Here is a 114609-nt window from a genome sequence, read left to right as displayed (position 1 = left end):
AGCCCAGGTCCAGCGGCCGGTCCTCGAATTCGGTGTTCAGGACCACGGTGCTCGTGGTGCGCGCCACGCCGGGAATCGCCTTGATCTGGTAAAGCACGTCCTCCAGCCCGCGCGCGTGCGTGGTGCGGATCTTGGCCAGGAAGTCGTGCTCGCCAGCCACGCTGTGCAACTCCTCCACCTGGGGGATACCGCGCAGGCGCGGCGCAATGTCGCGGCAGTGCGCGCCGCCATCGTTGCGGATCGCCACAAACGCGGTGAAGTTCAGCCCCACGCGTTCCGGGTCCACGCTGATCGAAAACCGGCGAATCACGCCCTTGTCCAGAAGCTTCTTCACGCGCTCGTGCACGGCGGCGGTGGACAGTCCCACTTCGGCCCCCACATCGGCATAGGAACGTCGGCCATCGGCGCCTAGCGCCGAAATAATTCTGGCGTCCATGTCATCTGTCTGAATATTTGCTTGCATAGCCGCTCGATTTTGGTAAAAATTCCGAAAACCTCGCGGTTTCCATAAATTATTCGGTCAGGTGAAGAATATGCCGGCAATTTTCAATGCGCAAGCCCATGCACAGCGCAAAGGGGCGGTGGCCATGGCACTGCTCCTGGTCTACATCGTCTGGGGCACTACCTATTTCGCCATTGGTATTGCGCTGCAGAGCATGCCGCCGCTGCTGATGAATGCGATCCGCTTTCTGTGTGCAGGGGGGGTGATGCTGCTGATTGCGTTGTGGCAAGGCCATGCATTGCCCACGTGGGTGCAATGGCGCAACTCGGCGGTGGTGGGCGGCTGCATGGTGTTTCTGGCCATGAACCTGATGGGCTTTGCACAAAAGCTGGGCATTGGCTCGGGCCTGATGGCCACGGTGGTCACCACCATGCCGATGTGGCTGGCGCTGTGGTCGCGCTGGGGCGGCGAGCGCGTGCCGTTCACCAGCTGGATCGGCCTGGCGCTGGGCGTGGTGGGTGCGCTGCTGCTGGCGCTGGAGGGCGACTTTTCAGCCACCTGGCTCGGTGCGCTGCTGGCCTTTGGTGCGCCGCTGTGCTGGAGCGTGGGCTCGTATGCATCGCGCAAGCTGTCGCTACCTGCGCCCGCCATGGCATCGGCCGCGCAATGGTTTGCGGGGGGCGCCATGGGGCTGGTGGTGGCGTTGTGGTTTGAGCCGTTGAGCGCCCTGGGCCAGGTCACTGCCAAGTCGTGGGCAGCGTGGGTCTACCTGCTGGTATTTGGCACTTTGGTAGCGCTCAATGCGTACCTGTGGCTGCTGCAGAACACGTCGGCCGCGCTGGCGGGCAGCTATTCGTTTGTGAACCCTGCGGTGGCTTTGCTGGTGGGCGTGGCGCTGGGGGGCGAGCTGCTCACGGGCTGGGTGTTTGCCGCGCTGCCGTTGATTGGGGCGGCGCTGGCGTTCATTCTGTATGGGCAAGCGCTGCAGCGGTGGCTGGAAAAGCTCGGTCCGGGATTACAGCGGTTGCTTCAATCTCGATCTTCGCGCGCTCTTCCATGAGCCCCGCCACCTGCACGCAGGCCATGGCCGGAAAGTTCTTGCCCAGCACCTCGCGGTAGACCGCGCCCAGCTCCTTCAGGCGGCTGTTGTATTCGTTGCGGTCGGTCACGTACCAGGTCAGCCTCACCAGATGCTCGGGGCCTGCGCCCCCAGCCTCCAGCACCGCCCGCACATTCAACAGCGTCTGCCTCGTCTGGTCGATGAAATCGTCGCTCTCAAACTGTTGCTGCGCGTTCCAGCCGATCTGGCCGCCGGTGAAGACCATGGTGCCGCGCGCGGCCACGCCGTTGGCGTAGCCCTTGGGGGTGACCCAGCCTTCGGGCTGCAAAAGGGTGTTTTTCATCGTCATGTTGTTTTTGTGGAAGTGGGCGATGTGGCGGAGGGTGATGCGGCCGCACCCTGGCGCAGCTTGAAACGCTGCAGCTTGCCGGTTTCGGTGCGTGGCAGGGCCGTGACGAACTCCACCACGCGTGGGTATTTGAACGGGGCGATGGTGGCCTTCACGTGGTCCTGCAGGGTCTTGACCATGGCGGCGTCGCCGGTGTGGCCGGTCTTGAGCACGCAGATGGCCTTGACCACCATGCCGCGCTCTTCGTCGGGCACGCCGATCACCCCGCACTCGGCCACGGCCGGGTGGCGCAGCAGGGCGTCTTCCACCTCGGGGCCGCCCACGTTGTAGCCGGCGGTGATGATCATGTCATCGTCGCGCGCCTGGTAGAAGAAGTAGCCGTCCGCGTCTTGCGTGAACGCATCGCCGGGGTAGTTCCAGCCATCCTTCACGTACTTGGCCTGGCGCGGGTCGTCGAGGTACTTGCAGCCCGTGGGGCCGATCACCGCGAGCTTGCCCACGGTGCCGCGTGGCAGCTCATTGCCATCGTCGTCCACCACCTTGGCGATGTAGCCGGGCACCACCTTGCCGATGGCGCCGCGCCGGCTCTCACCGCCGGGCGAGGAAATGAAGATGTGGAACATCTCCGTGGCGCCGATACCGTCCGTCATGTCCAGACCGGTCGCCTCCTTCCACAGCTGGCGCGTCGCGTCGGGCAGGCCTTCGCCCGCGCTCACGCTGGTGCGCAGCTGGGGCAGGCCGATCTGCTTGGCAAAGGGTGCCATCTGCCGGTAGGAGGTGGGGGCGGTGTAGCAGATGGTCACGCCCGCATCGCGCATCAGCCGCACCATGGTTTCGGGCGTATAGGGCTGGTCCGGAAAGTACACGCTGGCCCCGGCCCACATCGGAAACACCAGCAAGCCGCCCAGGCCAAAGGTGAACGCCAGGGGCGGCGAGCCCGCCACGATGTCATCGGGCGTGGCCTTGAGTACATGGCGCGGCCAGGCCTCGCAGCCTGCCAGCACATCGCGGTGCGTGTGCACGGCCGCCTTGGGGGAACCTGTGGTGCCCGAGGTGAACGCCATCAGCGCGATGTCGTCCGCCGACGTGGGGCAGGGCGGCGTGGTGCCGGGCTTGCCCTGCGCGCGCTGCAGCAGGTCGGCTGCATCCGGCGCTGTGTGGAAGGGCAAGATGGTGGCGAGCACGGGGTGCTGCGTCTGCGCGGCCCGCAGCTCGGCCAGCAGGCGGCCGTCGCACAGTGCCAGCGTGGGCTGGGCACGGTCGATGATGCTGCCCAGCTCCACCGCGCGCAGCAGCGGCATGGTGGCCACCGCCACCAGCCCCGCGTAGACGGTACCCAGCCAGGCCAGCGCCATCTCCACCGTGTTGCCTCCGCGCAGCAGCACGCGGTTGCCGGGCACGAGGCCGTGGTCCTGCGTCAGTACCTCGGCAATGCGCGCGACCTCGGTGCGGGCGTCGCGGTAGGTATACGTGCGGTGCGGGCCGCGCAACAGGGGGCGGTCGATGTGGCCCGCACGTTCGGCCTGGTCGAACAGCGCCTGCACCAGGTTGGCCTGTTGGGCGATCTGCAGTTCGGGCAGGTCGTAGCGCAGTGTGGGCCAGGCCTCGGGTGCAGGCAGGCGGTCGTGCACGAAATGGTCGGGCTGGGCGGAGGGGGCTTTCATGCGATTACTCCTGCAAAACGGCCTTACCGATGATGAGCTGCTGCACTTCGGTGGCGCCTTCGTAAATGCGCAGCGAGCGGATGTCGCGGTACAGCGATTCGACCTTGCTGCCCACTTCCACGCCGCGCCCGCCGTGCAGCTGCAGCGCCATGTCGATGACGCGCTGGGCGTTTTCAGTGGCGGTCATCTTGGCCATCGCCGCTTCGGCAGTCACGCGCGCCTGGCCCGTGTCGCGCAGCCAGGCCGCGCGGTAGGTGAGCAGCGCGGCGCTGTCCACCAGCGCGGCCATCTCGCCGATCTTGGCTTGGGTGAGCTGGAAGTCCGCCAGCGTCTGGCCGAACATGCGGCGTTGGCGGGCGTGGTGCACGGCCTCGGCCAGTGCGCGGCGCGCCATGCCCAGTGCGGCGGCGGCCACCGATGCGCGGAAGATGTCCAGCGTGCGCATGGCCAGCTTGAAGCCGCCGTTCTCGTCGCCCAGCAGCGCGGTGGCGGGCACGTTGCAGTTGGTGAACTGCAGCGTGGCCAGCGGGTGGGGAGCCATCACATGGATATGGCGCGAGGCGTCCAGGCCCGGCGTGTTCGCATCGACGATGAAGGCGCTGATGCCGCGCGTGCCGCCGCTCGGGTCGGTCTTGGCGAACACGCAGTAGAAGTCGGCGATGCCGCCGTTGCTGATCCAGGTTTTGGTGCCGTTCAAGCAAAAAGTGCCTGTAGCGCTAGTCGAATCTGTGCTGGCAGCTATGGTTTGCATAGCGCCCACATCTGACCCCGCCTCGGGCTCGCTCAGCGCGAACGCAGCGATTAGTTCGCCACGCGCCACGCCTTGCAGGTAGTGCGCCTGCTGCGCGGGGCTGCCCGCCAGCGTGATCGCACCGCTGCCCAGTCCTTGCATCGCAAACGCAAAGTCCGCCAGCGGTGAGTGGTAGGCTAGGGTCTCGCGCAGCAGCACCAGCGCGCGCGAGTCCAGTGCGGGCAGCGCGCCGCCGTGCTCGGCCGGCACACAGTAGCGCAGCCAGCCGCCCGCGCCCAGGCGCTGCACCCAGTCGCGGCAGGCGGCGCGGTCGTCGGTTTCATCGACCTGCTGTGCGGCAGCCCAGGGCACCAGGCCCTCGGCCAGCGCGCGGTGGGCGTCGTCGAAGAAGGGCAGGGCCAGGTGCGCCGTGGAGGGCGGGCGGGGGGCCGGGGGCGTTGCAACGTGCATGGGCTCAATCTCCCTGGAACACGGGCTTTTGCTTGGCGGCAAACGCCTCGTACGCACGCCGGAAGTCTTCGGTCTGCATGCAGATAGCCTGCGCCTGCGCCTCGGCCTCGATGGCCTGCTCGATGGTCATGCTCCACTCCTGGCTCAGCATGGTCTTGGTCATGCCGTGGGCGAAGGTGGGACCATCGGCCAGCGCGCGCGCGGTGGCCTGCACGTTGGCCAGCAGGTCAGCGCTCTCATACAGATCGTTGAAGAAGCCCCAGGCGAGACCCTCGTGCGCTGTCATCGCGCGGCCGGTGAACAGCAGCTCGCTGGCGCGGCCCTGGCCGATCATGCGCGGCAGCAGTGCGCAGGCGCCCATGTCGGCGCCGGCCAGGCCCACGCGGGTAAACAAGAACGCGGTCTTGGTGGCCTCGGTGCCGTAGCGCATGTCGCAGGCCAGCGCCATCATCGCGCCCGCACCGGCACAGATGCCGTCGATGGCGCCCAGCACGGGCTGCGGGCAGGCGCGCATGGCTTTGACCAGGTCGCCCGTCATGCGCGTGAACTCCAGCAGTTCGGGCATGGTCATGGTGGTGAGCGGGCCGATGATCTCGTGCACGTCGCCGCCCGAGCAGAAGTTGCCGCCCGCACCCGTGACAACGATGGTTTTCACATCGGTGGCAAAGCGCAGCGCGTAGAAGAAGTCGCGCAGCTCGGCATAGCTCTGGAAGGTGAGAGGGTTCTTGCGGTCCGGGCGGTTGAGCGTGACGGTGCCCACACCATCGGCAAAGGTCCAGGCAAAGTGCTCGGCCACATAGCTGGCTTGCGGGTTGAACTGCTCGCGCATGGGGTTGCTCGCCCCGATGAAGTGTTTCATTCGGCTGTCTCCAGAGAATTGTTTTGTGTGTGTTCTTTCACCTTGCCCAGCAGGCGGTACAAGGTGCTGATGTCGCGCTCGCCCAACGAGGCGAAGGCTTCGACGATCCATTGCTCGTGCTGGCGTGCCATGGTGTTGAACTGCTCGCGGCCTTGCGGCGTGAGGCGCACGAGGTACGCGCGGCGGTCACCTTCCACGTCCATGCGCTCCACCAGGCCTTCGGCCACGAGCTGGTCGGTGATGCCGGTGATGTTGCCGCTCGTCACCATCATGCGGCGCGAGAGTTCTTTCATCTTCATGCCATCGGGCGCGCGCTCCAGCTGCGCCATCAGGTCAAAGCGCGGCAAGGTGGTGTCGAACTGCGCGCGCAGATGGCTGCGCACCTGTTTTTCGATGAGCTGGGTGCAGGTAAGCAGGCGCAGCCACAGGCGCAGGGCTTCGGGATGTTCGCTGGGGGCGGCGCCGTGCAGGCGGGCTTCGAGGTCCATGGTGGCTTACTCGATGGCTGCGGGTTTGCTGGATTCCTGCGCCGGGGCGGTCAGCGCGGCCATCTGCTTTTGCTTGGCGATCTCGCGCAGCATCTGGTCGCGGCCGCTGTGATACTGCACCGGCCAGTCGGTGTGCGCTGCGGCCACGAGGCTCAGCTGCGCGGCAGCGTGCAGTGTCCAGGCCGGGTCGGCCAGGTGGGGGCGGGCAATGGCACACAGGTCGGCGCGGCCGGCCGCGATGATGCTGTTCGCGTGGTCGGCCTCGGTGATCGCGCCCACCGCCATGGTGGCAATGCCCACTTCGTTGCGGATGCGGTCGGCAAACGGCGTCTGGTACATGCGGCCGTAGACGGGGCGCGAGTCGCGCGTGGTCTGGCCGGAGGACACGTCGATCAGGTCTGCGCCTGCCGCCTTGAACAAGCGCGCAATGGCGATGGCGTCGTCGGCAGTATTTCCGTCAGGGAGCCAGTCGTGGGCCGAGATACGCACGCTCAGCGGCTTGTCGGCCGGCCACACGGCGCGCAGCGCGGTCAGCACCTCCAGCGGGTAGCGGCAGCGGTTCTCCAGGCTGCCGCCGTATGCATCGGTACGCTGGTTGGTGGCGGGGCTCAAAAAGCTGGCCAGCAGGTAGCCGTGTGCGCAGTGCAGCTCCAGCCAGTCAAAGCCGCAGGCCATGGCCCGGCGGGCGCTGTCCACAAAAGCGGCGGTCACGCGGTCCATGTCGGCGCGGGTCATGGCGGCAGGTGTCTGGTTTTGCGCGCCGTAGGCGACGGGGCTAGCGGCCAGCAGGGGCCAGTTGCCCGCCTCTAGCGGCTCGTCCGTGCCCTCCCAGCCCACGCGGGTGGAGCCCTTGGGGCCGCTGTGGCCGAGCTGCAGGCCGATCTTGGCCGTGCTGCTGCCGTGCACAAAGTTGACGACGCGCGCAAAGGCGGCTTGTTGTGCGTCGTTCCACAGACCGGGGCAGGCGGGGGTGATGCGGCCCTCGGGCGTGGGGCTGGTCATCTCCACCATCACCAGCGCCGCGCCGCCGAGGGCGCGCGCGCCCAGGTGCACCAGGTGAAAGTCCTGCGGCACGCCCTCGACTGCGCTGTAGGTGGCCATGGGCGAGACGACGATGCGGTTCTTGAGCGTGAGGCCCTTCAAAGTGAACGGCGTGAGCATGGGCGGAATCGCGGCCTTGCCACCCGCGAGCCAGGCCTCATAGCCCTCCAGCCACGCGGCATCGCGCAGCCGCAGGTTCTCGTGGCTGATGCGCTGGCTGCGCGTGAGCAGCGAGTAGGTGAACTGCTCCACGGGCATGCCGGCGTAGCGCGCCACGTTTTCAAACCACTCGGTGCTGTTGCGCGCGGCGTTCTGGATCTTGAGCACCTCCACGCTGCGGCGCGCTTCATAGTGCTGCAGCACTTCGTCGATGGGCAGGCCGGTGGCGAACTCATTGGCGAGGTCGATGGCGTCTTCCAGTGCGAGCTTGGTGCCGCTGCCAATCGAGAAATGCGCCGTGTGCGCTGCGTCGCCCATCAGCACGATGGGCACACGCTTGCCGCCAACGGTCTCGCGGTGCACCCAGGTGTTGCAGATCACACGCGGAAAGCGGATCCAGTTGGCCGAACCGCGCAGGTGCGTGGCGTTGCTGATGAGCGCGTTGCCGTCCAGGTATTGGGCAAACAGCTTTTCGCAGAATGCAATGGCCTCGGGCTGCTCCATCTGGTCCAGGCCGTGGGCCTTCCACACGGCCTCGGGCGTTTCGACGATGAAGGTGGAGGTGTCGGCGTCAAACTGGTAGGCGTGTGCCTGGAACCAGCCATGCTCGGTCTGTTCGAAAGCAAACGTAAAAGCGTCGAACTTTTTCTTGGTGCCCAGCCATACGAAGCGGCACTGGCGCAGATCGATGTCTGGCTGGTAGGTGGCTGCGTAGCGGGTGCGGATGCGGCTGTTGAGGCCGTCGCTGGCAATGACCAGGTCGGCGTTGTACTGTGCGGCCAGCGCCTGGTCGTCAGCCACGTCGGTTTCGAACACCAGCTCCACGCCCACCGCCAGGCACCGGTCCTGCAGGATGTTGAGCAGGCGCTTGCGGCCAATGCCGCAGAAGCCGTGGCCGGTGGAGCGCACGCTGCGCCCCTTGAAGAACACCTCGATATCGTCCCAGTGGTTGAACGCGTCGCCGATCAGGGCTGCCGTGGGCGCGTCGGCCGCCTGCAGGTTGGCCAGCGTCTGGTCCGACAGCACCACCCCCCAGCCGAAGGTGTCGAACGGCCGGTTGCGTTCGACCACCGTGACGCGGTGCGCGGGGTTTTGCTGCTTCATGAGCAGGGCGAAGTAGAGACCGGCGGGCCCACCGCCAATGCAGAGGATGTTCATGCCAAAATAGTTTAGGCTTAAACAAAACGCTGTCAATGGGGCCTTCCCGGCGAAACCCCTGATGCCATTGCGGGGTGTTGACGCAGTGCAGCAAATTTTTCAAGATGCGCTGCATGAAGCACTTGCTGCACACCTTGGAGGGGCGGCTGGCGGCCTTGCCGGTGCCGATGGCAGTCCAGTTGCCTGCGGGCCAGCGACTGGGCGCGTCCGAGCCCGCCGTCACCTTGCGCTTTCGCGACCGCATGGCCCTGGTGGCGCTGGCCACGGGCGAGATCGGCAATGTGGGGGCTGCCATCGTCGAGGGGCGCGTGGCGCTGGAAGGCGGCATGCGCGACCTGATGGCCGCCGCCGCGGGCCTGTTGACCCGCGACCCGGCCCGCGACCAGCACCACGGCTGGTGGCAGCGGGTGCTGGCACGCGCGCGGTCGATGGCGGTGCACACGCTGGCGCATGACGCGCGGCATGTGCAGTTCCATTACGACCTGTCGGACGACTTCTACGCGCTGTGGCTGGACCCGCGCCGCGTGTATTCGTGTGCGTACTACCGGTCCCCAGACCTGACGCTGGCCCAGGCGCAGGAGGCCAAGCTCGACCACACTTGCCGCAAGCTGCAGCTGCAACCGGGGGATCGGTTTCTGGACATTGGCGCGGGCTGGGGCGGCCTGCTGCTGTGGGCGGCTGAGCACTACGGCGTGGATGCCACGGGCATCACGCTGTCGCGCAACCAGCATGCGCATGTGCAGCGGCGCATTGAAGAGCGTGGGCTGCAGGGGCGCGTGCGCATGCAATTGGTGGATTACCGCGAGCTACAGGTGGAGCAGCCCTTCGACAAGATCGCCTCGGTGGGCATGTTCGAGCATGTGGGCCGCGCACAGATGCTGCGTTACTTTGAAACCGTGGCCCGCCTGCTGCGCCCGGGCGGGCTGGTGCTGAACCACGGCATCACGGCCGGGGGCGCAGACAACGCGCAGCTGGGCGCAGGCATGGGTGACTTTATCGAGCAGTACATCTTCCCCGGCGGCGAGCTGTTGCATGTGAGCGCGGTGTTGCACGACATGGCGCGCGCGGGCCTGGAGATGGTGGACACCGAGAACCTGCGCCCGCACTATGCGCGCACGCTGTGGGCGTGGTCCGACGGGCTCGAAGCCCGATTGCCTGCAGCCCGTGAGGTGCTGGTCGCACAAGGAGGGGAGGAGCAGGGTGATAAGGTCTTGCGTGCGTACCGCCTGTACCTTGCGGGCAGCGCCCTGGGTTTTGAACGTGGCTGGATGGCGCTGCACCAGATGCTGGCCATCAAGCCGGATGGCGACACGGCCAGAGGCCTTTTGTCCGGCGCACAATCGAGCTATCCGTTCACCCGCGACTACATGTATGCGGACCCTGGCAATCTCTTCCGATAGGCCTTGACCATGCTCTACAAATTCAAATCCCGCGCCACCGCCGACCTGATCATGCTCGAACCCCAGGGGCGCCAGATCGTGACCATCATCGGCAAGACACCCGGCGCCAGCGGCATCGTGACCGCTGCCCAGATCCCCGGCGCCATTGCCGCGCTGGAGGCGGCCGTGATCGCCGACGAAGCGCAGCCCGAAGCGCAGGAAAACGATGAGGCTGCGGTTGAAGAAATCAACGAGGCCGTGCGCCTGCGCCAGCGTGCTGCGCCGTTCATCGAGATGCTCAAGCGCAGTGCTGCGGCGGATGTGGATGTGGTGTGGGGTGTGTGACCTGATCGCGAGTGCGTCTGCCGCTCACCAGCGTTGTCAGGCCTGGCTGCGTGCGGTCCCCAGGCGTCGCAGCCCATGCTCGCGCCACGGCTGATGCGGTGGCGCCAACCATCAATCCACCTTGGCCCCCGACGTCTTCACCACCTGCGCCCACTTCTTGTGCTCGTTGTCGATGTGCTTGGCAAATTCGGCCGGGGTGTTGCCGCCGGGGATGGCGCCTTGTGCCAGCAGCCGCTCCTTCATGGCGGGCGTGGCCAGTGACTTGGCGACTTCCTGCTGAATGCGGTTGACGATGTCGGCGGGTGTGCCCGCCGGGGCCAGCAGACCGAACCAGGAACTGGCTTCGTAGCCCTTGAGTGTGGGGCCGCCCGCCTGCTCCACGGTGGGCACATCGGGCAGGGCGCCCGAGCGCTCGGAGCTGGTCACGGCCAGCGCGGTGAGCTTGCCGGCCTTGATCTGCGCCATGGACGAGGGCAGGTTGTCGAACATCACGTCCGCATTGCCCGCCACCATGTCCATGAGCGCCGGGCCTGAGCCACGGTAGGGCAGGTGCAGCATGAAGGTGCCGGTCATGCTTTTGAACAGCTCGCCGGCCAGATGGATCGACGTGCCGTTGCCGCTGGAGGCCATGTTCATCTTGCCGGGGTTGGCCTTGGCCACCCGGATGAAATCCTGCACGTTGTGAATGCCCTGGGCCTTGGCCTTGTCGGCATTCATCACCATCACATTGGGAACAGCCGCCACCATGGTGATGGGCACAAAGTCCTTGATGGGGTCGTACGGCAGCTTCGCGTACAGCGCACGGTTGATGCCGTGGGTGCCCACGGTGCCCATCAACAGCGTGTAGCCGTCGCCGGGCGACTTGGCGACGATCTCCGCGCCCACATTGCCGCCGGCGCCGGCACGGTTGTCCACGATGAACTGCTGGCCGAAGGCCTTGGACAGCTCGGGCGCCATGGCGCGGGCCAGGATGTCGGTCGTGCCACCGGGCGCAAAGGGCACGACGATGCGCACCGGCTTGGTGGGCCATGCCCCCTGGGCGCGCGCCATGGTGGGCAGCAGCGCCGCCGCGCAGGCCAGTGCCAGCGCACTGGCGCCCAGGGTCAGCGCCTGTCGACGTCGCGCACGAAGTGGGTGCACGGCGACTGTCGCGCCGGATGGGCGAGTGGGTGCGTGGAGGGGAGTGCGTGCCATGGAGATCGATCCTTGATGTCGGGGGGAGGAGAAAGGTCTGCCCTGGTTCTACGCGCGTTGGCGCAGTGGAGGCAGATGGATAACCCCAATCCTGTCGGCGCAGGGCATCTGCCAGGCGCTATATCTTGCGCATGGTGCGATCAATAACCCACCACGCACCCATGAAAAAAGCCGCAACGCGGCGGCTTTTTTGGGGGCTGACAGGGCTGCGTTCAGAGCCCTGCCGGGTGCGGGAGCATCAGTCCGCGTAGGTGCCAGCGGCCTTGATGACGGCGCCCCACTTGTCGATCTCAGCCGCCACAAACTTCTTGTGTTCCGGGCCATCGATGCGCTTGTCGGTGATGACCACGGCGCCCAGGGCCTCCTGCTTCTTGATGAACTCCGGGTCCTTCAGTGCGACCTTGAGGGCTTCGTTGATCTTCTTCTGCACATCGGCTGGAGTGCCCTTGGGGGCGTACAGGCCGTGCCAGATGCTCACGTTGAAGTCCTTCAGACCGGATTCGGCCAGGGTGGGCAGGTCCTTGAGCGCGGGCGTGGTCAGGCGCTTGGCGGTGGTCACGGCATAGGCCTTGACCTTCTTGCCTTCGATCTGGCTGGTGGTGTTGGTGGTCTGGTCGCATAGCAGGTCAATCTGGCCGCCAATCAGGTCGGTGATGGCAGGGGCCGTGCCCTTGTAAGGCACATCCGTCATGTCCGTCTGCAGGGCGGACTTGAACATCAGTCCGCACAGGTGCGAGGCCGCGCCCAGGCCCGCGTTGCCCAGGTTGATCTTGCCCTTGTTCTGCTGGATCCAGGCCGTCAACTCCTTGAAGTTGTTGGCGGGCATGGTGGGGCGAGCGATCAGCGTCATGGGCACTTCGTTGACCATGCCCAGGTATTCAAAGTCGTTGGGTACGCTGAACGACAGCTTGCGGTACAGCGCAGGCATGGTGGACATGCCGATGTGGTTGAGCAGCAGCGTGTAGCCATCGGGTGTGGCGCGGGCTACACGGGCGGCACCGATCGAGCTGCCTGCGCCGGCGGTGTTGTCCACCACAACGGTCGCGCCCAAAGGCTTGCGCAGCGCCTCGGCCAGGTCGCGCGCCACACGGTCGGTGGGGCCACCCGCCGCAAAGGGCACCACCAGGGTGACTGTCTTGTCCTTGGCGGGGAAATCCTGCGCATGGGCGCCAAAGGCGGCCACTGCAGCGGCAGCGACGAGGGCGAGTTTCAGCGTTGTTTTCATGGGTGCTCCTGTAAATGACGGGCCATGATAGCGAGGGGTATTTCCGGCAACATTGCGGATAGTACGTAGCACACAAGCCATATGGTCTTTAAGCCAAAGAGGCCTGTAGCGCAGATATTTATTGACTTAAATGCTATTCAAAAGATAGCATTTGTAAGGGTAAACACTGCGGTACCCCGGCGCGCAAAGTGGACATGTTTTGCGCTGTCGCAAGGGCTGGCGCGATGTCCTGGCCATTGATGTGCATGCACATCTTTTGGGCGCCAGCATGCGTTGCCGGCGCTGCCAGCACCGGCTCACGCAGCGCTCCTGCGGCCCCTGCGGCCCCTGCGAGAACGTCAGCGGGCTCTCAGGGGCTACTTGTAGCTGCGCGCGTCTTCGATGACCTTGCCATCGTTGGGCAGTGTGCCCGGGGGCACCATCTGCACCTCGCCGCGCAGCTTGGTCACTTCGCGGATGGCGTCGCTGAGCTGGTGGGCCAGGCCCTCGGCGGTTTCGGTGGTCTCCACCTGCAGCACCATCTGGTCGTTGGCCATCTCGCCGCTGACCACGAGCCGGGCACGCTGCACCTGTGGAAAGCGCCGCGCGATGGTGGCGATCTGGCCGGGGTGCACGAACATTCCGCGCACCTTGGTGGTCTGGTCAGCCCGGCCCATCCAGCCCTTGATGCGGGTGTTGGTGCGGCCGGTGGGGCACTGGCCCGGCAGCACCGCCGACAGGTCGCCAGTACCAAAGCGGATCAGCGGGTAGTCAGGGTTGAGCGTGGTGATGACCAGCTCGCCCACCTCACCCTCGGGCACGGGGTCGCCCGTGCCGGGACGCACGATCTCGACGATCACGCCTTCATCCAGCACCAGGCCTTCGCGGGCCGAGGTTTCATACGCAATCAGGCCCAGGTCGGCGGTGGCATAGCACTGGTAGCCCGCGATGCCACGCTCGGCAAACCAGTCGCGCAGCGAGGGCGGAAAGGCCTCGCCCGACACCAGGGCCTTGGTGACGGTGGGCAGCGCCACGCCCATCTCTGCAGCCTTCTCGACGATGATTTTCAGAAAACTGGGCGTGCCGATGTAGCCCGCAGGCTTCAGCTCGGCCATGGCCTGCACCTGCTGCTCGGTCTGGCCCGTGCCACCGGGGAAGACGGTGCAGCCCAGCGCGTGGGCGCCGGTCTCCATCATCGAACCCGCAGGCACAAAGTGGTAGCTGAAGCTGTTGTGGATCAGCTCGCCGCTGCGAAAGCCCGCTGCGTGGATCGCGCGCGCCATGCGCCAGTAGTCACGCCGTGTGCCCTCGGGCTCGTAGATGGTGCCGGGGCTGGCGAACACGCGGGTCATGCCGGGCCCGAAGTTCAGCGCGCTGAAGCCACCAAACACATTGGCCGCGCGGCCCGCCTGCTGCCGCTCCAGCAGCTCGTATTTGCGCGTGACGGGTAATTGCGCCAGCGCGTCGCGGCTGGTGACAGTCGAAGCATCCACGCCCGCCAGGATGCTGGCAAAGGCGGGTGACGCCTTCTGGGCATGGGCGATCTGCTGCGGCAGCGCCGCCATCAAGGCCGCTTCGCGCTCGGCGGGGCTGCGCGTTTCCAGGGCGTCATAGAACGTGCTCATGCCTGGGTTTCCTTGTGAGGTTGTTTGAGTGAAATATGCCTCTAGCGCTTTTCCATCAAGCGTAAGTAGCTATAAAAACAGGAGTTGTTGAAACTGGGTTCGAGAAGGGTGTTGCCTTGAAAACTGGCGCGCCCGAGGCCAGCGCCACCGCGCAAGGGCCGCCCCGCCGCGCTGGTGGCGTCCCCCTGAGGGGGAAGGCGCTGAAGGCGACACAGGGGGCATGTCAGGCCAACCAGCGCTTGCGCCGCTTGTAGCTTTTGACATCCTTGAAACTCTTGCGCTCGCCGCCGCCCACGCCCAGGTAGAACTCCTTGACGTCCTCGTTGTTGGCCAGGTCGCTCGCGGCGCCGTCCATCACCACGCGGCCGCTTTCCATGATGTAGCCGTAGTCCGAATACTTGAGGGCCATGTTGGTGTTCTGCTCGGCCAGCAGGAAGGTGACCTTCTCCTTGGTGTTCAGATCCTTCACGATGTTGAACACCTCCTCCACGATCTGTGGGGCCAGGCCCATGGAGGGCTCGTCCAGCAGCACCATGCTGGGGTTGGCCATGAGCGCGCGGCCGATGGCGCACATCTGCTGCTCGCCACCCGAGGTGTAGGCCGCCTGCGAGGTGCGGCGCGTCTTGAGGCGCGGAAAGTAGTTGTAGACCTTTTCCAGGTTGGCCGCGATTTCGGCCTTGCTGGTGCGGGTGTAGGAGCCTGTCATCAGGTTCTCTTCGATCGTCAGGTGGGCAAAGCAATGCCGCCCCTCCATCACCTGCACCACGCCACGCTGCACCAGGTCGGCGGGCGACAGGTTCTCGATGCGCTCGCCACGCAGCTCGATGGAGCCCTTGGTGACCGCGCCGCGCTCCCCCTGCAGCAGGTTGGAGATGGCCCGCAGTGTGGTGGTCTTGCCTGCGCCATTGCCGCCCAGAATGGCCACGATGGAGCCCTCGCGCACCTGCAGGGAGACGCCCTTGAGCACCAGGATCACGTGGTTGTAGATGACCTCGATGCCGTTGACGTTGAGAACGATATTGCTGTTGGAGTCCATGGTCTTGCCTTCCTGTACCAATCCAAAGGGTTGTTGCACAACCCTTTGGATTGGCGGCTGCCAAAGAGGCAACCGCTGTTCATTGGCCCTTGAAACGGTCGCTGCCCAGGCCAGTGCCACCGCGCAAGGGCCGCCCCGCCGCGCTGGCGGCGTCCCCCTTCCCGCAGCGCGCAGCGCTAAGAGAGAAGGGGGAAGCGGCAAAGCCGCTCAGGGGGATGTGCTTAGCTCTGGCAATCCGCCGCATCCCGGCGCGTCATCTTCTTGTCGGCCAGGTACTTGTCCGCACCGGCCTTGACCATGGGCTTGAGGATCTGCTCATCGGCCTGGTACCAGTCGGACGAGAAGTTCCACTTGCTGCCATCCCAGGTGTGCACGCGCGCCCAGGTGGAGCCCATGTGGTCGGCGCAGCTGGTGGACAGCGGACGCATCACGCCGCCAAAGCCCAGCGCGTCCAGCTTCTTCTGGTCCAGGGCCAGGTTTTCCATGCCCCAGCGCACTTGTTCGCCAGTCATGACCTTGCCCTTGCCAAAACGCTCCTGCGCGCGGCGCACCGATTCAACGGCCAGCATCTGGATGATCACGCCACGGGTGTACAACACCGAGCCCACTTCGTCCTTGGGTCCCGTGCCCTGGCCCTTGTCGTGCACGTTCTTCAGGATGTCCTGGATCACCTTGGGCTGCTGGCCCGAGGTGTTCAGGGCCAGCGCGTTGTAGCCCTTGGCGCCTTCGCCCACGTCACGCACATCGGGCTCGGCACCAGCCCACCACACGCCATACATCTTGTCGCGGGGGTAGCCAGTGGCCTGGGCTTCCTTCAGGGCGGTGGAGTTCATCACGCCCCAGCCCCACAGCAGCACGTAGTCGGGGCGGCTCTGGCGCACTTGCAGCCAGGTGGCCTTCTGCTCCACGCCAGGGGCTGTCACAGGCAGCATCTGCAGCTCAAAGCCGTGCATCTTGGCGCGCTCTTGCAGCAGCGGGATAGGCTCCTTGCCGAACGGGCTGTCGTGGTACACCAGCGCAATCTTCTTGCCCTTGAGCTTGTCCAGACCGCCGTTGGCCTTGCCAATGTGCTGGATCAGGATGTCGGCGCCGGTCCAGTAGCTGCCCATGAATGGGAAGTTCCACTTGAACGCCTGGCCGTCCTGCGCCACCGACAGGCCGTAGCCCAGTGTCATCAGCGGAATCTTGTCCACGGGGGCTTTTTCGGTCAGCGCAAACGTGATGCCGGTGGCCTGGGGGTCGAACAGCGACACGCCGGGGCGGCTCTTGAGGCGCTCATAGCATTCCACGCCACGGTCCGTGGCGTAGCCCGTTTCACATTCTTCAAAAGTCAGCTTCACACCATTGATGCCGCCATCGCGGGCATTGATCATCTTGATGTAATCCTGCTTGCCGTTGGCCCATGGCACGCCGTTGGGCGCGTAGGGGCCTGTGCGGTACGACAGCAGCGGGAAGAACTGCTCCTTGGCTTGTGCGAAAGCGCTCGTCGCGATGGACGATGCACCGGCAGCAACCACCGCAGCGGCGATCACGATTTTCGAAAGCTTCATGGATGTCTCCTTTGGATGAATGTGTTGAAGCACGGGAAAAAACAGGACAGATAGACAGTTAACGCGGCAATGCGACAGGCACGTATCGGGACTTGCGAGTAAGGGGTTTCCTGCAGTGCCGTCCGGTCAATGGGGGAAGGGCCACAGGCGCAGCTTCTGCTTGGCGGTGGACCACAACTTGGCCAGGCCGTGGGGCTCGACGATGAGGAACCACACGATCAGCGCACCGAAGATCATCAGCTCGGCATGCGAGACGCCCGCCGTGGACACCTCGATGCCAAAGAGCCCCATGAAGGCCGGCAGGAACTGGTTGAGCACGATGGGCAGCACCACGATGAAGGCCGCACCAAAGAAGCCACCCATGATCGAGCCCAGCCCGCCGATGATCACCATGAACAGCAGGCGGAACGATATTTCCACCGAGAAGGCTGCCGGCTCCCACGCGCCCAGGTGCACAAAGGCCCACAGTGCGCCGGCCATGCCCACGATGAACGAGCTGACCGCAAACGCGCTGAGCTTGGCGTACATGGGGCGGATGCCGATCACGGCCGCGGCCACGTCCATGTCGCGAATCGCCATCCACTCGCGGCCAATGGCGCCACGCACCAGGTTCTTGGCCAGCAGGGCCACGATGACCAGCAACGCCAGGCAGAAAAGGTATTTGCTGGTGGCGCTTTCAATGGGCATGCCCAGCACCTGCAGGTTGTTGACCGACACCGACCCCGAGTCGGAGTTGTTGGTGAACCACTTGATGCGCAGGAACATCCAGTCGCTGAAGAACTGCGCCGCCAGCGTCGCCACGGCCAGGTATAGCCCCTTGACGCGCAGGCTGGGCAGCCCGAACAGGATGCCGAAGAACGTGGCGCACAGGCCGCCCAGGATCAGTGCAGGGATCAGCGGCATGCCTGGAAAGCGCACGAAGAAGTTGTAGGCGCCGTAGGCTCCCACGGCCATGAAGGCGCCCGAGCCCAGCGAGATCTGCCCGCAGTAGCCCACCAGGATGTTCACCCCCAGGGCCGCCAGCGCCATGATGACAAAGGGGATCAGGATGGCGCGGAAGATGTAGTCGCTGGCCAGCATGGGCACGGCGATGAAGGCAATGGCCAGGATGATGCCGATGGCAATGCGATCCTGCGCGATCGGAAAGATCTGCTGATCGGCGCGGTAGCTCGTCTTGAACTGGCCGTTTTCGCGGTAGAGCATGGAAGTCTCCTGTTCTTGTTGTTATGGGTTACACGCGGTCAATGATCTTCTCCCCGAACAGACCTTGAGGCCTGAACAGAAGGAACACCAGCGCCAGCACATACGCAAACCAGATCTCGATGCCGCCGCCCACGAAGGGGCCCAGGTACACCTCGGAGAGCTTCTCGCCCACGCCGATGATCAGCCCGCCGATGATGGCGCCGGGCACCGAAGTGAGGCCGCCCAGGATCACCACGGGCAGCGCACGCAGCGCCACCGTGGTCAATGAGAACTGCACACCCAGCTTGCTGCCCCAGATCATCCCGGCCACCAGGGCCACGACACCGGCCACGCACCACACGATCACCCAGATGCGGTTGAGCGGAATGCCGATGGACTGGGCGGCCTGGTGGTCGTCGGCCACGGCGCGCAGCGCGCGGCCGGTGGAAGTCTTCTGGAAGAACACCGACAGCAGGGCCACCAGCGCGGCGGCAATGGCGGCGGCAATCACGTCTTCCTTGTTGATCAGGATGCCGCCCTGGAACATGGACTCCAGCGCAAAGATCGGCTCCTTGGGCATGCCCACATCGATCTTGTAGATGTCGCTGCCGAACAGCGTCTGGCCCAGGCCTTCCATGAAGTAGGTGATGCCCAGCGTGGCCATGAGCAGCGTGGCGCCCTCCTGGTTCACGAGGTGGCGCAGCACCAGTTTTTCAATCAGCCAGGCCACCACAAACATGATGGCGCCTGCGATCACAAAGGCCGCCAGGTTGGCCACGATGGGGCTGCTGATGCCCGTCCACTTGGGGATCCACTCGGCAAAACGGGCCATGGCCAGCGCTGCGAACAGCACCATGGCGCCCTGCGCAAAGTTGAACACGCCCGAGGCCTTGTAGATCAGCACAAAGCCCAGCGCCACCAGCGAATACAGCATGCCGGCCATCAGGCCGCCGATCAGTGTTTCAAGAAAGAATGCCATGTTGTCTTCTCCTGATCAGTGCGAGGTGCCGAGATAGGCACTGATCACGTCTTCGTTGCTGCGCACTTCGTCGGGGCTGCCGTCGCCGATCTTCTTGCCGTAGTCCAGCACCACCACGCGGTCGCTGATGTCCATCACCACGCCCATGTCGTGTTCGATCAGCACGATGGTGGTGCCGAACTCGTCGTTCACGTCCAGGATGAAGCGGCACATGTCCTGCTTTTCTTCCACGTTCATGCCGGCCATGGGCTCGTCCAGCAGCAGCACCTGCGGCTCCATGGCCAGGGCGCGGCCCAGGTCCACGCGCTTTTGCAGGCCGTAGGGCAGCTGGCCCACGGGTGTCTTGCGGTAGGCCTGGATTTCCAGGAAGTCAATGATGTGCTCGACGTATTCGCGGTGGCGGATTTCCTCGCGCTCGGCCGGGCCGATGCGCAGCGCCTGCATCAGCAGGTTGCTTTTGATTTTGAGGTTGCGGCCGGTCATGATGTTGTCGATCACGCTCATGCCCTTGAACAGCGCCAGGTTCTGGAACGTGCGCGCCACGCCCATCTCGGCCACCTGGCGCGAGTTCATGTGGTCAAACGTCTTGCCCCGGAAGGTGATGGAGCCCTCGGACGGCGTGTACACGCCGTTGATGCAGTTGAGCATGGAGCTTTTGCCTGCGCCGTTGGGGCCGATGATGGCGCGGATCTCATGCTCCTTGACGTTAAAGGAGATGTCGGTGAGCGCCTTCACGCCGCCAAACCGGAGGCTGATGTTCTTGACGTCGAGGATGACGTCGCCGATCTTTTTAGTGGTCATGGTGGGGGGCTTCTCCAGCGGGTAGAGCGCGGGCTTCATGCGGCACTCTTCACAGGCGCAAATGTCTTCGTGTCCGACAGCTTGAGCGTGGCGCTCACGCTGCCGGTGCGGCCGTCCTCGAACTTGACCTGGGTCTCGATGTACTGCTCGGTGCGGCCTGCGTACAGCGCATCCACCAGCACGCCGTACTTGTCGGCAATGAAGCCCCGGCGGACCTTGTTGGTGCGGGTGAGTTCGCCGTCGTCGGCGTCCAGCTCCTTGTGCAGCACCAGGAAGCGGCTCACCTGGCTGCCAGCCAGCATGGTGTCGGTGGCCAGGTCGGCGTTCACCTTCTCGATGCACTCGCGGATCAGTTCGTACACCTCGGGTTTTTGGGCCAGGTCGGTGTAGCCAGCGTAGGGCAGGTTGCGGCGCTCGGCCCAGTTGCCCACGGCGTCGAAGTCGATGTTGACCATCACGCAGACCTTCTCACGCTTGTCGCCCAGGGCCACCACCTCCTTGATGTGCGGGAAGAACTTGAGCTTGTTCTCCACGTACTTGGGCGCAAACATGGCGCCGTCGTTGGCGCCGCCCATGATGCGGCCCACGTCCTTGACGCGGTCGATGATCTTGAGGTGGCCGTGGGCGTCCAGAAAGCCCGCATCGCTGGTGTGGTACCAGCCGTCGGCCGTCAGCACCTCGGCCGTGGCGGCCGGGTTCTTGTAGTACTCCTTGAGCAGCCCGGCCGACTTGACCAGGATCTCGCCGTTGTCGGCCACCTTGATTTCCACACCGCGAATTGGCACGCCCACCGTGTCGGCGCGCGCCTGGTTGTCGGGCTGCAGGCAGACGAACACGGCGGTTTCGGTGGAGCCGTACAGCTGCTTCAAATTGATGCCGATGGAGCGGTAGAAGGTGAACAGGTCGGGCCCGATGGCCTCGCCCGCCGTGTAGGCCACGCGCACGCGGCTGAAACCGAGGTTGTTGCGCAGCGGGCCGTACACCAGCACATTGCCCAATGCGTACTTGATGCGGTCGAGGGTGCCCACGGGCTCGCCATCCATGAGGGCGGGGCCCACGCGTTTGGCGACGCGCATGCAGGCCTCGAACATCTTGCGCTTGAGGGTGCCAGCGTCTTCCATGCGGATCATCACGCTGGTGAGCAGACCTTCAAAGATGCGCGGTGGCGCAAAGTAGTAGGTGGGGCCCACTTCCTTCAGATCGATGGTTACCGTGCTGGCCGACTCGGGGCAGTTGACCACGTAGCCGCAGGCCAGCCACTGGGCATAGCTGAAGATGTTCTGGCCGATCCAGGCGGGTGGCAGGTAGGCCAGCACTTCTTCGCTGCTGGTGAGCTTGTCGAACTCGGCGCCCGCGCTGGCGCGGTCCAGCAGCGTGCTGTGGGTGTGGACCACGCCCTTGGGGTTGCCCGTGGTGCCGGAGGTGAAGAACATTGCAGCCACGTCGCCAGGCTGGGCCTTGGCCACCTCGGCCTTGAACCAGCCGGGGTTCTTTGCCGCAAAGGCCTTGCCGGACTCGATCAGGGCATCCAGCGAAGCCAGGCCGGGCTCTGCGTAATTGCGCAGCCCGCGGGGGTCGTCAAAGAAGATGTTGGAAATCTGCGGGCATTGCTCGCGGATTTCGAGCAGCTTGTCCACCTGCTCCTGGTCTTCCACCAGGCAAAAGCGCACCTCGGCGTTGTTGAGCGGGAAGATGCACTCGGCCGCCACCGCGTCCTGGTACAGCGGCACGGGGATGGCGCCCAGAGACTGGGCGGCCAGCATGGTGGCGTACAGGCGGGGGCGATTCGCGCCCACCACCACCATGTGTTCATGGCGCTTCAGGCCCGCCAGGTGCAGGCCGGCCGCTACCTGTTCGACCAGGCGCACCAGGTCGGCCCAGCTGTGGGTTTGCCAGATGCCATATTCTTTTTCGCGCAGGGCCGGGGCATTGGGGCGCTCGGCGGCATGCTTGAGCAGCAGTTGCGGGAACGTGGTCAACATTGCAGGTTCCTGAAAGTGAGAAGGTGTCAGCCCAGTGACTGCCGGGCGCGCAAGCTTGTGATTGCGCGATGGGGGAATGCTAGGACCCACTTTGACGTCATCTTGTCTTGCCGACGACAATTTAGGGGTAACTCCCGGGTGGGTAAACCCTGCCCACGGGCGAGCGGTATCCTCCGGGGCATGTACGCCCCGTTCTTCGGCCTTCAGCACCCGCCGTTCTCCATCGCCCCCGACCCCCGCTACCTGTTCATGAGCGAGCGGCACCGCGAGGCGCTGGCGCACCTGCTGTATGGCCTGGACGCCGGCGGCGGTTTTGTGCTGCTGACCGGCGAGGTGGGGGCGGGCAAGACCACGGTGTGCCGCTGCTTTCTGGAGCAGATCCCGCCGCATTGCAATGTGGCCTACATCTTCAACCCCAAGCTCACGGTGGGCGAGCTGCTGCGCTCCATCTGCGACGAGTTTGGCGTGCCCCACCAGCCCTCAGTGGCAGGCGTGGAGACGGTCAAGGACTACATCGACCCGCTCAATGCCTCGCTGCTGGCGGCGCACGGCGCCGGGCGCAACACCGTGCTGATCATCGACGAGGCGCAGAACCTGTCGGCCGACGTGCTGGAGCAGCTGCGCCTGTTGACCAACCTGGAAACCAGCGAGCGCAAGCTGCTGCAGATCATCCTGATCGGCCAGCCAGAGCTGCGCACCATGGTCGCCAGCCCCGCCTTGGAGCAACTGGCCCAGCGGGTGATTGCGCGTTTTCACCTCGATGCTCTGAGCGCGCAGGAGACCCAGCAATACATTGCCCACCGCCTGGCCGTGGCGGGCCTGCAAGGGCTGCTGCCCTTCAGCCGCAGCGCCATCCGGCGGGTGCACACGCTGTCGCGCGGCATTCCCCGGCGCATCAACCTGCTGTGCGACCGGGCGCTGCTGGGTGCCTATGCCGCCGGGGTGCGCGAGGTCAGCGCCCGCATCGTCCAGCGCGCGGCGGCTGAGGTGTTTGATGCGCCAGCGTCGGCCGCTGCGGCGCGCAACGCCCGGGGCCTGTGGCCGCGCTGGGCGGTTGCGGGCCTGGGCGTGGCGGCGGGAGCCGCCCTGGTGGCGGGCGGCTGGGCACTGGGGGCCTGGCCGCAATGGTCTCGGCAAGGCGCCGTGACATCCGCCGTGCCTGCGGGCGCCATGGCCAGCAAAACATCTGCCAGCGCGCCACCGGGCGGCGCTGCCAGCACAGCGGGGGTAACGCCCGCAGCCCCTGCGTCAGGGGCTTCGGCCCCACGCGGGGCAGCGCCGGTGGCCATGTCGGACCTGCAGCAGTTTGTGGCCGCACTGCCCGCCAGCGACACCGCCGCCTGGCAGGCGCTGGCCTCGGCCTGGGGTGCCAGTGTGGCCGATGGCGCCGACGCCTGCGCCGCATTGCCCCGCGACGGCTTGCGCTGTTATCGCAACCGCCGCGCCGGCCTGAACCTGGTGCGGCAGATCGATCGCCCGGTGCTGCTCACGCTGTTCCCGTCCGAAGAGGGCGACGTGGCGGTGTCGGCCGTGCTGCGCCGCCTGGACGGCGACACGGCCACGCTGGAAGGCGGGGGCCGCACAGTGCGCGTGCCCGTGGCCGAGCTGGCCCAGGTGTGGCGCGGCGACATTGCCACGCTGTGGCGCACGCCGCCCGGCATGCCCGACAAGGGCGACCTGGCGGAGACCCCCGCTGGCGCCGCCTGGCTGGACCAGCAACTGGCCACGGCTGCAGCAGGGGGCACGCGGGCTGCCGTACCTGCAGCCGGCCGCGCGACCACGCCGGCCCAGCGCCAGTCCCGCATCCAGCGCTTCCAGCTGGCCCAGGGGGTGACCCCGGACGGCCGGGCGGGGCCCTTGACCCTCATGCTGCTCAACCGTGTCAACGGCGTGAGCGAACCGCGCTTGCGCACCGGAGGCTGAACCCAGTGTCTTACATCCTTGATGCGCTGCGGCGCGCAGAAGCTGAGCGCGGCCGTGGCGCTGTACCTGGCATCCATACCCCGGCGGTGCCTGTCCCCGGTGCCGTGCCGGTGGCAGGGCGATCGGCCATCAGCCCGGTGCTGGTGGCCGTGGCGGTGGTGGTTGTGGCTGCTGTGGCGGCCGGTGGTACCTGGTGGTTTTTGCAGCGGCCGGTGCCTGCGGGCGCCGTCGTTGTTGCTGCCGCGCCCGCCACATCCGCCGCTGTGGCGCCGTCCATGCCGGCGGTAGCGTCCACGGCGCCGCCCGCAGCGCCTGCAGCTCTGCCGGCAGCCCCCGAAGCGGCCCCTGCGGTGGTGGCGGCGGTGACGCCCCCTCCGGCAGCCGCGCCCCGCGCGGCGGCACCGCAGCGGGAGCGGCCCGCGCCGGTGTCCAGCAGCCCGGTCGCGCCGCGCTCCCCCGCCACAGACTCCGAACGGTCACGCCCTGCAGAGCCTGCCCCCCGTGAGCGCGTGCCTGCGGCCCCAGCGCCGCGTGTACCCGACATGGCTGCGGCCAGTCCAGCTCATTCAGCAGCACCGGCGGCTACGGGCACCGTGTTTGCCCAGGCCGACTTGCCCGAGGCTGTGCGGGCGCAGTTGCCGTCGCTCAAGATCTCTGGCGTCACCTATTCCAGCAATCCGGTGTACCGCATGGCCATCGTCAACGGACAGGTGCTGCACGAGGGCGACCCTGCCGGGCCAGGCCTGCTGCTGGAGAAGATCGAGCCCGGCCGGACCATCTGGTCGTTCAAGGGCTACCGGTACGGGTTGGCATCGCAATAGAAAAATTTGGGCGAAATCGACCAGTAGCGCTAGTGAAATATGCGTCAATAGCTATTTAATTGATAGCGATTATGTGGGCGTCCGCTGCACCACCTGCGCCGCTCACATCTGCGCAGAACTGGCGTGACCCGGGGCTATCGCAAGAACCGCCCGTCGCGCCCCACCAGCGTGAGCTCCACAAAGCGCGAGGCGTTGCGGTCCGGCGTGCTGGCGCTGATCTCGAACCCGCCCAGGTCCCACTTTTTCAGGTTCCAGGTGGCGTCGATGAAGGCCGCGCGCGTGGGGTTGCGGCCTGCGCGCTGCAGGGCCTCGGCAAACACGCGGGCGTTGATGTAGCCCTCCAGCGCCAGGTGCGAGGGCTCGGCCGTGGCGCCGGATGCCTTCCAGGCGGCCTGGAATTCACGCACCACGGGCATCACCACGTTGGAGGGCAGGGGCACCACCTGCGAAATCGCCATGCCCGTGGCGTCCGCGCCCAGGGCCTTGACGGTCGCCGGGGTGCCCATGACCGACAGCGCGTACAGCGTCACGCCCCGCTTGATCGCGCGGAACGCCTTCACGAACTCCAGCGTGGGCTTGCCCGCCAGGCCAATCACGATGGCCTCCAGGTTGCCGCCCGCCAGCTTGGCTGCGGCGCTGCCCGCGTCCGAGGCATTGTTCTCCACGGTCACCGTGACGGCCTGAGGCAGCTTGAGCCGGTCCATCGACTGCTTGGCGGCGTTGAACACCTCTTTGCCGAACGAGTTGTTCTGGTAGACGATGCCAATGCGCTGGATGCCGATGGTGGACAGGTGCTGCACCAGCTTTTCGGCCTCGTCGGCATAGCTGGCGCGGATGTTGAACACGTTGCGTGCGTTCTTGGTGCGGCTGAGCTGCGCGCCGGTGAAGGGCGCAAAAAACGGGATGCCGCTCTCGATCACCTTGGGCAGCATGGCGTCGATCATGGGCGTGCCCATGCAGTTGAACAGCGCAAAGTACCCAGGGTCGGCCAGAAACTGCTCCACATTGGCCAGCGCCTTGGGCACGTCGTAGGTGTCATCCTGCGTGACGAGTTCGACGGCCTTGCCATGCACGCCGCCGCGCGCGTTGATGCCCGCAAATGCGGCCTTGGCGCCCTGGTGCATGGCCGAGCCCAGGTCGCCCAGCGGGCCGGTGACGGCGGTGGATTGCGCAATCTTGATCGCGCCCTCCTGCGCGCGGGCCGCGCCGCTCCAGCCCAGCCCGGGCAGGCCGACGGCCGCTGCGGTGGCGGCTGCGGCGGCCAGCACCTGGCGGCGGGCCAGGGGGCGCGGCGCGGTGGGCGCGGGTGGGACGGTGCGTGCGGTGATGGAAGGGTGTTGGGTCATGGTGCTTGTCTCCTCGGGGGCTCCGGCCCTGTACGGGCGGGGCGCGAGGCGACATCATCCCGTCACGATTGGCATTTTTTTGTCGGTCTGGCGACAATTGGGATCGTGGTATTCCCGCATGCCGAGGCGGCCGCGGGGCACCCTTTTTCGTGAGAACCTTTGCGCCATGGACCCACGCACCCACCAGGACCTGTCGCTGCACCAGCGGCGCCGTTCGCCCACGCCGCAGGAGCTTGACGGTATTCCGTGGCTCGACTTGCTGCTGCCCGCCGAGCGAGAGCGCGCCGTGGCCTCGTTGCTGGTGGGGGACGCCAAGGCGGGCGACTATGTGTGCCGCGTGGGGCGCCCGGTGACCTACTGGTTTGGGGTGGTGGAGGGCCTGCTCAAGATGAGCACCGACAACGCCCAGGGCCAGACCATGACCTATGCGGGCCTGCCGCCCGGCGGCTGGTTTGGCGAGGGCACCACCATCAAGCGCGAGCCCTATCGCTACAACATCCAGGCCCTGCGCAAGAGCGTGGTGGCCGGGCTGCCGATTGACAGCTTTCACTGGCTGCTGGACCACTCCATCGGCTTCAACCGCTTTGTGATGAACCAGCTCAACGAGCGCCTGGGCCAGTTCATTGCAGCCCGCGAGATCGACCGCCTGAACAACCCCGATGTGCGTGTGGCGCGCAGCCTGGCGTCGCTGTTCAACCCCGTGCTGTACCCGGGCGTGGGCGAGGTGCTGCGCATCACGCAGCAAGAGCTGGCCTATCTCGTGGGGCTGTCGCGTCAGCGGGTGAACGAGGCGCTGGCGGCGCTGGAGGCGCAAGGGGCGATCCGGGTGGAGTACGGCGGCCTGCGGGTGCTGGACCTGGCGGCGTTGCGATCGAGTGTGACTCCCCCCTGAGGCGCTGTGCGCCTTTCCCCTGAGGGGGCGACGCCCTCGCTGCGGGGCGGTCCTTGCTTGGCGCCCCTGGCGTGGAGTGCGCCCGATTGAAAGTCCCGTCAGCTACGCGGCAGTGCGGGAGCGCGGGATGATGGGGCTGAGGCCAGGTGGCGCGAGGCTGCCGTGCGCGTGGGCGCTGGCACTGCGGTGGGCGATGCGGAGGCGCTGGCCGTGCCCCAGCTGTTTTCGTCGCCGCCGTCGCGCGTCAGGCGGAAGGTACCCACCATCTGTGTCAGGCGCCCCGCCTGGTCCTTGAGGCTGTCGGCAGCGGCTGCGCCTTCCTCCACCAGGGCGGCGTTCTGCTGGGTCATTTCTTCCAGCGCACCCACCGACTGGCTCACATGCCCGATGCGCTGGCTTTGCTCCTGCGTGGCCGCCGTGATCTCGCCCATGATGTCGGAGACGCGGCGCACCGACTGCACCAGTTCTTCAATCGTCTTGCCGGCGTGGTTGACGAGCGTGCTGCCCTCTTGCACCTGGTCCACGCTGGTTCCGATCAGCGTCTTGATTTCGCGCGCGGCCTGGGCCGAGCGTCCCGCCAGGTTGCGCACCTCGCCCGCCACCACCGCAAAGCCGCGGCCCTGCTCGCCCGCACGGGCGGCTTCCACCGCCGCGTTCAGCGCGAGGATGTTGGTCTGGAACGCGATGCCATCGATCACGCTGATGATGTCGGCGATCTTGCGCGAGCTGGCGCTGATGGTGTCCATGGTGCGCACCACCTGGCCTACCACTTCGCCGCCGCGTGTGGCCGCATCGGACGCGGTGGACGCGAGCTGGTTGGCCTGGCGGGCCGAGTCGGCGCTTTGCGACACCGTGCCGGTCAGGTCCACCAGCGCTGTCGCGGCGCCCTGCAGGTTGTGCGAGGTCTGTTCGGTGCGCTGGCTCAGGTCCAGGTTGCCCGAAGCCACTTCGGAGCTGGCCACCAGGATGGAGTCGGCGGTCTGGCCGATTTCGCCCACCAGGGTGCGCAGGCGCTCCTGCATGGCGGCAATGGCTTCGAGCAGGCGGCCGGTTTCGTCGTGGATGCGCACTTCGACCTGCGAGGTGAGGTCGCCGCGTGCAATCCGCTCGGCCACCACGACTGCGCGGCCGATGGGGGCGGTGATGCTGGCCGTGATGCGCCAGGCAATCAGCGCGCCCAGCCCGATGGCCAGCAGCACCAGCAGCCCACCCACCACGCGGGCACTGCTCTGGGTTTGCTCTGCTGAGACCGTGGCCTCGGCATTCAAGGTGTTTTGCAGCTCGATCAGTTCGCGCAGCTTGGCGCGCCAGGCGGTTTCTGCGGGGGCCACGCGTGTCATCAGCGCCAGCGTGGCGCTCACGGTGTCGCCGTCGTCAGCGGCCTTGATGGCGCTGTCCAGTTCGGGGCGGGTCTTGCCGCCCAGGGCCTGCACCTCGGTCAGCAGCTTGAGTTCTGCGGGGGTGGCCGTGGCAGGGGTGAGCAGCTGGGTCAAAGCGGCTTCTTGCGTGGCGTATTCCTTGAGCGTCTTGCCCACGGCCACGATCTGCTCGCGCGCCTGCTTGGGGTCGATGTCGTTGAGCATGGCGGCGGAGCGGCTCTGGATGCCGATGGCGCTCACGCTTTCCAGCATGCCGTTGACCAGCTTGGCTTTGTTGGCGCCTACGCCGGTGATCTGCGTCATCTGATCGTGCACTTTGCCCACGGACAGCTGGCCCACTGCCGCCACCGCCACCAGGAGTACCAGCATGCAGCCGAACCCCAGGCTGAGCCGGCTGGAAATCGACAGGGATTTGAAGGTGGAAGCAGCCGGCATGGGGGTCCTTGGGTATCGAAAAGGATCAAAGCGTGATCAAACGGGGGCCTCTGCGCAAAGCAATAACGGTGCCCACCGGCCGCCGCGCGTCCGTTGAACGGGCGCGGGAGTCGGTGCAGTGTAGGCAATAACAACAAAATGTGTCATGAGCGTTGAGGATGGTCCCATGCCCGATCTGCATAGCCGTGTTTGTTACAAATACCTCGCCGTACGACCCTGGTGCACTGGCGCCAAAGTGCAACAGAAGGTGGCGCTGAAATTATTCGACAAACCGTCGCAGGCGCCGGTAATGAATGCCTGTGTTGCTATCAAAAACAAAGTGAATGTGGTGCTTGGGGTTTGCCCTTGCCCACGCCACGGGCGCTACCAATCAGGTATAAACCTGTAACACTTGCGAGGTCTTTCATGCATCCGTTTTTTCCCTCCTCCACGCTGCGCACCACCCTCGCTGCAGCCGCCCTGGCCTTGCTGGCCGGCTGTGCGGCACCCCGGCCCGACACCGGTTTGCGCGAAACCCTGGTGGCCGTGACGGCCTCGCATGAGCTCATTACCTTCCAGGCCGCGCAGCCCGAGCGCATCCTGGAGCGGCGCCCCGTGACGGGCCTGGCTCCCGGCGAGCGGCTGGTGGGCATCGACTTCCGCGTGGCCAAGGGCGTGCTCTATGCGCTGTCGCAGGCGGGCCGCCTGTACACGCTCGACATCCCCACCGGCGCGCTGCGCCCGGTGGGCCCCGCGCCCGCCGCGCTGGCGCTGCAAGGCGCAGTCTTCGGCTTTGATTTCAACCCGGCAGCCGACCGTATCCGGGTGGTGTCCAACACCGGCCAGAACCTGCGTCTGCACCCCGACACCGGGGCGGTGGTCGATGGCGACACTGCGGTGGAAGGGGTGCAGCCCGACCCCAGCCTGCGCTACGCCTGGGGCGATGTCAACGCCCGCCGCAGGCCCGACATTGCCGGTGCCGCCTACACCTACAACCCCAACGACAGCAAGATCACCACCAACTACGCCATCGACCGTGCGCTGGGCGTGCTGGTGATGCAGGGCTCGCGCGAGGGCACCCAGCCCGTGGTGTCGCCCAATGCCGGGCAGCTGCGCACCGTGGGCCCGCTGGGGCTGGGGCCGCTCACGGACGTGAGTTTTGACATCGCCGACGTGGGCAACACCGCCCTCATCGCCGTGCGCACCGCCGCCGATACCCAGACCCGGCTGCACCAGGTGGACCTGGCAACCGGCGCCACCCGCCCCCTGGGCCTGGTGGGCGATGGCGCGCCCCTGGTGGGCCTGGCGATCGAACCATGAGGCCGGACGGCCTGCCGACGCTGCGGCCGCGCGCGGTGCACCAAGCCTTGCGTCACGCCATGCGTACCTCGTCAGCGGCACTCGCTGCGCTGGCGTTGGTGGCCGGCGGCGCGCAGGCAGGCACCGTGCAGGTGGATGTGTCCGACGCTGCGGGCAAGCCTGTGGCCGATGCGGTGGTGTTCCTGGACTCGGCCGAGGCGCGCAAGCAGGTCAAACCGCTGACCGGTGTGGAGATGGCGCAGGAGAAACGGCAGTTTGTGCCCGGCCTGCTGGTGGTGCCGGTGGGCACCGAGGTGCTGTTCCCCAACCGCGACTCGGTGCGGCACCATGTGTACTCCTTCTCGCCGGCCAAGAAGTTCGAACTCAAGCTCTACAGCGGCACGCCATCCAACCCGGTGCTGTTTGACAAGGCCGGCGTGGTGGCCCTGGGCTGCAACATCCATGACCAGATGGTGGGCTGGGTGCTGGTGGTGGACACGCCGTACTACGCCCGTACCCCCGCCGCCACGGGCAAGGCGCAGCTCGACAATGTGCCGCCCGGCACCTACACGCTGCGCACCTGGCACACCCGCCTGCCGGTGGGTGCCCCAGCCCTGGAGCAGGCGCTGACCGTGCCCGCTACAGGCTCCGCCACGGCGTCGGTGCGCATGACGGGGTTGCAACCTTGAAGCGGCTGCGCCTGGCCCGGCGCAGCCTGATCCTGCGGTTGGTGGGGTTGTCGCTGCTGCTGCTGCTCATCGTGCAGGCGGCAGGGTTTGCCGTGGTGCGGGCCTCCATCGACCGCAATGCCCGCGCCCAGATCGCGCGGGCCCTGGACCTGGACGAAAACATCTGGCGCCGCCTGCTCGACCAGAATGCCGAGCAGCTGCGCCAGGGATCGGCCCTGCTCGCGGCTGACTATGGTTTTCGCTCGGCGGTCAACTCGGGGGACGAGGAAACCATCCAGTCGGTGCTGGAGAACCATGGCAGCCGCATCGGCGCAGCCGTGACTGCACTGCTCGGAACGGACCTGGAGCTGCGCGCGGTCAGCCTGTCCGACAGCATGGAGCAATTCCCGGCCACGCTGCGGCAGGTGGTGCCGCGCCTGGCGCAGCAGCCCCAGGGCAGCCAGGTTGCGGTGATGGATGGCGTGCCCTACCAGTTCGTGATGGTGCCCATGCGTGCCCCTGTGGTCATTGGCTGGGTGTTGATGGGTTTTCGCATTGACCAGTCGCGTGCCGACGAAATGCGGCAGCTCTTGTCGGTGCATGTGGCCCTGATGATCAAGTCCCCGGAGGGGGCGATGACCCTGTCGGTCAGCACCTTGCCCGCAGATGCGCGGGCCTTGCTGCTGAGCACCGGTGGCGCGGCAGGCGAGCTGCAGACAGCCGAGGGCACCTTGCTCGCGCGCTCCAGCAAGCTCGACAGCGTGGGGGGGGCGGTGCACTCGCTGCTGCTGCGTTCGGTGGACGAGGTGGTGGCGCCTTATCGCCAGCTGCAGGTGTTGCTGGCCATCATCACCGTGGCGGGTGTGCTGCTGTTTGCGGCAGGCACGGGCCTGGTGGCGCAACGGCTCACCACGCCCCTGCGCTCGCTGTTGGCGGCCACGCAGCGGCTCTCACGCGGTGAATACGATGTGCCGCTGGAGCACACCGACCGCACGGACGAGATCGGCAACCTGGCGCGTTCGTTCGACCACATGCGCGTGGACATCGGCGCCCAGCAAACCGAAATCCGCCGCCTCGCCTACTGGGACCGCCTGACGGGCCTGCCCAACCGGGAGCGCTTTCGTGACGCCGTGGTGCAGGCCATCGCCGCAAGTGCCGATCCTGCGCAGCCGCTGGCCGTGCTCACGCTGGACCTGGACCGCTTCAAGCATGTCAACGACGTGCTGGGCTACGCCTTTGGCGACCGCCTGCTGCAGGCCGTGGCCGAGCGTCTGAGCCAGCAGGTGCGTTCGCCCGATGACATGGTGGCCCGCCTGGGGGGCAATGAGTTCGCCATCCTGCTGCAGCGCGCCGACGCCGCTACGGCACACGAGATTGCCCAGCGCATCAACCAGTCGTTCGAGGAACCGCTGGCCTTTGAGGACCAGACGGTGGACCTGAGCGCAGGCATTGGTTTTGCCTGCTGGCCGGGCAATGCGGGTGACGCCGACACGCTGCTCAGCCGCTCTGAAATCGCCATGTATGCCGCCAAGCGCAAGCTCAGCGGAGCCCTGCAGTACGACGCAGCGTTTGATTCGTCCAGTGCGCAGACCCTGTCGCTGCTGACCGAGCTGCGCCACGCCGTGGAGCACCATGAGCTGCGCCTGTACCTGCAGCCCAAGGTGCCCTTGCACGGGCAGCCGGGCCTGGCGGCTGAGGCGCTGGTGCGCTGGCAGCACCCGCAGCGCGGGCTGGTGCCGCCCATGCAGTTCATCCCGTTTGCCGAGCAGACCGGGTTTGTGCGCCACCTCACGCTGTGGATGTTTGAAGAAGTCGCGCGCCTGCTGGCCGACCCGCGCACGCAGGGCCTGCCGCTCAGGGTGTCGGTCAACCTCTCCACCCGCGACCTTCTCGACCCCGAGCTGAGCCACCGGCTGGCTGACATCCTGGCGCGCCACGGAGTGGCGGCCAGTGCCTTTTGCCTGGAGATCACCGAAAGCGCGATCATGGACGACCCGCAGCGCGCCGAGGCCATGCTCAACCGCCTGTCGGAGCAGGGTTTCAAGCTGTCCATCGACGATTTCGGCACGGGCTATTCGTCGCTGGCCTACCTCAAGCGCCTGCCGGTCGATGAGCTCAAGATCGACAAGTCATTTGTGATGGGCATGGAGACGGGCGAAGACGACGCGATGATCGTGCGCTCGACCATCGACCTGGCGCACAACCTCGGGCTCACCGTGGTGGCCGAAGGCGTGGAGACCGCCGCCATCCTGGAGCGCCTGCGCCTCCTGGCCTGCGACGAGGCACAGGGGTATCACATTGCGCGGCCCCTGCCGGTGGATGATTTCCTGGCCTGGCAGGCCCGCCAGGGGTAGCTGGCGCCAGGCCGTTGCATCTCAGTTTGGAGGCTAAGAACCTGTTCAAAGCAGTTCGCAGGCGAAAATACACGCAATGTCTTCCTCCTCCTCTCGCCCGCCTGCGGGCTCCGCTGCTGCCCCAGCCTCTGACGCTGGCGGCTCCACGCCTGTTTCTTCCTCTGCGCCTGCCGCGCGTCCTGTGCTGCGCCGCCCGACCCTGGCGGCCAAGCCTGCGCCTGCACGGCCTGCGCCGCCACCCAGGGCCCCCCGTCCCTCCCGCGCTCCAGCGCCGTCCAGCTACCGCGTCGCGTCAGGCGCCTTTGTGGCGCCCGTGCGCCAGGTGCCTGCGCCTGCCACCAGCACCGTGGGGGGCTTGCCCACCTCGCGCCTGAACAAGCGCATGGCTGAGCTGGGCTTGTGCTCGCGCCGCGAGGCCGACGACTGGGTGGAGCAGGGCTGGGTCAAGGTCAACGGCGTGGTGGCGACCATGGGCCAGCAGGTCACGGCGGCCGACCGCATCGAGGTGGACAAGATTGCCCAGGGTTTCCAGGAGCAGCGCGTCACCATCCTGCTGAACAAGCCCATTGGCTATGTGAGCGGCCAGGCCGAGGACGGTCACACGCCCGCCGTGGCACTGATCAACCCCCGCACCCACTGGCGCGATGACCCCAGCCGCAACCGCTTCTCTCCGCCGCAGCTGCGGGGCCTGGCACCTTGCGGGCGGCTCGATATCGACTCGGTGGGCCTCTTGGTGCTAACCCAGGACGGCCGCGTGGCCCGGCAGATCATTGGCGAGGACTCCGAGATGGAAAAGGAGTACCTGGTGCGCGTGGTCTACCAGGCCCCCGGTCAGGCGGTGCCACGCCACCCCGGCGAGCGCTCCGCGCCGCTGCAGGAAATCGACGAGCGTGACCCGGTCAGCACCAATGTGCAGGCGGTGTTTCCCAGAGAGTTGCTGGAACGCCTGCGCCATGGCCTGAGCCTGGACGGCGAACCGCTCAAGCCCGCCAAGGTCGATTGGCAAAACCCCGAGCAGCTGCGGTTTGTGCTCACCGAGGGCAAAAAACGCCAGATCCGCCGCATGTGCGAACTGGTGGGGCTCAAGGTGGTGGGTCTCAAGCGCATTCGCATCGGCCGGGTGACCTTGGGCAACCTGCCGGTGGGGCAGTGGCGTTATCTTTCGCCCAACGAGCGGTTCTGAGAGCCCCGGGCTCCCTGACATTTTTTAAACGGAGCCCTTTCATGCCCCCATCGTCCACACCCCGGCTGCGCAAGCCTGCTGCTTCTGCCCCTCCGGTCGACGGCGCCATTGCGGCGAAGGCCAACCCGCTGCGCCAGTTGCGGGCGTCCGACCTGCGCGGTGTGGCGCGCCTGGCCGCGCAGGCCACCACCGGCATCAGCCGGGTGGCCGAGGGGGTACACCAGTCGGTGCTGGGCACGCTGGGGCTGCCGGGCGGTGCCCAGCCGGGTCGTACGCGGGGGCTGACCGGGTTGGTGTACCAAAGCATCCGGGGGGTAACGCAGCTGGTGGATGCGGGCCTGCAGGCCGGGCTGGCGCGGCTGGAACCGTTTTTTGCTCCGGCCACGTCATCCGACGCAGTGCATTGGGAGCGCGAGGCGGTCATCGCCGCGCTCAACGGCGTGATGGGCGACCGCCTGCAACGCGACGGCAATCCGCTGTGCACGCAGATGGGCTGGTACCAGCAGGGTCTGCCCCTGGACTTGCGCGCGCTGGCTGCACCGGGCGCCGCCACGGGCAAGCTCCTGGTACTGGTGCATGGCCTGTGCATGAACGACCTGCAGTGGCTGCGCCATGGCCACGACCATGGCGCCCATCTGGCCGAGGTCCTGGGCTATACCCCTGTCTACCTGCGCTACAACACCGGCCAGCACACATCCACCAACGGTGCCGAGTTATCGGCCCTGCTTGCATCCCTCGTGGCTTCGTGGCCCGTGCCGGTGACGGAGCTGTCCATCCTGGCCCACAGCATGGGTGGGCTGGTGGCGCGCAGCGCCTGTCACCATGCCGCACAGGCCCCGGCAGGCTCCGGCGGCTGGCTGCCCCGGCTGCGCCACCTGGTTTTTCTGGGCACCCCGCACCACGGCGCGCCTCTGGAGCGCGCGGGCCACTGGGTGGATGTGCTGCTGGGCAGCACCGCGTACTCACGCCCCTTTGCCCGCCTGGCCCAGTTGCGCAGTGCGGGCATCACCGACCTGCGCTACGGCCATGTGCTCGATACGGACTGGCTGGGGCGCGATCGCTTTCGCAAAAGCCCCGACCAGCGCACCCCGGTGCCGCTGCCTTCCGCCGTCGCGTGCCACGCGGTGGCGGCCACCCTGGCTGCGCGGCGCAGCCCGGTGGGCGAGCGGTTGGTGGGGGACGGGTTGGTGCCCTTGCACAGCGCGCTGGGCATCCACGATGATCCCGAAAGGACGCTGGGTTTTGCCAAGGCCCGGCAGGCGGTGTTCTATCGCCTGGGCCACCTGGACCTGCTGGCAGATGCGGGCGTGGCCCGGCAGCTGCAGGAATGGATGCAGGAATGACTACCTGGGCGGCCTGCTTTTTGACGCAGGCGGCGCTTGCCAGGGGCCGGGGCGCGGCTACCATGTCGCGGTGCGCTACGTAACAAGGAGAATTTAGTGAGTGATGCGAAATACCGCCTGGTGACCCGCAGTGACTTTGACGGCCTGGTCTGCGCGGTGCTGCTCAATGAGCTGAACCTGATCGACGAGATCACTTTTGTCCACCCCAAGGACATGCAGGACGGCAAGGTGCCTATCACCAGCCGCGATATCACCACCAACCTGCCCTACGTGCCGGGTGCGCACCTGGTGTTCGACCACCACGAGTCCGAAACCATCCGCAACTCGGGTCGCCGCGACGAGAACCACATCATCGAGGCCCACGCCCCCTCGGCCGCGCGCGTGGTCTACAACCACTATGGCGGCAAGGCCGCGTTCCCGCGCGTCACCGACGAGATGATGGCCGCCGTGGACCAGGCCGACTCGGCCCAGTATTCACGCGACGACATCCTCAACCCCCAGGGCTGGGTGTTGCTGAACTACCTCATGGACTCGCGCACGGGCCTGGGGCGTTTTCGGGAGTTCCGCATCAGCAACTATGCGCTGATGATGGACCTGATCCAGTATTGCCGCGACCACACCATCGACGAGATCCTGGCGCTGCCCGATGTGCAAGAGCGCGTCAATCTGTACCGCGAGCACGCCCCCAAGGCCCAGGCCCAGCTGCAAAGCTGTGCCATTCGCATCGGCAATCTGGTGGTGCTGGACCTGCGCGACGAGGAAACCATCTGGGCGACCAACCGGTTCATGATCTATGCGTTGTTTCCACAGTGCAACATCTCGATCCACGTGATGTGGGGCCTGCAGAAGCAGAACACGGTGTTTGCCACCGGCAAGTCCATTCTGGACCGCAGCAGCAAGACCCATGTGGGTAACCTGATGCTGGAGTTTGGCGGCGGCGGCCATGCGGCGGCGGGCACCTGCCAGGTGGCCAACGACAAGGCCGACACCATGCTCAAGACGCTGATCGAGCGCATCACCACCGACGGCTGAGCACTGAGGCCCGGCCGGGCGGTCAACGACCGCCATGCCTGGCCCTTGAAAAACGGGCGCACGCCCCTACATCACGCCTGCTGGTTCGGCAGGCGTGATTTTTTGTGCCGATCCCATTCGTATTCGTTCAGACCGATTTCCATAGAGAGAACCCCTCCATGAGCAAGCAAACCCTGTCGTTCCAGGCCGAAGTGGCCCAGCTGCTGCACCTGGTTACCCATTCGCTGTATTCCAACCAGGAAATCTTCCTGCGCGAGCTGATCTCCAACGCGTCGGACGCCTGCGACAAGCTGCGTTTTGAGGCGCTGGACAAGCCCGCCCTGTACGAAGACGCGCCCAACCTTGAAGTGCGCGTGACCTTCGACAAGGCCGCCAAGACGCTGACCATCACCGACAACGGCATCGGCATGAGCCAGCAGGAGGCCATCGACCACCTGGGCACGATTGCCAAGAGCGGCACCAAGGACTTCATGGGCAAGCTCAGCGGCGACCAGAAGGCGGATGCCCAGCTCATCGGCCAGTTCGGCGTGGGTTTCTATTCCGGCTTCATCGTTGCCGACAAGATCACGGTGGAATCGCGCCGTGCGGGCCTCCAAGCCGACGAAGGCGTGCGCTGGATCAGCGGCGGCACGGGCGACTTCGAGGTGGAAACCATCACCCGCGCCCAGCGCGGCACCAGCATCATCCTGCACCTGCGCGATGACGCCGAGGAATACCTCAACGCCTGGAAGCTCAAGCAGGTCATCGCCAAATACTCCGACCACATCAGCCTGCCCATCCTGATGGAAAAGGAAGAGTGGAAAGACGGCGAGCTGATCAACCCTAACGACGAAAGCGGTGGCCGCCAGCCCGGCGGCATGGTCAAGACGGGCGAGTGGGAAACCATCAACAAGGCCAGCGCCCTGTGGACGCGTCCCAAGAAGGACATCACCGACGAGCAGTACGCCGAGTTCTACAAGACCATCAGCCACGACCACGAAGCCCCACTGACCTGGGCGCACAACCGCGTGGAAGGCAACACCGAATACACGCAGCTGCTGTACATCCCCGCCAAGGCGCCGTTCGATTTGTGGAACCGCGACAAGAAGGCCGGCGTGAAGCTGTACGTGAAGCGTGTGTTTATCATGGACGACGCCGAAGCGCTGATGCCCACCTACCTGCGCTTCGTCAAGGGCGTGATCGACTCGGCCGACCTGCCGCTGAACGTGAGCCGTGAACTGCTGCAGGAAAGCCGTGACGTGCGGTCCATCCGCGAAGGCTCCACCAAGCGCGTGCTCTCGATGCTGGAAGACCTGGCCAAGCACGACAAGCACGACGCCGCAGCGGGCGCCGACGGCGTGACCGACGTGGTGGATGCCGATGACAAGGCCAAGGAAGGCAAGTACACCGCGTTCTACGCCGAGTTTGGCGCCGTGCTGAAGGAAGGCCTGGGTGAAGACTTTGGCAACCGCGAGCGCCTGGCCAAGCTGCTGCGTTTTGCATCCACCACCAGCGACGCCGTGACGGTCGGTTTTGCCGATTACAAGGCCCGCATGAAGGAAGGCCAGGAGGCGATTTACTACATCACTGCCGACACCCTGGCTGCTGCCAAGAACAGTCCACAGCTCGAAGTCTTCAAGAAAAAGGGCATCGAGGTCCTGCTGATGACCGACCGCGTGGACGAGTGGGCACTGAACTACCTGCACGAGTTTGACGGCACCCCGCTGCAAAGCGTGGCCAAGGGCGCCGTGGACCTGGGCAAGCTGCAGGACGAGGCCGAGAAGAAAGCCGCCGAAGAAGCTGCCGAAGCCTTCAAGCCTGTGCTGGCCAAGCTGAAAGAAGCGCTCAAGGACAAGGCCGAAGACGTGCGCGTGACCACGCGCCTGGTCGATTCACCCGCCTGCCTGGTGGTGCAGGACGATGGCATGAGCACCCAGCTGGCGCGCATGCTCAAGCAGGCTGGCCAGCAGGCGCCCGAGACCAAGCCTGTGCTGGAGGTGAATGCCGAGCACGCGCTGGTCAAGAAGCTCGATGGCAGTGTGCACTTTAATGACCTGGCGCACATCCTGTTCGACCAGGCCCTGCTGGCCGAAGGCGGCTTGCCAGAAGACCCTGCGGCGTACGTCAAGCGCGTGAACGCGCTGCTGGCCTGAGGTTCTCGCAGGTGGTGGGCAGGTGCACCCCCGGGGCGAAATCTGCTTTCACCCCGCGTGAATAGGGGCTGGGAAGCCATTCAAAGTGAAACCCCGGGGCTGGATTGCTCCCGGGGTTTTCTTTGGCCACTGCGGGGCCAGCTCACTCCAGCGGCTGAGCCTGCTCCAGCAGCCGCGCATACACCTGGTTGCGCTCTTGTGGGGCTGCATCCATCAAAGTCTTGAGGGCCTCATCGGGTAGCCGCATGCCGCGACGCCGGTCGGTTGCCACTGGCAGATTGCGCCAGCCGGAGAGCACCAGCCAGTCCCACAACTCCCCCGAAATCCGATGGGTGACCGCCATCTTCAGCGCCTCCCGTTGGATGTCCGTGCCGACCGCAGGCACCTGCCCCACCGGCGCGGGGCGGCGTGTCTGTCGGATCGAAAAAACGTTGCGTATCCAGTCCTTCATGGGCGGGGGGGGCGTGTTGATAGGGTGCAGCATAGCCCACCGTGTTGGCTTTGCTCAAGCCTCACGGGCCTTGCATAACGCCGCACAACGCTGCCGTCCGCAGCGGAGTTCACTGCGTTGGCGTGCGCGGAATGTCCTGCGCTCCAACGCGTGAATCACTGAAGCCCTGATGGCCTGCGCGGGCCAAGGAAACCAAGGGCCGCGCCTTCTCCCGCCGAATTGATCACCACAGCACTGCACGCGAGTGGTGCGAACGATACGCATTGCGTCACGCAATGGTTAACGATTGTTGCCCCGCAGCAATGCGCCTGTTTCGTGGCTAGATTCGAGTGCTGCTTCAGCCACCAAGGCTGGGCTTCTTCGCGGTCTCCCCTCACACCGATTTTTACCAACCCGAAAAGGGGCTGGTGAGGTTGCGGCGTGGCCAAAAACTTGAGCTGTTCATCACTTCAGGACCAACTATGTTCAATCCGTTGTCGCGCCTCTTTGTGGGCGCGCATCCGCCCAGTAGACAGATGCAGGAATTTGACGGTACTACGCAGCCCGAGCAGGGCATGCGCCATCAACGCTGGGCGGCGAAATCCCGCCGGGCATCCCGCGCCTTGCGCCGGTTTGGCTGGCTGCTGCTGGCGAATGGACTGGTCGCGGGCGCTGCCCTGGCGCAGTCTGCGGACCTGGTGGTGAACCACGCAGACTCTCCGGACCCGGGCCCAGCTGGCGGCATCTTCACGTACACGCTGCGCATCGACAACAACGGACCCAATGGGGCGGTGGGTGTCACGTTGACAGACACCTTGCCCGCAGGTTCCGTCTTCATTGATGTGAACACGACCGCAGGCACCTGCAACCAGGCTGGCGGCACGGTCAGTTGCGCCTTGGGCGACATTCCGTTCAATGCCAATCAAACGGTGACGGTGCGCGTGCGCTTGCCTTCGGCTGGGGTGTGGACCAACACCGCCACGGCGGGCAGCACCACTGCAGACCCCAACGCCAGCAATAACGTCAACAGCATCCAGGCCACAACGGCCACGCAAGCGGCTGACCTTTCGGTGTCTGCAGTTCCGTCTGTTGCCAGCGTGAATGCAGGCCAAGCTTACAGCTACGCATTGCAGGCTACCAACCAGGGGCCGGACGCGGCAGATGGCAGCCAGAGCATTAGCTTCACCGTGCCTGCCGGGGCTTTGATCACCGCAGCACCCTCGGGCAGTGGCTGGTCGTGCACGCCGTCCAGCGGCTATCCGCTGAGCAGTGGCAACGTGAGCTGTACCCGCTCGGGCACCTTGGCGAACGGTGCCACCACCTCGGTGTTGACCGTGCCTGCTGTGTCCAATGTGAACGGCACTGTGACTGCCGCATTTGCTGTGGCTGGCCGCAAGCCAGACAGCGCGACCATGCCGGATGGGGATTTGACCAACAACACGGTCACTGTAGATGTGGCCTCCAACGCTGGAGCGGATGTGTCGGTCACCAAGACGGCCGCCAGTTCCAACGTGGCGCAGGGTGCCAACGTGGTGTACACCCTGACGCCCCGCCTCAATGGCGGCATGTCGCTGGTAGGGCAGGTCGTCACGGTGACCGACACCTTGGGGGCGGGGTTGACCTTTGTTTCTGCGACGGGCTCCGGATGGACATGTGATGCCACCATCACCTGCACCCGGTCCGAGTACACGGGCGCCAACTTCAGCAACATGCCCGCGATTACCGTGACAGCCACGGCGGATAACACCGGGGTGTTGAGCAACACGGCGGGTGTCAGCACCGCGCTGCCCGACCCTGTGCCTGGCAACAACAGCGCCACGGCCAATGTCACGTCCAGCAACGACGCAGACATGCGGTTGACCAAAACGGCGAGCATCAACCCGGTGGTGCCCAACCAGCCATTCAACTACACACTGACAGCACGCAACACCGGCCCCTTGGCCATCCCGGCGGGCCAGACCATCACCATCACAGACCAGGTTCCGGCGGGGGTCACCCTCAACACCCTCGTCAGCGCGACCGGATGGACCTGCGATGCTTTGCCGTTTGCAGGGCCTGGTGCATGGAACTGCTCTCGCTCCACTGCGTTGTCGGCCAACACCGACGCGCCTGTGGTCACCGTCTCTGCCATGCTGACCGGCACCGGTACGGCCACCAACAACGCCTGCGTGGCCCTGGGGGCAGGCGTACGGGTGGACAGCAATGCCGCCAACAACTGTGCGGGGGTCGGCGTCACATCGACCGCAACGCAGGCCGATCTGCGGGTGGTGTCTAAAACGGCGTCGCCCACCACCGTGGTGGCCGGCGAGAACCTGACCTATGTCATCACCGTGGAGAACCTGGGCCCTGCAACGGCCACCAATGTGGTGGTGTCGGACACGTTGGCCAGCCTGGTCAATACGGGGGGCTTTCAGTCTGCTACAGCCTCGCAGGGCTCTTGCACGCCCAACGGGGTGACCAACGGGACTTCGCAGAACCTGAGCTGTTCTCTGGGCACCCTGGCAGCAGGTGCACAAGCGACGGTGACCCTGGTGGTACGTCCCAATATCGCAGCTACCGGAAATCGCACGAACACGGCCACCGTGCGGTCCACCGATGTGGGCGATCCTGATCAATCCAACAACAGCGGCAGCGTGACCAGCCAGGTCACCGCCCTGGTGGATGTCACGGCTGCCAAGACCGCGACCCCCTCCTCCGTGGCTGCCGGAGCACCGATCACCTTCGTGGCGACGATCGGAAACACCGGGCCGTCCACCGCGCAAACGGTGCAGATGGTGGACACCTTGCCCTCCAACGCCGCCTTCATCGAGCTGGTCACCGTCAGCGGCGGTGGATCCTGCTCGCCGATCACGGCGGGCACCGTCGGAGGAACCCTCACCTGCACCTGGACGAGCATCACGGCGGGCTCGCAGCAGACGGCCACCTATCGCATGCGGCCCCTGGGCAACGCTGCGGGCAGCAACGTCGTCAACAGCATCGCTGCAACCACTGCCACTGCCGAGTCCAACACGAGCAACAACAGCGCAACCACCACGACACCCGTCACGGCCGCACAGCTCGATATCCTGGTGAACAAGGTGGACAGCGCCGACCCGGTGGACCTGGGGCAACCGACCACCTACACCATCACCATCAACAACAGCGGACCTTCCTATGGGACCAATGTGGTGATGACGGACATCTTCCCGGCCCCAGGCTCGGCGCCGACCGCGACGTTCAGCTACCAAGGTGCGTTGACCGTGAATGCGGGGGGCGTGTGTACCGAGCCGACCGTGGGCGCTACCAGTGGCACGCTGCGCTGCGTTTTCCCAGGCCTTAACAGTGGCCAGACGGCAACGGTGACCTATGCCATGCGTGCGGAGACGCTCACGGTGGCGGGTGCCACCAGCGGCACGGCCTTCAACCGGGCCAGCGTGACCGTGGACGAGACGGAAACCACCCTGGCCAACAACGTGGTCACGCATGACACCACTGCGCGCCGCTTTACCGTGGCGACCGATCTGGCCCTGGTCAAGTCAGCACCTGTGGGGCCTTTGGCGCCTGGCGCATCGCTCAACTACACACTGACGGTCACCAACAACGGCCCTCTGGCCAGCGATGGCGCACAAGTGGTGGATGTGCTACCTGCGGGGGTGAGCTTTGTCTCGGCCGTTGGCTGCGTGAATGCGGCAGGCACAGTGCGGTGCGCGATCGGGCCCCTGGCAGTGGGGGCTTCGCGGACCTTCACGCTGGTGACAGCGCTGGCATCGCCCTATACCGGCGCACGTCCGCTGGTCAACACAGCCACGCTGGATGCGCCGGGTGACACCAATCCCGGCAACAACTCCAGCACCACCACCACCACGGTGTCGGTGTCGCCCAGCGGGACCAGCAGCATTCCAACCTTGTCGGAGTGGGGGCTGATCATCCTGTCCACCCTGCTGGGCCTGATGGCTTGGGGGCAGGCGGCACGGGGGCGTCGTCGCTGACCGCTTCGCAGTAGTCCCCCTCGGCGCTTCGCACATCTGCGAAGCGCTCCGGCTGGTGTCGGCCAGCACGCACCAAGGCGTGCTGGCCGCTTTTTTGTTTGTCGATAATGGAAGCTTCGCCTGAATCTTTGCAGGCAGCTTTGTTGTCCAAGAGTTCCATGCTGCGTTTTTTTCTGACCTTTGTACTGCTTCAGCTTTCCCTTTTTGGCATCAACATGCTGGGCGTGGTACAGCAGCATGTGGTTCTTCCGTGGACGGAGTTGCTGGCGCGCGCCTGCGTGGCGTTGGTCATGCTGTTTGACGAAACCGCTGCGGCGGCGGGCAAGGTGCTTTGGAACACCGCGACCGGCTTTGGTGTTTCGATCGAGCCCGGATGCAACGGCATCGAAGCCTGCATCGTGCTGTTTGCTGCCGTGATGGCGTTCCCCTCGTCCTGGCGCCACAAGCTGGTGGGCCTTTTGGTCGGCTTTCTGGCGGTGCAAGGGCTCAACGTGGTGCGGGTGATCAGTCTTTTCTACCTCGGGCAGTGGAACACGCAAGTGTTCAACTTTGCGCACGAGTACCTGTGGCAGGCACTCATCATGCTGGACGTGCTGGTTGTCTGGCTGCTCTGGGTGCGCGCAGGCAGCAAGTCGCAGGAAGCGTCCGGGCCTCCATCGCCGCCTGAAGATCCACCTGCGCCCCCGGCGTACTCCGCAGTCTCTCCAAAGCCTGCCGACCCGCTGGTGAGCGCGTCTCTGGACCTGTCGCCGCCCGTGCGATGAGCCGAAAGCGAAGGAACGGACTGCCCATGCGCCGACTCTCTCCCTTGACGATCTTCATGCTGTCTGCCTTCGGGTGGATCGTGGCCCTGACGACTGTGTGGTCGCAGGTGTCCGCATGGACTTCCTACCCCGTGGGGGTGCTTTCGCACATGGCGCTGGAGCAGAGTGCGCCGATGTGGGTGCGGCAGGTGCATCTGTCGCCGGGCACCATGGAGGTGGATACCGCGATCTCCGTGCCTGTTCCCGACGCGGGCGGGCGACGCGGGGAGATCACCATCGATGTCAGCACAGCACGCTACGCCTACGGGCTGCCGATCTTCATTGCGCTGCTGCTGGCGGCCCGAGGCCGGGGGCGCCTGGGCCGTGCGGCTGCAGGGTATGTCCTGCTGCTACCGGTCCAGGCATTCAGTCTGACGATGAGCGCCCTGATGCAAATGGTGTTGGCCGCCCAGGCAGACATCCGTCTGCTCAGGGTATCTCAGTGGCAAATGGAGGCCATTGTGTATGGCTACCAGCTGGGCTCTCTGGTGCTGCCTACGCTGGTACCTATCCTGCTGTGGCTGTGGATGGACCGTAAATTTGTGAACGATGTGCTGATCCGCAGCTGGCGCGATTCGCTGCCGCCTGCCACGTCCTCGCCTTGAGCCTGGCCAGCGGGCACTGCCGGCCACTACCCTGAAAGTGTTTCGGTGGTCGCGGCGCGTTGCTGCCCAGGGGCGCGGTGGAGGGCTGGTGCGCCCACAGGATCCAGCCGGTACCCCATCCCATAAATCGCTGAGATCGTGTAGCCGTTGTTCTCGGTCAGCTCCAGCTTCGTGCGCAGGCGTGACATGTGGGTGTCGAGCGAGCGCGAGGGGGTTTCGGCGCTGTCGCCCCAGACGGCTTCGCGCAGGTGGGTGCGGGACAGCAGGCGCCCCGCGTTACGGAACATGAACAGGGCCAGTTCGTACTCGCGGTGCTTGAGTTCGATGGGCTGGCCGTGCACGCTCAGAGAGCGCTTGTCGGCGTCAAAACAGTAGGCGCCGAAGGTCATGCGGGCGCCCATGCTTTCGGGGTAGGCGCGGCGCAGCAGCGCTGTGATGCGGGCCACGAGTTCGCCCATGCGCAGGGGCTTGCTCATGAAATCGTCGGCACCGCGCGAGAGCGCTTCGACCACGTCGCGTTCATCGTTGCGGCGGGTGATGAACAGGATTGGCAACTGCATGCCGCTCATGTCGCGCACGGTCTGTACGACCTCGGTGCCCTCCATGTCCGGCAGGTGCCAGTCGACGATCAGCAGGTCGAAGGTGTCGTGCCGCAGGGCCTTCAGCAGACTGGTGCCGTCGGCGTAGGTGTGGCACACATGGTGGTGGCATTCCAGGGTGCCCTTGATCTGCTCCAGCAGGAGAAGGTCGTCGTCAAGGACTGCGATGCGCATGTTGGTGGGCTCTGGGCCGGGGGCCGTGAAATCAAAGAAACACCTCTTTGGGGAAGAGGTGCCTTGATGGTGCCCCACATCGGGCAGCTGTGCGCAGGGGTTGACAATCGTTTGCAATGGCCTGGCCTGCGCTGGTGGGGCCTGTCCCCGCCCGGTCCACCTTGTCAGGCCACCAGCGGTTCTTCCTCCATCGCCTCGATCTGCTCGATCAGCATGTCCACCTGCCCGCGCCAGTAGTCGCTGCTGCCAAACCAGGGAAAGTTCACCGGGAAGATCGGGTCTTGCCAGCGGCGCGCGAGCCAGGCGCTGTAGTGGATCAGGCGCAAGGTGCGCAGCGGTTCGATGAGCGCCAGCTCGCGGCGGTCGAAGCTGCGGAACTGCTCGTAGCCGTCGATCAGGGCGCCGAGCTGGTGGGTGCGCTGGCGCCGGTCTCCCGACAGCAGCATCCACAGATCCTGCACGGCCGGACCCATGCGTGCGTCGTCCAGGTCCACAAAGTGCGGGCCGCCGCGGCCCCATTCATCCAGCGGGGTCCAGAGGATGTTGCCGGGGTGGCAGTCGCCGTGCAGGCGGATCATGGTGGCATTGTTCAAGCCAAATTGGCCTGTAGCGCTAGTGGAATATGCGCTGGTAGCTATCAAATCAAGAGCTTTGTCGCACTGGGCCTTCCAGGCGGCTTGCATGTCGAGCGGAATGATCTCGTTCATCAGCAGCCAGTCGCGCGATGCCGTGCCGAAGGTGGCCAGGTCCAGCGTGGGTCGGTGTGCAAAGGGCTGGGCGGCGCCCACGGTGTGGATGCGGGCCAGAAAGCGGCCGATCCATTCCAGCACCTCGAAGTCGTCCAGCTCGGGCTGGCGCCCGCCGCGCCAGGGGCTGACGGAAAACGCAAAGCCATTGTGCTGGTGCAGGGTGGTGCCGTTCAGCACCAGCGGGCCCACGGCGGGCACCTCGGCGGCCATCAGCTCGGCGGCAAAGGCGTGTTCTTCGAGGATCTGCGCCTCGCTCCAGCGGCCTGGGCGGTAGAACTTGGCCACCACGCGCTCGCCGTCTTCCAGCGTCGCCTGGTACACCCGGTTTTCGTACGACGACAGGGCCATGAGGCGGCCATCGCCGTACAGGCCCACGCCAGCCAGTGCGTCCAGCACTTGGTCGGGGGTGAGGCGGGCGTAGGGGTGCTGGTCGTTGGCGGGGTTGGTAGCGGTATCGGGCGACAATGGGGTCATGCCCCATTGTCGCCGCCAAGCCCTTGGCCGCCGGGTTGCGGGCTTTAAGCGGGCAGCATCGTCGCGATATGCCCCGCGCGCGGGTCGCCGCTGCCCGCCAGCACGCTGGCGAACAGGGTTTGCGTGGCCTGGGGACCCGCATGGCGCTGCACCACCAGCCAGGGCTGCGGCCCCGACGACACGGCGGTGCTGAACTGGTTCCACGCCGCCACCAGGCGCTCGTTCAGGCCCTGGGCGCCCCAGTCGGTGTGGCGCTTCTTGACCTGGGCGGGCGCAAAGAACATCACCGGGCGCGGGCCGGGCAGCTGGCCTGCGCCGCCCAGGTCCTGCACGTGGCTGGCGCCCACCGAGCAGCTGTAGGCCAGGCCCGTGAAGTGGGCGTGGATGCGCTGGCGCAGGCCCACGCTGCCCGCAAAGTCGATGTAGACGCTGGGTGTGGCGCCGTCGATCTGGTCCAGTGCGTCGTAGGTGACCACGCGGCTGTAGCAGCCCAGGCTTTCGCAAAACGCCACATTGCCGGGCGAGGTGAGGCCAATGACCTCGATGCCGTCGCGCTGTGCAAGCTGGAAGGCGGTGCCGTAGGCCGTTTTGCTCGACGCGCTTGACAGCAGCATGCGCCGGGCGCCAAAGAACTGCTGGTCCGCCAGAAAATCGTCGATGAGCCACGAGGTGATGAACAGTGGCCGCAGGAGCGCCTGCACGTCCTCGTTGTCGGCGCGGTACAGCCCGTCGGTGCTGGTGCGCAGGTAGTGGTTGTAGACCGCATGCAGGCCCGCGCGGTGCGGGGCGCCGTCGCTGAAGCCCGTGGGGTTGACACGCTGGGGCGACAGCACGGCCTGGCTGGCCATGGGCCAGTAGCCATACAGCCGCTCGCCCACCGCCACGGCCGGGTGCAGCGACTGCACCACGGTGCCGAAGCCCCACACAGGCACGATGCCCCAGCCGGCCTCGCCGGTGGGGAAGAACTGCCAGTAGTTCAGCATGTCGCCCAGCGCGGCATAGGTGATGTTGTTGGCCGTGAGGGCAAACGACTCGACCCGCACGCGGACCTGGCCCTCGGCCAGCGGGGTGTCGTCGGTGGTCAACAGGCGGGTGGTGGCCAGCTGGTCCTGGCGCACGAGAAGGATGGTGGTGCTCATGCCGCGACGCTAAACCAAAGCGGGCGTGCGCTCAAGCGGCGCGCGCCGCCTGGGCGACACAGGCTCCGTGTGCCGAAGTGTTCAATCGGTTGTGGGCTGGGCCAGTTGCTCGAATGGCAGCGCCTGCTTGACCAGGATGACGGTGCAGGGCGCATCGCGCGCCACGCGCATGGGCACCGTGGCAAAAAAGCGCTGGGTTTGCAGCCCGTGAGTGGCGGCGCCCAGGATCATCATGCTTACGTGGTTGCTGGCCGCATAGCGCACCAGCGCCTGGGCCACGTCGCTCGCTTCGAGCACGTGGTAGCTCACGGCATGCCCGGTCAGGTCCAGCCCCTGGGCCCACTGGCGCAGGCGCGCCATGTGCTGGCGGTGCAGCGTGGTTTCGCTGCGCTCGCTGTCGCTGGTGCTGCTGGCGCCGGGCGACACCACCGTCACGCAGGCCAGCCGTGCGCCGGGGCGGATGCCCAGCGAGCGGGCCACGGCCTGGCGCAGCGAGTACAGCGTGGCATCGCTCACATCGGCATGGGGCACGGCGACCATGAGGATGGGCGTGTCTTCGATCTGCTGCGAGGGCAGGGGGCTGGGGGTGTAGTGCATGCCCGCTGCGCGCAGCCAGCGTCGCAGGTGGGTGCGCAGCGGCGTGCGCTCGGTGCGCTCGCCGCGTTCGGTGATGAGTACCTGCTCGGGGTTGGACAGGTCAAACGCCAGGTGCGCGGCCGAGGGGTAACGGCTTGCGGCCTCGGGCTCCAGGCAGCGCAGGATGACTTCCTGCAGCCAGGGCGGGATGTCGGCCCGGTGCTTGCGCGGCGGCGCGGGCGTCATCCACAGGCGCTGGCGCATGCCGCCGCTGGTGGTGGGGGCGCCAAAGGGCAGCTCGCCGGTGGCCAGCTCGTACAGCATCACGCCGATGGCAAAGATGTCGCTGCGTGGGTCGCCGCGCACGCCCACCACCTGCTCCGGTGCGATCCAGGCGGGCGAGCCCACGGCCTGGCGCATTTCCTCGGCCAGCAGGTCCGGGTAGTGGGCGTGGCACGAGAGGCCAAAGTCCAGCAGCACGGCCGTGCCGTCTTCCTTGACTAGCACATTGGCCGGTTTGAGGTCCAGGTGGCACACGTTCTGCTGGTGCAGGCTGTGCGCGGCGCGCGCCGTGGCCGCGCCCAGGCGGGCTATGGTCGTGATGTCGCAGCGCCCGGGCGCATCCAGCCAGTGCTGCAGCGTCTGGCCGGGGATGTATTCCATCACCAGGTAGGGCAGCCGCACCAGGTCGCCCGCCGCCACAAAACGCGGCACATGCGGGCCGCTGAGCACGGGCAGGATCTGCAGCTCGACCTCGAAGCTCACGATGTTCTCGGCCCCGTCACCCGCCGTCATGCGCGGGATCTTCATCGCCATGGCAAAGCCGGGGCTGCGGTCGGCCTGCGCGTATTCCACGGCGTAGATGTGGGCCATGCCGCCCGCGTGGATGCAGTCCACCACGCGGAAGCCGTCGATCTCGGTGCCGGGCTCCAGCAGTTTCATGTCACTGGCCTTTTTCGAGCCGATCGGCGTAGAAGCCGGGCAGGCCCGCCGCGCGGATGGCGGCGGCGGCGGCCAGGTGGTCGTAGGGCACGCGGTAGAAGGTGATCTGCTTGGCGGTGTCGTCGAACAGCGCGTACATGGCGCGTGCATCGCCGTCGCGCGGCTGGCCCACCGAGCCCACAATGCCCAGCCACTGGCGGTGCGTTGGCACGGGCACCGGCACGCCGGGCTCGGGCGCAAAGCGCATCAGCTTGGCCGTGGGCGTGAGGAAGTACAGCACCTGCTCGTGCACATGGCCGCAGAACACATAGCGGATGGCGGGGTCGATGCCTTGCGCTGCGGTCATGCTGCGCTCGGCGGCGTTGGAGTCCTCCACATACCGCCACTGCGCGGGCATGTCGGCACTCGCGTGCACCAGCAAGGCGCTGCTGCCCAGCCGCGCCGTGAGCGGCAGCGACTGCAAAAAGGCGATGTGGCTGTTGCCGAGCTGGTCGTGCGTCCATTGCGCGCCCAGCTCGCTGCGGTTGCGGGGGTTGGCAGGCGGCGCCAGGGCCATGGCGTCGTGGTTGCCCAGCACACACAGGGCGCCCTGCTGGGCCAGGTCGCGCACCTGTTCCACCACCGCGACTGGCTCGCCACCGTAGCCCACCAGGTCGCCCAGCAGCGCAAATTGTTCGGCGCCCTGTGCGCAGGCGTGTTGCAGGCAGGCGTCCAGGGCCTGGCGGTTGGCGTGGATGTCGGACAGCAGGGCGATTTTCATGGGGTTGTCTCCAACCCCATCATCGCGCGCATGCCTGAATGGCAGCTTGCAGGCCGCCGTGCTTTCCCGGATTCAAAACAAAAATAGCTGCCAGCGCTTGTTGATCAAGCGCTGGCAGCTATGGTTTTGGTAGCTCAGAGGCTGCGCTGTGCGGCGGCTTTTTTGTCCAGCGCCAGCACCAGGCCCAGCGCAATGATCGCGGGCAGCGCCTGGCTGAAGAAGATCTTGGGCGCTGCGGTGGCGGCGCCAAATACCCCAGCCACGATCACGCAGGCCAGGAAGAAGATCTTGAACACCCGGTTGCCGGTGAACAGCCCCCAGAACAGGCCTGCCGCCAGAAAACCGTTGTACAGCCCCTGGTTGGCCGCCAACGTGGTGGTGGCGTCGGCCAGCTCCTGGGTCAGGTTGAAGGTCTTCATGCCCAGGGGCTTGTTCCAGAAGAACATTTCGAGCACGAGGATGTACACATGCTCGATGGCCACCAGGGCCACCGCGATGCGGGGAGGCAGCTGGCGGCTCATGGTGCAGAACGTGTTGGCGGCCTCGCAGCGGCCGCGTTGGAGCGCAATCGGGATGAGTGGATGCGTCGGGTGCGCCGCATGGGCTCATGCCCATGCAAGCAGCCGGGGCGTTCAATCGCCCGATTTCGCTCCAACCCTTCGGGCAGTGGCCTTTGCGGGTGGTCTGCGGCGTTGCGGCACTTGCCAATAGCCGAGCTATTGGCTGCGCACCGCGCCTTGCATCCCCTCCCGCAAAGACCGCTGCGCGGCCACTGAGAGGTCGTCAACACGTTCTCAGACGATCGTGATGGTCACGTCGATGTTGCCGCGCGTGGCGTTGGAGTAGGGGCAGACCTGGTGGGCTGCGTCTACCAGCTTCTGGGCCGTGGCCTTGTCCAGGCCGGGCAGGCTGATGGCCAGGCGGGCAGCGATGCCGTAGGCGTTCGGGATGGGGCCCAGGTCCACTTCGGCGTCGATGGACACATCCTGGGGCACGGGGATGCCGATCTTGCCACCCACAGCCTTCATCGCGCCGATGAAGCACGCTGCGTAGCCGGAGGCAAACAGCTGCTCGGGGTTGGTGCCGGTGCCGGACGTACCAGGCGAGGACAGCTTGACGTCCAGGCGGCCGTCATCGGTCTTGGCGGCGCCATCGCGGCCACCGGTCACGTGCGACTTGGCGGTGTACAGGACTTTTTCGAGTGTGGTCATGGTGTCTTCCTTGCGGTTGTTGCCCACTGGCGGGCGGTGGAGGGAATCGGTTCTTGCGTTGTCTGCAGGCCGTCAGCGTTGCTCGCTGAGCCGGTCTCGCAGCTGCTTGAGTTCGGTGGTCAAGGTGGTCAGCTCGGCAATCGAGCACTGGCTGCTTTGCAGCACGCACGGTGGAATGGCTTCGGCCTGGTTGCGCAGCGCGCGGCCTTGTGACGTGAGGGTGATGCGCACACGGCGCTCGTCCTGCACATCGCGCAACCGGGCAATGTGGCCCTGCGCCTCCAGGCGCTTGAGCAGCGGCGTGAGCGTGCCGGAGTCCAGAAACAGGCGCTCGCCCAGCTCGGAGACGGTCACGCCATCCTGCTCCCACAGCACCAGCATCACGAGGTACTGGGGGTAGGTCAGGCCGATCTGGTCGAGCAGCGGTTTGTACAGCTTGGTCATCGCCAGCGAGGCGGAATACAGCGCAAAGCAGACCTGGTTGTCCAGCCGCAGGATGGCGGGGCTGGGAGTGTGGGGTGTGCTGTGGCTGGGCATGGAGTGAATTGTGGGTGCAAATTCAATTGTGTGCAATTGAATTGTGAAAAACTTTGTTAATGGATGGGATTGTGTGGGTGGGGGAGCGGCGCCGCGCCATCGGTGCTATTCGCGCGCTCCGCTGGCGCATGTGGGGGCGCCGCGTCCACGGCGCCCTCAGGGGTGCTATCAATAGTGAAGCTGCTAGCGCATGATTTATCTGCGCTAGCGGTCGATTTGGCTTGAAATCTGGCGCGTGGTGGTTCTGGCGGCGACGCACCACCAGGACCTCAGCGCCCGCTGAACTGCGCGGGCCGGCGCTCGACAAACGCGCGCACGCCTTCGGCCGCATCCTCGCTGTTGGCCAGTTCCTTCTGCACCGGGATGAAGTCCGCCACCGCAGCCGCCTGGCCTTGCTCGATGGCCTTGAGCACATTCAGGCGAGTGGCGACCACCGCACGCGGCGCCTGTGCGGCAATGCGCTGGGCGATCGCCAATGCCTCGTCCAGCTCCTGGCCAGCCGGCACCACTTTCTGCACAAAGTTCAGGCGGTACGCCTCAGCGCTGCCAAACTCGTCGGCCGTCAGCAGGTGCAGCAGCGCATTGCCCGTGCCCGCGCGCTCGGCCATGCGCAGCGTGGCGCCGCCCGTGGCCATGATGCCGCGCTGCACCTCCATCTGCGAGAAGCGGCAGTTGTCGGCGGCCACCACGATGTCGGCACCCAGCATCAGCTCGATGCCCACGGTGAAGCAGATGCCCTTGACCGCCACCACCATGGGCTTGGTGCGGCGCCGGTAGCCGGGCAGGCCGTAGTCATGGGGCTCCACCAGGCCTTCGGGGATGGCTTTTTCGCCGCGCTGCATGTAGGCGCTCACAGCGGGCAGGTCGAGCCCTGCGGTGAAATGGTCGCCAAACGCATGCAGCACGCCCACGCGGAGCTGCGGGTCATCGTCGAGCCGGGTATAGGCCTCGGCTAGCTGGCGGAACATGGGGGGTGTCCAGCCATTGCGCTTGGCAGGCCGGTTGATGCCGATCAGCAGCACATGGCCGATGACCTGGGTGTCGATGTTGCCCTCGGGCGGGGGCGTAGTGGGGGTGATGTTTGTCATGGGCGCAGGTCTCCTGGCCCATGATTGAAAACGCAATGGAAACCGCGCGCCGTCCCCCGAGGGACAGCGCGCTGACGGCCGTCAGTAGGTGTAGACGCCTTGCCCAGTCTTGCGGCCCAGGCGGCCTGCGGCCACCATTTCCTTGAGCAGCGGGCAGGGGCGGTATTTGCTGTCGCCAAACTCGGTCAGGTACACATCCATCACGGCCAGGCACACGTCCAGGCCGATCATGTCCGCCAGCGCCAGCGGGCCGATGGGCTGGTTGCAGCCCAGCTTCATGCCCGCGTCGATGTCCTCGGGCGTGGCCAGGCCCTCGGCCAGCACGAAGAAGGCCTCGTTGATCATGGGTACCAAGATGCGGTTGACCACAAAGCCGGGCGCGTTCTTCACGGTGATGGGGCTCTTGCCCAGGGCCTCGGCCAGGGCCTTCACGGCGTCGTGCGTGGCGTCGCTGGTCTGCAGGCCGCGGATGATCTCCACCAGCGCCATCATGGGCACGGGGTTGAAGAAGTGCATGCCGATGAACTTGTCGGCGCGGCTGGTGGCGGCCGCCAGCTTGGTGATGGAGATCGAGGACGTGTTCGATGCGATCAGCACCCCGGGGCCCACGAGGGCATCCACCTGCTTGAGGATCTTGAGCTTGAGTTCGTAGTTTTCGGTGGCGGCCTCGATCACCAATTGCGCGGCTTTGAGGTCGTCGTAGCTGGTGGAGGTCTTTATGCGGCCCAGCGCGGCGGCCTTGTCGGCCTCGGTGATTTTTTCCTTCTTGATCAGGCGGTCCAGGCTGCCGGCCACGGTGGCCAGGCCTTTTTGCACTGCAGCATCGGAGATATCAACCATCACCACGTTGATGCCCGACACCGCACAGGCCTGTGCAATGCCGTTGCCCATGGTGCCTGCGCCGATGATGCCTACGGTCTGAATCGTCATATAGAGAGCCCTCTTCAAAGTGAAACGGATGGCCGGAATGGTAAGGGGAATCGCACGACCGTTCGGTTATCGTGCGTCAAACCTGAACCAACAAGCCGCTGCGCAGCATGGCGGAGGAGACACAAAACATGTTTGACTACATCGTGATCGGTGGCGGCTCGGCGGGCTCCGTGCTGGCCGGCCGTTTGACTGAGAACCCCTCCGTGCGCGTCTGCCTGCTGGAGGCCGGGCCTGCCGACAAGAGCGTGCTCATCCACTGCCCGGCTGGGCTGGCCGTGATGGCCAAGTTCGAACTGAACGGCTGGGGCTTCAACACCACGCCGCAAGCCGCGCTGAATAACCGGCGCGGCTACCAGCCACGCGGCAAGGTGCTGGGGGGCTCCAGCTCCATCAACGCCATGGTCTACATCCGGGGCCAGCACGCCGACTATGACCACTGGGCCGCGCAGGGCAACCCGGGCTGGGGCTGGGAGGATGTGAAGCCTTACTTCGTGCGTGCCGAGAACAACGAACGCGGCGCCAACGATTGGCACGGCCGGGGCGGGCCCTTCAACGTGGCAGACCTGCGTGCACCCAACCGGTTCAGCCAATATTTCACCGACGCAGGTGTACAGGCCGGGCACCCACACAACACCGACTTCAACGGCGCCACGCAGGAAGGCGTGGGCCTGTACCAGGTCACGCACAAGAACGGCGAGCGACACAGCGCTGCCAAGGGCTACCTTACGCCGCATCTGGCGCGGCCCAACCTGCAGGTCATCACCGGTGCGCATGCCACGCGCATCCTGTTCGAGGGCACACGCGCCGTGGGTGTGGAATACCGCCAGGGCGGTACGCTGCAACAGGTGCGTGCCGGACGCGAGGTGCTGCTGAGTGCAGGCGCGCTGCTGTCCCCGCAGCTGCTGATGCTGTCGGGCGTGGGGCCCGCCGCACACTTGCAGCAACACGGCATCCCGGTGCTGCACGACCTGCCGGGAGTGGGCCAGCACCTGCACGACCACCCCGACGTGGTGCAGGTGCTGGACGCACCCGAGCTCAAGGACCTGTTCGGCCTGTCACTGTCGGGCATGGCGCAGACGCTGCGGGGCATAGCCGAATGGCGCAAGCAGCGCACGGGCATGTTGACCACGAACTTTGCCGAGGCGGGGGGCTTCATCAAGAGCGACCCGTCCGAGCCCGCGCCCGACCTGCAGCTGCACTTTGTGATCGGCAAGCTGGTGGACCACGGGCGCAAGACCGTGTTCGGCCATGGTTACTCGGCCCACGTGTGCCTGCTGCAGCCCAAGAGCCGGGGCGCGGTCACGCTGGCCAGCCGCGACCCCATGGCCTTGCCTTTGGTGGACCCGAACTTCCTGGCCGATCCCGATGACATGGCGCGCATGGTGCGTGGCTTCAAACGCACGCGGGAGATCCTCATGCAACCGGCGCTCGCGAAGTTCGGCGCCAAGGAGCTGGCGGCCTCGGCCAGTGCGCGCAGCGATGCCGAGATCGAGCAGTTCATCCGCCAGTACGCCGACACCATCTACCACCCCGTGGGCACCTGCCGCATGGGGCCCGGGCCGCTGGATGTGGTGGATGCCGAACTGCGTGTGCATGGCCTCGCGGGCCTGCGTGTGGTGGACGCGTCCATCATGCCGCGCATTGTGAGCGGCAACACCAATGCGCCCACGGTGATGATTGCTGAAAAAGCGGTGGACCTGCTGCGCGCCGCGCCGTGAACGATTTCACGTTTGGCGTCCGGAACGCGATTTTTAAGGTTTTCAAAGGGTCTGTTTAAGGAGTTTTTAACAGGCAAAAGCGCGGCGAATTTCTAGACTTCTTTGCATGGAAACGGGTGCATGGTGCACCCGGCCCAGCGCCCAAAAAAGGCGCTGAAAGAGCCCACCGGGGCCATGAAAGAACGTGATGAAGATTGATGCCCGCGAAATTGCCGCACTGACACAAGCCCAGCCCGCCGCCCCCCGCATGGACATGTACGCCAGCATCCACAAGGCGCTGCGCGCCTTCATGGCCGACACGCTGCTGGGCCTGGGCCGCATGGATGTCGAGGATGACCTGGAGTTTGCCCACACCTGCGACCGCGTGATGCAGCTGCTGGACCTGTGCCGCGCCCACCTGCACCATGAGAACCAGTTCGTGCACGCCGCCATGGAGGCGCGCCAGCCCGGATCCAGCCAGAGCATTGCCGGTGAACATGTGGAGCACGAACAGGCCATCGCCGCTTTGGCGGACGGTGTAAACCACCTGATGGCCTGTGCCAAGCCCGCACGCCCCGCAGTCACCCAGGCCCTGTACCGCCAGCTGGCGCTGTTTGTGGCTCACAACTTCGAGCACATGCACGAGGAAGAGACTGCGCACAACCGCGTGCTCTGGCAGTGCTACACCGACGCGGAACTGGCGGGCGTGCATGATGCGCTGGTGGCCTCGATCCCGCCGCACGAAATGATGGTGGTGGCCCGCTGGATGGTGCCCTACATGTCACCGGCCGAGCGCACGGCCATGCTGTCGGACATGAAGCAACATGCGCCTGCCCCTGTGCTGGCAGCGGTGCTGGCGCAAGTGCAGCCGCACCTCACGCAGCCTGAGTGGTCCAAGCTGATGCGCAGCCTGGGCCTGCCGGTGGTGCCGGGTCTGGTGCACTGAGAAGGTGTGAATGAACCCGCCATGCCCGCTCATCCCGCCAAAACACACCCGTTCGTCGTTACAAATGCTCGCCATAGCCCGAGCTATGGCTGCGCTTTGTGTCTCGATCGGGCGCGTTTTGGCGGCCTGCTCGGGCACGCCGGATTCACATACATCTTCTGAGGCTCAAGCGTCTTCCAGCACCACCGGTCGCAGCACGCACAGCCGAAAGCGCCCGCGCCCCGTTTTTTCGATGTGGATGTGCGGGCAGTTCTCCTGCAGGCGGCGCTGCAGCAATAGCAGGCGGGCCTCCAGGTTATCGGCCACATCGGGCAGGCGCAGTGCGGGGTCCAGCCGCAGTTCGCGGTTGGTGAAGTCCACGCGCCCGGTGTGCTGGTGGTCGCGCAGCAGCTTCCAGACAATGGCGCCCGCCACCCCCTTGATCAAATAGTCGTCGTTGATGAACACGCTGTCGTTGGCCGCAAAGTGGCGCACCCTCAGCGCGCTGCCGCTCACGGGCGGTGCCGCCGTCGGAGTAGGCAGCGGCTCGGGCGCATCGGGCGCGGCCTGCAGCAGGTCGATGGCGGCGGCCAGCTGGCCCGCAATCGCCACCAGCAGGTCTTCGTCCTCGAAGTCAAAGCGCATGTCCTCGGGGCTCTCGGCAAACAGCACGCCCAGCAGGCGCCCGGCCGACAGCAGGGGCACCGCCACCTGGCTGTGCGGCTCTGGCAGGCCGGGGTAGGGGATGTCCAGCCCGCGCAGCGGGGGCGCATCGGGTGCGGCATGTGCGTCCATGCTTTCGCGGATGGCGTGGCTGTACAGGGCAGCGTGCGTCATGTGGCTGATGCGCACCGGCGTGCGCTCGCGCGCGGCCATGCCGATCACTCCCTGACCCAGCCGGATTTCTGAACCCACGCCCGACGTGGCATAGCCGCAGCTGGCCACCGTGTATAGCTGCTGGGCGCTGGCGTCCAGCATCAGCACCATGGCGTGCTGGATGCCCAGCTTGTCCTGCAGGCCCTGCAGCGCGCCTTGGAGCAATTCGTCCAATCCCGTGCAGCGCGCAATGCTTTCGCTGCACAGGCGCAGCGTGTGCAGCAAGCCAGAACGTGGCGCGGGTGCCGGCAGGCCTTCGCCCGCCACCGATTCGATGCGCTCCACAGCGTAGATGTCGGCCCCTTTGAGTTCAAACACCTCGGCCATGCCCGCATGCGACGCAATGCCCGCCAGCTGCGCGCGCATGCTCTCGAACACCGGCCCGCTGTCCTCGGTGCGTTCGTACAGCAGGTGCAGGCGGTAGAAATGGGCAGTGACTGGGTCCAGCACCAACACCGACGCGCGCGGGTTGCGCAGGATGTTCTGGCGGGTCTTGTTGAAGAACTGGAACGACAGCGCCACATGCGCCGCATCCACATAGACCACCTGCGAGATGTAGGCCACGTTGGGTGTGCCGTCAGGGTCGCAGGTCGCCATGATGGCGGGAATCGCCCCCTCCAGACAGGGGCGGATGCTGTGCAGGGACGGCGCTGCGGTGCTCATGGCTGTGAAACGGTTGGCGTGGGTGGCGCACACAACTCCGCGCCTGCGCGCGGACCCGGCGTCTGGTCGAACGCACTGGTGGGTGTGAAGCTCACGGCCACCACATCTTGCAGCGGCGCCGCCAGCATGGCGGCCACATACTGCGGCCCGTAGCCGACCCGGCCCACCTCCTGCACCATGGACTGCAGGTAGGCCTGCAACACCGGCAGGTCGCCATCAGTGGCCGGGCGCTGCGTGGCCCGGCGGGCTTTGAGCTGCAGCGTCTGGTGGGTGGACGGCACGCTGAACACCACGGCAATCTCGCCGGTGTGCGCAATGTCCTGCAGCAACTGTTCGGACTGACTGCGCCGCAGGTACACCGTGACCTCCTGCCCATCACCGCTGATATGGCTGCCCACGGCCCGCATGATGCTGGGGCGCAGGGCCGCATCGCGTGACGCCACGATGGCCGACACGCCCTTGGCCACCATGGCGATATGGCTGGGGCCGAGCAGGGCGGTCATGCCTTGAAGCGCTTGCGGGTCAGGGCCAGGGCCACCCAGAAGGCCACCACGGTGGTCACCACCAGCACCAGGCCGTGGCGCAGGGGGTGGGCAGGCCACTGGTCCATGAACAGCGGGCGCACCAGCTCGACCGCGTTGGTCAGCGGCAGCCAGTCGGAGATGGTGCGCACGATGGGAGGCAGCTGCTCGCGCGGGAAGAACACACCCGAGAGAAACATCATGGGCGTGAGCACCAGCGTGAAGTAGTAGGTAAAAAAGTCATACCCCTTGGCCAGCGCATTGAAGATGAGCGCGATGCTGGAGAACATCACCCCCACGAACAGCAGCACCGGCCAGGCCACCAGCAGCTTGGGGCTGTGGCTGATGGAGAGGGCCAGCATGACGCCCAGGATGGCGGTGACGGTGAATAGCGCCTTGAACGCCGCCCACAGCATTTCGGCCAGCACCACGTCGTCCAGGCTGACCGGCGCGTTCATGATGCCGTCCCAGGTCTTTTGCACATGCATGCGCGAGAAGGCCGAGTACAGCGCCTCGAAGCTGGCCGCGTTCATGGCGCTCATGCAGATGGAGCCGCTGGCCAGGAACAGGATGTAGGGCACCTTGGTGTCGCCCGCCGCGCCGCCCACGTTCACCTGCCCCACCAGGGCCCCCATGCCGTAGCCAAAGGCCACCAGCCACATCAGCGGCTCGGCAATGTTGCCCACCAGGCTGGGGATGGCCAGCTTGCGCCAGACCAGCAGGTTGCGCATGAACACGGGCCACCAGCGCACGGACAGGCTGGGCGGGCGCCATACCGACGGCGGGGGCGGGGCCACAGTGGCCACAGAGGGCGGGTGAGCGGTTTGCATCCGCTTATTGTGCGATGTTGGCGGGCGGGCGCACAGTCCCCGATGTGTTCCTGGTCGCTACCTGGGCACGGCCATTGCTTGGGTGCCCCTATGTCCACCCACGTCCTGAACCTGCCCGCCGGTGCCAGTGCCCTCTGGCAGAACCGCCTGGGGCTGCTGCTGGAGTCCACGGGCGAGGGGGTGTTTGGCATTGATCTGGCGGGCAACTGCGTGTTTATCAACCGGGCGGGCGCGCAGATGCTGGGCTTTGCCGCCGATGAGGTGATGGGGCGCAACATGCACGCGCTCACCCACCACAGCCACCCCGACGGCAGCCCGTATGCGGACGGCGACTGCCCCATCTTCAATGCGTTCCGCCAGGGCTTGCCCTGCCGGGTGGACACCGAGGTGTTCTGGCGCCGCGATGGCTCGGCGTTTGCCGTGGAGTATTCGAGCCACCCCATTTTGGAAGGCGATCAGGTGCAGGGTGCCGTGATCGCTTTTGTGGACATTACCAGCCGCAAGCGTGCCGCCGATGAGCTGCAGCGCGCGCACGATGAGCTGGCCCGCGCCAACGACGAGCTGGAGCGCCGAGTGGCAGCACGCACACAAGAGCTGTCGCAGGCGCTGGCGCAGCTGCGCGAGCTGTCCGCCTACTCGGAGCAGGTGCGCGAAGACGAACGCACCCGCATCGCCCGCGAAGTGCACGACGAGCTGGGCAGCCTGCTGGTGGCGCTGAAGATGGATGTCAACTGGCTGCACAAGCGCCTGGGCGAGCAGGGCGAGCGCACGCCCGAGGCGGCGGGCGACATGCGCACCCAGATGCGCTGCAAGTGCCAGAACATGAGCCGCCTGATCGAAAACGCCGTGGACAACGTGGGCCGCATCATCACCGACCTGCGCCCCAGCATCCTGGACCACCAGGGCCTGTGGGCGGCGCTGGAGTGGCAGGCACAGGAGTTCGTGCAGTCGGCCGAACTGGAGCTGGCGTGGCAGATGGAGGTGCCTGCCACCCTGCACTTGCCCGAGCCTGCAGCCATCGCTGTGTTCCGCATCTTCCAGGAGATGCTGAGCAATGTGGGCCGCCACGCGCAGGCCAGCGCCATCGACATTGCCATCGACGTGCAGGACGAGATGCTGCAACTGCGCGTGCGCGACAACGGCGTGGGCGCCACCCGCCAGGCCCTGGAGGCGCCCACCGCCTATGGCGTGATGGGCATGCGCGAGCGGGCACGGCAGCTTGGGGGCCGGTTGAGCATCACCAGCGAGCCGGGGCAGGGCTCGTGCCTGCAATTGCTGATTCCTCTGGAGCTGTCATGAATTCCGTGGTTCGAGTGTTGATCGGTGATGACCACCGCATCGTGCGGGAGGGGCTCAAGCAGGTGCTGGGCGACCCGGCCAATGGCCTGCCCGAGATCACTGTGGTCGCCGAGGCCACCCAGGGCAGCGAGGTGCTGGAGCTGGTTGCCGCCCTGCAAGGGCCCACGGGAACACCGGGGCTGGACTTGGTGCTGCTGGACATCGCCATGCCGGGCATGGACGGCCTCGAAGTGTTGCAGGCGCTGCGCAAGGCCTGGCCTGCGTTGCCGGTGCTGATGCTCAGCACCTACCCCGAGCGGCAATACGCGGTGCGCTGCATCCAGATGGGCGCGGCGGGCTACCTGCACAAAAGCGCCGATCCCGACGACATGGTGGCCGCTGTGCGCAAGGTGGCCGCTGGCGGGCGCTACCTGACGGAGGCGACCGCGCAAGCCCTGGCAGGTGCACTAGAGCGCACCGGGGTGGTGCGTACCGCCCAGCAGGGCACGCCCGCCGGGGTGGACGCGCTCTCCTATCGGGAGCACCAGGTGTTCCGCCTGCTCACTGCCGGGCAGAGCGTGAGCGAAATTGGTGCGCAGCTCAAGCTCGCGCCCAACACGGTGAGCACCTACCGCGCCCGCATCCTCGAAAAGACCGGCGCGCGCAACGATGTGGAGCTTGCGCTGCTGGCGCGTGGCGCACCGGCAGAGTGAATTCGGTGCGTTGCACGACCGATTTGTAGTGCTGGCCCTACACGCTGTAGACACCACACCCACGAATTCATGACAGCGGGCCGACACCGGCAAAAACTGGCCCGCGCTTTGCGTAACGCCTGGCACCAACTTCTTCGAGGTGTGCCATGTCCGAATTCTTCTCGCCCTACGATGCCGACCGCCCGTTGATGCTGAAATGCAGCTGTGGCCGCGACCACACGGTGGCCGACCACCACGCCGAGGTGTCGGCCGATTCCGCCGCAGCCACCCTGCGCCAGCGCAGCGAGACCCGTGAGTTCGAGCTCTACAGCAACGAGTTCATCGAAGCCACGCTGGTCAAGGCGCTGTTTCCGCAAGACGCGGTGCGCCGCCGCTTCATCAAGGCGGTGGGCAAGGGCACGGCCATGGCGGCCATCGCGAGCGTGTTGCCTGTGGCCAGCATGCAGGCCATGGCGCAAGAGAAGCAGGGCGCACTGGAGAAGACCAACCTCAAGATCGGCTTCATCCCTATCACCTGCGCCACCCCGCTGATCATGGCCCACCCGCTGGGCTTCTACAGCAAGCAGGGCCTGAGCGTCGAAGTCACCAAGACGGCCGGCTGGGCACTGATCCGCGACAAGATGATCAACAAGGAGTACGACGCCACGCACTTCCTGAGCCCCATGCCGCTGGCGATCTCCATGGGCCTGGGCTCCAACGCCACGCCGATGAACGTGGCCACCATCCAGAACGTGAACGGCCAGGCCATCACGCTCAGCCTCAAGCACAAGGACAACCGCGATCCCAAGAACTGGAAGGGCTTCAAGTTCGCGATCCCCTTCGAGTACAGCATGCACAACTTCCTGCTGCGCTACTACCTGGCCGAGGCGGGTTTGAACCCCGACACCGACGTGCAACTGCGCGTGGTGCCACCCGCCGAGATGGTGGCCAATCTGCGCGCGGGCAATATCGACGGCTTCCTCGGCCCCGATCCTTTCAACCAGCGCGCCGTGTTCGAGGAAGTCGGCTTCATCCACCTGCTCACCAAGGACCTGTGGAACGGCCACCCCTGCTGCGCCTTCGGCACCAGCACCGAGTTCATCCAGAAGAACCCCAACACCTTTGCCGCGCTGTACCGCGCGGTGCTCACCTCGGCCGCGATGGCGCGCGACCCGGCCAACCGGGAGCTCATCGCCAAGGTGATTGCGCCCCAGGCCTACCTGAACCAGCCCGAGGCAGTGCTCAACCAGGTGCTCACTGGAAAGTTCGCAGACGGCCTGGGCAAGATCCAGAACGTCCCCGACCGCGCGGACTTCGACCCCATGCCGTGGCAGAGCATGGCCGTGTGGATGCTCACGCAGATGCAGCGCTGGGGCTACATCAAGGGCGATGTGGACTACAAGCAGATTGCCGAAAAGGTGTTCCTCATCACCGACGCGAAAAAGCAGATGAAGGCGCTGGACCAGAAGGTGCCCGAAGGCGCGTACCCCAAGTTCAAGATCATGGGGCGCGAATTCGATGCCGCCAAGGCGAGCGAGTACGCAAAGAGCTTCCCCATCCGCAAGGCGGCATGACATGACTCCCGCCAAGAACCTCAACCTGCGCGCGGGCCTGTTGTCCGTGCTCATCTTCCTGGCCCTGCTGGGGATCTGGTACATCGCCACCGCTTCTTCGGGCGCGGGCAACAGCACGGCCGGCATGACCGCCGAGCAGATCGAGTACGCCAAGATGATGGGCAAGGACCCAGGCGCCAGCGCCAAGGGCAGCGGCTTCCCCTCACTGGCAGAGATGGGCCGTACCGTGTGGGGGCACGTGTCCAACCCGTTCTATGACAACGGCCCCAACGACAAGGGCATCGCCATCCAGCTCGCGCATTCGCTGGGCCGGGTCGCGCTAGGGTTCGGCCTGGCCTGCTTGGTGGCGATACCGCTCGGTTTCGTCATCGGCATGTCGCCGCTGCTGCGCCGTGCGTTCGACCCGTTCATTCAGGTGCTCAAGCCCATCAGCCCGCTGGCGTGGATGCCGCTCGCTCTCTACACCATCAAGGACTCATCGATCTCGGGCATCTTCGTGATCTTCATCTGCTCGGTGTGGCCCATGCTGGTGAACACGGCGTTTGGCGTGGCATCGGTCAAGCGCGAGTGGCTCAACGTGTCGGCCACGCTGCAGGTCAACCCGCTGCGCAAGGCCTTCCTGGTGATCTTGCCCGCCGCAGCGCCCACCATCCTCACGGGCATGCGCATCAGCATGGGCATCGCCTGGCTGGTGATCGTGGCGGCCGAGATGCTGGTGGGCGGCACGGGGATTGGCTACTTCGTGTGGAACGAGTGGAACAACCTGTCGCTCACCAACGTGATCTTTGCCATCCTGGTGATTGGCGTGGTGGGCATGTTGCTAGACCTGGCGTTCGGCCAGCTGCAGAAGGTGGTGACCTATGTGGAGTGATGTCGCCCAGCGCCCGGCTGTTCCAGCCCCTCTTGCCACTGACGCCCCGCAACGAAAGGCCTCTGCCGTGACCCAAGGCTTCCTCCAGATCGACCGGCTGAGCAAGGCCTTTGTGCCCGCCAAGCCCGTGTTTGCCGATGTGTCGTTCACGCTCGACAAGGGCGAGTTCGTCTGCATCATCGGCCACTCGGGCTGCGGCAAGACCACCATCCTGAACGTGCTGGCGGGGCTCGACACCGCCACCTCGGGCACCGTCATCATGGACGGGCGCGAAGTGGCCGGCCCCAGTCTGGACCGGGGCGTGGTGTTCCAGAGCCACGCGCTCATGCCCTGGCTCACGGTGCGCCAGAACATCGCGTTCGCCGTGAAGTCGCGCTGGCCCGACTGGAAGAAGAGCCAGGTGGATGCGCATGTGGAGAAGTTCGTGGCGCTGGTGGGCCTGAGCCCTGCCATTGACAAGAAGCCGTCGCAACTCTCAGGCGGTATGAAGCAGCGCGTGGGCATTGCGCGTGCGTTCTCCATCCAGCCCAAGATGCTGCTGCTGGATGAACCCTTCGGCGCACTCGATGCGCTCACGCGCGGCACCATCCAGGACGAATTGATGGCCATCGTGCGCCAGACGCAGCAGACGGTGTTCATGATCACGCACGATGTGGACGAAGCCATCTTGCTGGCCGACCGCATCCTGCTCATGAGCAACGGCAACGAGACTCCCGAGGGCTACCGCCCCGGCGGCATCGCCGAGGTGGTGGTGAACCCGCTGCCACGCGAACGCACGCGCACCAGCCTGCACCACCTGGACGGCTACTACGCGCTGCGCAACCACATCGTGGACTTTCTCGTCACCCGAGCCAAAGCCCACTGATTTCCTGAATAACCCAGCACTGTCGTGTTGCCCCTTGGGGTGGCAGGGAGTGCTGCACCCTGAAGTTTCTGTTCCCTGTTCCAAAACACATCCAACCGAAGGAGCCATCACCATGAACCGCAACGACGTTACCGAAAAGATCATCAGCACCAAGGTCGCCAAGGGCCTGCAATGGGAGGCCATTGCCAAGAAGGTCGGCCAGTCCAAGGAATGGACCACGGCCCTGTGCCTGGGCCAGATGACCGCCACGCCCGAGCAGGCCAAGATCGTCGGCAAGATCTTCGGCCTCACCGCCGAGGAGCAGAAGTGGCTGCAGGTGGTGCCCTACAAGGGCTCGCTGCCCACGCCCGTGCCCACCGATCCGCTGATCTACCGCTGGTACGAGGTGGTGAGTGTGTACGGCACCACCATCAAGGAGCTGATCCACGAGGAGTTTGGCGATGGCATCATGAGCGCCATCGACTTCAGCATGGACATCCAGCGCGAAGCCAATCCCAATGGCGACCGCGTGAATGTGGTCCTGTCCGGCAAGTTCCTGCCGTATAAACAGTACTAACCCCCTGAGTCGCTTCGCGCCTTCCCCCTTTCTCTCGAATTGCTGCGCAATTCGGGAAGAGGGACACCGCCAGCGAAGCGCCGCCTGTGCGGCTTGGCGGCCCTTGCGCGGCGGTCGCAGGTATAGGCCGTGCTCGTTATGCCGGCGTGGGTCTAGGCATTGCACCGAGTGGGGTAACCAAGACGGTCAGAGCACCTTGACCGCCCGGCCGATGAACTGGATGGGCCCCGTGGGCTTGCCAATCGGCGAGCCCGTGGGCGGTTCCAGCGTCAGCTCGAACAACTGGTTGGGCTGTAGCGGCGGCAGCTTGTCCAGCGGGATCTGCAGGGGCTGACCGGGCTGCACCAGGCCCAGCGATACGGGGCCGCTCCAGCCGTCGGCCTTGGTCCAGAACTCCAGGGCCTTGTCGGCCGGTACTTCGGCCATACCCAGCGGAATCAGGCTGATCTGCCGGGGCGAGCTGGCCTGCACCACCCAGCCCGGAGCCTTGTCCTGCGGCGCGACCAGCACCACCATGAACTGTGGCGGCGCGGCCACTGGGGCGGTGCGGGTGACGAGCACTGCCGCGAGCACCGCTGCCATGGCAAAGCCCGAGCCGGCGAGGGCACGCCACAGGCCCAGGTGGTCCCACCAGCGCACGGATGGCTTGCGCTCGGTTTTTGCGCGGGGTTGGGCGGCAACGGGTGTCGCAGCCGGCTGTGCGCTGGTGGCCTGCAGCGACTGGTCGATGCGCGCCCACAAGGCAGCGGGCGGCGCGATGGGCTCCGCCAGCTGGGTCAGCGGCAGCAGGCGTGCTTCCCATTCGGCCACCGCCTGTTGCAATGCCTTGTCACCTGGCAGGCGTTGCTGCACGCCCTGGCGCTCGGCAGCGGGCAGGGTGCCCAGCACGTACTCGCCGGCCAGCACGCTCAGGTCTTCCGGCAAGGGGGTGGCTGGTGTGTTGCGCACGTCGGTCATGCCATGCACTCCCGCAGCGAAACCAGGCTGCGCCGGATCCACGCCTTGACGGTGCCCAGCGGCGCGCCGAGGCGCTCGGCAATTTCGCCGTGCGAGCAGCCGTCCACATAGGCGTGCAACACGCAGTTGCGGCGCGCGGGGTCCAGGGCCTCCAGGCAATGCTGCAGGCGGCCCAGGCTGGCGTTCAGCGCAAAGGTTTCCTCGACCTCGTGGTGGGCCTGCACAGACATGTCGGCCTCCAGGGCTTGGGTGGTGGTGTCGTCCACATCAACGTGGCGGCCCGCGTCGCGCACGGCGTTCAGGGCCAGGTTGCGCACCACGCTGTAGATCCAGCCGCGTGCGCTGCCCCGTCTCGCGTCGTAGCTGGTGGCGCGCGTCCAGATGTTCACGCACGCATCGTGCACGATGTCCTCGGCCAACGCGCGCTGGCGCACGATGCGCAGCGCCACGCCCAGCAGCCGTGCGCCCTCCTGTTCATATAGGCGGTGCATGGCCTGCCGGTCGCCGGCTGCGCAGGCGGCCAGAGCGGCTTCGTAGTCAAAATCGCCAGGGGTGTCGGGCACGGTGTGCAGGCAGCGGGGCCTTGGCTAAAGGGTGGGCGCATCGTAGCCGCAAACCCGCCACCGCCTGGCGGTAGCCCCCGCTGGGCAGGGGATTGCGTGTGCGTGGTTTACGCGGCCTTCCAGAAGATGTAGTCGGCCTGGTACTTCACGATCTGGCGCTCGCCCTTGTTGGCGGTGGTGCAGGCAGCAGCGGGTGCCACGCCGCCCTTGAGGGCCACACGCTGGATGAAGGTCACGCCGGTCATGGCGCCCGAACCCATGGCGGGGTTGGCCTTGACGAGCTGGTAGGGCAGGTTGCCCGTGCCCGATGGCGCCACGGCCAGCTGGGTGGCCGTGAGCTTGGAGCCGTCGTTCGACTCCCAGGTAGCGGGCGGGCCGTAGTAGGTGCCCACTTGTTTGCCGCTGCGGTCATTCAGCACGGCCTTGGGGCCCACGAACACCCATTCGGTCTGGCCGGGCATGTTGGCCTTGTCGCGGCATTCGTAGGTGATCTCGCCCACGCCCACGGTTTCCATCGCCACCTTGTTGCCAGCCGGCACCTTGATGCTGTCGGGCAGGCTGTCCTGCGAATACATGGATTTGGAGGACGACGACATCATCGAACCGCAGGCGCTCAGCAGCACGGCGGCGGCAATGGCGCCCGTCAGGGGGAGCAGGCGGGAGATGGGGGACGTGTGGATGGTCATGGCGTTTCTCTCTGGTCTGTAGGTTGATAGGACAGCAGCGACAAGATGCGCTGCTGTAGGTACTACCCACGAAAACGCCGTTTGGATGCAGTGGATGCCAAAAATTTTTTGCCGGTGCCAGCCCGGGCAAGATTGCCGCCCGGGCCCGAGGCTGCCTCAATGCAGGGTCAGTGGCCGGGTGGTGGTCTTGACCCGCACCACGGCCGCCCGGTGCTCATAGGGGGCCACCGGTTGACCCAGGATGGCGGCCGCCAGCGTGCGCGCCTGCCGGGCAATCGGTTCGATGTAGCGGCTGCACTGCCCGTCGACGCTGATGCAATCGCCCAGTGCATGGATGCGGGATACGCTGGTCTGCAGCGTGCCTGCGTCCACCGCGATGCCGTGGGCCCAATCAAGCCCTGCACTCTGCGCCAGGCGGTGGGGTGGNCCACCACCACTTCGTCGGCGGCAAATCGCCGCCCGCAGGTGGTGGTGACGCGGTAGCGCGAACCCACGCGCTCCACATTCGCAACCTGCAGGCTGCCTTCAAAGCGGATGGACAGATCCCTCCAGGCGTCCAGCAGCTGCGGGCCCGCCTGCTGTTCTTGCCAGCGCGCCAGCGGCTCGGCGGCCGTGTCCAGCAGCGTGATGCGGTGGCCGCCCAGTGCCAGGTCGTTGGCCAGCTCGCTGCCGATCAGGCCCGCGCCGATGATGAGCACGTCCTTGGGCTGCTCGCCCAGGTGCTGGCGCAGGCGCTGGTAGGCGTCCAGGTGGTTGATGCGCCAGCACAGGCTGGCGGGCAAGCCCGGCGGCAAGGCGGCCTGCGCACCGTGGGCCAGCACCAGGTGGCCGTAGCGCAGCACGCCCCGCGTGGTGCGCAATTGGCGGGTGTCGGCGCAGATGCGCACGGCATGGGTGTGGGCCAGCAGGGTGACGCCCAGGCGGTGCGCCGCATCGCGACCGGTTTCGGACACCAGGGCCAGCGGGTCCAGCTGGCGCGCCATGGCCACCGACAGCAAAGGCTTGTCGTACCGGTCGCCAGCGCAGGCCGTCACCAGGGTGATGGGCAGCGTGGCGCTGTGTTGGCGCAGGGTTTCGGCCAGTTGCCAGCCTGCACGGCCCGCGCCGACGATGACCACGCCCGGCTCGCCACGCACGCGCAGGGAGGCGGCTGGCGCTGCGCTGGCCTGCGCCCGCAGCGCCTCCAGCGTGGGGGCCTCATATGGAGAAAAATCGGCCTTGGTCACTCCACACAGCGGGCAGGCCCAGTCGTCGGGTATGTCCGCCAGCCGCGTGCCCGGCGGCAGGCCGCCATCGGGGTCGCCGTCGGCCTCGTGGTAGACGTAGCCGCAGGCGTTGCAGATGTAGCTCTGCCAGGGCGCCTGGGCGGCCGCGTCGGCAAACGCATCGCACAGCGCCTGCGATGCCGCGCTCAACACGAACTCGGAGGTAACCGATGGCGTGGTGGCGGTGGGGAGGGCGCGCGTCATGCAGGCATCTCCTCGGTGCTGAGCCGGGCGATCTCCTTGCGCAGGTGCTTGATGGCGGGCGTGACGATGGCCACAAAGTGCGACTCGCGCACGCGCCGCTGCACGTCCGAGCTCATCAGGTAGCCGCGCGCGCCCTGGTGCATCAGGGCCGACTGGGCGGCGCGCAGGCACAGCTCCGCGCCATGGGCACGGGCGTCCAGCACATCGATGAAGAAGTCGGTGCTTGTGTCGAACGGCGTCTGGGCCAGTTGCATGACGCGTGCGGTCAGTGCATCCAGTTCGGCCTGCAGGGCGTCGGGCCGGTCTTCCAGGAACTGGTTGACGTGGCCCAGTTGGGCCTCCACCGCCCACATCGAGTCGATGGCGCCCTGGGTGATGCCCACCGCCATGCCACATTGCAGCATCACGAACGCAGCGCGGATGCGGGCGATGAAAGGCCGGGTAGGGTCGGCCATGGTGTCGGCCGTGCCGATGAAATGGTCCTTGAGCCGCAGTGCATAGGTGCCCGTGCCCTCCATGGCGGAGAAGCTGGGGCATTCGCGCATCTCCACGCCCGGTGCGTCGCAGCGCAGCAGGAACATCACCTCGCGCTGGCTGGCCGCACCGTCGGCCTCCACCACCGCCGCAATCGCGCCGCAGTAGTGGTCGGGCCCCAGGTTGCTCACCCAGGGCAGGGTGCCGTTGACGAGGTAGCCGCCCTCCACCGGCGTGGCCTTGAGCAGCAGGCTTTCGATCTGCGCGTAGCTCTTCATGGGGTTGGACAGCGCCGTGCCGCCCATGCCTGCGCCGCTGGCGTGGCGCTGCAGCACATCGCCCATCAGCGTGGGGTTGCCCGACTGCTGCAGGTACAGCCCACACACCGCCTGGCACCACATCATGAAGCCGGTAGCGCCGCACACGCGCGAGGCCTCGGCCATGGCGCGGATGGCCAGGCCGTAGTCGGCCGGGCCCGCCGTGCTGTCCAGGTGCGCGCTCATCGCGCCCACGGCGGCCAGCTGCTGCAGCTCCGCGCAGGGGTAGTAGCCGGTGCGGTCAATCGCCTCCACCTGCGCGGCCAGCGGGCCCTGCGCAATCTGGCGCACGGCGGCCAGCAGCGCATCGCCCCGCAGGGCGCCGTCCAGGTGGAGTTGGGGAGGGAGGTCGGCGGGGTTCATGGGGCTCCTTGGGTGCGCAGGGCGGGCTCAGTGGCGGGGCTGTTTAGTCCGCGAGGCTGATCTCGAACGGAATGGGGTTGCGCATGCTGTTGGCCACGGGCGAGTAGAAGTTGGCGTGCTGCACGATCTCGTCCAGCACCTCGCGCGGTGCATCGCCTTCCACCAGCACCTTCACGCGGATCGCCTGAAAGCCCATCTCCGGCGGCGTCTTCTGCAACGCACCACCCGCACCCCAGGCGGCGGGGTTGCCGATGTCGCCTTCCATGAACACCTCGATCTTGCTGAGCTTGACCTGCTTCCAGGTGGCCACGGCCGTGATGCCCACGGCCAGGCAGCCGCCCAGGCCCGACAGCACGATCTCGCCGGGCGCAGGCGCCGTGTCCTGGCCGAACAGGTGCAGGGGCTCGTCCACCACCACCGGCGCATGGTTGCCCACATAGCTCAGCGAGCGGTACTGCCCCTCCATCACCGTATGGACCTTGTTGGTGCCCCGGCTGGCAGGGTTGTTGCGGCCCTTGTCGGCAAAGGCCATCAGCCCGTCGCGGTCGATGGGGCGCAGGTGTGTGTGCACGGTGGTGACGGGGGCAGAGGGTTCCAGCAGATCGGTGGACATGGTGTTCCTTGGAGAAAGAGAAGGGAATGCAAAAAAAGAAGGACAGGGTTCGCAGCGGGCCATGCCCGCTGCAACAACGCACGGGGCTCAGGCCGCCAGTGCCAGCGCAGGCTTTTTGGGGAACTTGACCAGCGGCAGCCCGCTTTCGATCGGCAACTTGTCGTCACGCGACCATTCGTTCCACGAGCCGAAGTACATGCGCACATCGGCAAAGCCCGCCTGCTTGAGCGCCAGGAAGGTGTTGGACGCGCGTGCGCCCTTGAAGCAATACAGGTACACCGTGTCCGCCGGGCTGATGCCCGCCGTGGCGCATTCGGCGCGCACTTCGTCGGGCGACTTGAACACCGGACCCTGGGGCGAGGGCTTCATGAAGCGGTACCACTCCAGCCACTTGGCGCCCGGCAGGCGGCCTTTGCGCGGCGCGAAGTCCTTGCCATAAGGGCTGGAGCTGTCGCCAATCCACTCGTCCACATCGCGCACGTCCAGCAGCACGGTGTCGGTGCCCAGGGCTTCGATCACATCTTCCTTGGTCAGCATCACGTCGGTGGTGGCCAGCTGGGTGGGGAAGATGGCGGGCGTGGGCACCACGGCCTCGGTGGAGACGGGCAGCTCTGCCGCCTTCCAGGCCGAGTAGCCGCCATTCAATACCTTGACCTTGGGGTAGCCCAGCCAGGTCAGCAGGTAGTAGCCCCGGCACGACTGGCCGTAGCCGCTGTTGAGCGCATCTTCATAGAACACGGCCGTCTCGGCGCCCGACAGGCCGATGGCGCCCAGGTGCGCGGCAAAGGTGTCTTTCAGCTCCTGCAGGCCTTGGGGCGTGGAGGTGGCCAGGTACGTGAAGGTTTCGCGCAGGTTCACCGCGCCGGGGATGTGCCCCAGGGCATAGGTGTCGGCGTCGCGGGTGTCGATCAGCACCACAGGTTCTGCGGCTTGCAGGGCCAACAGCTGGGTGGGTGAGATGAGGACGGCGTCGGAGGCGGTGGCGGTCACGGTGCTCATGGAAAACCTTTCGGTGCGGTGGTGGGCGGGATGCCTGCCTTCCTTATCGCAACAGGTGTGCCAGAGCGGGTGGAGATAGGGAAATATGAATAAAAATGGCTGGAAGCGCTAGTGAAATATGCGCTGGCAGCTATTGATTTGATAGTTAGTGGGGTGTGGCCATGTGTCGGCAGCCAGGGTGAAGCAGACCGCGCCAGACACTGTGTCTACAAATTGTCGACACAGTGTCCGTCGTCACTTCAGACCCGCCTTGCGCAGCCGGTAGCTGAACTGCCGCAGCGTCAGCCCCAGGCTCTGCGCCGCGCGCGACTGGTTGCCGTGGTGCTCGGCCAGTGCTGTCTGCAGCGCCACCACGCTGTGAGACTGGGCCGGCGCGTAGTCACGCACCAGCGGCGCCGGGGCAATGGCTGGGCGTTCTGCTGCCGCGATGGCTGCAGGAGGCTGTGGTGCGGGAGGCGAAGGCAAAGGCGCGGACGCAGCCGGCAGAAACCGGTCCAGCTCCGCCCGCGCCACCAGCGTGTCATTGGTCAGCAGCACCAGGCGCTCGATCACATTGCCCAGCTCGCGGATATTGCCGGGCCAGGGGTGTTCTTCCAGCCGCGCCAGCGCGTCGGGCGAGAGGTTCACGTTGCGCTGGTGCGCCTGATTGGCGCGGCTCACAAAGTGCAGCGCCAGCGCGCGGATGTCCTCGCGCCGCTCGGCCAGCGAGGGCAGATGGATCGGAATCACATGCAGGCGGTAGTACAGGTCCTGCCGAAAGCGCCCGGCCTCCACATCGGCCGCAAGGTCGCGGTGGGTGGCCGCCACCAGGCGCACGTTGACCTTGACCTCGCGCTGCCCGCCCAGGCGCACCAGCGTGCCCTCCTGCAGTGTACGCAGCAGCTTGGACTGCAGGGCCAGCGGCAGCTCGCCAATCTCGTCCAGAAAGATCGTGCCGCTGTCGGCCTGCTCGAACCAGCCCGCGCGGGCTGTGCTGGCTCCGGTGAACGCGCCTTTCTCGTAGCCAAACAGTTCAGATTCGAACAGCGCGTCCGGAATGGCCGAGCAGTTGACCTTGATGAAGGGCCGGTCGCGCCGCCCGCTGGCCAGGTGCACGGCGCGTGCGAACAGCTCCTTGCCCGTGCCCGACTGGCCCAGCAGCAGCACGGTGGCCTGGGTTTGCGACACACGTTCCAGCTCGCTCAGGGCCTGCAGCAGTGGCGGCGAGCTGCCAATGAGCCCGTAGCGCGCGCTTTTGGTATTGAGCGCATTGGCCAGCACGGCGTTGCGCGCCTCCAGCTGCCGCGTCTGCTCGGCCACCAGGGCTTCCAGCTGCAGCAGCTGCCCCACCAGCGTGGCCAACACGCGCAGCACCGCCAGGTCGTCGTTCAGGTGGCGCTGGCGGCTGCGGATGCGGTGGCAGGCCAGCACGCCGATGGGTGCGTTGTTGACTTCGATGGGCAGGGCGATGAAGGCCACCGTCTCGGGCGGCAGCTGGCTGCGTGCCACCGCGCGGGCCAGGAACAGCGGTTCGGCATCGATGTCCTGCACGATGGCGGGCTGCCCCGTGGCCAACACCCGGCCGGTGATGCCCTCGCCCCAGGCGTAGCGCCCGCGCCGTACCTCGGCCTGCGTGAGGCCGTAGGCGTGCTGGATGGAGGCGGTGTGCGACGCGCCGGCCGGGGCGGTGGGCGCTTCGTCCACCAGCACGATGCGACCCCGGTTCAGGCCCAGCAGCTCGCTCATCAGGTGCAGCATCTCGCGCAGCACCAGGCCGGGCGCCAGGCTGCGGCCGATGAGGCGCATCACCTCACGCATCAGCAGCAGCTCTTGTGCGTGCCAGTCGGTGGGGGCGCCCTGGGAGGCGCGAGCGGAGGGCGTTGGGGGCATGGCGGGTGCATTGCAAGTTCTGCGCCCGGTTGCATTAAAGTTGGCCGCATTCCTCCTTTAGTCCCTGCCGAAAGAAAAATCACATGACCACCCTCGGAACTCCCCTGTCCCCCCACGCCACCAAAGTCATGCTGCTGGGCTCGGGCGAGCTGGGCAAGGAAGTGCTGATTGCGCTGCAGCGTCTCGGGGTCGAGACCATCGCCGTCGACCGCTACGACAACGCGCCCGGCCAGCAGGTGGCCCACCACGCGCGCACCATCACCATGAGCGACCCGGCCCAGCTCAAGGCGCTGATCGAAGCCGAGCGCCCGCACCTAGTGGTGCCCGAGATCGAAGCCATCGCCACCCCCATGCTCGAAGAGCTGGAAGCCGCAGGCACCGTGCGCGTGATCCCCACCGCCCGCGCCGCGCGCTTGACCATGGACCGCGAAGGCATCCGCGTGCTGGCTGCTGAGACGCTGGGCCTGCCCACCAGCCCCTACAAGTTCTGCAATTCGCTGGAAGAGTTGCAGGCGGCCATTGATGCCGGTATCGGTTACCCCTGCATCGTCAAGCCTGTGATGAGCAGCTCCGGCAAGGGCCAGAGCAAGATCGACGGCCCGGCCGACGTGCAAAAGGCCTGGGACTACGCCATGGCCGGCGGCCGTGTGAGCCACGGCCGCGTGATCGTCGAGGGCTTCATCGACTTTGACTATGAGATCACGCAGCTCACCGTGCGCGCCGTGGGAGTCGATGGCCAGATCGACACCCACTTCTGCGACCCCATCGGGCACGTGCAGGTCAGCGGTGACTACGTGGAAAGCTGGCAGCCGCACCCTATGCACCCCGCTGCGCTCGAAAAGTCGCGCCAGATCGCCAAGGCGGTCACCGACAACCTGGGCGGCCAGGGATTGTTTGGCGTGGAGCTGTTCGTCAAGGGCCAGGAGGTCTGGTTCAGCGAAGTGAGCCCCCGCCCGCACGACACGGGCCTGGTCACGCTGTGCACCCAGCACCAGAGCGAGTTTGAGCTGCACGCCCGCGCCATCCTGGGCCTGCCGGTGGACACGAGTCTGCGCAACCCCGGCGCCAGTGCCGTCATCTACGGCGGCGTGGAAGCCAAGGGCATCGTGTTCGATGGCGTGCAAGAAGCGCTGCGCGTGCCGGGTACCGACCTGCGTCTGTTCGGCAAGCCCGAGAGTTTTGTGAAGCGCCGCATGGGCGTGGCGCTGGCGCGGGCTGAGAATGTGGACACGGCGCGCGCGAACGCCAAGCTGGCGGCGAGCAAGGTCAGGCCCCGCGTGGCCTGATAGCTTGCGGCCGCAGTTGCGGCGGGCCGGTGCGACGACGGCGCTTCTGAAGGAGAAACCCCTGTGAGCCTGAGTGCGCGGATCCTGTGGCTGGTGCTGGCAGCCTCTTTGTTGCCTGTGCCGGCCCTGGTGTGGCTGCTGCTGGAGTTTCGGGTGACCACCACCGGACAGGCGCGCGACCGGCTGGTGGCCCGGGCAGGCATCATTGCCAGCAACCTGGACGACAAGATCGCTGGTACCGGGCAGCTCTTGTTTGGCCTTGGGCGCGTCCCCCTGCTGGCAGCGGGCGACAAGGCGGCCTGCTCTGATTTCCTGGCAGATGTCCTCAAGGAACATCCTCAGTACACCGGCATCCTCACCATCCAGCCCGATGGCTCCTTGTTCTGTGATTCGCTGCGCAGTGGCCGTTCGCTGGACCTCCGGGACCGCAGTTACTTTCAGCGTGCGCTGACGGCCTCCGGGCCGGTGCTGGAAGCGGTCATAGGCCGCCTGACGGGCAAAGGAGTGCTGCAGGTGGCCTACCCGGTGCGCGATGCGGGAGGCGCGTTGCGCTTCATCCTGCTGGCCTCGCTCGACATGCAGGACTACGGGCAGGCCACGGTGCATGCACAGCGCTATGAGCGTATGCATCTGCAGGTATGGAATGCCGACGGTTCGGTGGTCATGGACTTCCGCCGGCCGGAGGTGGCGCCGCTGACCCTGGGGGACGCCGAACGCACTTTCATGTTGCAAGCGGTCGAAGGGCATGCCGTGATGGAGGGGGCCGATGGCGTGCGTCGCGTCTGGGTGCGCGCCCAGTTGCCGCGCGCACAGGGCTCGGATCTGCGTCTGGCCCTGGCCGTGCCCGAGGACGACCTGCGTGGCCCGGTGGAGCGCCAGTTCCGGAGCGCACTGCTGGGGGTGCTGGCACTGGCGGTCATCGTGTTCGTTGCTGCTTTTCTGTTGGTGGAATTTGCGGTGCGCCGCCATGCCATGCGCGCCATCCGCGCCATTGGCCGCATGGATGCTGGCAACTACGCCGAACCCATTGGCACACCCTATCCCCCGGGAGAGCTGGGGCAGGTGGCCCGGGCACTGGACCGGATGGCGGAGTCCCTGCTGCGCCAGCAGCAGTCCATCGCGCAACACACGGAGACGCTGGAGCGCCAGGCGCGGCGAGACCCGCTGACCGACTTGGCCAACCGCTACAGCCTCACAGAGCGGCTGGACGCGGCGTTGGACCGGGCGCGGGAGCAGGGCCACTGCGTGGCCGTTCTGGCCATGGACCTGGACCGGTTCAAAGGGGTGAACGACAGCCTGGGCCATGCCCGGGGTGATGCCTTGCTCAAGGAGGTGGCGCTCCGGTTGCAGGGTTGTGTACGTCCCGGCGATGTGGTGGCCCGGCCGGGAGGGGATGAGTTTGTGGTGGTGCTGCCCGACCTGCCGGACCCAGCCGTGGTGGAGCCCATGGCGCGGCGCATTGTGCGGGCGCTGACCCTGCCTGTGGAGACCGGCACGTCCAGCTGGTTGCTGGGCACCAGCCTGGGCATTGCGGTCTTCCCGCAGGATGGGGACTCCGGGGATCTCCTGCTGCGCAATGCGGATGTGGCCATGTACGACGCCAAGGACCTGGGTGGGAACCGGCTGGCTTTCTTCAGCCCGCATATGACGGAGGTGTTGACGGAGCGCCTGCGGGTGGAGGCGGGCCTGCGCCATGCCATCGAGCACGACGGGCTGCGCCTGCACTACCAGCCCATCATGGATGCGCGGACGGGGCGCGTGTCGTCGGTGGAGGCGCTGGTGCGGTGGGCGGACCCGGAGCGAGGGCTGGTGTCTCCGCTGCAGTTCATCGGTATTGCGGAAGAAACGGGGCTGATCGTGCCCCTGGGCGAATGGGTGCTGAACGAGGCCTGCGCGCAGGCACGCCGGTGGCTGGATGCCGGTTGGGGGGAGATCCCGGTGGCGGTGAATCTCTCGGCCCGTCAGTTCCAGGAGCCCGAGCTGGACCAGGTGGTGGCCCGCGCCTTGCAAAGCACCGGGTGCCCACCCCGGTTGCTGCAATTGGAGATCACTGAAAGCTCGATCATGGAGCCCGTGGAGGAGGCCCTACAGACCATGCAGCGCCTCACCGCTCTGGGCGTGCAGCTGGCCATCGACGACTTCGGCACCGGTTATTCGTCACTCAGCCAGCTCAAGCGGTTTCCGGTGCGCAAGCTCAAGATCGACCGCTCTTTCGTCAACGACCTGGGGAGCAATGACCGGGGCGAAGCACTGGTGGACGCCATCGTGGCCCTGGCGCAAAAGCTGGGCCTGCGCACGGTGGCCGAGGGCGTGGAAACCGACTACCAGGCCCAGTGGCTGGCCCGGCTGGGCTGCGACGAACTGCAGGGTTACCTCTTTTCCCAGCCTTGCGCGCCCCAAGACCTTGAAAACTGGTGGCAGGGCCGGGTGGCAGGCACTCCCGCCGGCCTCACTCCCGGATCTGCCGCCCCGTGAGCTTGAGGAACAGGTCTTCCAGATTGGCCGGCCGGTGCAGCGTGCGCAGGTGGCCGTGTGCGGCCAAGGCCTGCAGCAGCGGCTGGGCGTTCTGGGTGTAGAAAAACACGGTCTCGCCGCTGATTTCCACGCGGGCGGCCAGGGCGCGCAGCGCGGCGTCTTCGGCCATCTGGACGGCCCCCACGCCGAATACCTCCACCACATCCGGCTCCAGGTGCTGGGCGATCAGCTCGCGCGGGCGGCCTTCCGCAATCTTGCGGCCGTGGTCCAGCACCAGCAGGCGCGAGCACAGGCGCTCGGCCTCGTCCATGAAGTGGGTGGTCAGCAGGATCGACTTGCCTTGCTGCAGCAGCAGTTGCAGGCGTTCCCACATCAGGTGGCGGGCTTGCGGGTCCAGGCCGGTGGTGGGCTCGTCCAGCAGCAGCAGGCGCGGGTTGTTGACCAGCGCGCGCGCCAGCGACAGGCGCCGCTTCATGCCGCCCGACAGCTCGCCCGGCTTGGCGTCGGCCTTGTGGGTGAGGGCGGCAAACTCCAGCAACTGGGGCACACGCTCGTCCATCACCGGGCCCTTCAGGCCGAAGTAGCGGCCGAACACGCGCAGATTCTCGGCGCAGGTGAAGTCTGGGTCGAGGGTGTCGAACTGCGTGACCACACCCAGCTGCGCCTTGATGGCCAGCGCATCGCGGGGCATCAGCAGCGGGGCCGTGCCGGGCTGGGGCGTGAAGTGCACTTCGCCCCCGTCTGGCGACGCCAGGCCCAGGCACATGCGGATGGTGGTGGTCTTGCCCGCGCCGTTGGGGCCGATGACCCCCAGGCATTCGCCGGGAGCAATGGCGAAGGACACGTCGTCCACCACCGTGGTCTCGCCATAACGTTTGCGCAGGTGCAGGGCTTCAAAAAGTGCGGTCATGGAGGGATTGTGTGCGACGAGTGCGTCCGTGGTGCTTGGGGGCGGATTTTTGCCAGAATCTACCGCAGGCGCCAGTGGGTATTACGCCTGATGCTATCAAAACAGGACTGCTTGCCTCAGTCCGCCGCGACCAGCCGCCCCCGGCCCGCCGTCTTGGCTGCATAGAGGGCACCGTCGGCACGGGCCATCAGTTCGGCCAAGCCAGCTTCGCCCGGCTGCAGCACGGCCATCCCGGCGCTGTAGTCCAGCGCAAAGCCCAGCTCTGCCACGCTGGCGGCATGCAGACGCCTGCGCAGCCGCCGGTCCAGGGCCAGTCCAGCGGGTGCGCTGTTGTGCAACAGCAGCACGCCAAACTCCTCGCCACCAAGGCGCCCGACCAGGTCGCCGCTGCGGCAGGTGTCGCCCAGCAGGCGGGCAAACAGTTGCAGGGCACGGTCTCCGGCCTCGTGGCCGTGGGTGTCGTTGACCTGCTTGAAGTGGTCCAGGTCCAGCATCATTGCCGTCATGGGCAACTGGTGGCGTGCGGCGTGTGCCAGCAGGCTGCTGCCTTGGGTGGTGAAGCCTCGCCGGTTGAGTACGCCGGTGAGGCCATCGGTCATCGCCAGCGTGCGCAGCTTGTGTTCTGCCTCCGACCGCCACGCCACCAGCAGGGCGACGGTGCCCAGCACCAGGCTCACATTGGTGGCCACAGCAGCTGCCAGGTTGACGGGATGGGGCGTGCGAAAGCTCGGATACTGGTCGGTGAAGGCGCCCAGCATGCCCCGCGCCAGCGTGAAAGCGGCCGACGTCAGCAGGCAGCCCATCAGCAGGCTGCGCCAGCGCAGGTTGGCCTCCACCACGGGCGCCAGGGTGGCGCGCGCAACGATGCACAAAATGGTGGCCATCAAAAAGTTGGCCCAGCCCACGCGCCAGGCGTAGTGCCCAAAACCCAGGGTGTAGCCCAGCGGGGCGGCAATCACCAGCACCAGCAGCACGCGGCGCAAGGGGCGGGGGCCCAGCCATTCCTCCAGTGCCCGGTACAGCATCCACTGCGCGGCCGCGTTGCAGGCAATCGACAGGGTGGAGAGGGCCTGATCCCACAGGGTGGCCGAGGCGATGATGGTCGACCAGGCCACCGCCTGCAGCAGCATGCTGGCCTGCATGTTGCGGGCGGCGCGGCTCACGTCCCGGCCCATGATCAGCGGCAGCGCGGCCGAGATCATGAACAGGTTGGCCGCCATGACCGTCATGAGGGTGAGGAAATCCAGTGGCATGCGCAGCGGCCTCGGGCCAGTCGTTTACTGAAATGCGACCTCGGCAAAGCTGCGCAGCTTGCGGCTGTGCAGGCGGTCCACGCCGCCGTTGCGCAGGATCTCGATGGCGCGCATGCCGATGCGCAGGTGCTGGTCCACCCGCTCGCGGTAGAAGTGGTTGGCCATGCCGGGCAGCTTGATCTCGCCATGCAGAGGCTTGTCGCTCACACACAGCAAGGTGCCATAGGGCACGCGGAAGCGGAAGCCGTTGGCGGCGATGGTGGCGCTTTCCATGTCCAGCGCCACGGCGCGGCTCTGGCTGAAGCGGCGCTGCGGCGTGTTGTCGGGCAGCAGCTCCCAGTTGCGGTTGTCGGTGCTGGCCACGGTGCCGGTGCGCATCACGCGCTTCAGGTCTGCGCCGCTGATCTGCGTGACATCGGCCACCGCCTGTTGCAGCGCCAGCTGGATTTCGGCCAGCGCCGGGATGGGCACCCACAGCGGCAGGTCTTCGTCCAGCACATGGTCCTCGCGCACGTAGGCATGCGCCAGCACGTAGTCACCCAGCTGCTGGCTGTTGCGCAGGCCTGCGCAGTGGCCCAGCATCATCCAGGCATGGGGGCGCAGCACGGCGATGTGGTCGGTGATGGTCTTGGCGTTGGCCGGGCCCACGCCGATGTTGACCATGGTGATGCCGCTCGCGTCCTTGCGAACCAGGTGGTAGGCGGGCATCTGCGGCAGGCGGGGTGGAGCGGCGCCCAGGTCATCGCCTGCCTCGGCGCTCAGACCCACGCGGCGCGTGACCACGTTTCCGGGTTCGATGAAGGCGATGTATTCGCTGTCGGGTTTGGCCATCTCGGCGTGGCCCAGGCGCACGAATTCGTCGATGTAGAACTGGTAATTGGTGAACAGAACAAAGTTCTGGAACCACTCGGGCGCTGTGCCTGTGTAGTGGCGCAGGCGGTGCAGCGAATAGTCCACGCGCGGCGCGGTGAACAGCGACAGCGGCTGCGCCTCGCCGGGCGCGGCCTGCCAGGTGCCGTTGGCGATGCCATCGTCCATGGCGGCCAGGTCGGGCAGGTCGAACACGTCGCGCATCAGCATGCGGCGGGCCTGGGTCAGCGTGCCCTCGATGTGGTCGTGCTCCGCAAATGAGAAATGGATGGGAATCGGGTGGGTGCTGGTGCCCACTTCCAGCTCCACGTTGTGGCTGGCACGCAGCAGGCGGAACTGCTCGGCGTAGTAGTTGGCAAACAGGTCGGGCCGGGTGAGGGTGGTCTCATACCGCCCGGGGCCTTCCACAAAGCCATAGGCCAGCTTGGTGTCGGCCCGCGCCACGGTGGTGGTGTGCACCCGCACAAACGGGTAGAACGCGCGCACCGGGCCCTCGGGCGTCTCGCCCGCCACAAAACGCTGCATGGCGTCTCTCAGGTGGCCGATTTGTTGCTGATAAATGCGCTGCACCTGGGCCAGAGCGTCGGCCGGGTCGGTGTGGCGGGTGGGGGCGATGAAGTCGGGGATGATGGGCATGCGCTATTTTCGCCTGCCTGTGTCACTGAAGCAGGGGTTGCTTGCTTTTTGGGCACATGAGCGCATGACGCTGCTGTTAGCGTGTCTGGGGCCTACCGTCCAGCCACTGCACGGCGGCATCCAGCACAGGGTCGCCACCGGTCATGATGCGTTGGACGAAGCCTTCGTCCGCCGCCAGGCGCAGATCGGGCTCAACGCCTTTGCCAAAGACATAGTGGTCGCCTTTGGCGCCCAGTTCTGCCACCGTGGGCGCGTGAACGATCACGTCTCCGGGCAGCAGCACGCGCGTCGTCATGCCTACAGCGCCCGGCGTGGGCTCCGTCCCGATGACCTGGGCCCGACCGGCTTTTTGCAACCAGGCTGCGAACATCTCGCACGGGCCCGTGCACTCCGGTCCCGTCAGCAGCACCAAGGGGGCGCCGTAGTAAGCGCCGCCTTGTGTGAACAGCGGCAGCTGTGGAGGTATGCCCAGGCTGCCGCGAGTGCGCCACACCTTGGCGGTGGCGTCCACCTGGCGCTGCGCGTAGCCCTGCAGCCTCAGTGGTCGGTCGTAAGAGAAGAAAGACGCTGCGTAGTGGGGAACCAACTGATAGGCACCATGGTTGGCGCCCCGAAGGTCCAGCACCAGGCCGCTGAGCCGTGCCTGGGTGGCGGCTGCAAGGCTGCGTTCCCACTGGTCCAGGTTGCCTCCGCCGTCGGCGAACGAATTCAGCGCGATGTAGCCGTACTGCCGGCCCGATTGACTGCGCAACTGGAACGCTGACAGCGATTCGTTGTTGGGGGCTGATCCTGCCGCCTGAGGCCGTTCCGCCACGCGCTGGCGCAGATCGAAGGTTTGCTCCTTGCCGTCCTGGCGCACCTTCAGCACCATGGCTTCCCGATCGTAGGCCATCAGCTTGAGGGCATCGTGGCGGCGCCCGACTTCAGTGGGGCGGTTGGAGTAGCGTGCGGCGCGGCCCACATAGCGCCCGATGCTTTCGCCATTGACTTCCACAATCTCAGCGCCCGGGCGCAGCCCGGCCAGTTCCGCTGCCGAGCGTGGAGCGACGCTGCCTACCAGGGCCCGGCCATCAGGCAGCCACCACACGCCCTGCATCGGCAGGGGCGTGATGCCGCGCGGCAGCCACTGGCCGGCCAGGCCCACATCGAGTCCTGCCGTGAGACCCTGGGGACCACCTGCACCGCGCAGTTCGACGCGGAACAGGCCGTCCTGCAGGCGTGTGCCAATGTCAGCGTAGATTTGCGCCATGGCTTGCCGCTCCCGCTGGTCACCGGCCTGCCGCACCTTGTCCGCCAGCTCGGCCTGCAGCCGCGCCCAGTCCATGGGCTGCGCGCCGCGGAACGGGTAGCGTTCATGCATCACACTGGTGAATGCCTTGAAAGCGTCGCCGGGCGACAGCCGGGTCAGGTCGATGTCTGCCGTGGACTGCACCCCATATTGAGCCAGCGCGATCTCGCGGCTGCGGTCGAAGCTAAAACCGCGGCTGTCCAGGGTCACGACGGTGTAGCCGCGCGGCAGCCGCACCATGGGGTCGTCGGGCGTGAAGAGGCGGCCGTCCGCACCGAAGCCCGCCGGAAACGCTGCGCCTGACTCCCTGGCCCACACCAGCAACTTGCCACCCACCGCTTCCATTGCCAGGTCGGGCTGCAGTGGCCATTCCATCTGCACTGAACTGGTGGTGAGCATGGCGTGCTGCTCTATCGCATCCAGCGCGCGGCGGCCAGCCCGGCGTGGCAGGCTGGTGTGCACAGACAGTGCAAATATCTTCACGCCAGCTCCTGAAGCTCGTACCCTGCCCGAAGCCAGGTCGAAGAGGGTCCCCGGTGGAGTCTGCGGCAGGTCGATGGACACCGCAGAGCTGTCTGCGCGGGGAGTGGCCAGTAACTGGTCCTGAGGTGTTGTCACATGCGCAGTCTGGCGCTGCACGAAGTACGCGCCCTGGTCGAGCAGCGCCACCAGCGTGCTACCCGCAGCGACGGGGTCGCCCGCGCCGCGTTCGAGGGCGGCAATGATTCGCACCGGGCCGCCTTCGTCGCGCGCCATCACGGCGGGTCCGGAGGGCGGCTGGAACGGAATGCCGTTGCGGCTATCCCAGGCCTGGCGGCCCGCGTCCATCGCCTGCCTGCTCGTCGACATCACCTGTTGTCCGGTGGACATCATCTGCTGACCGGCTGACACAGCGCCTTCGCTGCGACTGATGGCTTCGCCGGCCCTGCCCAGGCCATCGAGCAGACCTGAATGCGCTGGCATCGCGAAGGCTGCGCAGACAACCAAGGCGATCAAGGCGGCAGTCGGTCGCGTGGTGCCTGCTCGGCGGTTTGCGGCGCAGGTGTGGTGGAGCAGGTTGCGGAGCAAGCGTGCGTGGGGCATGGTGGCGGTGCGTCGAAGGGTGTGCTTTTGGGTTTAGCCGTAGCGGATCACGAAGTCGTTGTCGGCGGCGCTCACTTCGATCCGGCTGATGGTCTTTGCGTCCACCGAGGCCTGCAGGAACTCTATGGCCATGCGTGGCAAGAGGTTCTGGGTCAGGATCGCGTCGATCATGCGGGCGCCAGACTCCACTTCGCTGCAGCGCTCTCGGATCAGTTGCACGGCGCTCTCGTCAAAGTGGAATTGCGCGCCGTGGTTGGCCTGGATACGTGTCTGGATGCGGCGCAATTGCAGGCCAATGATCTGCTCGAGCATCGCGTCGGAAATCGGATAGTACGGTACCACCGTGAGGCGGCCAAGCAGCGCAGCCGGGAACTTGTCGAGCAGCGGCTGGCGGACTGCCTTTGCCAGGGCCTCCGGCGACGGAATGAGGTCGGGGTCGTTGCAAAGGCCCGCGATCAGCTCCGAGCCCACATTCGATGTCAGGATGATCACGGTGTTCTTGAAATCGATGTAGCGGCCTTCGCCGTCCTCCATCCAGCCCTTGTCGAACACCTGGAAGAACATCTCATGCACGTCCGCGTGGGCCTTCTCGATCTCATCGAGCAACACCACGCTGTACGGTCTGCGGCGCACCGCTTCCGTCAGCACGCCGCCTTCGCCGTACCCCACGTAGCCCGGTGGGGCGCCCTTGAGCGTGGAGACGGTGTGCGCTTCCTGGAACTCGCTCATGTTGATGGTGATGAGGTTCTGCTCGCCGCCGTACAGCGCCTCGGCCAGGGACAGGGCGGTTTCGGTCTTGCCCACCCCCGAGGGACCTGCCAGCAGGAACACTCCAATGGGTTTGCTGGGGTTGTCCAGCTGCGCGCGCGCTGTCTGTATGCGTCGGGTAATGGCCTCTAGCCCGTGGCGCTGGCCGATCACACGCTTCTCCAGCGTCTGTGCCAGCGTCAGCACCGACTTCACTTCGTCGCGCACCATGCGGCCCACGGGAATGCCTGTCCATTCGGCCACGACGGCGGCCACAACGCCCGCATCCACCACCGGGTGCAACAGGGGATCGTCGCCCTGTAGGGTTCGCAGTTCCTTGCGCATCGCGTCCAGCTCCTCTGGCGAGACGGCTGGTGCGGCTGATGTCATCGCTTCAGCGGAGGCAGCAGCAGCATCGACGCCGGCAGCAGCGTCCGGCGTGCGTGTAAGCCGTGCAGCCAGGAGTGTTGCTTCTGCCTGGACGATACGTTGCGCGAGGTCATTCTCGCGGGCCAGTCGTTCGGTCAGCGTGGCTTTCTCCACCCGCAAGCGCTCCAGCGCTGCGGCCAGCTCGGTCATGCGCCCTGGATCGGCGATGCCCAGGTCGGCCTCGCGCTGCACCACCTCCAGCTCCACCTGGAGCGCATCCTGTTGGCGGATCACGGCCTCCAGGCGTGCTGGGGTTGCCGTCAGGGCCATGGCAACGCGAGAGCATGCGGTGTCCATCAGGCTCACGGCCTTGTCTGGCAACTGGCGTGCGGGAATGTAGCGGTGCGACAGGCTCACCGCCGCCACCACTGCCTCGTCAGCGATCCGAACCTTGTGATGCGCTTCCAGCTTGGCGGCCACGCCGCGCAGCATGTGCACGGCTTTGGGTTCGTCGGGCTCGTGGATGTGTACCAGCTGGAAGCGGCGTGTCAGCGCCGGGTCTTTCTCGATGTACTTCTTGTACTCTGCCCAGGTGGTGGCGCCAATCGTGCGCAGCACGCCACGGGCCAATGCTGGCTTGAGCAGGTTGGCAGCGTCGCCAGTTCCGGCCTGGCCGCCCGCGCCGATCAGGGTGTGCACTTCGTCGATGAACAGCACGATCGGGGTGGTGCTGGCCTGCACTTCGTCCAGCAGCGTGCGAAGCCGGCTCTCGAACTCGCCCTTCATGCTGGCGCCCGCCTGCAGCAGGCCGACGTCCATGGTGCGCAGCTGGACGCCGCGCAGCGGCGGTGGAACGTCGTCCGTGGCAATGCGCAACGCCAGGCCTTCCACCACGGCGGTCTTGCCGACACCGGCTTCTCCCACCAGGATGGGGTTGTTCTGCCGACGGCGCATGAGGATGTCGATCATCTGGCGCACTTCTTCGTCGCGGCCTGTCACCGGATCGAGCTCACCTAGGCGCGCTCGCTCGGTCAGGTCAATGGTGTAGCGTTGCAAGGCGTCCTGCTTGCGCGTACCGAGCGGCGACGTCGCACTGCTGGCCTCGCCCGGAGCTCCCTGGAGACCTGAACCGTCGGCGGCCTGTAGTTGGGCTTCTGGCGACAACGGCAGCAGCTTGGGGAATGCGTCGCTCAGCGAAGGCTCTCCGAGCTTCTCGAACTCCTTGGAAATTGATCGCAGCTCATTGGCCAGCGTCCGAGTGCGCAGCATGCCGGAGAGCCAGTAGGCGCTGCGAATCTGCGACTCGTTGAACATCAGCGTGGCGTAGACCCAGCCTCGCTCGATGGATATCTCGATCTGGTCCGAGAAGTCGGAGATCGACGTGGCTCCCCGTGGTAGCCGGTCCAGACTACGCAGCACGTCGGCAGCAAGTTGCTCTGCATCGATCTCGAAGTGGCGACACAGCCTCATCAGGTCGGAGTCGTTCTCCTGCAGCAACTGGTGCAGCCAGTGGACCAGTTCGACATAGGGGTTGCCCCGCAGCTTGCAGAACACCGTAGCGCCCTCCAGCGATTTGAAAAGCAGCGGGTTGAGTTTTCCGAACAGGGCAAGGCGACTGATCTCAGACATGGTATCGGGGCAGGGCGTTGATGAGAATTTCTGGGAGAGTTAACAACGAGGGTTTGTCATGCGCCCGGAGGCATGGTCGCGCGCGCTCTGACCTGCTGGCTGCGCGAATGCAACCAGCTTTCCGGGTCCAGACGGAAATCATCCGCATCAGAGGCCGCAGGGCCGTCGAGCATCCAACTGGTCCAGCCCAGGCGGGTTCCGCCTCCCAGACGCGTGCCGGGGACTTCCTCACGCTGTAGCACGAGCTCGAAATCCCAGGCGTACTCGATACCCAGGTAGTTCCTCACCCAGTCCACGAGTGCCTGGAAATCTGGATGGCCCGGAAGAAAGCGCTCGTACTGCGCCAGTGTCATGGGGCCAATGCGAAGCCGGAACTTGCTTTGCGCATCCGGAACCCTGGATCCCACCACCGTATCGACCCCCAACTGAGAGTTGCAGGGATGCCGCGAGAGACGGGTTTGCTGCGAGGGTTCGAGCTCCAAGTAATGCAAGCAGTATTCGTTCAGAGCGACGGGCACTCCAAAGTAGCTGGCGATGGCACGCTGCAGGCCCTCCGGATTGCGGGTGATGCGCGTGAGGTGCCCGGCCATGTGAAGCTTGGCGTGGTCGTCCACCGCATCGCGGCGTCGTGCTGATGGTTCACCGATGCCAATGATGCTGGCCAGGTGGCGCCCGAACATCCCGTCACCGGGCCGGTCCAGGGATACTGTGGGCTGGGCATCGGCCCATGCGCGAAAGAACAGCAGCAGCAGCCTGTGGTGGAAGATGTCGGAGAACCGGGCCAGCGTCGGGTCGTCGTATTGGCGCTGTCTCTCGCGGACGTACTCCGTCAGGTGGGTAGGCAGCGGGCCATTGGGACCATACAGGCCGAAGTTCCAGACCATCAACCGCTCCGGCTGGCCTGCAACGGCTGGCAGCACCTCCGCGATGGTGGCCGGGGCGAAGGCGAGAGAAGGGTCCTGTCCCAGGCGGATCGGCTCGGCTTGCGGGCGCGCAGCGCGGCCCAAAACCGGTAGGTCCGGATGGCGAGCCTGCAGCCATCGCAACGCGAAGAACAGATCGAAGGCGTGTGGATCGCTGCGCAGTCGTTGCCACAGGTCGGCGCTGCCATCATGCCGCTGCAACGGGTCTTCCCCGGTTGGAGATGCTGCGCCGGTCATGTATTCGGCCTCTGGCCTGGGCGAGCGTCCCACTTGGCGAGTGGCCCTCGTTGCCGCGAGTGCAAAGACAGTTCTGTGAAGCTGTTGACACCCACATGGCGCGCGAAAAAGCGCTCGAGCACACAGGCTAGCGGCCATGCGCTCACGCCAGCGAACGAAGATTCATCGACCGTGAGTGTGATCCCCACTCCCCGGCCGTATATCAGCTGGCTGTGTTGAGCAAGGCGTCTGGTGATGGGTTGAATACTGACTTCCTTCAGCCCGGCAACTTGGCCGGTGAGGGCATGGTTGCCCAAGGCGAGATAGAGGTTCATCAGTTCGCGAAGCGTGGCTGCGCCTTCCTGCTCCGAGAGGTCGGTCATCGCGAGGTAGTTCAGCGACAGATGCGAGATCAATCTCCAGGTGATCTCGTTCTCTGACACGCTGCCCATGGGTCGCGATGGTCCAGCGACGGTGCGTATGGCGCCGATGGGCGCCGAGTCGAGGGTGATGAAATCCCCCCCGGCTTGATTGATCGGCATCAGCAGAGGCAGATCGCGGTTTGTGCACAGGGTGCGTACCGAAAGCTGCTTGAGATCGTCTGAAAAAGGGGCTGCTCGTTGGTCCACCAGCGACAGGAAAACTTCGCTGCCCAGGTATTGGGTCCGGGGCCCGAAACGAACGGCGTGCTCCGAAAACAGCCGGGGCTCCCTCCGTACAGCGAAGTACGCTTGGTCGTCTGAGCGTATGCCGTGCACGGAGGCATACAAGGGAACGAACTCCCGGTCGTTCACCTGGCCCTCCTGGTGGCCGGTGACGCTGAGCACGTTGTACACCTCGAAGTCGCGTGGGCGGGTGCGTTCCATCACCACGTGGTACTCGTTGACACCGGCCGACACGTGGATGCGGTCCGCCATGCGCTCAAACAGGTTGATCGCGGGTGTGCAGTGCAACAGGAAATTTTGTCTATCCACCACCGGTTCGAGGTCTGGGGCTGCCTTGCGTAGCAGCAGCGTCATGGCCAGACGCCTCCCAGGGATCACCTGTAGCGAACTCGCCAGACCTTGGATGGAGAAAAACCGGAAGCGCGGCGGAAAGGCGAAATACTCATGCAGCAGCCGGTGCCCCTGAAACGCCCGGTGCGAATAAGGCAGCAAGGACTGACTCTGTTCATACCCTTCGGCACGAAGGGCGTGGGCTGAGAGGTATCCGTGCACCCGGGTCGGGTCTTGTGCATCGTGCACCACGATGCCGAGGAGAGATTCGTGCAACAGCTCCTGCAGATGAGACGCCACAGCGTCAGATGCGTGGATGTACATATCCAGCCGATCCATCGGCAGTTGCGCGAAGTCGGTAGCCCCCTGGGTTTCGATTTCCAGGCGCAAATGCCCTGCCGGCTCATGCTGCAATCCGAAGCGGGATAGTGGGAGATCCAGAGGAGGCCCACCCAGAACTGCGCGGGACAGTGCAATAGGCCATAGAGTGACGTCGTGCCCAGTACGAAAATCGCATGGTACTTGGTCATCATGGGTCTTGCGTGAGCGCAGCATGCTGCCAGCGGGCAGGCAATAGCCGTCTGCCACGTTGCCCTCGGTATCGCTGGGAGACATCTGGACGACCACCATGGCGGGGGTGGGGGCCAGATAGTGGGGGCACACCATCTCGAGGATGCGTTGTGAAAGCCGTGGGAACTCGGCGTCCATCTTCATCTGCACCCGCGCGGTCAGGAAGCTGAACCCCTCCAGGAGACGTTCAACGTACGGGTCTGCCACATCCAGGTCTCGCAGCGCGAGCCGGCCGGCCACTTTTGGAAATGCGGCAGCAAACTCGGCCCCCAGCTCACGCAGGTAGGCCAGCTCTCGGTTGTAGTACTCCACCAGACGCGGATTCATCGGTGTGTTCTCAGGGTCAGCTTCTAAGGTCCGACAACACCACTTGACCGGTTTCTAGGTCCAGGCTCGTCTTGAGCAGCAGCTCCAGAGGGTAGGGCATGGACCAGAACTGGCATCGGATTTCGAATTGCAAAGTGTTGTGGTGGTTGAGTGAATCGAACGACGGCAGGAGAGTCACCGTCAGTGAGTCGGGCAGGACCCGGGGCTCAAACGCCAGGATCGCGCGGCTCACATTGGCTTCGACGTCTTTCCAGTCCAGATCGGAAAGCAGCTTGCCCGCCAGGGGATTCATCCCATAGTTCAGGGTGGATCTTTCAGCATGCGCAAGTCCGGAAAAGTCGATGTGTCCCGAAGCATTGCTTGCGTTGAGTAGCCAGCCAAGATCGCGCAGCAACGCGCCGCGCAGGCGCGACTCGGTGACATACACAGCATCGGCCTGCTCCGTCCGTTGGGTGGGCTCATGGTCGGTCAGGCGATCCAGCAGAGCCGGCTGCAGGCGATCCTTTTCGGTTCCAAAACCGCTCAGTCTTCTGGACTGCATGACAGGAATACGTCAATCCAGGAAGGAGATAGTGCGCACATCGAGCAATGCGTGGTCTCCCTGGTCAGAGACCCACATTCGTTGCCCCCGGCCTGCCACATGCTCGTCACCGATCTCTGCCCATTCCGTGCGTCGTGCCAGCCTCAGGCCGTCGTCATCGTGAGCCTGCAGCGGATAGCGCGTGGGTACCAGGCCTTTTAGCGTGCTGTCGTTGACCAGCACCAGCTCTGCGGGTTGCCACACAAGGTCTCGAAGGTCTGCGGGTTTTTCCATGGCGATGCTATGCACCGCTGAGAAGGGAACCCAGTAGTAGCAGCCGTTGGTGTGAAACTCCAGCACTGGCCCCAGCCTCGAGTCGGAATCGCTCAGCCATTCGAACGGTTCGCCATTGAGCTTTCCGGAGCGAGCCGGTGCCATGTCCAAGGCAAGGGATCGCAATTGCAGCGCAGCATTGGGAGTCCCTTCTGACTCTGCTTTGAGGGCGTCCACCATGTAACTCAGCCATGCAGGCGGTTCCCCCAGGATGTAAGGGGTGCGACGCCCCTCAAACACCTCGGTGCGCAGCAATTCGCAGCGCATGGCTTCCCGATAGGCATGTGCCATCGGAATGGCCTTGGGATCCAGCTGCGCACATACCTGCAACTGCGCCAGCGCCTTGTCCCAGTCGCCAAGTACCGCTAGCAACTGGAAATAGAAAGTGCGCAGCGAGGCCTTGGAGGGCTCAGCCCGGATCGCGTCTTTGACGCGATGGAGTTGAAGGTCCAACGGGCTTTGGGAGTCAAAGAGAATGGCAGTCACGTTGAAAGTTGATGTTGATCATTTTGGGTGCCGGCGTGCTAAATCGCCTTGACGGATGATCGATTGCGATGTCGGTCATCCGACGAAGGTGGGGCATGCACTGCGGCCCTTCCGAGTAGCGGTGCGCTTGGACTCAAATTCGTGAAAAGTACCTGCCTGCCTGCCTGCAAACGACGGCAGGTCAATCAGCGGAAGTTGGGTGAGGCGCCAGGTCGCGAAAACAGCGATGGAGTCACGCTAGCTTTTGTTAGCGTGTGCCTTCTTCCTGGCAGGACCGCCGCCGGTCAGTTGCCTGCTTCTTTGACAGAAGGCAGTTTGGACACAAGTCGCAGCGATACCGTCAGCCCTTCGAGCTGGTAGTGAGGGCGCAGGAAGAACTTGGAGGTGTAGTACCCCGGATTGCCTTCCACTTCATTCACCTCAACCTCAGCTGCGGCCAGGGGCTTTCGTGCCTTGGTCTCCTGGGAAGAGTTGGAAGGATCCCCATCGACGTAGTTCATGATCCAGTCGTTGAGCCAGCGCTCCATGTCGCTGCGCTCCTTGAACGAGCCGATCTTGTCGCGCACGATGCACTTGAGGTAGTGCGCGAAGCGGCAGCACGCAAACATGTAAGGCAGCCGTGCCGAGAGGTTGGCGTTCGCCGTAGCGTCGGCGTCGTAGTATTCGGCGGGTTTGTTCAGCGACTGCGCACCAATGAAGGCTGCAACGTCCGAGTTCTTGCGGTGTACCAACGGCATGAAGCCGTTCTTGGCAAGCTCCGCCTCCCGGCGGTCGCTGATTGCGATTTCGGTGGGGCACTTCATGTCCACGCCACCATCGTCTGTGGGAAATGTGTGTGCGGGCAGGTTCTCCACTGCGCCGCCGGATTCCACGCCGCGGATGGATGTACACCAGCCGTAGTATTTGAAAGAGCGGTTGATGTTTACCGCCATGGCATACGCCGAATTCGCCCAGCAGTACTTGCTGTGGTTGCCGCTGGCAGTTTCTTCTTCAAAGTCGAACTCGTCCACCGGATTGGTCTTGGCGCCGTAGGGAAGGCGGGCCAGGAAGCGTGGCATGGCGAGGCCGATGTACTTGGAGTCATCGGACTCGCGCAGGCTGCGCCAAGCGGCGTACTCGGTGTTGGTGAATATCTTGGTCAGGTCGCGAGGGTTGGCCAGTTCCTGCCATGAGTCCATCTGCATCAGCGCGGGAGATGCGCCGGAGATAAAGGGGCAGTGGGCTGCTGCCGCCACCTTGGCCATTTCCCCCAGCAGTTCGACATCCGGCGGGCTGTGGTCGAAGTGGTAGTCGCCCACCAGACATCCAAAGGGCTCTCCGCCGAACTGGCCGTACTCCTCCTCGTAAACCTTCTTGAAGATGGGGCTCTGATCCCAGCCCACGCCCTTGTAGCGTCGCATGTTGCGATGAAGCTCCTTTTTGGAGATGTTCATCACGCGGATCTTGAGCATCTCGTCCACCTCGGTGTTGGTCACCAGATGCTGTAGGCCGCGCCAGGCGCCTTCAAGCTTCTGGAACTCCGCATGGTGAATCACGAGGTTGACTTGTTCGGACAACTTTCGGTCGATCTCTGCAATGATGGCTTGCACGGTCTGGTACGCATCGTTGGAGATGGTGGCTACCGATGCGAGCGCCTGCTGTGCAAGCGTCTGTACGGCAGCTTCTACTGCGTCGCGTGCTTGGTCGGTTTTGGGCTTGAATTCTTTGTTCAGCAAGGCCGCAAAGTCGTGGCCTTCTAGCGACTGGGCGGTGGTTGATTCTGTGGTGGCTACTACTGCACTCATGGGTGATCTCCGTTGGCAGGGATGTCTCAGGCGGCGTCGTTTTGAGCTGGCGTCTCAGCGGCTTCTGCGGCGGGCTTGGCACTCGCAGCCAGTGACTTGAGCAGTGCAGGGTCCTGGAGTACCTTGCGGATCAGCTCTTCTGCTCCCTGCTTACCGTCCATGTACGAAAGCAGGTTATGGAGTTGGGTGCGAGCCTCCAGCAGTGTGTTGAGTGGGCCGATGTTGCGGGCCACCGCGGCAGGCGAGAAGTCATCCATGCTTTCAAACGTCAGATCCACGCTCAAATAGCCTTCACCAGTGAGTGTGTTGGGCACCAGGAAGGAAGCGCGAGGCTTGATGGATTTCATGCGGGCATCGAAGTTGTCGATGTCGATATCCAGGAATTTGCGATCGGCGATTTCCGGTAAGTTTTCAAGCGGCTTTCCGGACAGGTCGGCCATCACGCCCATGACAAAGGGAATGTGCACCTTTTTCTCCGACCCATAGATTTCCACGTCGTACTCAATTTGCACGCGTGGCGCCCGGTTTCGTGCGATGAACTTCTGCCCGCTTTTTCCCACTTTGGTGATTGACATGTTTACCTCTCTCTCAAGTTGTCTGGTTCGATCAACCTTTGGCCGAGACCTCGTGGTTGCCGGTTCAAATGCTTACAAAGTTGTGTGAATTCGCTACGGTTTGTCGTGGCTGAAACGAGTCGTTCCTGGACGGTCTTTTTGTCGCACACAGCCCTTGGGGTGACCATGACGCGCATGCTTCGAAGAATCTCCACTGGGAGGTGGGAAAGTCCACAATTTCGTGGAGCCTGTATGCGTTGAACGGGGCTACTGTTTCTGTATTTCAGTATCCGATCTGCCTGCGTAGCGACTGTTACAGTTCGTAGTTCAAGAGGTCTGTTCAGGCTGGACTCCTGTGATTAACTCGATCTGCTGAAGGCTTTGTGGTGCGAGCTCGCGAAGGAGGTCGATGAAGCTCATGCCCATCAGTTTTGCGGATCGGCGAATCAGGAGCGAGGCGGGGTTGGTGGGCTCGGTGGATTCGAGGAACTCGGCGATCTTGACCAACTGTCTGATCGCATCCTCCCGGGTCTTGATCTCCTGGCCGACGGCTGGCACGGCGGTGACAACTACATCTGGTCCGTCGCCTAGTCCTTTGGAAACGGCAACGGCTTGTTCTGACTTGGGCAGAAGGCTGTGGAGCAGCGCTACCAATGATTGAATGTTGCCCATGTCGGGCCGCTGGTGGTGGGGCAGCTTGTCGTCGCACAACCGCACTAGCTGTTCTAGCGCCTCTTTCGCTCGGGGGACCGCGACAAGCAGGGCGTGCCCTTGTTCCACGGCGTTAGCCATGCCCAGCCGCAGTTGGTCCATGGTGAGCTGTGCATTGGATTCCGCACGCTGTCCGCGCGCCAGCACTTCTGCGTCGCGTACTGTGAAGTGACCAAAATTGGAGGCGAGGAACTCCGTTTGCCTCAACTCGCGCAGCAGCCCGGTCACGTCGTTGAGCATGGCAACGGCGTTCATGCGCATGAAATAGTCGCCGTCTTCAGGCAGCGGGTGAATGTCGCCCCAGTACTTTGCCAGGAGGGCTCCCATTAACTCCAATCCGCGGGCCAGACCGATGAGCCCTTCGGTGTTTGTCCAGGATCTGCACAGCAGTCCGGCGATTCGCATGTCCTTGCTCTGCACCAGCAGTTGCAAGGCATTGCTTTCCACAGATTGCCAGTCGGGATCTTCGGCGGGAATGATGGTGTCGCCGTACTGCTGCTCGACCTTTCCGCGGGCCAATTGCTCCAATGCCAGAAATTCCGCCGCATAGGTCATCTCGGGGCCGCACGGAGGCGCGGAGGGAGCTTCGTTCAGGAGTTCGTCGAGGTTTGTCATGGTGAAGGGGCCTTGATCCAGGGAAGGCGGGTTCCGTCAATGTTTGGAGAACAATTGAGCGAAGAGCCAGCGGTCGGCCTTGCCGTGATGCACCAGTTCCTGGGATTCCAGGCGATGGGTGGGAGATATCCACCACAGGCTTTGCTCGCCAAAGAGAGCCGTGTGCGCTCTCCATTCGCCTGCAGGCAGCGTGATGTTTTCAGCGAGATCGCTTGCTGTTGCTTGGTGAGCTTGCGAAGCCTCGTGGAGGTCCAACAGGATGTCTTGGATGAGAGATGGCTCGCGCTCGCTGGGCAGTGTGGTGCCGAAGGGGTTGGGCAACAGGCTGACACGTCGATCCAAGTCATCCACAGAAAGCGCGCGGCGTCGTGCCTCCACAATGGCAGAGCGCGCTCCCGCGAGGAATGCCTTGACCTGCACGTCGTCTGCAAATGGGCAACCCGCATGCGGCGCCGTTGCCATCACGGTGAGTGGGTAATAGCGCCCGACACGGTCCACGCTGGGCGCGAGTGCGCCAATTACCGGTGAGCCCTGTGTGCTCAAAGAGGCAATGAAGAACCACAACGGGGCGTTCACGAAGGTATCCGACCAGCCTGCGCCGTCTGCCCGGCGCAGTTGTTCCATCCCCTCTCGCATCCACGCATCCCACTCGCTACTGAGGGCATGCGGCATACGCCTGCCCACGAAGTCACCCAGGCTTGGCAATTTGCCGTACCAGGCGACAGAAGAAGGCGCCAGCATGCTGCGGAGGTCGTTGCTCAAAGGTTGCTTGGGCATTCGAACTCTTCCATCGCCTTGAGGCGGAATGGATTGAACACACTGCTGGTAGTGACTTCAAACCGTACCCGGCGCCCATCTACGTTGAAGATCGCGGAGAACTTCTCCGGCGCATTGCCCGGAAGGAGCTGTGCGCGGTCAAATAGCCGATGTAGCGCCCATGGACCTTCCGTGACCAATCCCGAGTTTTCACCGTTGGTGCTCGTGATCTGCAGCCTTACCTGGCCTGTGCCCCGCGTGCCTGGCCAATTCATGGATTTAGGGATCTGCGGCCCGTGCTGGTAGCGAAGCACGTCTCCATCCACGTCCAAGACCATCTGCGAAATGGCCGCGTCCATCTCGATGGGCTTGATGTCCAGACGGATACCGGGTGCCTTGCCTCCTGCCCGAAAGTAGACATCGCGGATGGTGGCCGCTTTCTGGAAGGATGCCAGCGACGCAGATCCTCCGACCGGCGTTCCGTCCACACCCTGCTTGAAGGTCCAGGTGGAAGCGGATATGTCGACCATGGGCTGTAGCGTGCTGCGGAAAAATTCGTCCATGACGCCACCCATGGCGAACAGTTTGGCGAAATCATCAGCGGTGACGTCGCGTCCTGCGCTGCGTGTGAAGGGGTATCTGCCCAGCACGGCGCGGCGGCAGAAGTCCCCGATGGTCGCGTTCAGATTACCGCCAATGGTGCTGCGTACGTCCCGTCCGACCAGGGTGGATGTCGCTTCAGCCAGATCGGTGTACATCAGGTTGAGAGGCGGAGGGAGGCGCTTGGCTTCTGCACGCACCCTTTCAAGGGTCGACGACAGCGTCGGCGGGATGGTGCCACCCGATTTCACCTGCTGTCGCGCCGATGCGATCACGGCAGATGCCTCGTTGAGTACCTGCAGGCTCTGTGTCAGTGGCGAAGGGCCCGACCCGTTGCTGGTCGCGAGCCGGCGGTATTCGCGGAAGCGGAAGTCCACGATGTCGGCTTCGAGCGTTCCACTGGGCGTAAGGCCTCCCACGTTGACCTGCTTACCGGTTAGCCTGCTCAGCTGCCGCTGTTCCTCGCGAATGCGGTTCAGCTTATCTCCCAGCCAGCTGCTGGTGCTGGCGCCGCTGCTATCGGCATCTGCATCGGGGCGGCGTGCAAGCGTCGTCTCCTTGGCGACGGCGCGGATGAACTGTTCCAGGCTCGAATTGGCAGATGAATACAGGCGAGCCTGCTCCCCTGCCTGGTCCAGTGATCCGATGCGGGTGGGGCGTACGTCGGCCAGATAGTCCTCCCATAGCTTGGCGTACTCCATCAGGTACAGGCGTTTCACCTCGTTGGCGACCTGACCGGTCAATACCTCCTGAGCGGTGCTGCGCTTGCCGTCCGCCTGCCCCAGCACCCAGCCTTCTTCCTTGGACAGCAGCGTTGTGACCTTGGGCAGCTCGTGCAGGAACACACCGTGGTATCCGTCATAGGTGAACAGTCCGGATATTCCCTGCGTCAGGGGCCGGCCGCTGCGGCGGCTGAACACCTGGGGTGCTTCGGGGCCGCTGGCCCGCACGACGCTGAAGTCCGCTGGCAGGCTATTGCCCGTGATCAGCAGTTGCTTCAAGCGGCTATATGCCCGCTGCGCTGGGGACATCTGTGCCAGGCGTTGGCGTACCTCCGCCACCAGTGCGGTGTCGACCGGGGTTGACGATATCACCACGCGTTCGTCCATGAGCCGGTCCAGATGGTGAGATAGGCGATCGCCCACGCCCGCCTGCAGCAGTTGCGGCGTCAGGCTGGCGTCCCATTCGTGCCGGACCCATGCCTTCACCGTTCGGGCGTCGAAGCGATCGGCGTCATGGATCATCAGATATGCCTTCAGCGCTTCGTAGCTGGCCTCGGGGTTGCTTGTCGAGGTTTGCTGCAACGAGCGGCGCAACTGCCGCACGATACCGGGCAGCCACGCATCTTCCAGAAGGCGCAGGTAGGTGGTGTCTGCTGCTGTCTCTACTTTCGGGACCTGCAGCAGGCCCCAACGCCAACTCAGCGGTGGCGAGCCTGTGTAGCGCTCACTGACGGCGAGGGATTCCGCATGGTCTAGCATCGGCAATAGCGCCACCAGATTTTCCGGGTCGCCCGTTTTGGCCTCTTCGACCGCTTGTCGCAAGGTGCCCACACTGGTCTTTACTTCCTCCAGGTACCCCAGGTTGTTCTGGTGACTGATGCCCCAGGCCAGCGCAGCACCACTCAGTGCCAGAGCCAAGCCGATGAGACCGCCAGCCTGCAGCAGTCGGAGCTGCCGCTCTTTCTTGGCGTTGCGGCCTGTCAACCCCGCTTCGTTGAACATCACACTCTTGAAGAGGGTTTCGATGAAAAAACTCTTGCCTTGCTGCCCTGCTCCAGGCTTCAGCGGGGTGGCGATGGCGAACCGCCGCTTGAGTGCCGACAGCACACGGTCAAAGGGCATGCCCTCTTGCGTACCGCTGGTGAAATACACGCCACGGAACAGGGGCTTCTCTTTGAAGCGCGAGGATGAAAAAGCCTCCTGCAACGTTTGGTGCACCAGTTCGCGCAGGCCCACAAACTGCTGGGGCAGCCCGTAGATCAGTCCACGCCGGGCAAGATCCGGGTCCGCCAGCAGGCGATGGGGCAACAGGCGATTGATTTGTGCCACCAGCGCGTCGAACTCTGCAGTGAACTGGGCCGTAGGGTCATCGTTGGACGGCACATTCTCTCGGTATTGCTGGGTGAAGCCCCACACCTGGGCGCGCTCGTCGCGCGTCATCTGGCCGAAAAATTCGTTGAAGCCCGCCAGCAGGTCGGCCTTGGTGATCAGTACGTACACCGGGAACTTGATTGCCAGTTCATCGCACAACTCCCCGAGCCGCGCACCGATGGTCTTGGCGAGGCGCGCGCGCTCCGCTTCGGTACTGCTCAAGAGCTCTTGTACGCTGAGCGTCACGATGACGCCATTGATGGGCTGCCGACCGCGAAAGCGCTTCAGAAGCTGTAGAAAGCCCGACCAGGCGGCTTTGTCTTGCACGACATCGCTGTCGTGCGTCGTGTACCGGCCGGCGGTATCCAGCAGCACGGCCTGGTCTGTGAACCACCAGTCGCAGTTGCGTGTGCCGCCCACGCCTCGGATTGAGCCCCTGCCGAACTGTTCGGCCAGTGGAAAGTCGAGCCCCGAGTTGGCCAGTGCCGTGGTCTTGCCCGATCCTGGAGAGCCGATGATCAGGTACCAGGGCAGCTGGTACACGTAGCGCTTGGTGAAGCGGCCTAACAGGCCGCTTTCGGTAGTGCCAAAGCGAGTCTTGGAAAGAACCTCTACGGCCTCCTTGAAGCGCCCCTCCAGTTCAGTCACCTCCTCTTGACCAGGTGCAAGTTCTTGGGGGGTATCACGGCCAGCAGTGATCCGTGCGATCTGCCCCATGAGCTTGTCGTTCATGCGTTTGGCACGCCACCAGTGAAAGAGTAGCTTGATCACCCAGATGGTGAATAGCGCGGCGATGAGGGCCCAGCGCACGTTTTCGCTTTCCAGTGGCTGATACGGCTTGATGTAAACCAAAGGGCCGATGAACCAGATCACCAGACTCAGCAATACCAGACCGATGAAGGCCAGAGTAAAACGATTGAACAGCAACGCTGCCATATGTCTCAGCATGCTCATTTCTTGATGCTTTCAGTCCGCGGGGCATTACCGCTGAGCTGCAATTCCTTGTCACGTACCTGCGGTGCGACCAGCAGAACGATTTCTACGCGTCGGTTTCTCGCCTTGCCTTCGCTTGTGGTGTTGGGCGCCACAGGATCCGCTTCTCCGCGGCCTTCAGCCTGCACGCGCTGACTGTCCCGAACCGTGCTCAGCAGCATGTCAGAGACGGACCGAGCTCGGTCTTGGGAGAGGTGCCAGTTGGATGGGTACCTGGCCGTGCGAATGGGCGAGTTGTCGGTGTAGCCGTTCACGACCACCTTGCCGGGCACTTCGTTCAAGGCGGTGGCAATGCGCTGAACCACCTGCACATAGCGAGGTTTGACCACGTTGGAGCCCAGTTCGAACAAGCCGTCGCCGCGCAGGATGATGGTGCTGCGGTCCGCCTGGTCAATGACCTCGACCAGACCTTCGCGGATTTCAGGTTCGAGGAATTGACGCAGCCTGGGCTTGTCCACGCTCGCCATGGCCGCGATGGCTCTGGGGAATCGGATAGCGTTGATGGAGGTGAACAGCGCGTCAGACTGGGCTGCGAGTCGGTAGCTGAACCAGAGGAAGAGGGCGAATGCGAGTAGCAGCGCGAGTGCTGTAGATACCCACAGCGGCACCATGGTCCACGGAGGCGCCGCCTTGCGTTCCTCGCCTTTCCAGTGAAGTGATAGTGCGCCGCTGCGATCGCCACGTGTACTCTCGATCAGAGCCAACAGCCGCGCCTTGAGCGTTTCCAGCTGGCTTCGCCCGTTCTCGATCACGCGATAACGTCCTTCAAAACCGAGCATGAGACAGAAGTACATCAGCTCGATCAGGTCGATGTGTTGGTGGGGTGTCTGAACCAGCTTGGCCAGCAGCTGGAAGAACTTCTCGCCCCCCCAGGTTTCGTTGTGCAACGCAACCAGAAGGCTGAACTTGGGCCAAACGCCAGATCCGCCCCAAGGCGTTTGCGCCGCAGCCTCGTCCACCACGGTGCACAGGCAGTACCTTGCCCCGATAACAGTCTCGATCGGAACGCCTGCGACGCCCGCGCTGCGCTCGAATTCGCGGATGTTCGCAAGTAGCAGGCGCTGGAAGCCTTCTGGGTCCGCGTTGGAGGCCATTGCCCGGATCTGCGGCACAAGATTTAGCAGTACGTTCGCGGATGCCACCAGTGGATTGCCACCGCTGACCACATCGGGCAGGTTGGTGCATGACATGTTCTGGGCGCCTGCTCCAGGTATGGATATTTCAGGCGTTCCGAGTGCGCCATGCTCGGTATGGTCACTGGCGCTGAACGCGAAAACGTTGTCCGTGATTGGGATCGACATGGGGTGTTCTTATCTGCGGATCGCCCAGAATTCCAACCCCAGCTCCGGGAACTCGCCCGAGACATGCATGGCTAGGCCCCCTGAGCTGTTGAGCTGGCGCCACAGGTCGTGTGTGGTGTCAACCTCAAAGTAGGAGTACCCCGCGTGATAGGGGATTTCGCGTGGAGCCACGGACAGCGATCGCAGGGTGACGCCGGGCAGGTGGAGGTTGACGAGGTCCCGGATCTTCTCGACAGGCCCCAGCTTCGTCTGGGTGGGAAAGTGGGTGCGCAGGAATTCCACCGTGGTCTGGGCGTGTACTGCCAACACGAAATCGCAGGTGGTCAGCAGCTCGGTGGACGGGATGAGGGCTACACGAACGCCGTATTGCCGCTCCTGCAGCTCGATCTGGATAGCGTTTTGCTCAAGCACCGACGAAAGGCCGCGGCGCAGTTCCAGCATCAAGGGCGGAAAGCAGCTGCGCAGGTCGTCGTGGTCATAAGCCGGCAGTGGCGCGGGGCGTCGTTGCTCGCGGGTGAAGGTGGACAGCTCGCCCGCCATTTTCAGGAGGTCATCGAAGAGGCGCTCAGGGTGAATGCTGCGAATCCTGACCCAATGTTCTACCGCGGGCTCCCATCGGTTGATGAATTGCAGCATCAGGAAGTCACCCACCTCGCCGACACCGCCGCGCCCTGGCTGGATCAGCCGCTCCTCCAGCGCGACGCCCCGCTGGCGCAACAGGCCGTGAAGTTCTCGGCAAAACGCGAATAGTGCGGATGTTTCAGAGTTGTTGACGACAGTCGGGATGAAGGTTTTGTCCAGCAACGCTGCTCCATCCGCCTTGCGTTCCACCACGTGGGCCACGGGCAGAGATACCCAACCGTCGGAAAGATCGTGTGATGTGCGCAGGCTGAACCGGGCGATGCCCAACTGCACCTCCGCCGGCTGCGCGCCAACGTCGTTAATGTCTGCCACTTCCAGCACCTGCGCTTGGTAACGCGTCATGCCTGCGTCGTCGTCGGCAAGGGTTACTTCTGCGCCGCTACGCCGCCGCAGCGGGAGTGACAGATGGATCAGCGTGTCTTTGGTGTTCTTCCCCACATCAAACGGTAGTGGGGCATCGTCCACATCCGGGATCCTGAACGGCGTGCCGTCAGGTAGCACACCTTGCGCAGAGATCAGTGCAACCTTGCCGAGGGCCAGCATCTGGGTGTCCAGGGTCAGCTCTGAAAACCCCCAGTAGAAAGGCTGGGCGGAAAGACTGCGCCCTTGGATCAGAAAGTCCAGGTGTCGCTCTTGTTGTTGAAAGTGCTGAGGGCGCAGGAACATCCCTTCCGCCCACACCACCTTGCGTTGCCAAACCATGGTTCTACCTTGAAGTGATTTGATGTTGAACCCGTACGGCGTCGCGCGAGACCGTGACCAGGTAGTGAACGGGTTTGAGCCGCTGTGTTTCTCCAAGGCCCCACCAGCGGCGGCGCATTTCCACCGAGTTCGGGGCATCGACATGTGCACGCCAGGTGCTGCGCTCGAGGTCGCGATAGCTGGCGAAGAAACCGAAGGCACGCACGTCGGGGTTGCCTTTGCGTTCGATGACGCGGCGCTCACCCGGTGCAATCAGGATCTCTTCTCGCCGCACGAAGTCGCCGCCGAGCTGGCTTTCGTCCTTGTCCAACAGGTCGAAGAAGCTGGAGCGTTCGAAGGTGACGGGAGTGCGCAATTCGTAGATGCGCAGCAGTACGGGCTTGGGCATGCCGTCCACGTCAGGGTTCAGGCTGCGCTCGGCGATGATCTCGATGACGGCTGGCGGCACCCCGGTGGGCGCCTCGCTGGGGCGATTGAGTGTGTTCACCACGCCGCATCCGGACAGAGGCAGCGCTGCCATTGACAGCCAGTGGGTGGTCTTCAGGATCGTTCGCCTTGATACGGCTTTCTTGGTCATCTGCATGGCGGCATCCTCCCGTTCAGTGGGCAGTTCGATTCAGTTCAGTTGACGGTCTGGTTTGGGGATACCCACACGGCCAGCGCACTGAGGTTGTCCTGATGGGGACGGTCTTTGGAGCGAACGGCTTCCGCCATGTCCTGTAGCCAGACGTCGGGCCGCTCTGCGGCCCGCAGCGCTTGTTCCATCGCGGACTCGTGTAGGTTTTCCCATAGTCCGTCGGAGCACAGCAGAAAGGCGTCACCCTCTGTCAGCTCCACGGATTCAGGCAGCACGGTGGGCGGTACCTGCGACTCGGCACCCACTGCACCGGCCAGGACACTGCGATTGGGCAGCGACCTGGGATCGCCGTTGGCATACAAGCCAGCGTGCAAAAGCTGCTGCACAACGCTGTGGTCTTCGGTCATGCGGTGAACCCGGCCTTCCCGGAACCAGTAAAGGCGCGAGTCGCCCCAATGCGCCCACAGCGCGCGGCCGGTGACCGGATCTATGCACAGCAGGACCACGGTGGCGCTCATGTGCATCCGCGAAACGGAGGTGGGCTGTTCTTCAGATACTGTATGTTCGGCGCGAAAGATGAGCGATGCTAGGCTGGCTGGCGCAAACATAGGGTTCTCGCGGTAACCTCCGAGTACGGCGTCCACCGTCAGGCGCGCGGCCAGCGCACCGTTGCCATGGCCTCCAGCTCCATCCGCCAGGGTGCAGCAAAAGCCTCTCGATCCCAGATCTATCATGCCTAGGTAATCTTCGTTGGAGGCACGGCCGCCTTTGTCGGTGATGGCCGATACCGACAGCCGCAGGCGGTGCGACTCTCCTGCGATATGTGCGATCACGAATGCTCCTCGGCAGACTGTGCGGCGGCTTCGTATGCGTTCACAAAGGTTTTCCCGGAGAACGCCATGAGGTCGTCTTCTGCATGGCGACGCACCGAGTCATATTGCTGCTGGAAGTCGTCCCACAAGGCGGCTTTGCGATGCACTCTGGATATTTTGGTTAGCAGGCTAGACGCTACCGCAGCGTTCTTCTCTAGCTCTGCTGGGCTGAGGCTTGCCACGGCTTCTGAGTAGGCGGCTCGTATGCCGGCCATCAGTGCGATCTGGTGTACCGCCAGGTCTTTGTACGCTTCCTTCATTGCGGGTACCGGCTTCATGAATCCCGGAAACGTCTGTCCAATAAGCTGCAGCATCACACCGTCTGCCGTCGGCAGGAACTTGAGGGGGTTGTTGGCCCCGGAGGCAATGATCGTGACGTCCGCTCGGAATTCACGTTTGATTTCCGAGCGCGCGGAGAGGAGGTCGATAGAGCCTTGTACCGCTACCCGCAGTGCTTCGCCGAAAGCGCGCATGAAATCCGGCGTGATGGTGACGTGTGCTTTGCCTTGCTCTATCCCCGCGCCTTGGAGAAAAGCAGCGGCGAGTGCATCCGATGAAGCTACCGTTGTCTGCGCCGTTACGTGGGCGTCAGCGGCGGTCGGTGTCGGCGCAGGGGGTGACGCGGGCTGCGTGGCGTGCGTGGGGATCGCGTTCTCCCGTAGGTGCGGCGGCTGGATATCTGCGATCTTCAGCAAGTCCTCCTCCCGCAGTGCCTGCGCAGCGTCTCCGCCGTCGAACAGAGCCAAGTCCAGCTCTTGCATGGCGTGAAGTCCTGCCCCTACAACAGACTCAACGGGCGGCGCAGCCACCGGAGTTGCCTCGACGTTGAGGCGGTTGGTGGCGGGGAGCCCATGGGTGACCGCAGCTGGCAGCTCTGTCGCATGGCGCCGTTGGGCATCGCGGGGCATGTTGAACACCTGGGCCAAATCCGAGCCGCGGGACATGCCATGGTCTTCTGGCTCCACATACATCGACTCCCCGGGCTCACGAAAGAGCTTCAGCGGGTTCAGTTCGATGGCTGGATCCAACTGCTTGGGCAGCCCGGTATGCGCAGCATTGTCCATTTCGCCCGCCAAATGCCCCGTTTTGGGCAATGCCTGGAGCAGGCCATCGTTCTTGAGTTGAACCACTTCAGCCAAGCTCTTGGCGGCAAGATTCCCGCTCCAGGGGTCACGCTGGAGGGCTTGCTCCCTGGGATCAACTGCGAATGGGTTGAAGTCGTCGGGAATGACCATCGCTCGATGCGCTGTCGGCGATGCCTGTGTGGGCCTGGCTGTAGCGGCAGAAATATCGAACGGGTGGGGTGGGGCGTGTTCCGTCGGAATGTCTGCATGCAGCCCGTCCGTAACAGGGGCGGCAGAGGCCGATTGCGCCACTGTCAGTGCCGCGGCGGGCCCTGGCCCGTTGGCGGACCGTTCAGGGACGAGCGCTGCCGCAGAGCGGGCCTCGACCCGTCCAAGCATTGCGAAGGGGCTGGCCTCCGCATCGTGCTGCGATGGTGCTTCGGGCAGGGACGAGAGCAAGAGGCCTGACAGGTGTGCGTCTCCTCCGACAATGTCTGGTATGTCTGCCCAGGGGTTGGGCAGGGAGGCGAGCCCGATCGCCGAGGTTGCGGCATTGGCGCTCGGTGTGGATGTACCCGGCTGTATGTCACTGCCGGCTGCCGATGTGGCCTCCGAGATGCCTTCTGTGAACGCGCGGGAGACCTTCGCCTGGGTAGCCTGCGCATCCTGGTGTTGCCCTGGAATGACTGCGCGCAGTTGATATGGACCAATGCCTATGCTTGTGCCGGGTACAAGCGGTACCTCTTGCCCGGACAGCACCTCCAGCCCGTTTACGCGCACTGAGCGGCGTTCGCACAGATTGGCGATATAGGCTCGGTCGGAGTCAAGGCGGACCATGGCATGCACGCGCGCGACCATCGCGTCGTCATCGGGCAATACCAGCTTGTTTTGCCCTGCACGACCCACGGTCCCGCCTGCCATCCCAAAGATGGCGGACCAATAGCGGCAGACCGGGCTACCCGCTTCGTGTGTGACCACCAGTTCTATCTTGTCCATTGCGTATTTGCGCGTGCGTTGTCTGGAGGAGCGTCAAGATGTCTTGCGGGTGTTGCGCTTGGAACGCGCAGCATTGCGGGCATTGATGAATTCACGGCCCCAGACCGGGTGGCCCTTTTCTGCCTCGGTGAGTTGGAACGTGGGGTCCTGCTCGAGGGCGAGTTCGAACTGCTGTCGGCAGGGGCGCGGCCGCCCTGCGGCGCAGTGGCTGAAGGCCATGAACTTGCGGGCCTTGATTTGCAATGTCAGCGGTAGCTCGGGGGCGTCGGCAAGAGGTGTGAGCTTGACGATGGCTTCATCGAACTGCCCTTCTGCGTACGCGTTCAATGCTTCGGTCAGCTGTACCTCTTTCTGCGCGCGCGGATCCACCGGTGCGACGGGCTCGGGAGCTGGTGGCGGTGGTGGCGGTGCTTCCACCTGCGGCTCGGGGGGCTTTGGCGCTGTTTCGCAAGCGGCCAGGAGAAGGCTGGCGCAGGCGACGATCAAGGCGCTCCAGTAACGGTTTCGCATGGATTTATCTCGCGTCAAAGTCATGGGTGATCGTGATCGGTTGATCTGGCTCGACCTTGAGCGTTTTGCGCACGGTATCGAAGCCGGGGTTGCTGAATTCAATGTTGTGTGAGCCTGGGGGGAGCTTGAGTTCTGTGAGCGGAGGAGTCACGCCCACTCGCTTTCCATTGAGAGTCACATGGGCCCACGGTGAAACGCGCAGCTGAATGTTGTTCTCGGAGCGGGTGGGCCTCCGCGAACCCAGTGCCATTGGGGACGTCGGTTCGAACGATGGTGTGGGATAGCCTGCAACGGCCAACAGCGGCGTGATGGCTGTGATCACAGTGCTGTTGAGCGAAAAGGTAAGAGCGTTGCCATTCCCTGGGGAAGATCCTTGACTGTTGCTGAAACTTGCCAAGGACCGGCCGCACTTTGCGCCGCGCTGGCTGTATGCCTTCGTATAGGCATCCCGCCACGGCGTGTTCTGCAGCTCGTACGCTTCGAGCGTGAACGAAGGGCGCGCGTCGAAAGCTGCGTTGAATGCGGTGTCGCACCGGGCCCATTCCCGATTGGTGCAATAAATGAACGCAAGGTATTTATGGGCAGTAGATCGCTCGTGCCCATCTGTCAGACCTGCAAACAGTGAAGCCTGTAGTGCTTTTTCTGCTAGCTCCAGCTTTCGCGTCTCGTAGAGCGATATGCCCTGTCCCAGATATTGACGTCCAGCCGAAGAAACCGAGTTCCCCGCTTCAGGTGTGCTTGGTTCGTTGCAATCCACCGAGGCGATTGCAGTGCTGAGACCCAGGCACAGGCAACAAGCTCCCCATCGCAGTAAAGCGTTTATTGGCATATCGACAGCAGGCGCTCGCGGACGTGAATTATTCGAACTGGTGACTGATCACCACCGGCTCGCCTTTTTTGACCTGGACTGTCTTGGTGACTGGCGCTGCGGCCGGATTGCTCACGTCAATGCGATGCAAGCCTTCAGGAAGCTCGATGGAAGTCAGTGGTGGCGTGGTTCCCAAAGAGTTGCCGTTCACCGAGATCCGGCCCCATGGGCTTACGCGCAGAACAACACGCCCTACTTCGCCCGCTGTCTTTGGCGGAGTCTTGGCTGCTACTACCCAATCTGCAACGGCAGGATCTCCTTTGGGTGCAGGCGGTGGCGTCGTCGCTGCCACTGCCACGGCCTTTGAGGCCGTTGTTGCAGGCGGCTCTGACGCTGAGGGGGCAGAGGTCGCGGCAACGACAGGCTGGGTGGGTGCTGACGCTAAGGCAGGTGGCGGCGGACTGACAACCGGTTCTAGAAATTCCAGACGATTGATGAGGGCCATCGCTTCGCTGCGATGCTTGCCCTTCGGGTAGGCGCTCAGGTACGAGTCCAGCATGGCTACAGAGCCCGCAGCTTGTGCTTCTTTCCAATGTTGGTCTTCCAGATTCAGTGCTATCTCTTCCGCCGACTGGTGCGCGGCCACGTCGTGCTTGGTCAACCAAAGAACCAACGCAGTGGCTACGAACAGCGCGAGGGCCGCAATCGTCCATCGCAGCGTCAAAGCGCGTGTGCGCGTGTGTCGCAGATCGCTGCTGATCTCCGCATTTTGGCGTTCTCGAGCGTCCGGCTTCGCGGGCAGTTGGGGCGTTGCTGTGGCGTTGCTAGTTAATGCAGCAGACGATGTCTGGGGGGCAAACTTCAGTATGTCGATGTCGCTGGCGACGACTGCTGCTTGCGGAAGTGTCTGGTTCGCATGGGTGGCCATCGCGGTAACGGGCTCGCGCTGAGCGGGTTCTGCCGAATGGTTTAACGGCAATGATGCGTTGGCCTCGGTAACTACGCCAGTGGGTTTCAACGAGCCATGCAGGCCCGTGTTGTCCGAGGCTGCGAGCGTTGGATGGGGGAGCGAAGAGGTAACCACCTGCGCACCTGGTAAGACATCGTGCCAGGGCGCATGCATGGGCATGGTGAACGTTGTGATGCCGAGCAGATCCTTGAGTGCAGCAATCGTCTGTGGTCGCTCCTGAGGTTTCACCGCCAATGCGTGACCCACTCCACGCAGAAACTGGGATGAGTATCCTGGGTAGTCAGCGGGCGATAAAGCTGCCACCGGATCGTTGATCATTCTGGCGACCGATGTTGCTGGTGGCTTCCCGGTGATTGCTAGGTAGAGCATCGCGCCAATTTGGTAGATGTCGGTCCATGCTCCCTGTGGCATGGCGCCGTCATCTACGTACTGTTCAATGGGAGCGAAGCCTGGCTTCAACACCATCGTCAGGGCCTGCGTCATGTCACCGATGATTCGCCGAGCGGCCCCAAAATCGAGCAGCACAGGCATCCCTGAGTTTTGCAGGAATACGTTATCGGGAGCGATATCGCGGTGGTAGCAATCGGCTGCATGCAGCATCTCGACGACATCGAGGATGGGGCCTACGATCGCGGCCAGCATGCGTTGATTCATGCGTTCTTGTTGGGCATTCAAAAATGCTCGGAACGTCTGCCCTTCGTAATGGCGCATGACCATGTAGGCCGTGCCGTTCAGTTCGAAAAATCGGTACACATGTACCAGGGCTGGATGCGAGAACTTGGCCAGCAGTCGGGCTTCGTTGATGAAGCTTCGCAGCCCGGCATCGAATGCCCCACGATGCTGCGAACGGACGTGGATTTCGTTGGATGATTTACGCCCCGCCAACGTGGCGGGCATGTATTCCTTGATGGCAACAATCCTGTCAAGGCTCACATCGCGGGCGCGATACACAATGCCAAAACCACCTTCTCCAATGACGTCCAACAGCCGGTATTCACCGATATGGACGCCCGGCGCGAGGCAGTTTGCCGAACCTCCTGCGGTCTCAATCATCACGTGGCTCCCTGTGTATTCATCGCCTCATCGGCTTTTCCCAAGCGGTCAGTAGATCTTCAGTGCTACTGCAATCGGAGCTGACCCTGCCTGCTCTTGCAATGTGCTGACTTGTCTCGCTGTGTATGCCATTTACGTTGTCGCAGCTTGACCGCTGCAACTTGTCGGACTACTGCGCCCCTGAGGTATGGAAGACTGTTTCAACGCCCTCAATCGTTTTCGATGGACGGGGAAGGCTCTGGCATCTTTGTTTCTTCGCCAAGCCACTAGAGTCAATCATTGGCACAACCCTTCGCAGTCATGTTCGCCTCCTGAAGAGCACTCATCGCCAAGTTGCTTGTAGTGCGTTTGTGGCGGGCGAGTCTAACGTGGACAAATTGCAAAAAACGTCACAAAACCACGACTTCAGATGCCGCGAAACACACTGTTGCTAATGTTGCTGAGAGCCGCTGAATTGCTGTGACTTGATACCCCTCCGGGCGCTTGGCGTCCGTATCATCCGCCCGCCAACAAGCTTGCGAGGGAGGGGAATTCAAGCAAGCGAAGCTCCATATGCACAAACAAACACACGTTTCCAAGGTGAGCGTAGTGGTGGCGTATGGCACAGTATTTGCGCATGTCTCGCATGCCGGCTGTGAGCTTCGTACCTCTCCTTCAGTCGTGAATTCTGTGGGGGCGCAACGCTGCCTCTGCGGAAATTGAGAGCGTGCGTGTGCCGTTCAAGCAACGGCGCCTGCAACGCATTTTTGAACCAAGGAGAGGTACCCGAATGACAGTTGCGATTTTTATGAAGGTGGAAGGTGCGAGCGGTGAATCGAAAGACGCAGCGCACAAGGATTGGACGGATGTCGAGTCGTTTACCTGGGGTGTGACCCAGCCGCACTCTATGGCCTCTGGTGGTGGTGCCGGTGCCGGTAAGGCTGACTTTCAAAACCTGAATGTTGTCGCCAACATCGACAAGTGCTATCCCGCCGTGCTCAAGCATTGCGCCACGGGCAAGCATTTGGGTCAGGTAGAAATTTCGATGTGCAAGGCCGGTGGCACGCAGATTGAATTCGGCAAGATCACCCTGACGGACGTGATGGTTACCAACGTGACCGTCAGCGGTACAAGTTCTGGCGACACCGTGGTCGTGAACTACGCGTTCCAGGCTGCCAAGATCAAGACGGAGTACTCCGAACAGACCAACCAAGGCGGCAAGGGCGCTACCAGCCAGATGGGCTTCAGCATCAAAGAAAACAAGGAAGCCTGAACGCACGGCTGCTTGTGATAGCGCCCACTTGGGTGAGCGCTATCCAAGTGTCGTACTGTAGGGCGCCGGCTTTCCTGCAAGCGTTCGCTCTCGGCCTCTGTGACTTGTGAGATCGACGCGATTCGATGTGCGAGCAGGAAATGAGAGCGGGCCCAGCCGTTGGCTGCCGCTAAGCCATTTCACCGAGAACTGGGGGGCTGGCGGTCCATCCGTCGGAAACGGTTTTACCCACTACCGTTACTCTCCAGCCATTCCCGCGCAATCGTCTCATCCATCGGTACCGACACCACAAACCCCTGGATCACATCGCACCCCAGTTCCTTGAGCAATGCGATCTGCCCTTGCGTCTCCACCCCTTCCGCCACCGTCTTGAGCTGCAGGCTGCGGGCCATCTGGATGATGGCGGTGACGATGGCGACGTCGTCGGCACTGCCGGGGGTGTCGGTGACAAATGACCGGTCGATCTTGAGCTTGTCGATGGGGTAGCGCTTCAGATATGCCAGGGAGGAGTACCCGGTGCCGAAGTCATCGATGGAGATGCCGACGCCCAATGCCTTGACGGCGTGCAGGGTGTTCAGGGTCTGGCCAGTCTGGTGCATGAGCACGGACTCGGTCAGTTCGATCTCCAGGTATTGCGGTTCCAGCCCTGTTTCCTGGAGGACGGCCGCGATTTCAGCGGCCACATCGCGCTGGCGGAATTCGAGGGCCGAGAGGTTGACTGCCACGGGCACCTTGGCCAGGCCCTGGTCCTGCCAGGCTTTGAGCTGGCGGCAGGCTTCGCGCATCACCCAGCGGCCGATGGGCGTGATGAGGCCCCGTGACTCCGAGAACGTGATGAACTCGTCGGGCCCCACCAGCCCACGCTCGGGGTGGAGCCATCGCACCAGCGCTTCCAGGCCTTGCAGCGAACCGTCGGCCAGGCAAATTTGCGGCTGGTAGTGCAGCACGAAGTCGTTGCGTGCAATGGCGTCGCGCAGCAGGCGCTCCTGGTGCAGCACATCGAGGGCACTGGCCTCCATGCTGGTGGCGTAGAACTGGCGGTTGCCGCGCCCGCTGTCCTTGGCATGCTGCATGGCCGCATCGGCGCAGCGCAGCAGCATGTCGGCGCTGCCGCCGTGGTCCGGGTACAGGCTGATGCCGATGGACGGGGAGATGGTGAGCGGCAGCTGATCGACCGTGAAAACGCCGTGCATGGACTCCAGCAGCTTGTCGGCCACCATGGCCGCGTCTTCGGGCGTCTGCACGTCGGTCAGCACCACCACAAACTCGTCGCCGCCGATGCGCGCGACCACGTCGGCATCGCGCACACCCTGGCGCAGTCGCTCGGCGACGTTGCACAGCAGCTGGTCGCCCGCATGGTGGCCGAGCGAGTCGTTCACGGTCTTGAAATGGTCCAGGTTCATGAACAGCACCGCCACACGGCCATGCCGCCGGCGGGCCAGCGACAGCACCTGCGACAGCTGCTCCATCAGGAAGTGCCGGTTGGGCAATTGTGTGAGGGGGTCATGCAGTGCGATGAAAGCTTCGCGCTCCTGCGCCTGTTTGCGGGCCGTGATATCGCGCACCACCACGATGCGGTAGTCGGCATGGTGCAGGGGCATGGTCTTGCCGACGACCTCGACGGGGATGGGATGCCCATCCTTGTGGCGGATGGTGACTTCGTACGGATCCTCCCGTCCGCTGCGGGTGTATTCCAGCGCGGTGGCGCGCCACTCGGGGCTGATGAAGTTGAAGATCGACAGGCCCAGCACTTCGTGCAGTGCAAATCCCGTCAAGCGGTACAGTGCCTCGTTGCCGTCGGTGATGATGCCGTCGCGATGGAACACGATGGCTTCGTCCGTGGCCTCGGTGAACTTGCGCATGCGTTCTTCGCTCTGGCGTACCTCGCGCTCGGCGCGCCAACGCTCGGTGATGTCGGTGATCAGCACAAAGGAGCCGAGCTGCAGCCCCGCGTTGCCAAAATGCGGGATCAGGTTGACCTCGATCATCCGCACCTCGCCGTTGGGCAGGGTTTGCTCGCGCGTGTATTTCACGCGCTCACCGTGCGAGCATCGCTCCACGTACGGCTGGATGGCCTGCCAGGCCTTGTCGCCAATCGCCTCCTGCACGGTCAGGCCCAGGATGGATTCGGTGCTGTGGCCGTTGTAGGCGGCGTAGCCCTGGTTGGCGAACTGGCAGCGCAGGCCTGGCAGGTCGTAGTAAGCCATCAGGGCCGGGACCGAGTCGGCGATCAGGCGCAGCAGCGAGTCGCTGGAACCCCCTTGACCTGGCGTGTTGGCTGCGTTGGATGAGTCTGGCATGGACCGCTCGGTACGTATCTGTTTGTTATAGCCGATACACCTGACGGAAGCGTAAGGTAGTTGCCCGGATACCCCGCACCGGATAATCCGCCCATGACCTCCAAAGAAAACCAAGCCCGCACTGATTTCAGCGCGCTGGCCCTGAGCCCCGCCATGCTGGCCAACCTGCAGCAGCTGGGCTACACCACGATGACGCCCATCCAGGCGGCCAGCCTGCCGCCCGCCCTGCTGGGCAAGGACCTGATCGCCCAGGCCAGCACCGGCAGCGGCAAGACCGCCGCGTTTGCGCTGGCGCTGCTGGCCAACCTCAACCCCCGCCGCTTTGCGGTACAGGCCCTGGTGCTGTGCCCCACGCGCGAGCTGGCCGACCAGGTGACCACTGAAATCCGCCGCCTGGCGCGTGCCGAAGAAAACATCAAGGTCGTGACCCTGTGCGGCGGCGTGCCGCTGCGCGGCCAGATGCTGAGCCTGGAGCATGGCGCGCACATCGTGGTGGGCACACCCGGCCGGGTGATGGACCACCTGGAGCGCCAGCACCTGACGCTGGAGGCGCTCAACACCCTGGTGCTCGACGAGGCCGACCGCATGCTCGACATGGGCTTCTTCGACGACATCGTCGTGGTGGCCAAGCAGTGTCCCAAAGAGCGCCAGACCCTGCTGTTCTCGGCCACCTACCCCGAGGGCATCGCCAAGCTGAGCGCCCAGTTCATGAAGTCGCCCGAGCAGATCGCCGTGCAGGCGCAGCATGCCGAGGGCAAGATCGAGCAGCGCTGGTACGAGGTGAAGAACAGCGAGCGCCTGCATGCCGTGTCGCTGCTGCTCAACCACTTCCGGCCCGATTCGTCCATCGCGTTCTGCAACACCAAGCAGCAGTGCCGCGACCTGGTGGCCGTGCTGCAGGCCCAGGGCTTCAGCGCGCTGGCGCTGTTTGGCGAGCTGGAGCAGCGCGAGCGCGACCAGGTGCTGGTGCAGTTTGCCAACAAGAGCTGCTCGGTGCTGGTGGCCACCGACGTGGCCGCGCGCGGGCTGGACATTGCCAACCTGGCCGCCGTGATCAACGTGGACGTGACGCCCGACCCCGAGGTGCACATCCACCGCATCGGCCGCACGGGCCGGGGCGATGCTGAAGGGCTGGCGCTGAACCTGGCCAGCCTGGACGAGATGGGCAGCGTGGGCAAGATCGAACAACTGCAGGGCCGAGAGTCGCGCTGGTTCCCCGTGGCCGACCTGACACCGACCGGCAACGGCCCGCTGGTGCCGCCCATGGTCACCATCCAGATCATCGGTGGCCGCAAGGAGAAGATCCGTGCGGGCGACGTGCTGGGCGCGCTGACCGGCGAGATGGGCTACACCCGAGAGCAGATCGGCAAGATCAACGTGAACGACTTCTCCACCTATGTGGCGGTGGACCGTGCCATCGGCGCCCAAGCTGCCCAGCGCCTGAACCAGGGCCGGGTGAAGGGCAAGACCGTGAAGGCCCGCCTGGTGACGGGAACCCAGGACTTTGAGTAAAAAGCGCCGGATGCGCTAGTCAATCATGCGCCAATAGCTATCAATTTGATAGTAGGTGCGCGTCCTGCCCTGGCGGCATCAGCGCCGTGCTGCGGCAGCCTCCAGCATCCGCACCATCTCTCCAAAGCCCCGCTGGCGCGCCAGCTGCTGGGGCGTGTTGCCCTGCCGGTCGGTCAGTGCCTGGCTGGCCCCCGCCTGTAGCAAGGCTTGCAGTGTGGCCTGGTGGCGCGGACCGCCGTTGCCCAGCACGATGGACTCGATGAGCGCCGTCCAGTGCAGGTTGTTCACATGGTCCAGCGGCGCTCCGGCGGCGATCAACTGACGCACCACGCCGTCGTGTCCCAGGTGGGCGGCGGCGATCAGGGCCGTGCCGTCGTAGCGGCTGGTCACCTGTTTGGCGCTGGCGCCCAGCTGCAGCAGCACGCGCAGCGTGGCCTCGTCGTCGGCCACGGCGGCGATGGTCACGGCGTCGTAGCGGTCGTTCTCCAGCGCATTCAGGTCGGCCCCAGCCTGGGCGAGGGCGCGGATAGCGTCGGCCTGCCGCGCATAGGTGGCCACATGCAGTGGCGTGCGGCCGTAGCCATCGCGGGCATTCACATCGGCCCGCGCTGCGATCAGCTGGGTGAGCCTGGGCACATCGCCCCGCGCCGCAGCGGCATGCAGGCCCTGGTAGGCCGCTGTTTCGGCCGCCGTGGGTGGCACCTGGGCCTGGGCCGGGGTGGCACAGGCCAGTGCGGCGGCCAGGGCGAAAACAAGATTCCACGGCTTCATGGGGGCCTCCGTTGAATGCTTAGGTGCCTGTGGTGGGGCTGGCTTACTTCAGCAAGTCCTGCACCTTGGCGATGCCCGCCACCGCGCACTGCTCGTCCAGGTGGCCGCCGGGTGCACCGCCCACGCCCACAGCGCCGATCACCTCGTTGCCCACCTTCACCGGCACGCCGCCGCCCAGCAGCAGGTAGCCGGGGATGTTCACCAGGTTGGCCGCAGCAGGGTTCTTCTGCGCGCCTTCCATCATGGCCAGCGTGGTGTTCTTGGCCGATGCCGAGGTGTAGGCCTTGAGGCGGCTCGCTTCCAGCGTGTGGGGGCCGGCGTTGTCGGCGCGCTGCACCGCGCGCACGGTGCCTGCGCGGTCCACCACGGTGGCCGTGACGGCGTAGCCGTTGGCGGTGCAGGTGGCCACGGTTTGCGCGGCGATCTGCGTGGCCAGGTCCAGCGACATGTTCTTTTCGGTGCGCACGCCTTCGGCGCTGGCGGCGGTGGCGATCAGGGACAGGGTGAGGGCGGCGACGGTGGCGAGGCGGTTTTGCATGGTGTTCTCCGGTGTTTCTGGGTCGGTGCCACCCGTTGTGGCGCCGTGGGAGAACTGTAGAAATGGCCGCCGTTTTCGGCCATTCGGGCGGCTACGCGCGGGCCTCCGTAGAACTACGGAAAGCCCGCCAAGGGGCAGATCACGCGGCCGCGTCCACCAGCGCCGCGTAGCGCCGGATCAGCTGCGCCAGCGACTCGGCCCCCAGCTTGGCAAACAGGTTGGCGCGGTGTGTTTCCACCGTGCGGGGCGATAGTTCGAGCGCCCGGCCGATTTCCTTGTTGGTCAGACCCTCCACGATCAGTCCCAGCACCTCGCGCTCGCGGGCCGAGAGCTGCGCAAAACGCTCGCGCGCCTGCTGGTCTGCCTGGTGGCGTTCGCGCGAGCGCACATGCTGGCGCACGGCGTTTTGCAGAGCTTCGATCAGCACTTCGTCGTCCACCGGCTTTTCCAGAAACTCGGCCGCGCCAGTCTTGAAGGCGCGGCGGCACATCTCCACCGTGCCATGGCCGGTGAGCAGGATCACGGGCTGGTCCGCGCCCTGCGCCAGCAGTTGCTCCAGCACCGTGAGGCCGCTGATGCCCGGCATGCGCAC

The 114609-nt window shown here is 65.0% G+C and carries 95 protein-coding genes (2 of these 95 only partly in view); 29 read left to right on the top strand and 66 right to left on the bottom strand.

The window, feature by feature from the left end:
• Positions 1 to 436, bottom strand: partial view of an Lrp/AsnC family transcriptional regulator gene (locus tag ACTJKQ_RS02265; RefSeq protein ID WP_056059735.1) — the 5' portion only. 26 nt of this gene lie to the left of the window's left edge; 436 of the gene's 462 nt are visible here — the first part of the coding sequence; its start codon is at positions 434 to 436; its stop codon lies beyond the left edge, outside the window.
• Between the two features lie 97 nt (positions 437 to 533).
• On the opposite strand from ACTJKQ_RS02265, the gene ACTJKQ_RS02260 reads away from it, so the two are divergent.
• Positions 534 to 1502: an EamA family transporter gene (locus ACTJKQ_RS02260; protein WP_440595864.1), complete on the top strand. Its 969-nt coding sequence runs from the start codon at positions 534 to 536 to the stop codon at positions 1500 to 1502.
• On the opposite strand, the gene ACTJKQ_RS02255 is transcribed toward ACTJKQ_RS02260, so the two are convergent.
• The 6 genes from ACTJKQ_RS02255 to ACTJKQ_RS02230 are packed head-to-tail and all read right to left on the bottom strand — an operon-like array spanning position 1405 to position 8421.
• Positions 1405 to 1845, bottom strand: coding sequence for a RidA family protein (locus ACTJKQ_RS02255; RefSeq protein WP_440595863.1), 441 nt, complete (start codon positions 1843 to 1845; stop codon positions 1405 to 1407). The genes ACTJKQ_RS02260 and ACTJKQ_RS02255 overlap by 98 nt on opposite strands.
• A 2-nt stretch (positions 1846 to 1847) precedes the next feature.
• A complete protein-coding gene (locus tag ACTJKQ_RS02250; protein WP_440595862.1) occupies positions 1848 to 3515 on the bottom strand; it encodes an AMP-binding protein in 1668 nt (555 codons plus the stop codon).
• A 4-nt stretch (positions 3516 to 3519) separates the two neighbouring features.
• Positions 3520 to 4716 (bottom strand): acyl-CoA dehydrogenase family protein, encoded by a 1197-nt coding sequence (locus tag ACTJKQ_RS02245; protein WP_440595861.1) that lies wholly within the window; start codon positions 4714 to 4716, stop codon positions 3520 to 3522.
• 4 nt (positions 4717 to 4720) lie between these two features.
• Positions 4721 to 5575: an enoyl-CoA hydratase family protein gene (locus tag ACTJKQ_RS02240; RefSeq protein WP_440595860.1), complete on the bottom strand. Its 855-nt coding sequence runs from the start codon at positions 5573 to 5575 to the stop codon at positions 4721 to 4723.
• Complete coding sequence (locus ACTJKQ_RS02235) at positions 5572 to 6063, bottom strand: MarR family winged helix-turn-helix transcriptional regulator (RefSeq protein ID WP_121507724.1); 492 nt, start codon at positions 6061 to 6063, stop codon at positions 5572 to 5574. Before ACTJKQ_RS02235 ends, ACTJKQ_RS02240 begins: the two co-directional genes overlap by 4 nt.
• Before the next feature lie 6 nt (positions 6064 to 6069).
• Positions 6070 to 8421 carry a bifunctional salicylyl-CoA 5-hydroxylase/oxidoreductase gene (locus ACTJKQ_RS02230; RefSeq protein ID WP_440595859.1) on the bottom strand — a complete coding sequence of 784 codons (2352 nt, stop codon included), beginning with the start codon at positions 8419 to 8421 and terminating at the stop codon, positions 6070 to 6072.
• 113 nt (positions 8422 to 8534) lie between these two features.
• Between ACTJKQ_RS02230 and ACTJKQ_RS02225 the strand changes: the two genes are divergently transcribed.
• Both ACTJKQ_RS02225 and ACTJKQ_RS02220 read left to right on the top strand, forming a co-directional pair.
• Positions 8535 to 9821, top strand: coding sequence for a class I SAM-dependent methyltransferase (locus ACTJKQ_RS02225; protein ID WP_440595858.1), 1287 nt, complete (start codon positions 8535 to 8537; stop codon positions 9819 to 9821).
• Positions 9822 to 9830: 9 nt separating this feature from the next.
• Positions 9831 to 10145, top strand: coding sequence for a DUF1840 domain-containing protein (locus tag ACTJKQ_RS02220; RefSeq protein WP_116750262.1), 315 nt, complete (start codon positions 9831 to 9833; stop codon positions 10143 to 10145).
• A 111-nt stretch (positions 10146 to 10256) separates the two neighbouring features.
• Here ACTJKQ_RS02220 and ACTJKQ_RS02215 read toward each other — a convergent pair whose 3' ends face one another.
• From ACTJKQ_RS02215 to ACTJKQ_RS02175, 9 genes are all read right to left on the bottom strand, one after another.
• Complete coding sequence (locus ACTJKQ_RS02215) at positions 10257 to 11339, bottom strand: Bug family tripartite tricarboxylate transporter substrate binding protein (RefSeq protein ID WP_440595857.1); 1083 nt, start codon at positions 11337 to 11339, stop codon at positions 10257 to 10259.
• A gap of 238 nt (positions 11340 to 11577) precedes the next feature.
• The gene (locus ACTJKQ_RS02210) at positions 11578 to 12564 is read right to left on the bottom strand and encodes a tripartite tricarboxylate transporter substrate-binding protein (RefSeq protein WP_056059714.1); all 987 of its coding nucleotides are present in this window, start codon (positions 12562 to 12564) and stop codon (positions 11578 to 11580) included.
• A 356-nt stretch (positions 12565 to 12920) separates the two neighbouring features.
• Positions 12921 to 14168 (bottom strand): phenylacetate--CoA ligase family protein, encoded by a 1248-nt coding sequence (locus tag ACTJKQ_RS02205; RefSeq protein ID WP_440595856.1) that lies wholly within the window; start codon positions 14166 to 14168, stop codon positions 12921 to 12923.
• A gap of 223 nt (positions 14169 to 14391) precedes the next feature.
• Complete coding sequence (locus ACTJKQ_RS02200) at positions 14392 to 15204, bottom strand: ABC transporter ATP-binding protein (protein ID WP_056060067.1); 813 nt, start codon at positions 15202 to 15204, stop codon at positions 14392 to 14394.
• 221 nt (positions 15205 to 15425) lie between these two features.
• Complete coding sequence (locus ACTJKQ_RS02195; RefSeq protein WP_056059709.1) at positions 15426 to 16754, bottom strand: ABC transporter substrate-binding protein; 1329 nt, start codon at positions 16752 to 16754, stop codon at positions 15426 to 15428.
• Between the two features lie 126 nt (positions 16755 to 16880).
• Complete coding sequence (locus ACTJKQ_RS02190) at positions 16881 to 17957, bottom strand: branched-chain amino acid ABC transporter permease (RefSeq protein WP_056059708.1); 1077 nt, start codon at positions 17955 to 17957, stop codon at positions 16881 to 16883.
• A gap of 28 nt (positions 17958 to 17985) precedes the next feature.
• Positions 17986 to 18915 (bottom strand): branched-chain amino acid ABC transporter permease, encoded by a 930-nt coding sequence (locus ACTJKQ_RS02185; protein ID WP_056647436.1) that lies wholly within the window; start codon positions 18913 to 18915, stop codon positions 17986 to 17988.
• 15 nt (positions 18916 to 18930) lie between these two features.
• The gene (locus ACTJKQ_RS02180; protein WP_056060064.1) at positions 18931 to 19716 is read right to left on the bottom strand and encodes an ABC transporter ATP-binding protein; all 786 of its coding nucleotides are present in this window, start codon (positions 19714 to 19716) and stop codon (positions 18931 to 18933) included.
• Positions 19717 to 19751: 35 nt separating this feature from the next.
• Positions 19752 to 21698 carry an AMP-dependent synthetase/ligase gene (locus tag ACTJKQ_RS02175; protein ID WP_440595855.1) on the bottom strand — a complete coding sequence of 649 codons (1947 nt, stop codon included), beginning with the start codon at positions 21696 to 21698 and terminating at the stop codon, positions 19752 to 19754.
• 180 nt (positions 21699 to 21878) lie between these two features.
• On the opposite strand from ACTJKQ_RS02175, the gene ACTJKQ_RS02170 reads away from it, so the two are divergent.
• Together ACTJKQ_RS02170 and ACTJKQ_RS02165 are read left to right on the top strand one after the other, a co-directional pair.
• Complete coding sequence (locus ACTJKQ_RS02170; protein WP_440595854.1) at positions 21879 to 23621, top strand: ExeA family protein; 1743 nt, start codon at positions 21879 to 21881, stop codon at positions 23619 to 23621.
• 5 nt (positions 23622 to 23626) lie between these two features.
• Positions 23627 to 24442 carry a general secretion pathway protein GspB gene (locus ACTJKQ_RS02165; RefSeq protein ID WP_440595853.1) on the top strand — a complete coding sequence of 272 codons (816 nt, stop codon included), beginning with the start codon at positions 23627 to 23629 and terminating at the stop codon, positions 24440 to 24442.
• A 134-nt stretch (positions 24443 to 24576) separates the two neighbouring features.
• Here ACTJKQ_RS02165 and ACTJKQ_RS02160 read toward each other — a convergent pair whose 3' ends face one another.
• Positions 24577 to 25788: an ABC transporter substrate-binding protein gene (locus ACTJKQ_RS02160; RefSeq protein ID WP_440595852.1), complete on the bottom strand. Its 1212-nt coding sequence runs from the start codon at positions 25786 to 25788 to the stop codon at positions 24577 to 24579.
• Positions 25789 to 25954: 166 nt separating this feature from the next.
• Between ACTJKQ_RS02160 and ACTJKQ_RS02155 the strand changes: the two genes are divergently transcribed.
• Positions 25955 to 26680, top strand: a complete 726-nt coding sequence (locus tag ACTJKQ_RS02155; RefSeq protein ID WP_056059696.1) for a Crp/Fnr family transcriptional regulator — start codon at positions 25955 to 25957, stop codon at positions 26678 to 26680.
• 98 nt (positions 26681 to 26778) lie between these two features.
• On the opposite strand, the gene ACTJKQ_RS02150 is transcribed toward ACTJKQ_RS02155, so the two are convergent.
• Complete coding sequence (locus ACTJKQ_RS02150) at positions 26779 to 28494, bottom strand: methyl-accepting chemotaxis protein (protein WP_440595851.1); 1716 nt, start codon at positions 28492 to 28494, stop codon at positions 26779 to 26781.
• 166 nt (positions 28495 to 28660) lie between these two features.
• On the opposite strand from ACTJKQ_RS02150, the gene ACTJKQ_RS02145 reads away from it, so the two are divergent.
• From ACTJKQ_RS02145 to htpG, 8 genes are all read left to right on the top strand, one after another.
• Entirely contained in the window at positions 28661 to 28882 is a 222-nt protein-coding gene (locus ACTJKQ_RS02145) for a hypothetical protein (protein ID WP_440595850.1), read from the top strand.
• Between the two features lie 17 nt (positions 28883 to 28899).
• Positions 28900 to 29793 (top strand): DUF4394 domain-containing protein, encoded by an 894-nt coding sequence (locus ACTJKQ_RS02140; protein ID WP_440595849.1) that lies wholly within the window; start codon positions 28900 to 28902, stop codon positions 29791 to 29793.
• A 59-nt stretch (positions 29794 to 29852) separates the two neighbouring features.
• Positions 29853 to 30461: a methylamine utilization protein gene (locus ACTJKQ_RS02135; RefSeq protein WP_056060061.1), complete on the top strand. Its 609-nt coding sequence runs from the start codon at positions 29853 to 29855 to the stop codon at positions 30459 to 30461.
• Positions 30458 to 32794 carry a putative bifunctional diguanylate cyclase/phosphodiesterase gene (locus tag ACTJKQ_RS02130; RefSeq protein ID WP_440595848.1) on the top strand — a complete coding sequence of 779 codons (2337 nt, stop codon included), beginning with the start codon at positions 30458 to 30460 and terminating at the stop codon, positions 32792 to 32794. Before ACTJKQ_RS02135 ends, ACTJKQ_RS02130 begins: the two co-directional genes overlap by 4 nt.
• A 322-nt stretch (positions 32795 to 33116) precedes the next feature.
• Positions 33117 to 33977, top strand: a complete 861-nt coding sequence (locus tag ACTJKQ_RS02125) for a pseudouridine synthase (protein ID WP_233194301.1) — start codon at positions 33117 to 33119, stop codon at positions 33975 to 33977.
• A gap of 41 nt (positions 33978 to 34018) precedes the next feature.
• The gene (locus ACTJKQ_RS02120; protein ID WP_440595847.1) at positions 34019 to 35320 is read left to right on the top strand and encodes an esterase/lipase family protein; all 1302 of its coding nucleotides are present in this window, start codon (positions 34019 to 34021) and stop codon (positions 35318 to 35320) included.
• Positions 35321 to 35416: 96 nt separating this feature from the next.
• The gene (locus tag ACTJKQ_RS02115) at positions 35417 to 36352 is read left to right on the top strand and encodes a hypothetical protein (RefSeq protein ID WP_056059691.1); all 936 of its coding nucleotides are present in this window, start codon (positions 35417 to 35419) and stop codon (positions 36350 to 36352) included.
• 158 nt (positions 36353 to 36510) lie between these two features.
• Positions 36511 to 38484: a molecular chaperone HtpG gene (gene htpG / locus ACTJKQ_RS02110; RefSeq protein ID WP_440595846.1), complete on the top strand. Its 1974-nt coding sequence runs from the start codon at positions 36511 to 36513 to the stop codon at positions 38482 to 38484.
• A 142-nt stretch (positions 38485 to 38626) separates the two neighbouring features.
• On the opposite strand, the gene ACTJKQ_RS02105 is transcribed toward htpG, so the two are convergent.
• Positions 38627 to 38935 (bottom strand): hypothetical protein, encoded by a 309-nt coding sequence (locus ACTJKQ_RS02105; RefSeq protein ID WP_056060049.1) that lies wholly within the window; start codon positions 38933 to 38935, stop codon positions 38627 to 38629.
• Positions 38936 to 39396: 461 nt separating this feature from the next.
• Between ACTJKQ_RS02105 and ACTJKQ_RS02100 the strand changes: the two genes are divergently transcribed.
• From ACTJKQ_RS02100 to ACTJKQ_RS02090, 3 genes are all read left to right on the top strand, one after another.
• Positions 39397 to 42882: an IPTL-CTERM sorting domain-containing protein gene (locus ACTJKQ_RS02100; RefSeq protein ID WP_440595845.1), complete on the top strand. Its 3486-nt coding sequence runs from the start codon at positions 39397 to 39399 to the stop codon at positions 42880 to 42882.
• Positions 42883 to 43040: 158 nt separating this feature from the next.
• Complete coding sequence (gene xrtH / locus ACTJKQ_RS02095; RefSeq protein ID WP_108497111.1) at positions 43041 to 43646, top strand: exosortase H; 606 nt, start codon at positions 43041 to 43043, stop codon at positions 43644 to 43646.
• Positions 43647 to 43672: 26 nt separating this feature from the next.
• A complete protein-coding gene (locus ACTJKQ_RS02090; RefSeq protein WP_056059687.1) occupies positions 43673 to 44290 on the top strand; it encodes an exosortase H-associated membrane protein in 618 nt (205 codons plus the stop codon).
• A 26-nt stretch (positions 44291 to 44316) separates the two neighbouring features.
• On the opposite strand, the gene ACTJKQ_RS02085 is transcribed toward ACTJKQ_RS02090, so the two are convergent.
• The 10 genes from ACTJKQ_RS02085 to ACTJKQ_RS02040 all read right to left on the bottom strand — a co-directional run bounded on the left by ACTJKQ_RS02085 (position 44317) and on the right by ACTJKQ_RS02040 (position 53469).
• The gene (locus ACTJKQ_RS02085) at positions 44317 to 45063 is read right to left on the bottom strand and encodes a response regulator transcription factor (RefSeq protein WP_056059686.1); all 747 of its coding nucleotides are present in this window, start codon (positions 45061 to 45063) and stop codon (positions 44317 to 44319) included.
• Between the two features lie 164 nt (positions 45064 to 45227).
• Complete coding sequence (locus ACTJKQ_RS02080) at positions 45228 to 46286, bottom strand: serine/threonine protein kinase (protein ID WP_440595844.1); 1059 nt, start codon at positions 46284 to 46286, stop codon at positions 45228 to 45230.
• A gap of 44 nt (positions 46287 to 46330) precedes the next feature.
• On the bottom strand, positions 46331 to 47425 hold the full coding sequence (locus ACTJKQ_RS02075; RefSeq protein ID WP_056059682.1) for a DUF2855 family protein: 1095 nt from the start codon (positions 47423 to 47425) through the stop codon (positions 46331 to 46333).
• Positions 47426 to 47506: 81 nt separating this feature from the next.
• Positions 47507 to 48943, bottom strand: coding sequence for a protein kinase domain-containing protein (locus tag ACTJKQ_RS02070; RefSeq protein WP_440595843.1), 1437 nt, complete (start codon positions 48941 to 48943; stop codon positions 47507 to 47509).
• Between the two features lies 1 nt (position 48944).
• Entirely contained in the window at positions 48945 to 49703 is a 759-nt protein-coding gene (locus tag ACTJKQ_RS02065) for a metallophosphoesterase family protein (protein WP_440595842.1), read from the bottom strand.
• 134 nt (positions 49704 to 49837) lie between these two features.
• Entirely contained in the window at positions 49838 to 50224 is a 387-nt protein-coding gene (locus tag ACTJKQ_RS02060; protein WP_440595841.1) for a DUF1304 domain-containing protein, read from the bottom strand.
• Between the two features lie 273 nt (positions 50225 to 50497).
• The gene (locus ACTJKQ_RS02055; protein ID WP_056060042.1) at positions 50498 to 50914 is read right to left on the bottom strand and encodes an organic hydroperoxide resistance protein; all 417 of its coding nucleotides are present in this window, start codon (positions 50912 to 50914) and stop codon (positions 50498 to 50500) included.
• A 72-nt stretch (positions 50915 to 50986) separates the two neighbouring features.
• Entirely contained in the window at positions 50987 to 51451 is a 465-nt protein-coding gene (locus ACTJKQ_RS02050; protein ID WP_099731384.1) for a MarR family winged helix-turn-helix transcriptional regulator, read from the bottom strand.
• A 269-nt stretch (positions 51452 to 51720) separates the two neighbouring features.
• Positions 51721 to 52539, bottom strand: coding sequence for a crotonase/enoyl-CoA hydratase family protein (locus tag ACTJKQ_RS02045; RefSeq protein ID WP_440595840.1), 819 nt, complete (start codon positions 52537 to 52539; stop codon positions 51721 to 51723).
• 81 nt (positions 52540 to 52620) lie between these two features.
• The gene (locus ACTJKQ_RS02040; RefSeq protein ID WP_440595839.1) at positions 52621 to 53469 is read right to left on the bottom strand and encodes a 3-hydroxybutyryl-CoA dehydrogenase; all 849 of its coding nucleotides are present in this window, start codon (positions 53467 to 53469) and stop codon (positions 52621 to 52623) included.
• Between the two features lie 128 nt (positions 53470 to 53597).
• Between ACTJKQ_RS02040 and ACTJKQ_RS02035 the strand changes: the two genes are divergently transcribed.
• On the top strand, positions 53598 to 55187 hold the full coding sequence (locus ACTJKQ_RS02035; RefSeq protein WP_440595838.1) for a GMC family oxidoreductase: 1590 nt from the start codon (positions 53598 to 53600) through the stop codon (positions 55185 to 55187).
• Between the two features lie 187 nt (positions 55188 to 55374).
• Positions 55375 to 56112, top strand: coding sequence for a hypothetical protein (locus tag ACTJKQ_RS02030; RefSeq protein WP_440595837.1), 738 nt, complete (start codon positions 55375 to 55377; stop codon positions 56110 to 56112).
• Positions 56113 to 56277: 165 nt separating this feature from the next.
• On the opposite strand, the gene ACTJKQ_RS02025 is transcribed toward ACTJKQ_RS02030, so the two are convergent.
• Genes ACTJKQ_RS02025 through ACTJKQ_RS02015 form a run of 3 tightly spaced genes read right to left on the bottom strand, consistent with a single transcriptional unit; the run spans position 56278 to position 58981 of the window.
• The gene (locus tag ACTJKQ_RS02025) at positions 56278 to 57630 is read right to left on the bottom strand and encodes a GAF domain-containing protein (RefSeq protein ID WP_440595836.1); all 1353 of its coding nucleotides are present in this window, start codon (positions 57628 to 57630) and stop codon (positions 56278 to 56280) included.
• Positions 57627 to 58133: a hypothetical protein gene (locus tag ACTJKQ_RS02020; protein ID WP_440595835.1), complete on the bottom strand. Its 507-nt coding sequence runs from the start codon at positions 58131 to 58133 to the stop codon at positions 57627 to 57629. The genes ACTJKQ_RS02025 and ACTJKQ_RS02020 overlap by 4 nt, the downstream gene beginning before the upstream one ends.
• Entirely contained in the window at positions 58130 to 58981 is an 852-nt protein-coding gene (locus ACTJKQ_RS02015; protein WP_094289109.1) for an ABC transporter permease, read from the bottom strand. Before ACTJKQ_RS02015 ends, ACTJKQ_RS02020 begins: the two co-directional genes overlap by 4 nt.
• A gap of 90 nt (positions 58982 to 59071) precedes the next feature.
• Here ACTJKQ_RS02015 and ACTJKQ_RS02010 point away from each other — a divergent pair, with 90 nt between their 5' ends.
• The 6 genes from ACTJKQ_RS02010 (at position 59072) to cynS (ending at position 64817) form a co-directional block, all read left to right on the top strand.
• Positions 59072 to 60280 carry a sensor histidine kinase gene (locus tag ACTJKQ_RS02010; protein ID WP_056059659.1) on the top strand — a complete coding sequence of 403 codons (1209 nt, stop codon included), beginning with the start codon at positions 59072 to 59074 and terminating at the stop codon, positions 60278 to 60280.
• Positions 60277 to 60972: a response regulator gene (locus tag ACTJKQ_RS02005; RefSeq protein ID WP_108499166.1), complete on the top strand. Its 696-nt coding sequence runs from the start codon at positions 60277 to 60279 to the stop codon at positions 60970 to 60972. Before ACTJKQ_RS02010 ends, ACTJKQ_RS02005 begins: the two co-directional genes overlap by 4 nt.
• Before the next feature lie 146 nt (positions 60973 to 61118).
• Positions 61119 to 62525, top strand: a complete 1407-nt coding sequence (locus ACTJKQ_RS02000; protein WP_440595834.1) for a CmpA/NrtA family ABC transporter substrate-binding protein — start codon at positions 61119 to 61121, stop codon at positions 62523 to 62525.
• A gap of 1 nt (position 62526) precedes the next feature.
• The gene (ntrB, locus tag ACTJKQ_RS01995; RefSeq protein WP_099731375.1) at positions 62527 to 63396 is read left to right on the top strand and encodes a nitrate ABC transporter permease; all 870 of its coding nucleotides are present in this window, start codon (positions 62527 to 62529) and stop codon (positions 63394 to 63396) included.
• On the top strand, positions 63386 to 64261 hold the full coding sequence (locus tag ACTJKQ_RS01990) for an ABC transporter ATP-binding protein (RefSeq protein ID WP_056745592.1): 876 nt from the start codon (positions 63386 to 63388) through the stop codon (positions 64259 to 64261). The genes ntrB and ACTJKQ_RS01990 overlap by 11 nt, the downstream gene beginning before the upstream one ends.
• A gap of 112 nt (positions 64262 to 64373) precedes the next feature.
• Positions 64374 to 64817 carry a cyanase gene (gene cynS / locus ACTJKQ_RS01985; protein WP_008905293.1) on the top strand — a complete coding sequence of 148 codons (444 nt, stop codon included), beginning with the start codon at positions 64374 to 64376 and terminating at the stop codon, positions 64815 to 64817.
• A 186-nt stretch (positions 64818 to 65003) separates the two neighbouring features.
• On the opposite strand, the gene ACTJKQ_RS01980 is transcribed toward cynS, so the two are convergent.
• From ACTJKQ_RS01980 to ACTJKQ_RS01945, 8 genes are all read right to left on the bottom strand, one after another.
• Positions 65004 to 65774: an anti-sigma factor gene (locus ACTJKQ_RS01980; protein WP_440595833.1), complete on the bottom strand. Its 771-nt coding sequence runs from the start codon at positions 65772 to 65774 to the stop codon at positions 65004 to 65006.
• A complete protein-coding gene (locus ACTJKQ_RS01975; protein WP_436074404.1) occupies positions 65771 to 66337 on the bottom strand; it encodes a sigma-70 family RNA polymerase sigma factor in 567 nt (188 codons plus the stop codon). Before ACTJKQ_RS01975 ends, ACTJKQ_RS01980 begins: the two co-directional genes overlap by 4 nt.
• A gap of 107 nt (positions 66338 to 66444) precedes the next feature.
• A complete protein-coding gene (locus tag ACTJKQ_RS01970; protein ID WP_440595832.1) occupies positions 66445 to 67023 on the bottom strand; it encodes a DUF3455 domain-containing protein in 579 nt (192 codons plus the stop codon).
• A gap of 167 nt (positions 67024 to 67190) precedes the next feature.
• Positions 67191 to 68492, bottom strand: a complete 1302-nt coding sequence (locus ACTJKQ_RS01965) for an FAD-dependent oxidoreductase (protein WP_440595831.1) — start codon at positions 68490 to 68492, stop codon at positions 67191 to 67193.
• On the bottom strand, positions 68489 to 69646 hold the full coding sequence (locus tag ACTJKQ_RS01960; RefSeq protein WP_108498302.1) for an acyl-CoA dehydrogenase family protein: 1158 nt from the start codon (positions 69644 to 69646) through the stop codon (positions 68489 to 68491). The genes ACTJKQ_RS01965 and ACTJKQ_RS01960 overlap by 4 nt, the downstream gene beginning before the upstream one ends.
• Positions 69647 to 69689: 43 nt before the next feature.
• A complete protein-coding gene (locus ACTJKQ_RS01955; protein WP_008905298.1) occupies positions 69690 to 70259 on the bottom strand; it encodes an OsmC family protein in 570 nt (189 codons plus the stop codon).
• A gap of 87 nt (positions 70260 to 70346) precedes the next feature.
• Positions 70347 to 71258, bottom strand: a complete 912-nt coding sequence (locus ACTJKQ_RS01950) for a sulfurtransferase (RefSeq protein ID WP_056745584.1) — start codon at positions 71256 to 71258, stop codon at positions 70347 to 70349.
• Positions 71259 to 71492: 234 nt separating this feature from the next.
• A complete protein-coding gene (locus ACTJKQ_RS01945) occupies positions 71493 to 73127 on the bottom strand; it encodes a sigma-54 interaction domain-containing protein (RefSeq protein ID WP_440595830.1) in 1635 nt (544 codons plus the stop codon).
• An 83-nt stretch (positions 73128 to 73210) separates the two neighbouring features.
• On the opposite strand from ACTJKQ_RS01945, the gene purT reads away from it, so the two are divergent.
• Both purT and ACTJKQ_RS01935 read left to right on the top strand, forming a co-directional pair.
• Positions 73211 to 74413: a formate-dependent phosphoribosylglycinamide formyltransferase gene (gene purT, locus ACTJKQ_RS01940; protein WP_440595829.1), complete on the top strand. Its 1203-nt coding sequence runs from the start codon at positions 73211 to 73213 to the stop codon at positions 74411 to 74413.
• A 63-nt stretch (positions 74414 to 74476) separates the two neighbouring features.
• Positions 74477 to 76888 (top strand): putative bifunctional diguanylate cyclase/phosphodiesterase, encoded by a 2412-nt coding sequence (locus ACTJKQ_RS01935; RefSeq protein ID WP_440595828.1) that lies wholly within the window; start codon positions 74477 to 74479, stop codon positions 76886 to 76888.
• Here ACTJKQ_RS01935 and ACTJKQ_RS01930 read toward each other — a convergent pair.
• The 22 genes from ACTJKQ_RS01930 to ACTJKQ_RS01825 all read right to left on the bottom strand — a co-directional run bounded on the left by ACTJKQ_RS01930 (position 76863) and on the right by ACTJKQ_RS01825 (position 107644).
• A complete protein-coding gene (locus ACTJKQ_RS01930; RefSeq protein ID WP_440595827.1) occupies positions 76863 to 77798 on the bottom strand; it encodes an ATP-binding cassette domain-containing protein in 936 nt (311 codons plus the stop codon). The two genes, ACTJKQ_RS01935 and ACTJKQ_RS01930, sit on opposite strands and share 26 nt — an antisense overlap.
• A gap of 116 nt (positions 77799 to 77914) precedes the next feature.
• Entirely contained in the window at positions 77915 to 79051 is a 1137-nt protein-coding gene (locus tag ACTJKQ_RS01925; RefSeq protein WP_099731366.1) for a GGDEF domain-containing protein, read from the bottom strand.
• A 24-nt stretch (positions 79052 to 79075) separates the two neighbouring features.
• Positions 79076 to 80557, bottom strand: a complete 1482-nt coding sequence (locus ACTJKQ_RS01920) for an AMP nucleosidase (protein WP_056059633.1) — start codon at positions 80555 to 80557, stop codon at positions 79076 to 79078.
• 76 nt (positions 80558 to 80633) lie between these two features.
• Positions 80634 to 82841 carry a S41 family peptidase gene (locus ACTJKQ_RS01915; protein WP_440595826.1) on the bottom strand — a complete coding sequence of 736 codons (2208 nt, stop codon included), beginning with the start codon at positions 82839 to 82841 and terminating at the stop codon, positions 80634 to 80636.
• A 120-nt stretch (positions 82842 to 82961) separates the two neighbouring features.
• Positions 82962 to 85673 (bottom strand): type VI secretion system ATPase TssH, encoded by a 2712-nt coding sequence (gene tssH / locus ACTJKQ_RS01910; protein WP_440595825.1) that lies wholly within the window; start codon positions 85671 to 85673, stop codon positions 82962 to 82964.
• A gap of 56 nt (positions 85674 to 85729) precedes the next feature.
• Entirely contained in the window at positions 85730 to 86833 is a 1104-nt protein-coding gene (tssG, locus tag ACTJKQ_RS01905) for a type VI secretion system baseplate subunit TssG (RefSeq protein WP_056059627.1), read from the bottom strand.
• Positions 86830 to 88704, bottom strand: coding sequence for a type VI secretion system baseplate subunit TssF (gene tssF, locus ACTJKQ_RS01900; RefSeq protein ID WP_056059625.1), 1875 nt, complete (start codon positions 88702 to 88704; stop codon positions 86830 to 86832). The genes tssG and tssF overlap by 4 nt, the downstream gene beginning before the upstream one ends.
• Positions 88705 to 88720: 16 nt before the next feature.
• Positions 88721 to 89245: a type VI secretion system baseplate subunit TssE gene (gene tssE, locus ACTJKQ_RS01895; protein ID WP_056059623.1), complete on the bottom strand. Its 525-nt coding sequence runs from the start codon at positions 89243 to 89245 to the stop codon at positions 88721 to 88723.
• Between the two features lie 12 nt (positions 89246 to 89257).
• Positions 89258 to 90043 (bottom strand): type VI secretion system accessory protein TagJ, encoded by a 786-nt coding sequence (locus tag ACTJKQ_RS01890; RefSeq protein ID WP_056059620.1) that lies wholly within the window; start codon positions 90041 to 90043, stop codon positions 89258 to 89260.
• Between the two features lie 284 nt (positions 90044 to 90327).
• The gene (gene tssC / locus ACTJKQ_RS01885) at positions 90328 to 91827 is read right to left on the bottom strand and encodes a type VI secretion system contractile sheath large subunit (RefSeq protein ID WP_056059618.1); all 1500 of its coding nucleotides are present in this window, start codon (positions 91825 to 91827) and stop codon (positions 90328 to 90330) included.
• 26 nt (positions 91828 to 91853) lie between these two features.
• A complete protein-coding gene (tssB, locus tag ACTJKQ_RS01880; RefSeq protein ID WP_056059615.1) occupies positions 91854 to 92402 on the bottom strand; it encodes a type VI secretion system contractile sheath small subunit in 549 nt (182 codons plus the stop codon).
• A gap of 306 nt (positions 92403 to 92708) precedes the next feature.
• The gene (gene tssA / locus ACTJKQ_RS01875; protein WP_288850672.1) at positions 92709 to 93707 is read right to left on the bottom strand and encodes a type VI secretion system protein TssA; all 999 of its coding nucleotides are present in this window, start codon (positions 93705 to 93707) and stop codon (positions 92709 to 92711) included.
• Between the two features lie 36 nt (positions 93708 to 93743).
• Positions 93744 to 94484 (bottom strand): type VI secretion system-associated protein TagF, encoded by a 741-nt coding sequence (gene tagF / locus ACTJKQ_RS01870; RefSeq protein ID WP_440595824.1) that lies wholly within the window; start codon positions 94482 to 94484, stop codon positions 93744 to 93746.
• Positions 94466 to 98092 (bottom strand): type VI secretion system membrane subunit TssM, encoded by a 3627-nt coding sequence (gene tssM, locus ACTJKQ_RS01865; protein WP_440595823.1) that lies wholly within the window; start codon positions 98090 to 98092, stop codon positions 94466 to 94468. The genes tagF and tssM overlap by 19 nt, the downstream gene beginning before the upstream one ends.
• A gap of 14 nt (positions 98093 to 98106) precedes the next feature.
• Positions 98107 to 99450 carry a DotU family type VI secretion system protein gene (locus ACTJKQ_RS01860; RefSeq protein ID WP_440595822.1) on the bottom strand — a complete coding sequence of 448 codons (1344 nt, stop codon included), beginning with the start codon at positions 99448 to 99450 and terminating at the stop codon, positions 98107 to 98109.
• 9 nt (positions 99451 to 99459) lie between these two features.
• The gene (gene tssK / locus ACTJKQ_RS01855) at positions 99460 to 100794 is read right to left on the bottom strand and encodes a type VI secretion system baseplate subunit TssK (RefSeq protein WP_440595821.1); all 1335 of its coding nucleotides are present in this window, start codon (positions 100792 to 100794) and stop codon (positions 99460 to 99462) included.
• A 4-nt stretch (positions 100795 to 100798) separates the two neighbouring features.
• On the bottom strand, positions 100799 to 101377 hold the full coding sequence (gene tssJ / locus ACTJKQ_RS01850) for a type VI secretion system lipoprotein TssJ (protein ID WP_233250246.1): 579 nt from the start codon (positions 101375 to 101377) through the stop codon (positions 100799 to 100801).
• Between the two features lie 38 nt (positions 101378 to 101415).
• Entirely contained in the window at positions 101416 to 102204 is a 789-nt protein-coding gene (locus ACTJKQ_RS01845; RefSeq protein ID WP_440595820.1) for a PP2C family protein-serine/threonine phosphatase, read from the bottom strand.
• On the bottom strand, positions 102201 to 104303 hold the full coding sequence (gene tagH / locus ACTJKQ_RS01840) for a type VI secretion system-associated FHA domain protein TagH (protein ID WP_440595819.1): 2103 nt from the start codon (positions 104301 to 104303) through the stop codon (positions 102201 to 102203). The genes ACTJKQ_RS01845 and tagH overlap by 4 nt, the downstream gene beginning before the upstream one ends.
• Before the next feature lie 33 nt (positions 104304 to 104336).
• On the bottom strand, positions 104337 to 104813 hold the full coding sequence (locus ACTJKQ_RS01835; RefSeq protein WP_440595818.1) for a TssQ family T6SS-associated lipoprotein: 477 nt from the start codon (positions 104811 to 104813) through the stop codon (positions 104337 to 104339).
• Between the two features lie 4 nt (positions 104814 to 104817).
• Positions 104818 to 105570, bottom strand: a complete 753-nt coding sequence (locus ACTJKQ_RS01830; RefSeq protein ID WP_440595817.1) for a PEGA domain-containing protein — start codon at positions 105568 to 105570, stop codon at positions 104818 to 104820.
• A 100-nt stretch (positions 105571 to 105670) separates the two neighbouring features.
• Positions 105671 to 107644 carry a protein kinase domain-containing protein gene (locus ACTJKQ_RS01825; protein WP_440595816.1) on the bottom strand — a complete coding sequence of 658 codons (1974 nt, stop codon included), beginning with the start codon at positions 107642 to 107644 and terminating at the stop codon, positions 105671 to 105673.
• 769 nt (positions 107645 to 108413) lie between these two features.
• Between ACTJKQ_RS01825 and ACTJKQ_RS01820 the strand changes: the two genes are divergently transcribed.
• A complete protein-coding gene (locus tag ACTJKQ_RS01820) occupies positions 108414 to 108896 on the top strand; it encodes an Hcp family type VI secretion system effector (RefSeq protein WP_056059598.1) in 483 nt (160 codons plus the stop codon).
• Positions 108897 to 109120: 224 nt separating this feature from the next.
• Here the strand turns inward: ACTJKQ_RS01820 and ACTJKQ_RS01815 are convergent, their stop codons facing one another.
• Positions 109121 to 111196, bottom strand: coding sequence for a putative bifunctional diguanylate cyclase/phosphodiesterase (locus tag ACTJKQ_RS01815; RefSeq protein WP_440595815.1), 2076 nt, complete (start codon positions 111194 to 111196; stop codon positions 109121 to 109123).
• 93 nt (positions 111197 to 111289) lie between these two features.
• On the opposite strand from ACTJKQ_RS01815, the gene dbpA reads away from it, so the two are divergent.
• Complete coding sequence (gene dbpA, locus ACTJKQ_RS01810; RefSeq protein WP_440595814.1) at positions 111290 to 112708, top strand: ATP-dependent RNA helicase DbpA; 1419 nt, start codon at positions 111290 to 111292, stop codon at positions 112706 to 112708.
• A gap of 78 nt (positions 112709 to 112786) precedes the next feature.
• On the opposite strand, the gene ACTJKQ_RS01805 is transcribed toward dbpA, so the two are convergent.
• The 3 genes from ACTJKQ_RS01805 to ACTJKQ_RS01795 form a co-directional block, all read right to left on the bottom strand.
• Complete coding sequence (locus ACTJKQ_RS01805) at positions 112787 to 113479, bottom strand: ankyrin repeat domain-containing protein (RefSeq protein ID WP_440595813.1); 693 nt, start codon at positions 113477 to 113479, stop codon at positions 112787 to 112789.
• 43 nt (positions 113480 to 113522) lie between these two features.
• Positions 113523 to 114017, bottom strand: a complete 495-nt coding sequence (locus ACTJKQ_RS01800) for a GlcG/HbpS family heme-binding protein (RefSeq protein WP_056745563.1) — start codon at positions 114015 to 114017, stop codon at positions 113523 to 113525.
• Between the two features lie 139 nt (positions 114018 to 114156).
• On the bottom strand, positions 114157 to 114609 hold the 3' portion of the coding sequence (locus tag ACTJKQ_RS01795; protein ID WP_440595812.1) for a response regulator transcription factor. 180 nt of this gene lie beyond the right edge of the window; 453 of the gene's 633 nt are visible here — the last part of the coding sequence; its start codon lies off the right edge, out of view — the gene reads right to left on this strand; the stop codon is at positions 114157 to 114159.

Source organism: Acidovorax sp. 22279 (genome assembly GCF_052045435.1).
Lineage (GTDB): Bacteria > Pseudomonadota > Gammaproteobacteria > Burkholderiales > Burkholderiaceae_C > Acidovorax > Acidovorax delafieldii.
This window is presented reverse-complemented; position numbering and strand designations above follow the sequence as displayed.

Excerpts from the sequence above, each read along its gene's own strand:
- ACTJKQ_RS02260 (WP_440595864.1), top strand. The coding sequence starts at position 534 with ATGCCGGCAATTTTCAATGCGCAAGCCCATGCACAGCGCAAAGGGGCG.
- ACTJKQ_RS02255 (WP_440595863.1), bottom strand. The coding sequence starts at position 1,845 with ATGAAAAACACCCTTTTGCAGCCCGAAGGCTGGGTCACCCCCAAGGGC.
- ACTJKQ_RS02250 (WP_440595862.1), bottom strand. The coding sequence starts at position 3,515 with ATGAAAGCCCCCTCCGCCCAGCCCGACCATTTCGTGCACGACCGCCTG.
- ACTJKQ_RS02245 (WP_440595861.1), bottom strand. The coding sequence starts at position 4,716 with ATGCACGTTGCAACGCCCCCGGCCCCCCGCCCGCCCTCCACGGCGCAC.
- ACTJKQ_RS02240 (WP_440595860.1), bottom strand. The coding sequence starts at position 5,575 with ATGAAACACTTCATCGGGGCGAGCAACCCCATGCGCGAGCAGTTCAAC.
- ACTJKQ_RS02235 (WP_121507724.1), bottom strand. The coding sequence starts at position 6,063 with ATGGACCTCGAAGCCCGCCTGCACGGCGCCGCCCCCAGCGAACATCCC.
- ACTJKQ_RS02230 (WP_440595859.1), bottom strand. The coding sequence starts at position 8,421 with ATGAACATCCTCTGCATTGGCGGTGGGCCCGCCGGTCTCTACTTCGCC.
- ACTJKQ_RS02225 (WP_440595858.1), top strand. The coding sequence starts at position 8,535 with ATGAAGCACTTGCTGCACACCTTGGAGGGGCGGCTGGCGGCCTTGCCG.
- ACTJKQ_RS02220 (WP_116750262.1), top strand. The coding sequence starts at position 9,831 with ATGCTCTACAAATTCAAATCCCGCGCCACCGCCGACCTGATCATGCTC.
- ACTJKQ_RS02215 (WP_440595857.1), bottom strand. The coding sequence starts at position 11,339 with ATGGCACGCACTCCCCTCCACGCACCCACTCGCCCATCCGGCGCGACA.
- ACTJKQ_RS02210 (WP_056059714.1), bottom strand. The coding sequence starts at position 12,564 with ATGAAAACAACGCTGAAACTCGCCCTCGTCGCTGCCGCTGCAGTGGCC.
- ACTJKQ_RS02205 (WP_440595856.1), bottom strand. The coding sequence starts at position 14,168 with ATGAGCACGTTCTATGACGCCCTGGAAACGCGCAGCCCCGCCGAGCGC.
- ACTJKQ_RS02200 (WP_056060067.1), bottom strand. The coding sequence starts at position 15,204 with ATGGACTCCAACAGCAATATCGTTCTCAACGTCAACGGCATCGAGGTC.
- ACTJKQ_RS02195 (WP_056059709.1), bottom strand. The coding sequence starts at position 16,754 with ATGAAGCTTTCGAAAATCGTGATCGCCGCTGCGGTGGTTGCTGCCGGT.
- ACTJKQ_RS02190 (WP_056059708.1), bottom strand. The coding sequence starts at position 17,957 with ATGCTCTACCGCGAAAACGGCCAGTTCAAGACGAGCTACCGCGCCGAT.
- ACTJKQ_RS02185 (WP_056647436.1), bottom strand. The coding sequence starts at position 18,915 with ATGGCATTCTTTCTTGAAACACTGATCGGCGGCCTGATGGCCGGCATG.
- ACTJKQ_RS02180 (WP_056060064.1), bottom strand. The coding sequence starts at position 19,716 with ATGACCACTAAAAAGATCGGCGACGTCATCCTCGACGTCAAGAACATC.
- ACTJKQ_RS02175 (WP_440595855.1), bottom strand. The coding sequence starts at position 21,698 with ATGTTGACCACGTTCCCGCAACTGCTGCTCAAGCATGCCGCCGAGCGC.
- ACTJKQ_RS02170 (WP_440595854.1), top strand. The coding sequence starts at position 21,879 with ATGTACGCCCCGTTCTTCGGCCTTCAGCACCCGCCGTTCTCCATCGCC.
- ACTJKQ_RS02160 (WP_440595852.1), bottom strand. The coding sequence starts at position 25,788 with ATGACCCAACACCCTTCCATCACCGCACGCACCGTCCCACCCGCGCCC.
- ACTJKQ_RS02155 (WP_056059696.1), top strand. The coding sequence starts at position 25,955 with ATGGACCCACGCACCCACCAGGACCTGTCGCTGCACCAGCGGCGCCGT.
- ACTJKQ_RS02150 (WP_440595851.1), bottom strand. The coding sequence starts at position 28,494 with ATGCCGGCTGCTTCCACCTTCAAATCCCTGTCGATTTCCAGCCGGCTC.
- ACTJKQ_RS02145 (WP_440595850.1), top strand. The coding sequence starts at position 28,661 with ATGCCCGATCTGCATAGCCGTGTTTGTTACAAATACCTCGCCGTACGA.
- ACTJKQ_RS02140 (WP_440595849.1), top strand. The coding sequence starts at position 28,900 with ATGCATCCGTTTTTTCCCTCCTCCACGCTGCGCACCACCCTCGCTGCA.
- ACTJKQ_RS02135 (WP_056060061.1), top strand. The coding sequence starts at position 29,853 with ATGCGTACCTCGTCAGCGGCACTCGCTGCGCTGGCGTTGGTGGCCGGC.
- ACTJKQ_RS02120 (WP_440595847.1), top strand. The coding sequence starts at position 34,019 with ATGCCCCCATCGTCCACACCCCGGCTGCGCAAGCCTGCTGCTTCTGCC.
- htpG (WP_440595846.1), top strand. The coding sequence starts at position 36,511 with ATGAGCAAGCAAACCCTGTCGTTCCAGGCCGAAGTGGCCCAGCTGCTG.
- ACTJKQ_RS02105 (WP_056060049.1), bottom strand. The coding sequence starts at position 38,935 with ATGAAGGACTGGATACGCAACGTTTTTTCGATCCGACAGACACGCCGC.
- ACTJKQ_RS02100 (WP_440595845.1), top strand. The coding sequence starts at position 39,397 with ATGTTCAATCCGTTGTCGCGCCTCTTTGTGGGCGCGCATCCGCCCAGT.
- xrtH (WP_108497111.1), top strand. The coding sequence starts at position 43,041 with ATGCTGCGTTTTTTTCTGACCTTTGTACTGCTTCAGCTTTCCCTTTTT.
- ACTJKQ_RS02090 (WP_056059687.1), top strand. The coding sequence starts at position 43,673 with ATGCGCCGACTCTCTCCCTTGACGATCTTCATGCTGTCTGCCTTCGGG.
- ACTJKQ_RS02085 (WP_056059686.1), bottom strand. The coding sequence starts at position 45,063 with ATGCGCATCGCAGTCCTTGACGACGACCTTCTCCTGCTGGAGCAGATC.
- ACTJKQ_RS02080 (WP_440595844.1), bottom strand. The coding sequence starts at position 46,286 with ATGACCCCATTGTCGCCCGATACCGCTACCAACCCCGCCAACGACCAG.
- ACTJKQ_RS02075 (WP_056059682.1), bottom strand. The coding sequence starts at position 47,425 with ATGAGCACCACCATCCTTCTCGTGCGCCAGGACCAGCTGGCCACCACC.
- ACTJKQ_RS02070 (WP_440595843.1), bottom strand. The coding sequence starts at position 48,943 with ATGAAACTGCTGGAGCCCGGCACCGAGATCGACGGCTTCCGCGTGGTG.
- ACTJKQ_RS02065 (WP_440595842.1), bottom strand. The coding sequence starts at position 49,703 with ATGAAAATCGCCCTGCTGTCCGACATCCACGCCAACCGCCAGGCCCTG.
- ACTJKQ_RS02060 (WP_440595841.1), bottom strand. The coding sequence starts at position 50,224 with ATGAGCCGCCAGCTGCCTCCCCGCATCGCGGTGGCCCTGGTGGCCATC.
- ACTJKQ_RS02055 (WP_056060042.1), bottom strand. The coding sequence starts at position 50,914 with ATGACCACACTCGAAAAAGTCCTGTACACCGCCAAGTCGCACGTGACC.
- ACTJKQ_RS02050 (WP_099731384.1), bottom strand. The coding sequence starts at position 51,451 with ATGCCCAGCCACAGCACACCCCACACTCCCAGCCCCGCCATCCTGCGG.
- ACTJKQ_RS02045 (WP_440595840.1), bottom strand. The coding sequence starts at position 52,539 with ATGACAAACATCACCCCCACTACGCCCCCGCCCGAGGGCAACATCGAC.
- ACTJKQ_RS02040 (WP_440595839.1), bottom strand. The coding sequence starts at position 53,469 with ATGACGATTCAGACCGTAGGCATCATCGGCGCAGGCACCATGGGCAAC.
- ACTJKQ_RS02035 (WP_440595838.1), top strand. The coding sequence starts at position 53,598 with ATGTTTGACTACATCGTGATCGGTGGCGGCTCGGCGGGCTCCGTGCTG.
- ACTJKQ_RS02030 (WP_440595837.1), top strand. The coding sequence starts at position 55,375 with ATGAAGATTGATGCCCGCGAAATTGCCGCACTGACACAAGCCCAGCCC.
- ACTJKQ_RS02025 (WP_440595836.1), bottom strand. The coding sequence starts at position 57,630 with ATGAGCACCGCAGCGCCGTCCCTGCACAGCATCCGCCCCTGTCTGGAG.
- ACTJKQ_RS02020 (WP_440595835.1), bottom strand. The coding sequence starts at position 58,133 with ATGACCGCCCTGCTCGGCCCCAGCCATATCGCCATGGTGGCCAAGGGC.
- ACTJKQ_RS02015 (WP_094289109.1), bottom strand. The coding sequence starts at position 58,981 with ATGCAAACCGCTCACCCGCCCTCTGTGGCCACTGTGGCCCCGCCCCCG.
- ACTJKQ_RS02010 (WP_056059659.1), top strand. The coding sequence starts at position 59,072 with ATGTCCACCCACGTCCTGAACCTGCCCGCCGGTGCCAGTGCCCTCTGG.
- ACTJKQ_RS02005 (WP_108499166.1), top strand. The coding sequence starts at position 60,277 with ATGAATTCCGTGGTTCGAGTGTTGATCGGTGATGACCACCGCATCGTG.
- ACTJKQ_RS02000 (WP_440595834.1), top strand. The coding sequence starts at position 61,119 with ATGTCCGAATTCTTCTCGCCCTACGATGCCGACCGCCCGTTGATGCTG.
- ntrB (WP_099731375.1), top strand. The coding sequence starts at position 62,527 with ATGACTCCCGCCAAGAACCTCAACCTGCGCGCGGGCCTGTTGTCCGTG.
- ACTJKQ_RS01990 (WP_056745592.1), top strand. The coding sequence starts at position 63,386 with ATGTGGAGTGATGTCGCCCAGCGCCCGGCTGTTCCAGCCCCTCTTGCC.
- cynS (WP_008905293.1), top strand. The coding sequence starts at position 64,374 with ATGAACCGCAACGACGTTACCGAAAAGATCATCAGCACCAAGGTCGCC.
- ACTJKQ_RS01980 (WP_440595833.1), bottom strand. The coding sequence starts at position 65,774 with ATGACCGACGTGCGCAACACACCAGCCACCCCCTTGCCGGAAGACCTG.
- ACTJKQ_RS01970 (WP_440595832.1), bottom strand. The coding sequence starts at position 67,023 with ATGACCATCCACACGTCCCCCATCTCCCGCCTGCTCCCCCTGACGGGC.
- ACTJKQ_RS01960 (WP_108498302.1), bottom strand. The coding sequence starts at position 69,646 with ATGAACCCCGCCGACCTCCCTCCCCAACTCCACCTGGACGGCGCCCTG.
- ACTJKQ_RS01955 (WP_008905298.1), bottom strand. The coding sequence starts at position 70,259 with ATGTCCACCGATCTGCTGGAACCCTCTGCCCCCGTCACCACCGTGCAC.
- ACTJKQ_RS01950 (WP_056745584.1), bottom strand. The coding sequence starts at position 71,258 with ATGAGCACCGTGACCGCCACCGCCTCCGACGCCGTCCTCATCTCACCC.
- ACTJKQ_RS01945 (WP_440595830.1), bottom strand. The coding sequence starts at position 73,127 with ATGCCCCCAACGCCCTCCGCTCGCGCCTCCCAGGGCGCCCCCACCGAC.
- purT (WP_440595829.1), top strand. The coding sequence starts at position 73,211 with ATGACCACCCTCGGAACTCCCCTGTCCCCCCACGCCACCAAAGTCATG.
- ACTJKQ_RS01930 (WP_440595827.1), bottom strand. The coding sequence starts at position 77,798 with ATGACCGCACTTTTTGAAGCCCTGCACCTGCGCAAACGTTATGGCGAG.
- ACTJKQ_RS01925 (WP_099731366.1), bottom strand. The coding sequence starts at position 79,051 with ATGCCACTGGATTTCCTCACCCTCATGACGGTCATGGCGGCCAACCTG.
- ACTJKQ_RS01920 (WP_056059633.1), bottom strand. The coding sequence starts at position 80,557 with ATGCCCATCATCCCCGACTTCATCGCCCCCACCCGCCACACCGACCCG.
- tssH (WP_440595825.1), bottom strand. The coding sequence starts at position 85,673 with ATGTCTGAGATCAGTCGCCTTGCCCTGTTCGGAAAACTCAACCCGCTG.
- tssG (WP_056059627.1), bottom strand. The coding sequence starts at position 86,833 with ATGACCGGCGCAGCATCTCCAACCGGGGAAGACCCGTTGCAGCGGCAT.
- tssF (WP_056059625.1), bottom strand. The coding sequence starts at position 88,704 with ATGAATCCGCGTCTGGTGGAGTACTACAACCGAGAGCTGGCCTACCTG.
- tssE (WP_056059623.1), bottom strand. The coding sequence starts at position 89,245 with ATGCAGTCCAGAAGACTGAGCGGTTTTGGAACCGAAAAGGATCGCCTG.
- tssC (WP_056059618.1), bottom strand. The coding sequence starts at position 91,827 with ATGAGTGCAGTAGTAGCCACCACAGAATCAACCACCGCCCAGTCGCTA.
- tssB (WP_056059615.1), bottom strand. The coding sequence starts at position 92,402 with ATGTCAATCACCAAAGTGGGAAAAAGCGGGCAGAAGTTCATCGCACGA.
- tssA (WP_288850672.1), bottom strand. The coding sequence starts at position 93,707 with ATGACAAACCTCGACGAACTCCTGAACGAAGCTCCCTCCGCGCCTCCG.
- tagF (WP_440595824.1), bottom strand. The coding sequence starts at position 94,484 with ATGCCCAAGCAACCTTTGAGCAACGACCTCCGCAGCATGCTGGCGCCT.
- tssM (WP_440595823.1), bottom strand. The coding sequence starts at position 98,092 with ATGGCAGCGTTGCTGTTCAATCGTTTTACTCTGGCCTTCATCGGTCTG.
- ACTJKQ_RS01860 (WP_440595822.1), bottom strand. The coding sequence starts at position 99,450 with ATGTCGATCCCAATCACGGACAACGTTTTCGCGTTCAGCGCCAGTGAC.
- tssK (WP_440595821.1), bottom strand. The coding sequence starts at position 100,794 with ATGGTTTGGCAACGCAAGGTGGTGTGGGCGGAAGGGATGTTCCTGCGC.
- tssJ (WP_233250246.1), bottom strand. The coding sequence starts at position 101,377 with ATGCAGATGACCAAGAAAGCCGTATCAAGGCGAACGATCCTGAAGACC.
- tagH (WP_440595819.1), bottom strand. The coding sequence starts at position 104,303 with ATGGACAAGATAGAACTGGTGGTCACACACGAAGCGGGTAGCCCGGTC.
- ACTJKQ_RS01835 (WP_440595818.1), bottom strand. The coding sequence starts at position 104,813 with ATGCGAAACCGTTACTGGAGCGCCTTGATCGTCGCCTGCGCCAGCCTT.
- ACTJKQ_RS01825 (WP_440595816.1), bottom strand. The coding sequence starts at position 107,644 with ATGATTGAGACCGCAGGAGGTTCGGCAAACTGCCTCGCGCCGGGCGTC.
- ACTJKQ_RS01820 (WP_056059598.1), top strand. The coding sequence starts at position 108,414 with ATGACAGTTGCGATTTTTATGAAGGTGGAAGGTGCGAGCGGTGAATCG.
- ACTJKQ_RS01815 (WP_440595815.1), bottom strand. The coding sequence starts at position 111,196 with ATGCCAGACTCATCCAACGCAGCCAACACGCCAGGTCAAGGGGGTTCC.
- dbpA (WP_440595814.1), top strand. The coding sequence starts at position 111,290 with ATGACCTCCAAAGAAAACCAAGCCCGCACTGATTTCAGCGCGCTGGCC.
- ACTJKQ_RS01805 (WP_440595813.1), bottom strand. The coding sequence starts at position 113,479 with ATGAAGCCGTGGAATCTTGTTTTCGCCCTGGCCGCCGCACTGGCCTGT.
- ACTJKQ_RS01800 (WP_056745563.1), bottom strand. The coding sequence starts at position 114,017 with ATGCAAAACCGCCTCGCCACCGTCGCCGCCCTCACCCTGTCCCTGATC.